Raw genomic sequence first — 114,417 nt, 5'->3', positions numbered from 1 at the left:
GTAGGTGAGAATAGTAATCATTTATGTTCGTAAAGTGGAGTCTTAATCGTTGATTACGGCAAATTTCCTGCCGCCATATAGACTCATTCTTAACCTAACGTGCGTTCAACATTTTCAAATAATTTACATATCCATTAACATGTTGCCGCATTTTTCTTTTTTTGCTCCTCTTTCAACTCGGTTCCGTCATGAAAATCATTTCAGTTACAAAGGTCACGCTGCCCGTTTTGCTGCTGCCTGTTGCGCTCTCTACCTCCGCCTGGGCGGCCTCTGGTGAACAAACCATGATCGTCAGCGCTGCGCCGCAGGCGGTCTCGGAGCTTGATAGCCCCGCGGCAGTCAGCGTGGTTCAGGGCGATGATATTCGCCAGGCCGCGCCGCGCGTGAATCTCTCTGAATCAATGGGCAGCGTGCCGGGGTTGCAGGTGCAGAACCGACAGAACTACGCCCAGGATCTGCAACTCTCCATTCGCGGGTTTGGCTCGCGTTCCACCTATGGCGTGCGCGGCATTCGCCTCTATGTCGATGGTATTCCCGCCACCATGCCGGATGGCCAGGGGCAGACCTCGAATATCGATCTCAACAGCGTCGAGCATATTGATGTGCTGCGCGGCCCCTTCTCTGCCCTCTACGGTAATGCCTCCGGCGGCGTGATGAACGTGACGACGCAGACCGGGCGCGAACCGGCCACCGTGGAAGCGAGCAGCTATTACGGCAGCTTTGGCAGCTGGCGCTATGGTATGAAAGCCACCGGCGCAATGGGCGATGGCACCCACGCGGGAGATGTGGATTACACCGCCTCGACCACCCGTTTTGTTACCCACGGCTATCGCGACCGCAGCGGTGCGCGTAAAAATCTGGCTAACGCCAAGCTGGGCGTACGCATCGATGACGCCAGCAAGCTGAACCTCATCTTTAACAGTGTTGATATTAAAGCGGACGATGCGGGCGGGCTGAGCCGAGAAGAGTGGCGGGCCAATCCGCGCCAGTCGCCGCGCGCCGATGCGTTTCACACGCGCAAAACCATCAAGCAGACCCAGGCGGGCCTGCGCTATGAGCGTCAACTGACCGAGCGTGACGATCTGAGCGTGATGATGTATGCCGGTGAGCGTGAAACCACGCAGTATCAGTCGATTCCCCGCGCGCCGCAGCTCAAACCGACCCATGCTGGCGGGGTGATCAACCTGAGCCGCCACTACCAGGGCATTGATACGCGCTGGACGCACAAAGGCGAACTGGGTGTGCCGATGACCTTCACCGCCGGGCTGAACTACGAAAACATGAGTGAAGAGCGTAAAGGCTATGAAAACTTCATCATGAATGGCACCACGCCGGAGTATGGGCAGAAAGGCAACCTGCGCCGTAACGAGCGCAACCTGATGTGGAACGTCGATCCCTATCTGCAAACCGCCTGGCAGCTTACCGAGAAACTGTCGCTGGATGCGGGCGTGCGCTATAGCTCGGTCTGGTTTGACTCCAACGACCACTATGTGACCGCGCAGAATGGCGATGACAGCGGTGATGCGAGTTACCACAAGTGGCTTCCGGCCGCCTCGCTGAAATATGCTGTCACCCCGGCGTGGAATATCTACACCGCCGCCGGACGCGGTTTCGAAACGCCGACCATCAACGAACTCTCTTACCGCTCCGGCGATCAGAGCGGGCTGAACTTCGCGCTGAAACCAGCCACCAACGACACGCTGGAGATCGGCAGCAAAACCCGCATCGGTAACGGTCTGCTGACCGCGGCGCTGTTCCGCACCGATACGGATAATGAAATTGTTGCCGACAGCAGCAGCGGCGGACGCACCAGCTATAAAAACGCCGGGAAAACGCGTCGCCAGGGTGTCGAACTCTCTGTCGATCAGCAGTTCGCCGGCAACTGGCGCGCAAAAGCGGCATGGACCTGGCTGGACGCAACCTACCGCAGCGAAGTGTGTGGTGACGCCACCTGCGAAGGCAACCGCATTCCGGGCATCGCGCGCAATATGGGCTTTGCTTCACTCGGCTGGATGCCGGAGGAAGGCTGGTATGCCGGCGCGGACGTGCGTTATATGAGCAATATCATGGCCAATGATGAGAACAGCGCCAAAGCGCCCTCTTACACCGTCGCCGGGCTGAATACCGGGTATAAGTTCAACTACGGCAACTGGATGATGGATCTCTTTGGCCGCGTCGATAACCTCTTCGACCGTAACTATGTCGGGTCGGTGATCGTCAACGAATCCAATAACCGATACTACGAACCGGCTCCGGGCCGTAACTACGGCGTTGGCTTATCGGTGGCTTACCAGTTTAATTAAGCCACACCGCAGGCAACAAAAAGCCCGGCCATCATGCGCCGGGCTTTTTTATCTCTTCAGGCCATTAAAAGGTGGTCCAGCCCTCTTCGGCGAGCGCCGCTTCACGCGGTTTCGGCGGCACCAGCGTGCTTTTACCGCCCTGAACCTTCGCCGGTTTTACCTCATCACTGGCGAGACGGAAGGCGGCAACCAGCGCTTCCAGCAGGCGCGCCTGCTCCTCCAGCGAACCCGCGGCGGAGGAGGATTCGCTTACCAGCGAGGCGTTCTGCTGGGTGGTGCTGTCAAGCTCGCCGACCGCGCGGGCAATCTGCTCAATGCCGCGGCTCTGCTCTTCGGAAGCGGAGGAGATCTCGCCCATAATATCGTTGACGCGCGTGACGGACTGCACCACCTGATCCATCGTCTCGCCCGCTTTAACCACCAGTTTGCTGCCGATATTAATGCGCGAAACCGATTCGTTGATCAGTTGTTCAATATCTTTTGCCGCCTGCGAACTGCGCTGCGACAGGCTGCGGACTTCACCGGCAACCACCGCAAAGCCGCGCCCCTGCTCTCCCGCCCTTGCCGCTTCCACCGCCGCGTTCAGCGCCAGAATATTGGTCTGAAAGGCAATGCTATTAATCACCGCGGTAATGTCAGCAATTTTGTTAGAACTGGTATTGATATCGCCCATGGTATCCACCACCTGGCGCATCACCGTGCCGCCTTCGCTGGCGGTCTTCGACGCCTGCGCAGCCAGGCTGCTGGCGTTGCGCGCGTTATCGGCGTTGTTTTTCACCGTCGCGGTTAACTGCTCCATGCTGGCGGCGGTTTGCACTACCGCGGCGGCCTGCTGTTCGGTGCGGGAGGAGAGATCTGTGTTGCCATCGGCAATCTCGGTTGCCGCGCGGGAAAGCTGCGTAACGCTGTTGCGTACTTCATGGATCATATCGCGCAGCCGGTCATTCATCCGCCCCATCGCGCCGGTTAACTGCCCCAGTTCGTCGCGGCTTTGCGCGCGGATGCGCGCGCTCAGATCGCCGCTGGCAATGCGTTCCGCCAGCGCCAGGTTGCGGTGCACTGGCCGGGTGATCTGACGAATCACCCACCAGGAGACCAGCATGCCGAGCAGAATGGCAATCGCGCCGGTAATGGCGGCAATTGTACTGGAGGTGTAGGCCAGCTCTTCGTTATGCGCTTTCACCAGCGCGATAATGTCGCGCAGTGAGGCGCTGCTGGCGTCGCCGCCCACTTTGACTTTATCTTCCGCCACTTTCAGCGCCTGCCAGGCGGTAAAGTAGTTCAGCGCCTGGGTGCGATAGCTAACGGTGTTCTCCCAGATGGCCTGTAACGGGGCTTGAAGTTCGCCCGGCAACTGGCTGTTCAGCGCCTGCACGTGGCTTGCGGTAGCGGCGAACTGCTGCTCAAGGCGATCGCGCGTGGCTGCATCAGGGCTATAACGTACGACCAGCGCTGCATCGCGCACGCCGCTGATGGCAAAGAGCTGCTCATAGATTTGTGCCATCACCGCCGGGTCGGCCACCGGGGTACGTACCAGCGTGGTATAGCGAGCGGAAAGATCTTCCGTGCTCAGTTTATCGAGGCTTTCACGCAGGGCGCGCAGATCGCCGGTCGCTTTTTGCATCTCGCCAATGCTGGCCTGAAAGGTCGCTAAATTGCGGGCGACATCATCAATGATTTTACGTTCGTTGCTTGACCAGCTGAGCGCGTCGGCGCTGGCGGTCAGTTCGGAGGCGTGACGAACATAGTTCGCCATCACCTGGCCTGATTTATCATCGCCATAAAAATATTTAAGGCGGTTAATTTTTGCCTGGAATACTTCAATATTGATGTTGTACATCAAATTTGTTTTTACATAGACGTCGCGAATTTCTTTAAAACGCAGCACGCTGAGAATGGTGGCAAAAGCGACCAGAAAAAGAACCACACCAAATCCGACCGACAGCTTTCGACTAATTTTTATATTGCTTACCCGTTGGCTAATTGACATTTTTTCCCCTTGTCTAACGTCCATAGTGAGTGCCCGACTGCGCACGCGACAAGTTATCGGCAGGAAAATAAGCAGATTCAGGTTGCGGGGAGGTTATAGATTAAAAGTGTGATATTGATGCGCCCCATTCGCAAATTATTACCGGGGTGCATCAATATTTTTCATGAATTATCGAGTCAGTGAATTATCACTTAGCGTTCAAACTGTCTGTGCACGATAGTTGAGCCTTCGTCAATTGCTCGCCAGACGGCGCGCTCACTGGCAAAAGCATCACCCTCTTCTAATGCACAGAGCAGGTCATGATAATGCTGCACGCGCATCAGATGTTCAGATGATGGATATAAGTAGTTATAGCAAGGGCCAATTCGCACCCATAGCTGCTCAATTAAAGCGGTGAGCGTCGGCATGCCGGCGTGGGCATAGACGCTAAAACGAAACGCGCGATTGGCCTGTAACGCCTGCTCGGTGTTGCCGCTTTTCATCGCTTCATCAACATTAATCGCCAGCGTGCGCAGCTCACGCAGCTTATCGCTGGTCATGTTCTGGCTGGCGGCTCGCGCGGCCATGCCTTCGAGGTTTTTACGAATCTGATTGATTTCGTTATAGCGTTCCGCACTGACCTCCGGCACGAGAAAAGCCTGCGCCGGTGTGGCGTGCAGCGCGCCTGCGGAAACCAATCGCAGTAACGCTTCACGAACCGGTGTAATGCTCGTACCCAGCTGATCGGCGATTTCCTTCGTGATAAGCCGGGCGCCGGGTCTCAGGGCTCCGACAATAAGCGCACTCTTTAAACTTGCCTCGACCTGCATGGTGAGACTCGTTCGCTGCGCTTTCTCCAAATCAAGCATGTTTGCATCCTGTATAAATTCTTTATTTTCTCAGCCTGGTAGCGTGTCCATATGGTTATGCCTAAAGATATATTTTATAAGTGCATGCCTGGTATTGGATGATTGCGTAAAGTTAGAACAAAAAGTTATTTATTATGCACGACCACCAGGAACTGCCTCCACAAGGTCAACAATTCCTTATGCATGTATAATTAAAGCTGTTTTTCACAGAAATGCCCAATTTAAAATGGCGGTTTTTACCGCCATTTTTTTATTTAGTTTTCTGAGGCTACTTTTACTACAACTTTGCCGAAGTTTTTCCCTTCCAGTAAGCCGATAAACGCCTCTGGCGCCTGCTCAAGACCCTCCGTTACCTGCTCGCGGTAATGAATGCGATCCTGTTTCAGCCAGCTTGCCATCTCCTGCTGGAATTCATGCAGCCGGTGACCATAATCCTGCATGATAATAAACCCCTGCAATCGAATACGCTTCTTCAGAATCGTCGCCATTAATAATGGAACGCGATCCGGGCCTTCCGGAAGGTCGGTGGCGTTATAACCGCTCACCAGACCACAGAGCGGAATGCGCGCTGAGGTATTTAATAACGGCAGGACGGCATCGAATACTTTGCCGCCGACGTTCTCATAGTAAATATCGATGCCCTGCGGGCAGGCCTTCGCCAGACGCTCGCTAAAATCGTCGGCATGGTGATCGATACACTCATCAAAACCGAGCACCTCCACGGCATGACGACACTTCTCGCTGCCGCCCGCAACACCTACCACGTGACAGCCTTTGATTTTGCCAATCTGACCAACCGTTGCGCCAACCGGCCCGGTTGCTGCGGCGACGACCAGTGTTTCGCCCTCTTTCGGCTGGCCGATATCCAGCAAGCCCATATAGGCGGTAAAGCCCGGCATGCCAAGAATCCCCAACGCCCAGGAGGGGTGCGGAATGTTGCTATCGAGTTTCACCAGATCATCGCCGCTGGCGATGTCGTAATCCTGCCAGCCGCTGCCGGCGAGAACCCAGTCGCCCTCGGCGAAGTCAGGGTGCTGCGATTTAACGACGCGGCTGACGGTACCGCCGCACATCACTTCACCGATTTTTACCGGCGGCGAGTAGGATGGCGCGTCGCTCATGCGTCCGCGCATATAGGGGTCGAGGGAGAGATAGATCGTGCGCAACAGCACCTGGCCTTCGCCCGGTGAGGCGACCTCATCCTCCTCCAGCCGGAAATTCTCTGTGGTTGGCGCGCCATGCGGACGCGAAGCCAGTACCCAGCGGCGGTTGCGGTGTGAATGTTGGTTCATTTTGCTCTCCTGTGCAGTGTGGACTGACTAATGATAGTAGACGGTTAACGCCGCCCGCGCGTTGGCATTACGTGGCGGCATGATTGAGGCGCACCACCAGATAGCGGCACGGCGCAAGGGTTTCGTTGATAAAACGGCAGTCGTTCGGCGGGCCCAATTCCAGACAATCCCCAGGCTGCATCTCATGCCGCGTTTCGCCTTCGAGAAACACCAGGCTGCCTTCCTGTAACCAGATAAGCTGGCGCGCCAGCGCATAAGAGGAGGCAGGCATCGGGATATCGCTGCCGGGCGGCAACTCAATCTGCACCAGATCGATTGGCAGGTCGCTGCGCGGCGAAACATGGCGGCGCAGATAGTGGGTTTGCGGATCGCGCCACACCGGCTGGCTGGCGAAGCGCAGCAGTTTGCCCTCTTGCATCTCGGCGCGGGCAATCAACGTCGACATGCTGATGGCAAAGGCGCCGCAGATGCGCGCCAGCAGCGTTGCCGTTGGGCTGCTCTCTGCCCGCTCGATTTTGTGGATCATCGCCCGCGACACGCCCGCGCGTTCGGCGAGTTCCGTCAGCGACCAGCCGCGCGACTCGCGCTCAAGGCGAATTCGCGCACTGATCCGTTGATTTATATTGTCTGAGATAGTATTCATAACGTCATACTATAGTGTACAGATCAGGGGTTCAACCATGTCGATTCGTTATGCCGTGAAAGAGGATTGCGCGGCGATTGCCGCTATTTATAACCACGCCGTGATTAACACGGCGGCGATCTGGAATGATCAAACGGTGGATGCCGAAAACCGCATTGCGTGGTTTGAGGCGCGCGCCCTGCTCGGCTATCCGGTGATTGTGAGCGAAGAGAATGGCGTTGTCACGGGCTACGCCTCTTTCGGCGACTGGCGCGCGTTCGACGGCTTTCGCCACACGGTTGAACACTCGGTCTATGTCCATCCGGAACAGCAGGGCAAAGGCCTTGGCCTGGCGCTGATGGTGCGGCTGATTGAGGAAGCGAAGCGCATCGGCAAACATGTGATGGTCGCCGGTATCGAAGCGCAAAATCAGGGGTCGATTCATCTGCACCAGAAGCTCGGCTTTACCATTACCGGGCAGATGCCACAGGTCGGCACCAAGTTTGGCCGCTGGCTGGATCTCACCTTTATGCAGCTTCAGCTCGATAACCGTACCGATCCGGACGCGCCGGCATGAACCAGTCCCTGACCCTCGCTTTTCTGGTTGCCGCCGGTATCGGGCTGGTTATCCAGAATACGCTGATGGTGCGCATTACCCAGGCCTCCTCTACCATTCTGATCGCCATGCTGCTCAACTCGCTGGTCGGCATTGTGCTGTTTGTCTCTATTCTTTTGATCAAACAGGGCGTCGGCGGCTTTCAGGAGCTGGTTGGCAGCGTCAAATGGTGGACGCTGATCCCCGGCCTGCTCGGCTCCTTTTTTGTTTTCGCCAGCATCAGCGGCTATCAAAATGTCGGTGCGGCAACCACTATCGCCGTGCTGATCGCCAGCCAGCTTATTGGCGGACTGGTGATGGATGTGGTGAAGAGCGAAGGCGTGGCGCTGCGGGCGCTGATTGGCCCGGTATGCGGCGCGGTGTTACTGGTGATCGGGGCCTGGCTGGTCGCCCGGCGACAGTTTTGAGGAATAAAAAAAACGGGCCATTTGGCCCGTTTTGTCAGTGCACTATCAGAGAATCTCGCCACCTTTGGTGAGCTGCTCGCGTCGCGCTTCCGCATCCTCTTTATGCTGGCGTCCATGATGGGCGATGGCGTTACGCAGGCGCTGCTGCTGCTCGTAACGCGCTTCGCGGCTCAGTTCGCCATCATCGCTCAGGATAACCAGCAGTTCGTTCATGCCGATAATTGCCCCGTCGGCAATGGCGGCGTCGACGCGGGCGGTAACCTCATCAAGATGTGACATACCCTCTCCTTAATTCAGCTTCGCTTTGGAAAAATCACTGCCCATCAGGCTGACGCTGTAGCCGGTGACGTTGCTGCGCGTCGCGTAGAAGGTTTTGCCGTTTGCCAGCGGGATCCACGGTGCCTGCTTATAGAAAATATCCTGCGCCTGGCCGTAGAGTTTCGCACGCTCGGCCGGATCGCTCACCAGCTTCGCTTTTTTCACCAGCTCGTCGTAAGGCTTCTCACACCAGCGCGCGGCGTTGGCGCCGGTCTTCACGCTGTCGCAGCCGAGCAGCGTATCGGCGAAGTTATCCGGATCGCCGTTATCGGACATCCAGCCAAACAGCGCGGTGTCGTGCTCGCCTTTGCGCATGCCGGAAAGGTACTCGCCCCACTCGTAGGAGACAATCTTCGCTTTCACGCCCACTTTCGCCCAGTCGCTCTGGATCATCTCGGCGATACGGCGCGAGTTCGGGTTATAGGGGCGCTGCACCGGCATTGACCAGAGCGTCGCTTCAAAGCCTTTCTCCAGCCCCGCCTGTTTCAGCAGCGCTTTCGCTTTCTCCGGATCGTAGCTGTACTCCGGCAGATCTTTGTTGTAGCCGAGCATATTTGGCGGCAGCGGCGATTTCGCCACGCTGGCGGAGCCCAGGAACACCGCATTCACAATCGCTTTTTTATCGGTGGCGTAGTTCAGAGCCTGGCGCACCAGCACGTTATCAAACGGTTTTTTCTCGGTGTTAAACGCCAGATAGCCGACGTTCAGCGCTTCAACCGTATGCAGAGTTAACTCTTTATTCTTTTTGATCTGCTCAAACTGCACCGGTGCCGGGGCGGGAATAATCTGGCACTCATTGGTTTGCAGTTTCGCCAGACGCGTCTGCACATCCGGGGTGATGGAGAAGATCAGGTGCTTAGTCGGCACCGGGCCATCCCAGTAGTTCGGGTTAGCGATATAGCGGATCAGCGCATCGGTTTTGTACTGCTGCAACGCGTAGGGGCCGGTTCCGATTGGCCAGTTATCAACATTCTCCGGCGTGCCTTTTTTCAGCATCGCGTCGGCATACTCGGCCGAAAGAATCGAGGCAAAATCCATGCCCCAGTCGGCAAGGAAGGCGGCGTTCGGTTCATTGAGCACAAACTGAACGTGGTAATCATCGACCTTCTTCACCTCTTTAATCAGCTTATCCAGCCCGACATCGGTGAAGTATTCGTAGTTGCCTTTTGAGACGTTGTGGTACGGATGTTTGGCATCCATCTGCCGCATGACGGAGAAGATCACGTCATCGGCATTAAAGTCGCGCGTCGGTTTGAAATATTTGTTGCTGTTGAATTTAACGCCCTGGCGCAGCGTAAAGGTCCAGGTTTTGCCATCGTCGGAGACTTTCCACTCCGTCGCCAGCGACGGCACCGGGGTATTTTTCACCGGATCGAAGGTGACAAGGCGGTTATAGAGCACCTGCGAGCTGGCGACAAACGACGGGCCGGAGCTGGCAATCTGCGGGTTGAAAGACTCCGGGGAGGCTTCGGAGCAGTAGATCAGTGTGTCGTTGGAAGCCGCAAATGCGGCGCTTGCCGGTAAGAGTGTGCTCAACGCCAGCGCGAGCAGTGTTTTCCCTGTGGTCATGTGCAGGAGCCTTCTTTTTTTATATGGAGTTCTAATCTCAGCACAGGCCGGGCGAACTGGCAAATAACCAATCTCTATCAAGTTATGCTAAAGCGGTTGTTTTTGCTGAAATATCCACCATGCTTAATAAGAAAATTTACTGTAGGGCGTATTTTGACCGTCATAAGGTCTCGATGCGCTCAATGCGTCGAGAATTCAATGGTTTTGCGCTTTCCTCTGCCTTTTACTGGCGGCGGGAACGCGTATAGTAGACGCGTGAAGAAGTCTATGGGATGAAAACGTGGCAAAAACACTCTTGCGCAGCGGCGATCTGGATGATTTCCAGGCCGTTGGCGGCGGCGGTCAGGCCGTATTCGATTCGGCACTACAAATTCGGGAAGCGCTGCGTCTGCGTAAACAGCAGGCGTTAGTGGATTGCCTGGCAATACCGCAGGTTAATGATGAAGGCGATCGTGTCGACTGGTACTCGCCCATCGACGGTCAATCCCGCTCGTGGAAAGCGGCTGAGCCGGAGGCCCGCGCCCGCGCATTGCGCTTCCTCGAAAGCACGCTTGATAGCGCGGCCGCCCTGAGCCGTAAATGTATGCAGTCGCCAAAAACCGCACAGCAACTCTTCGGTTCGCTGCTGGAAAAAGCGCTGCAATTCCCCGGCGAAAATCATGTTTTCCTCGTTGATGGCAAACCGGTCATCACCTTCTGGGGCTTCGTTAACCTTAATGAAAGCGCGCGCGAAAATGTGCTTGAGTGTCTCTACGAGCCTGAGCCGGAAGTGCCGGAGATTGTGATCGAGCCGGAACCGGAGCCCGAGCCGCAACCTGAGCCAGAGCCGGAAAAAGAGGCGCAGAGTGAACCTGCAGCGGAAGCGAGCTTCAGCCAGGCCGATGCCCCGCTCTTAACTACCCCGCCGCCGGTTAAACCGCAGCCGATGAATGTCGCGCCGATCTATCAGGCGGTGCAGGATGCCGATCAGGAGCCTGCTCCGGCGAAAGAGCCCGTCGCCGCCGCGCCCGCACCGAAAACGAAAAAACGTCGCCGCACCGCGCTGTGGCTGCTGCCGTTAGCCGCCGCTGTTGCCGCCGCCGTTGCCGTGCCGGTTGTGCTCAAACAACAGCAGCAGAAAGTAGAAACCGCTTCCGCGCCGGTTGCTGAGCTGGCAAAACCGGTCGCCATTGCACCGAAGCCGATTGAGGCGGAACCGATCCCGGCCCTGTCAGCCAATCTGCCGCTGCACCAGGCCGCGGTATTACCGGCTGAAGAGAAAGCCCCGGCAGAGAAACCGGCGGAAAACGAGCCGGTGGTGATTATGCCAATCCCGAAAGGGGCAATGGTGATGGATGCCCAGCAGGTCAAAATGGGCTCGACTAAATTCCTCAACGGCACCTGGCGACTGGCGATGGATATTAAAGATCCGGTCACCGGCAAAGCGCCGAACGTGCGTTATCAGATTCAGAATAATAAAGGCAGCGCGCGCATTGTGATGGGCAAGAACGTCACCTGTCGCGCCGATCTCTTCTCCGGCCTGCATCAAACGGGCGAGTTATTGATCAAGAGCCGCGGTAATGCGCGTTGCAGCGACGGGACGCGCTACCCAATGCCGGATATTTCCTGTAAAGCAGGCACCAACGACGTGGCAGAGTGCGGCGCGCGTTTTGACGCAAAAACCACCGTTCCGGTGACGTTCAGAAACACAGGTGATTGATTTATGTTGGTTAATCTTTGCGACTACAAACAGAGCGTCACGCTGATCGCCAATAGCGGCGTGCAGTTTCTCGATTTCGGTCTGACGCCGCAGGACTCGGCGAACAGCGGCCGTTTTGTGCGTAAAACCGCGAACGGGCCGCTGCTGCGCCTCGATTTCGACGTGGTGAATGAGCGTTATACTCTGCCCAACCGCGACGGCGGTCAACCGGAAGTGGTCAAACCCGAGAGCACTCACCCGCTGCAATACTCCCTGTCGATCCTCGATGGCGTCTGGTTGCCGATCCCGTTTCTGCGCTTTAACCCGCCGCGCACCTTCGTTGAAGGCCCGGATAACTGGGCGCGCGTGCAGATCCGCAAACTTCCCGAGCCGGACAGCGCCGGAAACACGCACCGCGTAGCGCTGGCCCTCGACAGCCAGATCAACGGCAACTCGCCTGCCGCCCTTGCGCCGCAGGAGAATGACATTCTCAACGGCACCCGCTTTTCGCTCGCCTGGCGCGATGATGAAGTGGCCGATTTTCTCGACCAGACGTGGGTTGATGGCTGGCTGCGCGAAGCGTTTTTGCACTTTATTACCCAGCATGAAAGCCGCAGCGAGCGCGAAATTCACCAAGCCCTGCGCGGTTTTGAGTACCAGGCGCACTGGCTGAACGTGATGTCGCTGCTCGGCATGCAGATTCAGGTGCCGGAAGTGAAAATCGTCACCCATACGCTCAGCACCCCGGCTATTCCGGTCGATCTGATCCTTGATGTCGGCAATACGCACACCTGCGGCGTGATTATTGAAGATCATGGCGACGCCAACGATGGCCTGCGCCAGACCGCTGAGTTGCAGGTGCGCTCGCTCAGCGAGCCACAATTTCTTAACGAGCCGCTGTTTACCAGCCGGCTTGAGTTTTCTGAAGCGCGCTTCGGCAAGCAGCACTTTTCTGTCGAGAGCGGGCGTGAAGATGCCTTTATCTGGCCGTCGATCGTCCGCGTCGGCGATGAAGCACGCAAGCTGGCGATGCAGCGTATCGGTACCGAAGGCAACAGCGGTATCTCCAGCCCACGTCGCTATCTGTGGGATGAAACCCCGGTGTTGCAGGACTGGCGTTTCAGCCAGATGAACAGCAAAACCCAGCGTGAACCGCTGGCGACCGCCTTCCCGCTGATGAACCTGATGAATGACGAAGGCCAGCCGCTCTACAGCCTGCCGCTGGATGAGCGACTGCCAGTCTTCTCGCCGCAGTATAGCCGCAGCACGCTGATGACCCATATGCTGTGTGAACTGCTTTCGCAGGCGCTTGGGCAGATCAACAGCGTCGCGACCCGCCTGCGCCTTGGCTTCCCGGCCTCGCCGCGCCAGCTGCGCACCATTATTCTCACCCTGCCGTCGGCGATGCCGAAGCAGGAGCGCGAGATCTTCCGCCGCCGCATGTTTGAAGCAATTGCCCTGGTGTGGAAAGCGATGGGCTGGCATCCGCAGGATGAGGATTTTGCCCAGCGTAAGCAGCAGGAAAAGAGCGTGGTGCCGGTGCCCTATATCCAGATGGAGTGGGACGAAGCAAGCTGCGGCCAGCTGGTATGGCTCTATAACGAAGCGATCTCCCGCTTTGCCGGGCAGACCGAAACCTTTTTTGCCTCCCTCGCCCGCCCGGATCGCACCGAAGCGCCGGGCGCGGTGCCGGGGCGCTCGCTGCGCGTGGCCTCCGTCGATATCGGCGGCGGCACCACCGATATGGCGATCACCCATTATCAGCTGGATGATGGCACCGGCAGTAATGTCAAAATCACCCCACAACTGCTCTTCCGTGAAGGGTTTAAAGTGGCGGGCGATGACATTCTGTTAGATGTGATCCAGCGCTGCGTGCTGCCTGCGCTGCAAACACATATGCAGAAAGCGGGCATTACCGACGCGGCGGCGATCATGGCGACGCTATTTGGCGACTCCGGGCGTATCGACACCCAGGCTGTGCTGCGCCAGCAAACCACCCTGCAACTCTTTATGCCGGTTGGCCATGCAATTCTGGCGGCCTGGGAAGAGAGCGACATTAACGATCCGTTGGCTGGCCTTTATGCGACCTTTGGCGAACTGCTGAAGCAGACGCCGACGCGCAACGTGATGAACTACCTGAAGCAGGCGATCGATCACGCCCTGCCTGCCGGTTCGGCGGAGTTTGATGTGCTGTCGGTACCGCTGCAAATTACCTTCCGCGATTTGCAGGAGGCGATGCTTGCCGGGCAGTTTACCCTCACCGCCCCGCTGCACGCGGTGTGTGAAGCGATCAGCCACTACAGCTGCGACGTACTGCTGATTACCGGTCGTCCGGGCTGTCTGCCGGGCGTGCAGGCGCTGATTCGCCACCTGCAACCGGTGCCGGTCAACCGCATGGTGTGGCTGGATAAGTACCGCGTACATGAGTGGTACCCCTTCAGCCAGCAGGGCAAAATCGGTAACCCGAAATCGACCGCCGCCGTTGGCGCGATGCTGTGCAGCCTGGCGCTCGATCTGCGCCTGCCGCGCTTTAACTTTAAAGCAGCGGATATTGGCGCCTACTCGACGGTGCGCTACCTCGGCGTATTGGATAACGTGGTTAATACCCTGCGCGATGAGAACATCTGGTATCACGATATCGATCTGGATAAACCCGGTGCCAAGCTGGATGCGCGGCTGCACTTCCCGCTGCGCGGCAATGTGACGCTCGGTTTCCGTCAGCTGGCAAATGCCCGCTGGCCAGCCACGCCGCTCTACACGCTGAGTATTAACTCGCAGGAGCTGGCGAAAACCATCGCCGGTGACGGGGTGTTGAATGTGCGGCTACAGTTTAGTGGCGGCAATAAACACCACGGCCCGGAGGCGTTTACCCTGAGTGAAGCCTGGTTGCAGGATGGCACCCCGGTTCCTGCCGATGCGTTAACGTTTAAATTGAATACGCTGGCCGACCGCCGACACAGCGGAAGCCATTACTGGATCGACAGCGGGAGTGTGTACCTGAAATGAGTGCGAGCGTAAAAACCACCCAAGCCTTAACTGCATGGATCACTAACAACCGTCAGCACTCACCGCTGCTCGATGATGACGCCGATGCCCTGCTGGCGCGCGTTACCGCTGCCGCGGCTGATGAACAGGCGCTGGCGGAGGTGGCTGACGCTCCCTGCACCGTCGGGCTGTATGGTCGCTCGCAGGCGGCAAAAGCGCATCTGCTCGCCGCCCTGTGCGGCAGCGGCAATGGCCGCATGCATGTGCGCCCCGGCGAAAAGACGCTGGATTACTTCAGCCACATTAACCCCGGTCACGCCCTCACCAGCATGGCGCTGCGTTTTAGCCAGCGTCTACCGTTTATGGATGAGGGTTTCCCGCTCTGCCTGCGCATTCTTAGCGAAGCGGAGCTGGTCCAGCTGTTTATCGCCCATGCGCATCAGCAGCCGGACCTGCGCGCGGTTGATAAAGCGGTAATTGAAGATCGGGTCGCGAAATGGCGCGCGCTGCGCCAGCCTAACGCTGTGCCGGGGATCACTGCCGAAGAGATTGGTGCTATTGCCCGCTTCTGGCGCTCGGTGGTACCCGCCGCGCAGCAGCAGATGGATGATGCGCTCTGGTATCAGTTCGCCGCCCTGCTGCCCTCCCTTGATCTGAGCGCACGCGCCAGCGCCTGGTCGCTACTGTGGGGCGAACAGCAAGAGTTAACCCAGCAGTGGTTTGCCCTTGCGCACACCCTGCACCAGACCGGCAATGCCACCGAGATCGCAGCACCGCTGAGCATCTTGGTGGATACCTTCGCGCTGCCGACCGACGGTTTTTTAACCCCGGCGGTTGAGCAGGAGGAGGCGATCCAGGATGAAGTAGTGGTGCACCCGTGGGCCAATGAGCAGTTACAAAATGCGGTCAGCATTCCGCTGGCAACGCTGGCGCTGATCACCCGCGAGCTGGTGCTGCCGGTAGAAAACAGCCTGTTACCGGGCGTCGATATTCTGGATATTCCCGCCCCCGGCCCGCGTGAAGGCCAGCCGCTGTGGCGCAGTAAATGCCGCTGGCTGCTGGAGAACTACCGCCAGCGCCTGCAACCGGATGTGTTGATGATCTGCAACGCCACGCTCGATCGCGCGGAAACCGCCACCACCGCACGCGCGCTGCTGAACTGGGTGAAAGAGACGCAGTCGGGCCAGGAGTCGGCGCTACCGGGGCTGGTCTGGGCGATCACGCCGCAGGATGCGCGTTTTACGCTGGCGCAAAATCTGGATGAAACCGTCCAGCAGCTGATTGGCAAACCGGGCCAGCACTGGGGTACATTGCAGGCGCTGGATGCCAGTAGTTTGCAGCGTCTGCTTGAGTGGCTGGCGCAAGCCACCGCGCCCGCCCTGCGCCAGCAGCGGCTGAAAGCGCTGAGCGACCGCCAGCAGCGCGCCCTGCGCGATCTGTTGCAGGCATGGGTCGTCAGCCCGGAACAGGATGCGGATGAGCAGCGTAAACGGGCGGAGTCCGTGGTGCGCGAACTGCAGGTTCAGGCTTCACGCCACGGTGAACTGCTGGAAGGATTGATGCCGGATATGCAGCAGTTCGATACGCTCTGGAAGGTACAGCAGCCGCGTGAAGAGAAAGTGAGCGGCCTGTTTAACGAGTCGATCGATCTGTTTGCTGAATCGGCTGAGAGCGCCGAGCCGCAGGCAATGGCGAAAGATGTCGGTCAGCAGGCGCATGCGTTGTGGGTCAACCACGTGCGCCAGTGGAGCCGCAATGATGACAATGCTGTGCGCCTCGGCGTCAGCCCGGCGACGCTGCGCCAGATGGCCGAGATTGTGATTATCAGCAGCTACCGCCTGCGTCTGCCGGAAACTCTGCAGAAGATTATGCAGCGCGATACCGCCTGCGCAGCGCAGCTTCATGCCGCCATCGGCAACTTTGTCGCCTGGCTCGGCTATGCCGATCTCCCGCCGGAGAGCCGCCCGGCCAGCCGCGTGCAGAAAGGCAGCACCATTTTTGCTACCGCGGTGATTGACGTGGGCGGCGAGCGGTTAACGCGTCTCGGCGATCAGCCGGTACACGCCGCAACCCGCTACGTCTACGACTGGCTGGTCGCGCTCTACAACCGGGCGATTGAGAATATCGGCTACCGCCACCCGCTCGATGTCAGCCCTGAGGCGCGCGCGGCGCTAAAAGCGCTGCTGCCTTAACCCACAACCCGGCACTCTCGCCGGGTTTTTTATTCGTGCTGCGCGATAAACGACCCGATCGCCTGCGCCAGTGCCGATGGCTGCTCCCATGACATGGAGTGACCGGCGTCGGCGATAATCCGCAGATCGATCCCCTGCTGGCGAACTTCATCGGCGTCACTGTCGGGCAGCGAGTGCGTGCCGAAAATCAGCGTCTTCGGGCGCGGCAGGTCGACAAACAGGCTCATCCAGCCGGGCGTGATGCCCTCAACCAGGCTTTTCGCTTCCCGCCACATCGCCCAGGGCGCCGTGCTCTGCAAACTGCCCGCCCACGGCGAGGTCTCCCGCGCCAGCATCGCCGCATAGCCGCATGTGACAAAATCCCCTTCGTCCATGCTCGCCACCTCGCGGCTGAACTGCCCACCGCCGGGGTAAAAATTAGGCTCGGAAACGGCAAGACCATTAAGACGTGAATTAACTTGCGAGGCGACCTCAATGGCAATGCTGCCGCCCATGCTGTGACCGTAGAGCCAGAAGGCATCCAGGCCAAGATGATCGAGCACTTCCACTACGACGTTTGCCTGATCGGTGGTGCGATAGGCGTAGCTGGCGGGTCGTTCACTGTAGCCACTGCCGGGCAGATCGATAAGTATGGCGCGTCGTCCGGCGAGTGCCGGGTCGGTAATAATGCGCGGATATTCAAAGGATGATGCGCAGCCCAGGCCGTGAATAAAGACCACCGGGTCGCCTTCGCCCGGTAAGGCGTGCCAGCGAACGCGGCACTGCGCGTGGTGTGAATTGAGTTCGTCCATTTGCTCTCCCTCTTGCGTGATACTGGTATTTTATACAGCATTTCAGCGCAAGATTGCGAGCGATTTCAAAAGAGTGAAATAAGGAGCGCCACCGGGAAGCTGATCGGCCATGTTGCACCGACTAATAGTGCACTCAATAAGCGCATGGTGCGCCTCTCTTTGGTGAGAAACCAGGTGACAAGCGCGCAAATCGTCGCCATTACCCCGTAAAAAATCAGCAGTTTTGTGTAGAGATCCATCCGCTTTCTCCTGTCCATAGGCCAACGTGCAGTGCCTATGCTGCTCTCTTTCTTGCCCGCATGCTGTCGGGGCGGTCACGCTTTGCTTAGCAGCCAGGCAGAGATCAGAAAATGGAGAACAGCAGCGCGACCGGAAAGCTCATCGGCCAGGTGGAACCGACCAGAAAAGCACTCAGCAGGCGGATGCGTTTACGATCGTGTGACAGAAACCAGGTGATAAAGGCGCAGATCAACGCCATGACACAATAGAACACCAACATTTTTTGGTATAACGACATAACAAGCATTAACCCAGAAGTAACAAAACGTGCGCAATATGCTCTTTTAATTGACCTTTATCAAGTTTAAATAGTTTCTCAAAACAGCCCGTCTGCCGCAATTTTGATCTAACGGGCTGAATCTATTCATAAACGTCCGCCGGGAGTAATCCTTGATGGGGAGGATAAACGCAGCATCAGCGGACGTCTCTTTTCTGGTTATTGTTGGCGCTCGCGCCACGCGTTAATCATCTCCTTTGTCACTTCATTGGCGTAACAGATGGGCGCATAACCCCCTGCTTTGCTCCAGGCGCTACGGCGCCCGCACGAACTGCCGTTCCGCGCGCGATTAAACGGGCAAGCACAGGTGCCCGGATACCCGGCGATTGACTCTTCAATAATTGCCTGTTTGACCTGCGCATCACTCAGCGCCTGCCCTTTTGCCACCCCTTGCGGTGCCACCATCGCACTGGCAGCCACAATAACGCCTGCTAACCATGTCGCTATTTTCATTTTTTTATCCCGTGAAGGTATGAATCATAAAACTATTCTTATTATTCCTGCTCAATATTGATTAAAAACAACTCAGCTTATTCAGATGCATTTCTGCATGAGATTTAGCTTAAGTGTGATTATTAATAGCGAAAGCCAGTAATTTATTGCTGCTATATTTGGCGAGCCAGAATCTTCTCTGTTATTGTTTTTAACAGGCAAAGAAAAGGTGAAACAAGGTAAGGTTATGCAGAAATATGACGATCTGTGGCAAGCCATTGAAGTTCGGGTGCGTGAAAATAATGACATCACGCTTAACGATTGGACCACGGATAGCGTGCGGGGCCATGCTGCGAGGCAGCGCATAGCGCAAATATTTATCCTCGAAGTCCTGCTGGCGCGCCATCGTGAAAAGTATGCCAGTAACTTTGTTCCCCTCGCCGGTGAAGAGGCGCTCTACCATCTCATCTTCAAACGTACCGGCTGGAAGCCGTTTGAAGTGAAACAGCTCTCTTTTATCGACACGCTGTTTGTGCTGGCCGAGCTGTTCCGCGACGAAAACTTACCGACAGAAGTCCGCGCCGTACTGCGCTCGCAGGGCATTAAAGATGAGGCGCTGCCCACCTACGATTTCTCAGAGAAAGATTGGGCACCGCGCGAAAACGAGGTGTTTCTGCGCCGTTAAGCAGTGCGATAAAAAAAGGGGCTCAACTGAGCCCCTTTTTTTATTACTGTGCCGCTACGCTACACTCCATTGTTAGCGCGAGCGGCGCACGGGCAAAATAAAACTCCTCTCCTTCACACCAGTAACTTTCAATCGGCATTGCGCCATATGAGAGTGTTGAAGAGATAGTTGTGTCGCCGTCATCCACTGTCAAAAACTCGGCAGCACGCCCGGGAATCAGTACGACTACGATTTTACTCATTATGATTTAATTCCCCTGCCTGATTATTCAAAAAGCTAGCTATTATTACCGCTTTTTGTGACGGGGTAATGACATTATTTGTAAGTAATTTCCTGCTGTCCCTGCTTTTGTTTTTGTTTCACATAGGCGCAGATGAGGGAGTATGCCTGCTTCACGCTTCATCCTCTGAGAGATAAGTGGTTAATGCAGAAAAGCGCAGGTGCATTTCTGCATCTGTAAAAAAGTACTTTGCTCGTTGTATGTGCATAAACGTTTCCGTTTAGTGCGAAGATTGTCATAAAGCCAGGAATCTCAAAAACCTAACACAAGCTAACCGTATGCAAGCCGGATACAATGCGTAGGCAATACAAAAAACGTTAGATGTATACCAGAAGTATGTCATGGAAAAGGAGATTTCAATGAGCCAAATTCAACAGACTCCGCCACGGGTATTCAGGCTGATTTCATCAGTTGGTGATTGCGGTGCAAACGATCCTAAGGAAGTGCAAAAAATACAGCAGAAGCTAATTGACGCCGGATATGTTGTAGCTACCGGCAGAAGTATCAACCCTAATGGGCGCTGTGATGTTGATACCCTGGAGGCAATACGCTGGTCTCAGCGGCTGTTACATTTAACTCCAACGGGTCTTATTAATCCCACAGATATCTGGTTTATGCAGGCGCTGGAAGAAGTTACAACACCTAACTGGCGCCCCAAAAATGTCAGTGGATCACTTCATGTAAGTATCGGTCAGATAACTTTTGACGCTGAAGGCACCGATTACATTACTGCCGTTGCACCCTTCCGGCAGCAAAAGTACCCCTTTTTTTCCAGAATCCTTCATTGGCCACCTGTTGGCGGCTCAGGTGTTACTCTGGGTAGAGGCTACGATATGGGCAATCGCAGCGCTGGCGAAATCCTGTCAACACTTATGCTGGCAGGAATTGAAGAATATAAAGCTCAGATATGCGCAAAAGCGGCGGGGCTCAAAAATCGGGAGGCAGATCAGTTCGTAAAAGTGTATGGCCCGTTCGTAGGTGAAATTACACACCAGCAGCAAATACGGCTCTTCGAGATCGCATACCGTGAAAAAATTGAGTATGGTAAAGGGGTTTACAGTCGGCATGTTGAGAAATTAAAAATAGCCAAGGCTGTGCAGTGGAATAGCTTAGATAAAGTGATTAGAGATGCATTTATTGACACGCTATATCAAGGCAATATTACGGCAAAACAGATGGTTAAAATAATGGCCCAAGGCGGAAGCAGGCAACAAATCATCGATTATCTGCGAAACGACAGCAATCTTGGTAATGACAAGAGAAGAACAATCATAAGAGTGAGGAATCTGCAGCAATGAATAAGTTCTTGATTTTAGTCTCTCTCCTGCTGGCATTTGATGCCTCACTGGCTGCGGCTGCTACAGATATTACGTCGAATAAAGATGTTGATGCCTGCATTCAGAAAAATGGTGAGAACAACAGCGAGTGTCTGGAAGACATCAACGACAAATCGAACAAGGCTCTTATCACCGCTTATACTGAAAAACTTAAACAAATTGAAAACTTCGATTATACCCAGTGGTGGATGGGTGATGAGAATCGAAGGAAAGGCATGATCGAAGCTTTCAGTAAAAGCCAGAGTGAATGGTTAACATACCGTAATAATTACTGTAATGCCGCTGCGACTGGTTCTCAAGGCACCCATCTGCTGGGGGCTGCCACAACTGGATGTAATATAAATATGAACAATCGACGCATTACTGAAATACTGATGATTCGAATACAAAATCAAGATTAAGCATCTTAATTGCTAATGTATACTGAGCAAAACGGCGATCGTTTTGCCATCCTTAACAATAATTTTGACTCACTGCCCCACCTGTACCCGTAAGAAAGCGGCTACACCACAATAACTCTGTATTGCGGCCGCTTACCTCTCTGTCAGTATTTGATCATCATGTATGGGACATTTTTTAGGATGTGAGATGAAGCAAGCTAAAAGCAGGTTGAAAGCAATGCATTAGCGCAAGACTAATCGACACCTTCAGAGGTTTTGAGTTGTTTTGCGCTAATTTTTTGCACCATCCATGCCCCATTCTTCACATTACCGGAATAGTGTGGATGACATATCCAGCATCAACATGTGGACACTGGCTTAACTATTGGATCTTGCATACGTTCAGAGGGTAAGCCATTCCTGATAAAACCCCACCTATCGCAATTCAATACTCTCTAGGGAGTCTGAAAGAATGCATGTCTTATTTCAGATACGCTGAAACCAGATGGCGCGACGGTAGCTGAATACAAGGATGCCAGCTTGTCCGAACCGGGCGCTTTTAGCTTCAAGCAACAATACTGTGCTGGCCGTGCCCGAACCGTTGTGAAAACTTACTTCGCTTTATGCGCCATCGCATAGGCTTCTGGCAGGTTCAGACGTTGCCAGAAGTTCTGATCGGCGGTTTCGCCAGACAGCGGATAACCACCCGGCAGTGCCGTTTTCACCATCAAATCACGACGTGCGGACGCCGACAGATTCGGTAACGCCGCCTCCAGCAGCACTTCCGCCCCTTCCGGTACTTTCACCAGCTGCACGTTGCCTTTTTGCTGCGGAAGGTCGTAGGTCATGGTGAAGCGGTAAAACTCTTTCATCGCCGGGTTACGATATGGATCGTCTTTGCCAGCCGTTCTCGCGCACTCTGCAAGGGAGGTGCCGCACTCTTTTTCCAGTGCCGTACGCAGTTGATCGCGCGCTTCGTTAAACAGCTTACGATAAGCCGGATCATTGAGGTAATGCGCCACGTTACGCTGGGCCACCATTCTTGAACCCATCACATCCAGCGGATAGTGCACGCCCAGTACGATGCGTGAATAGCCATAGCGCGCACCGCGCTCCACTAGTGAGTCAAAGCGTTCCGGGATCATCTCCGCCATCAGCAGAGAATCAGTGTAACCGGTATTGGTATGGCCGCTCGGGAAGGAGCCGCCGTCGGCCGAGTATGGTTTGTTATCTTTCACTACCACATCATCCGGGACCTGGTGAATGGTATTGCCCTGAATCAGAAACGGACGTTTGTAGTCAAAGTGCTTCTTCGCCGCGCCGGTGCTGACTTCGCTGGTTTTGATCAGCGCGGCGGCTTTGCTTAATTCGCCTTTATCATAGGCTGCGATAAACGCTTTACCCAGACGAGGACCGAGCGCGTCAGAGAGAAAATAGAGGTAGCTGATACCTTCTGCATCCGCCAGCGCCTGATGGCGCAGCCCTTGGGTGGCATCGAGGTTAATCGTCTCAACGGTTTTCAGGTTCTGATCCAGCACCGGTGCAGGAAGCTTGCTGAACGCGGAGAGCAGCTCAATGCCCGCTTTTTGATTGTCTTTCACTTTGAAGTCATAGCCGCTGGTTTTCAGCCAGGCGGTATCGGCCTGTTTTGCGCTTTGCGCCGCTTTCTCCAGTTGTCCGCGCTCCACTTTTGCACTGTCGCCTTTCAGCGCGTCACGCAGCGCGGACAGAGACTGGCTTTCCAGGCCATCAAATGCCTGGCTTACCGAAGCCGGGGTAGTGGTATTTGCGATGTCGCGTGCAGCAGTCAAAGGGAGATCTTTCGCCATCGCCTGATGAGCAAGCAGCAGGGAAGCGGTTAACAGCGTCATACGGGCTTTCATTTTTTATCCTTTTATTCAAACAATAACCTTGCCTGCGCATGACGCTAGTCCTGTAAATTGACGCTTTTGTGACACGGAGACACTTTGAAACGTTTTATGGCAGCCTGAAACAAGCGCATCGGCTACGGCATTTTCATGCCCGATTTTTTGTCTAACCCGGCCGCTGCCACCTTTCCCTATCCCAACAGTGATTTTGACTTCACTGCCCACCCGTGCCCCAGAAGATAGTGGCTGCAACACAATAATCTTGTATTACAGCCACTTAAACCTTTCTCAGTGTTTTATCATCACATGCCGAACTACCGTGTAATCCTCCAGCCCGTAAACCGACATATCTTTGCCGTAGCCGGAGTGTTTTTGTCCGCCGTGCGGCATTTCGCTGACCAGCATAAAGTGGGTGTTGACCCAGGTGCAGCCATATTGCAACCGTGCGCTGATGCGGTGCGCGCGTCCGACATCTTTGGTCCATACCGATGAGGCGAGGCCATAGTTCGAATCGTTGGCCCAGCCGAGCACCTGCGCTTCGTCATCAAACTCTGTAACGCTGACCACCGGGCCAAACACTTCGCGCTGCACGATCGCGTCTTCCTGCTTTGCGCCTGCCAGCAAGGTTGGCTGGTAGTAATAACCTGCGCCCGGCTGTTTATTGCCGCCGGTCACCACCCTGATATGCCCGAGCGCCTTCGCCTCGTCGACGGCGCGCGCTACGCGATCAAGGTGCGCTTGGGAGCTGAGCGGCCCAAGCTCGGTGGACTCATCGTTTGGCTCGCCCATCTTCAGGCTGGCGACGGCGGCGCCGAGCTTCTCAACCAGCGCATCATAGATGCCCTTTTGCGCATAGATGCGGCAAGCAGCGGTGCAATCCTGCCCGGCATTGTAGAAACCAAAGGTGCGCACCCCTTCGACCACCGCATCGAGATCGGCATCATCAAACACAATCACCGGCGCTTTGCCGCCGAGTTCCATATGGGTGCGCTTAATAGAGGAAGCGGTATGGGAAATGATGTGCTCACCGGTGGCAATCGATCCGGTCAGCGAAACCATACGCACCTTGTGATGGCCGGTTAAACGATCGCCGACGCTCTGCCCGCGGCCAAACAGCACATTCAGCACGCCCGGCGGGAAGATGCCTTGCGCTAACTCCGCCAGCTTCAGCAGGGTGAGCGGTGTAATTTCGGAGGGTTTGATCACCACGCAGTTTCCCGCCGCCAGCGCCGGGGCGAGTTTCCATGCCGCCATCATCAGCGGGTAGTTCCACGGAGCAATAGAGGCCACTACGCCTAATGGATCGCGGCGAATCATTGAGGTGTGGCCCTCCAGATATTCGCCCGCCGCCAGCCCGTTCAGGCAGCGCGCGGCACCGGCGAAGAAGCGGAAAACATCCACCACCGCCGGAAGTTCATCATTTAATACGCAGTGCAGCGGCTTGCCGCAGTTGAGCGACTCGAGGCGCGCAAACATCTCCGCATTATCCTCAATCACCTGCGCCAGTTGCAGCAGCGCCTCGGCGCGCGCTTTTGGCGTAGTCTGCCCCCACTCGACAAAGGCCCGGTCTGCTGCCTCGACGGCCGCGTCGACCTGCGCATGTGACGCTTCGGCGATCGACAGCAGCACCTCGCCGGTGGCGGGATTATAGACCGCCTGCTCTTCACCTTCGCCGTTAACCAGTTCGCCATTAATAAACAGTTGATGTTGCATCGCGCTCCCTCTGCCCGGTCAATAAGTCTGTTTACGGATTAGCCGCAAGGCCCCCACTCTATTAAAAATAGACGGCGCGCAGAGAGAACGGGTGGGCAGCCAGTGCTGAACTGTGTTGCTATTCACATTTCCTATGAATAGCGGTCAGCGCAGCGGTAAAAGGCTATTGCATCATCTGGCGGATCAGCTCGCCGAGGCGCATCGCCGCCCGCTCCTCTTTCTCGCCCCACGCCCAGGCGCAGTTAAAGCGAAAGAAGGAGATCCAGTTATCGGAGGTGGAAAACATCTTCCCCGGCGCGATGCTGATGTGGTGCGCCAGCGCCTGTTGGCTGAGCACGCCCGCATCCAGGCCGTTCGGCAACTCGAGCCATAAAAAATAGCCGCTCTCGTTGCGGTAGATTTTCACCTCCGGCGGCAGATGGCGCAGCAGCGCCTGCCAGGCGAGATGCTTGCGCTCCGCCAGTTGGCGGCGCAAGCGGCGCAGGTGCGCGTCGTAGTGATGGGTAGAGAGATAATCAACCAGCGCCAGCTGTAGCGGCGAACTGGTGGATAAGGTGCTCATTAATTGCAGCTGCTGAATGCGCCGCGCGTGACGCCCGGCCGCTACCCAGCCGACGCGAAAGCCGGCGACAAGGCATTTTGAAAAGGAGGAACAGTGCAGAGTCATATCCTGCTTGTCCCAGGCTTTGGCGGGCAGCGGCTGTTCGCGGCCATAATAGAGCTCGCTGTAGACATCATCTTCAATCAGCGTGACATTGTGCGCGGTCAGCAACTCGACCAGCCGCGCCTTTTTCTCCGGGCTGAGGGTAAAGCCGAGCGGGTTCTGGCTGTTGGTCATCAGCCAGCAGGCTTTCACCGGGTATTCGGTCAGCGCCTGCTCAAGCGCGTCGAGATCGATGCCGGCTTTCACATCCGTCGGTACCGAGAGCGCTTTCAGTTTCAGCCGCTCCAGCGCCTGTAGCGCACCATAAAAACAGGGGCTTTCGATGATCACCCAGTCGCCCGGCTCGGTGACGGCCTGCAGGCTGAGGTTTAACGCCTCGAGGGCACCGGCGGTGATCACAATCTCGTCCGGCGAGATATTCATTCCCTGGCGGGCGTAACGCCGGGCGATAGCATGGCGTAACTGGCTGTTGCCCGGCGGCAGGTTCTCAATCACGCTCATCGCCCCTGCACTCTTGCTTACCTTTGCCAGCGAGCGGTTAAGCTGCGGCATCGGAAAGAGTTTCGGATCGGGAAACGCGGAGCCAAACGGCAGCACCGAGGCATCACAGCTCGCCTGCAATACATCAAATATATAGGTGTTGATATCAACCGCTTCGTCGCGCATCACCTGCGGCGCAGGCGCGCGTGTCATGCCTGGCGTCGGCGCGACAAAATAGCCCGACTGCGGGCGCGCAATCACCCGCCCTTGGCTCTCGAGCAACTGATACGCATGCCCGACGGTCATAAAACTCAGCCCGCTGCTCGCCACCTGTTCGCGCAGCGACGGCAGCTTTTCACCCGGTCGCCAGACGCCAAGTTCAATTTGTTCAACGATTTGCTGCGCCAGGCGCTGATATTTTTTCATGGTTGTTCACGTGACCGAAGAGTACGTCATGATGGCACGCTAATGGCGATCTCGCTATATCAGTTTAGAAAAAGTGCGCAATGCGCCGAACTGTTATAGACAGTTACAACCATGACTTTCTGGTGAATATTTCCCGTTTCGCCTGGACTATCCTGCAACCTGCCGTACCCTTGTAAAGGACTGTTATATGTAAATTGCTGTCAACTGTCTCTGCAAGTCGGCGGGCGTAGTCATTAACATTGACGCCACACCATTGATTCTGAGGATGTGCATGTTTGGTTTAGATGCGTTTTACCTGGCGAGGATACAGTTCGCCTTCACCGTTTCGTTCCACATCATCTTTCCGGCGATAACCATTGGCCTTGCCAGTTATCTCGCGGTGCTGGAAGGTCTGTGGCTGAAAACCCGGAACCCGGACTGGAAAACCCTTTACCACTTCTGGTCAAAGATCTTTGCCGTTAACTTCGGCATGGGGGTAGTTTCTGGTCTGGTGATGGCCTATCAGTTCGGCACCAACTGGAGCGGATTTTCGCAATTTGCGGGCAGCATTACCGGCCCGCTGCTCACCTATGAGGTGTTAACCGCCTTCTTTCTTGAAGCAGGCTTCCTTGGCGTGATGCTGTTTGGCTGGAATAAAGTCGGCCCCGGGCTGCACTTTTTCTCCACCTGTATGGTGGCGCTCGGCACGCTGATGTCGACCTTCTGGATCCTCGCGTCCAACAGCTGGATGCATACCCCGCAGGGCTTTGCCATTGAAAATGGCCAGGTGATCCCGGTGGACTGGTTTAAGGTAGTCTTTAACCCCTCCTTCCCGTATCGCCTGTTCCATATGTCGATTGCCGCCTTCCTGAGTAGCGCACTGTTTGTCGGCGCTTCTGCGGCCTGGCACCTGCTGCGCGGCAATAATACGCCGGCGATCCGCAAAATGTTCTCCATGGCAATGTGGATGGCGCTGGTTGTGGCACCCATTCAGGCGATGGTCGGTGATATGCACGGCCTCAATACGCTGGAGCATCAGCCAGCGAAGATTGCCGCCATTGAAGGCCACTGGGAGAACCCGCCGGGTGAAGCAACGCCGCTGCTGCTGTTTGGCCTGCCGGATATGGAGCAGGAGCGCACCCGCTACGCGGTGGAGATCCCGGCGCTCGGCAGCCTGATTCTCACCCACAGCCTCGATAAGCAGGTCCCGGCGCTGAAAGAGTTCCCCAAAGATGAGCGCCCCTACTCGCCGATCGTCTTCTGGTCATTCCGCATTATGGTGGCGCTGGGCATGCTGATGATTGGTCTTGGCGTGATGGCGCTGTGGCTGCGTTATCGCAAGCGGCTGTATGAGTCGCGGCCGTTCCTGCACTTTGCCCTCTGGATGGGGCCTGCGGGGCTGATCGCTATTCTCGCCGGGTGGGTGACCACCGAAGTGGGCCGCCAGCCGTGGGTGGTTTATGGCCTGCTGCGCACCGCCGATGCGGTTTCCGGTCACGGCGATTTGCAGATGAGCCTCAGCCTGCTGGCCTTCTTTATCGTCTACTGCTCGGTGTTTGGCGTCGGCTATCTCTATATGGTGCGTTTGATCACCAAAGGGCCGCAGCCGCACGATGAAAACACCACGCAGGGCACTCCGGCACGTCCGCTTTCAGCGGCAGGTGAACATCTTCCGGCTGATGAGGATAAATAATGGGTATCGATCTTCCGTTAATTTGGTTTGTCATTATCGTCTTTGCGACCCTGATGTATATCGTGATGGATGGTTTTGACCTGGGCATCGGCATCCTTTTCCCGGTGACGCGCGACGGCCACGATCGCGATGTGATGGTCAACAGCGTCGCGCCGGTGTGGGATGGGAACGAAACTTGGTTAGTGCTGGGCGGTGCGGGGCTGTTTGGCGCCTTTCCGCTGGCCTATGCGGTAATTACCGACGCGCTGACCATTCCGCTGACGCTGATGCTGATTGGCCTGATCTTCCGCGGCGTGGCCTTTGAGTTTCGCTTTAAAGCGACTGAAGCGCACCGTCCCTTCTGGGATAAAGCCTTCTTATCTGGCTCGCTGCTGGCGACCTTCTCGCAGGGCGTGGTGGTTGGCGCGTTTATCAATGGCTTTAAAGTGACTGGACGCACTTTCAGCGGCGGCGCGCTCGACTGGCTGACGCCGTTTAACCTCTTCTGCGGTCTTGGCCTGGTGATCGCTTATGCGTTGCTGGGGGCAAGCTGGCTGGTGATGAAGAGCGGCGAACCGTTGCAGGGCAAAATGCGTGCGGCGGCGAAAAAACTGCTGCTGGCGTTACTGGTGGTGATGGGCGTTATTAGCCTGTGGACGCCGCTCTCCCACGGTGCGATTGCCGATCGCTGGTTCAGCATGCCGAACCTGCTCTTCTTCTCGCCGGTGCCGCTGCTGGTGATTGCGCTCAGCATCTGGCTGTGGCGCTGCCTCGGCAATGAAGAGGTACACAGACGCCCCTTCCTGCTGACGCTGGGGTTAATTTTCCTCGGCTTTAGCGGCCTTGGGATCAGTATCTGGCCCAACATTATCCCGCCGGATATCAGCTTCTGGCAGGCGGCTGCACCGCCGCAAAGCCAGGGCTTTATGCTGGTTGGCGCGCTGTTGATCATCCCTATCATTCTGGTTTACACCTTCTGGAGCTACTACGTGTTCCGCGGCAAAATCCAGCATGGCGAGGGGTATCATTGATGAAACAACCGCTATGGAAACGGCTGATGTGGCTGGTCGTCATCTGGGGCGGAAGCGTACTGGCGCTGGCTGCCGTCAGCATGGTGTTCCGGCTGTTGATGTCAGCCGCCGGGTTTAAATCCCATTAAGATCAAAGGCCGGAAACACGTTAATGTTTCCGGCCTTTTTTATGGTTTTTTTGCCGGATGGCGGCTCCGCCTTATCCGGCCTACGCAGATCGGGCGGTGTTGTAGGCCAGATAAGCGTAAGCGCCATCCGGCAAATTGTTTCCGGCCTTTTTTATGTTTTTGCCGGATGGCGGCTCTGCCTTTTCCGGCCTACGCGTACCGAGCGGTGTTGTAGGCCGGATAAGCGCAAGCGCCATCCGGCAGATTGTTTCCGGCCTTTTTTATGTTTTTGCCGGATGGCGGCTCTGCCTTATCCGGCCTACGCGTACCGAGCGGTGTTGTAGGCCGGATAAGCGTAAGCGCCATCCGGCAGATTGTTTCCGGCCTTTTTTATGTTTTTTGCCGGATGGCGGCTCTGCCTTTTCCGGCCTACGCGTACCGAGCGGTGTTGTAGGCCGGATAAGCGCAAGCGCCATCCGGCAAATAACCGCTATTTGTGCATCACCACGCTGCTTTCCACCGGAATGCGCGGCATACGCAGCGTCGCGGCGATATTGCTGGTGTCGGCGTAACCAAACGAGATACCAAACAACAGGCGGTACTCATCTGATACCCCCAACGCTTCACGCACCAGATCGGCATGAAAACCGAGCAGCGTCTGCGGAATACCGGCAAAGCCGCGGGCGGCTAAGGAGAGCAAAAAGGTCTGCCCGTACATGCCCATATCCGACGCCACGCGAACGTTATCGCCAAAGCTCGGCATAAACAGAAACGCCGCGTGCGGCGCATCAAAAAAGTGATAGTTGCGCAGGTAGTATTCACGGCGCTTCTCTTTATCATCCCGCGCAATGCCCAGCGCTTCGTAATAGAGCTTCGCCTGCTGCTGGCTGCGGTCAAAATAGTCGCCGTGGAAATCCTCATAGGCGAAGGTGAAGTCCGGCGTCTGTTTGCCGGCAATATCATTCTCGATCATCAGCTGCGCAAGGCGATCCTTGGTTTCGCCGGAAACCACGTGCACATGCCAGGGCTGGGTGTTGCAGTTGGAGGGCGCGTATTGCGCATCCTGCAGAACGGCGTGGATCTGCTCATCCGTCAACGGCGTGGGCAAAAAGGCGCGTACCGAGGTGCGCTGGCGGACGGTTTCATCGAAAGCTAAAACAGGCGTACTCATAAATAGTCTCCGTGCTGAGTGTCGGCGTATCTTAACGATGAACTTCGTGCGTAAAAACACTACAATGCGCCATGGACCTTTGCGGATTACGCACAGATGAAAAATCTCAGCCAGATTAGCGCCCGATCGATGCACCTCTTTCTTGCCATCGTACGCGAAGGCAATCTCTCGGAAGTCGCCCGCAACGAGGGGCTTGCCGCCTCGTCCTTATCGCGCGTGGTGCAGCAACTTGAGCAGGCGCTGGAAACCCAGTTGCTCTATCGCAACACTCGCGCGGTGATTGCTACCGATGCCGGGCATATTTATGCTCAGACCTTCCGCGCGATGTTACAGCAACTGAGCGATGCGCAGACGCAGGTCGGCGAGCGGCGCGGCGAACCGGGCGGGCGTATCCGCATCAATGCCCCCATCTCCTTTGGTCTGAACCATATCGGGCCACGCATCAGCGAACTGAGCGAGCGCTACGCCGCCCTGCAAATTGAACTCAACCTTAACGATGACTATATCGACCCCTTTGCCGACGGCACCGATCTGCTGGTGCGTATCGCCTCGCTGAAAAACTCGGAGCTGCACGGGCGGCTGATTGCAAAGCAGACTTGCCACCTGGTGGCAACGCCCAACTATCTCCGCCGCTACGGTGCGCCCGCCTCGCCCGAAGATCTGCTGACCCACCGCCTGCTGGCCTATCGCGGGAAAACCGGGTTGCAGCGCTGGCGCTTTCAGCGCGGCGAGCATGATTACGCCTTCTCGCCACAGGCGAAAATTCTCTCAGATAATGCGGAGCTGCTGTTGCAGGCAGCGCGCAACGACGCGGGGATGCTGCTCTTTCCGGACTGGCAGGTGGGCGAGTTGCTTAATCGCGGCGAGCTGGTTGCCCTGCTGCCGGAGTACACCGCCTCCTACTCGCCGGGCGAGCAGTCGCTGTGGATGCTCTATCCGGGCGGGAAATACCCGTCGCTGAATACACGCACGGTGATCGACTTTCTGCTGGCGAGTTTTGGCTCGCCGCCCTACTGGCGCCACACCGCAACGCCATAAACAAAACAGGGTGGCATTGCGCCACCCTGCGGGCTATCTATTTTTCGGTAAGGTTTTCAGCAAATCATCAGGGCTGATTGAGGCCACCACGCTGCCCGGCAGCGGCATCTTGAGGATGTGATTTTTCATTTTGCCGATCACGTGCATTTCACACGGGCGGCAATCGAAGCGCAGGGTTAACACCTCATCGCCGTGTACCAGTTGCATCGGCGTCGCGCGCCAGCTCTTGATATTCCCCTTCGCCTGTTTTGGACAGAGGTTAAAGGCAAAGCGCAGGCAGTGTTTGGTGATCATCACCGGTACTTCGCCCTTCTCTTCGTGGGCTTCATACGCTGCGTCAATCAGCTGCACGCCGTAGCGGTGATAGAATTCACGCGCTTTATGGTTGTAGACGTTGGCGAGGAACGAAAGATGGGTTTCCGGGTAGACCGGCGCAGGCGTCGCCACCGCTTTACGGCTGCCGCGCTGATAGCTCGCCAGACGCGCCTCTTCCAGTATCTCCACCGTTTCGCGTCGCAGCTGGTTTAGCAGGCTGTTCGGCACAAACAGCGCCCCCGGCAGGTTGATGTCGATCTTCTGCGCGTAGTAACGGGTTTGCCCCAGCTTCGCCAGGCCATCTTTCAGGTTATCGAGCGCTTTTTCCGCGTTATTGGCTTCATCAAACTGGCCATCCAGCGTATGAGTCACGCTGACGCCATCTTCGCTGGTCAGCGTCAGCACCAGCTGCTCCTGCCAGCCGCCCAGCTCAATATCAACGCCGATGCGCCGCTCGCTGGAGGTCTTCAGCAGCGCCTGCTGCCAGTTGTGATCGAGGTTACGGTTGAGTGCATGGTGCGGACGCAGGGTTTTCAGCGCATCCGGCATCTCGTTCGGGAAGACGCGGTAACGGTTTTCGGCGGTTTTTTCTGCCACGTTAACGCGAAAACCAACCACTTCGCGCTTCACCAGCACGTTTAGCCCGTCGCCATTGGCCAGCGGTTCGGTCACTTCCACGTCGAGATGATCCTTGCCCACTTTCAGCACTTCACCCACCGGCAGGCCGACGAATTTCGGTGAGTCAAACGCGCCGATATCGATTTTGCGCGCGTTAACAAAGTAGTCGGTGCTGCCGCGATGGAAGGTTTTATCCGTTGAGGGAATAAAGAAGTGCTCGGTGCGTCCGGCGGAGGCGCGCGCCAGCTCCGGGCGATCGTCGATAATCGCATCGAGCATCTGGCGATAGTGAGCGGTGATGTTTTTCACGTAGCTCATATCTTTGTAACGCCCCTCAATTTTGAAGGAGCGCACGCCCGCATCGATCAGCGCTGCCAGGTTAGCGGTCTGATCGTTATCTTTCATCGACAGCAGGTGCTTTTCATAGGCCACCACACGGCCCTGATCGTCTTTCAGAGTGTAAGGCAGACGGCAGGCCTGCGAGCAGTCGCCACGGTTGGCGCTGCGCCCGGTTTGTGCATGGGAGATGTTGCACTGCCCGGAGTAGGCCACGCACAGCGCGCCGTGAATAAAGAACTCAATGGTCGCGTCCGTCGCCTGGTGAATGGCGCGGATCTGCTCCAGATTCAGCTCGCGGGCCAGCACAATCTGGCTGAAGCCGACGTCGGAGAGGAATTTGGCTTTTTCAACGCTGCGGATATCGCACTGGGTACTGGCATGCAGCTCAATCGGTGGGATATCCATCTCCAGCACGCCCATATCCTGCACAATCAGTGCATCAACACCGGCCTGGTAGAGATCGCCGATCAGTTTCTGCGCCGGTTCAAGTTCATCATCATGAAGAATGGTATTGAGGGTGATAAACACCTTCGCGCCATAGCGATGGGCGAACGGCACCAGTTCGGCAATATCACGCAGGCTGTTGCCGGCGTTATGGCGGGCGCCGAAGCCGGGGCCGCCAATATAGACCGCGTCCGCGCCGTGAAGGATCGCTTCACGGGCGATGGCGGTGTCACGTGCCGGGCTGAGCAGTTCAAGATGATGAGGGTGCAGGCGCATACAATCGTCGTTATCCATTATGTGCAAAATGGCGGCTATTGTAGTCAGAACCGGGGCGTTACACCACCTGTCGTACCGGGAATTTGCGCCAGGCGACAATGCTATGCCGAAATCGCTATTTCCCCCGGCGGCGCTGGCGCGATAGTGTGGTGACAGGAACAGAAATCGTCACGTTGTGGATGTTATGGGGTATTAATCGTCGTCGTTTTTTGCCGCGGGTTCGCTCGCGGCTTTTTCTTTTGGATAGTGGATTAACGAGTGGAAATGTACGGTCTGCGCGGTGCTGTTGCGATAGGCATGCGCCCGGTCGGCCGCGAAACGCACCCCACTCCCCGCCTCCAGCGTCTGCCACTCACCGTTAAGCTGCATATCCAGCACCCCATTGATGACCACCACATGTTCAACCACCCCTTTTTCGTGAGGTGTTGATTCACTCAGCGCGCCCGGCGCGAGGGTGATGGAGAAGAGATCAAAATGGAGCTGTTCATCCCACGGGAAAAGCGGTGTGATCACCATCGCCTGCCGATCGGGATCGTAAGCGTGCGGCGTGTCGCTCTGCGGCGGCGCAATAAAGGTTGAGAACGGGACATTCAAGCCGGTGGCGATTTTCCACAGCGTCGCCACCGTCGGGCTCGACTCGTTGCGTTCGATCTGCCCGAGCATCGCTTTTGATACGCCGGTCTCTTCTGCGAGTTTTGAAAGGCTCCAGCCCCGCGCCTGACGCAGCATTTTCAGGGTTTTTGCCAGATAATCCGCGATATTCATACCGTCTCCGGGAAATTAAAACGCAGCGAGTATAGCGCAGCGTTTCTATTTTAGAGAGCGAAACTAAAGTGAATGTAACTGCTCATACCGTTTGCGGTATTCCCGCGGCCCGACATGGTATTGCTGATGAAAGAGACGCGAAAAATAGAGCGCGTCGTCATAGCCCACGACCTGGGCGATTTGCGAAATAGTCAGCTGCGTATGCTGTAATAACATCGCTGCCCGGCTCATGCGCTGCTTTTCTCGCCAGCCCCAAATCGTCATGCCAATTTCCTGACGAAAAAGATGCGCCAGCCGCGAGGATGAAAGATAGGCTTTCGCCGCAAGCTCGCTAATCGTCAGTTTAGCCGCCAGATTCTCATCAAGATATTGGCAAATAGCGTTGATGCGCGGGTCGACCGAGGCGCGATTACTCGCCGGTTGCTGTTTGAAACAGTAAAGCAGCGCTTTCTCCAGGCTATTCATGGCGAGGATCTTATCCACGCGGTCTGGCGAGGAATTAAGCCGAATCACCTCTTTCACCGCTGTTTTTAGCTGCTCGACGAAAACCGAATCGGCGCTTTGCGTCAGGCCAATCTGATGCCAGTTACGATCCCATTTCAGCCAGTCAATCCAGTAAGGTCGTGGAATAAAATAGATCCACAAATGATCCCAGTAAGTACTTTGCGCTTCACGGCCATAGTGATGCGGGCAACCGGGAGGGAAAAGCAAAATATCGTTCTCCCGGCAGATAAACGTCTCGTTATTACGGTGAATTACCCCTGCGCCACGCAGGGTAATATTTAAAATATAGCCTTTCATCCCCTGCTGGCGGTTAATAAAAAAGTCCAGCTTATTGCCTTTGACGATAGGCGTATAACCCGCCACCAGATAGGCGTTAAAGGTAAAGCTACGCATTAAAGGCGAGTAGATCAGCAATTCATCATCGACGTCATTCATGGGAAGTGTTTGCGGCCACATTATTGAGCGTCCTTACGCTAGCACAGGCAAAGAGGAAAAGCCGCAGCCGCCTGCGGCGAGTCATTTATTTGGCGAATACACCACGCGAGAGATCGGCCGCCACGCGGTCATAAAAACCATCCAGTTTATAAAACCAGATCAGCACCATATTCAGCATGGCGAGGATAAACGGGAAGAAAATAAACAAGAACTCAATCATATCAAGCACATGCTTTGACTGCTGGGCGTTGCCACCGCTGACAAAACCGGCCGCGCCAAGGATCCAGCCCACGCTCGCGCTGCCCAGCCCCATGCCGAGCGTCTGGCCTAACGTTCCGGCGCTGAATAAGATCCCCTCGATGCGCAGCCCGGTTTTCCACTCGCCGTAATCAATGGTGTCAGCAAGAAAGGCGAACATCGTGGCACCGATGCCGCAAAAACCGATACTGCGCACCACGGTGGCAAGAATGACAAACAGCGAGCTGGTTTTATCAATTAACGGCAGTAAATAGGCAATGCTGCAAATGGTCAGCCCGAGCAGCGCTAAATTGCGTTTACCCAGCCGCTTGATGAGATAAGGAATAACTAATAGCGTGATCAACCCCGGCAGATATTGCGCCACGCTAATCCACGACATCATTGAGACATCCTGCAAAATATAGCGCGAGTAGTAGACGCTGGTGGTCGAGAGCGCCGTTAAGCTGGTAAAGGTGATCAGCAGATAAAAGAAGATCATCAGCCAGTAGCGGTTTTTCAGCATCGAGGCGGCGACGACCCCCGCACGGATATTGTTGCGATTCTCCTTATTGACCGGTTTGATGCGCTCCCGCGTCCAGGCGGCGGTTAATAACAGGCACAACGCAGTAAAGAAACCAAAAATAGCGAACACAATTACCCATGAGGTGTGGCTATTTCCGAAGGCGGCGACCAGCGGCAGCGTAAATGCGCCTACCGTCAGCGAACCGCAGGTTGATAAGCCTTTACGGAAGACGCTCAAAATACCGCGCTGATAGGTATCGCGCGTTATCAGCGCCAGCAGTGAGCCATAGGCAATATTGTTGGCGGTGAAAAAGATGTTTGCCAGTAAATAGGTGACGCAAACATAGATAATCTTGCCGCTATCGCTGATGCCGGGCACCGTCGCCATTAAAAATGCTGACAACCCAAATGGTACGGCGGTCCATAACACCCACGGGCGCGCTTTACCCAGCCGGGTATCGGTTTTATCGATGCGGATCCCGACAAAGACACAAATAACGCCATCGATAACGCGGGCGAAAAACATCAGCGACCCGACCAGCACCGCTGAAATACCGACAACGTCGGTATAAAAATAGGCCAGAAACGTCACCATCAGCGTATAGGTTAAATTCGTACCATAATCACCCAGGCCAAAGGCGAAACGTTCGCGAAAACCCGGCGTACTGGTCTCGCTTTGCTGCTCTTCAATCGTTAATGCACTCATTTTGTACTCTCCACGAGAATAATTTGCACATCCCAATCCTTGAGCGTTATTACCTCACTCTGCCTGAGGGTTTTACCGCTAAACAGCAGTCGCCCGCCGGGCTCAGTAAACGTGACGGTTTGCGGCTCACTACTGTAGTTGAAGTAGTAGAGGAGGATATTTTCATCTTTATCAACGCCGCGCTTAATAATCACCGGGAAGGTTTCTGTCGGCATCGTGTCGTGTTGATAGAGGGTATTGCGCAGGAGATGGCGATACACTTTTTCCAGTGCTGCGGGGGTGATATGGCAGCCAATATAGCTGGCGGTTCCCTGCGCGTAGCGGTTGTGCGTGATTGCCGCATACTGTTGCCAGTAAGGATGGTCGTAACGCGCCAGCACCTCGGTGTTTTCATCAGGGATGATTAATTCCATCCAGTCGCTGATTTGCACCTCGTCGGCAGAAAGGTCGAGGCATTCTGAATGCAATAAGGTGCGGTCCGGATCAACAAAGAGTTGATAGTGGGCGCCGATCGCTTCGCTGATAATTCCCGGCTGTGCGCAGGTGCGCACTTTCATATGCTCGTCGGCAAAGGCAGATTTAAAGGAGAAAATGGCATGGCCGCCCTGCGCAATATAACGATTAATCTCCTGTAAGCGCTCGTCGCTGACGCTGTAGAGCAGCGGGAAGATCAGCATTTCATAACGGAACAGGCGCGGATCGTCGACGGCGATAATATCCACTTCGATATTCATCTTATAGAGCGTGTCGTAATAGTCGCGGAACAGGTCATTATATTGGTGCAGCGCATCGCGACTAAACTGATGGCCGTGGTATGGGTGCCAGTCGATAGCGGTTAAACAGTCGTTACTGATCACCAGCGCCACCCGGCTGCGGCGTGAGAAACGCGTTACGGTTGCCGCGTGCTGGTTGAACTCGGAGCCAATCGTGCAGGCCTCATGGTAGACCGGATTGGGTTGCAGATCGTGGCTGAGCAACCCTTTCCAATACGTTTCGTACGAGTTGTGAATGGAGTGCCAGTGCCAGTAACCCAGCAGCCTTGCACCGCTGGCGACATGGCTCCAGGCCTGCTGGCGCAGCTGCCCCGGGAAAGGCGTCCACTCTTTAAAGGCCTGCGCCTGGGTTTCCAGCACAAAATAGGGCTGATCTTTTGTCACCCTCGCAAGATCGCCGGTAAAAGAAATTTCCGCGCCGGTGAGCTGAAACTGGCTCGGGTGGTAGATATCGACGCCGGTAATATCCAGCACGCTGGCGGTTTTAAAATGGTCGACCTCGGCGCGAATACCATACGACCAGTTGCGCCAGTCAAAATCAAAGTTATGAGTAATAAACTGCGTATCGTTTTTATAGCCTTTCACAATCTCTGCCTGCCAGCCGAGAAAACGCGTCACTAGCGAACGCTGAAATTGCTTAAAGGCGCAGCCGAGGCTGGCATTAATTGTCCCTTCAATCGGCGGAAAATCTTCCCAGGCATCAATGCGGTTACTCCAGTAATCCAGCCCAAAAGCGTGATTCATCTCCTGCGTACTGTTGTTGAACTCTTTTTTGAGGTATTTCACAAACTCGATTTGCGCCCCGGCTGAGCAGGTGTCGTAATATTTCGTTTCGTTGTCGATTTGAAAACCAATGACTGCCGGATGGTTCGCCGTTGCCGCCAATAAGGCGCGAATAATGCGCTCGGCGTACCATAAAAAAGCGGGATGGGTAATATCCATCTTTTGCCGGTGACCGTAGACATTTTTCCCGCTACTGGTGGTGGCCATCACATCCGGATATTTTTTTGCCAGCCACGCCGGTAAGGCATAGGTTGGCGTGCCGATAATCACGGCAATACCGTTTTTATGCATTTCATCCAGTACCGTAAGTACCGAACTGAAATCAAATTCCCCTTCCTGCGGCTCAAACGTGCTCCAGGTGCTCTCGGCGATGCGCACATAATTAATACCCGCCTCTTTCATCAATTTAATATCTTCGTGCAGGCGTTCCATCGGCAAATATTCGCGGTAATAGGCGGCACCAAACAGTAATTTATCCATCAGCTTCTCCTCATTTTACCGGAAACATAACGCAGAAAATTCCGGGCCGGATGAAATTAGCTGCTAGCAACATTGAGAAATCTGCTATCGCCATCAGGAGCGGAGATGGCTCACATTTTTACCTCTGGCGCATAGACAAAATCCTGTTCGCCATCTTGTGCGCTATAGCGCACGGTGCTACCTTGTGCGGATGTTATAACGCACAAGGCACCCACATGCGCCCGACCACACTCTCACTCTCCTCCTCTCTTCCCTTTAACACGGTACTGGCGGGATTTGTCGCCGTGCTGGTCGGTTATGCCAGCTCGGCAGCGATCATCTGGCAGGCGGCCTCCGCTGCCGGGGCAACGCCTGAGCAGATCGCTGGCTGGATGACCGCACTCGGTGTGGCAATGGGCGTCAGCACGCTGACGCTGAGCGTCTGGTATCGCATGCCGGTATTAACCGCATGGTCGACGCCGGGCGCAGCGCTGCTGGCAACCAGTTTGCAGGGCGTTTCACTTAATGAGGCAGTTGGCATCTTTATTTTCGCCAATGGGCTGATTGTGCTGTGTGGCGTGACTGGCCTGTTCGCCCGCCTGATGAAAATCATTCCGCCGACGCTTGCCGCCGCCATGCTGGCGGGCATCCTGCTACGTTTTGGTTTGCAGGCATTTTCCCACCTTCAGGGAGATATTGTGCTTGGCGGATCGATGCTGCTGGCGTGGCTTATCGCCAAAGCCATTGCGCCGCGCTACGCGATTGTCGCCACGCTGCTGATTGGCGCACTGGTTGCCTGGCTAAGCGGGGACGTGATGCCGCAGGCCATCAGCCTTGCTCCCGTTGCGCCACAGTTTACCGCGCCGGTGTTTCACTGGGCGTCGCTGGTCAGTATTGGCCTACCCCTCTTTCTGGTCACCATGGCCTCGCAAAATGCACCCGGTTTCGCCACGATGCAGGCCGCAGGCTTCAGGCCCTCGGTGTCGCCGTTGATGATCTTTATCGGCGTGCTGGCTCTGCTGCTCTCGCCGTTTGGCGTCTTTTCGGTGTCGATTGCCGCCATTACCGCGGCGATCTGCCAAAGCCCGGATGCGCATCCCGATGCCAGCAAGCGCTGGTTAGCCGCCGCGGCTGCCGGGGTGTTCTATCTGCTGGCCGGAGTATTTGGCGGCTCGATCACCGGGCTGCTGGCGGCGTTGCCCGCAAGCTGGTTGCAGATGCTGGCGGGTCTTGCGCTGCTCGGCACCATCAGCGGCAGTTTGCACCAGGCGCTGAACGCTCCGCGCGAACGCGATGCGGCAATTGTCACCTTTTTAGTCACTGCCAGCGGCGTCACGCTGCTCGGGCTGGGATCGGCTTTCTGGGGGCTGGTTATCGGCGGTTTCTGCTACTTCATCTTCAGTCATGTGCATAAAATCTGAGCAATGAAACAGGTGACTTTCCCGTCACTCCTGATCATAATTCGTACAGAGGCATTCCGTTTAGTTATGGGATGACCTCACCCTACAGCGGATCTGTAATGAATTAATGAAAGGAGTCTTCCGGTGAAAAGTGCCACCTACCTGTTTTTTATGATCGCGCTTACGGCGCCACTTCCCTCGTCGCTCGCCGACACCCTTGCTGAGTATCGTCAGTCACTTGCGTCGCACCCGGTCAATTATGTGCGGCTGGACACCCGCGAACTGCCCGGCACCAGGGTGCAGCGTTATGTGCTCCATTCGCAAAACTGGTCACCGCGAGATGCGGTGCGCCCGATACGCTGGGAGCACCAGGTGGATATCTATCTTCCTGATGCCGCCAAACCGACCGTTGCGCTGATGGTGGTGAATAACGATGCTGGCAGAGCGACCAGTTTCAATGAAGCATCGCTGGCGCGCATTGCGCTGGCGACCCACACCGTAGTGGTCTCGATCAGCAATGTGCCGAACCAGCCGCTGCACTATCAGGGCAACTCAACGCCGCTGACGGAAGATGACAGCGTTGCCTACAGCTGGAAACGGTTTCTGGAGAGTGGCGATGCGCCATTGCAGCTCCCGATGGCTGCGTCGGTATCGCAGGCGTTCCGGCTGGTGAAACGGGAGCTTTCGCAACAGAAAATCGCAAAGTTTATCGTCACCGGCGCGTCAAAGCGCGGCTGGGCTGCGTGGCTGGCGGCGATAGCCGACCCGGACGTCGTCGCCGTGGTGCCGTTTGCGGTGGATCTGCTCAACACCCGCGCCGCGCTGGATCATATGTATCGCTCTTATGGCAACAACTGGCCTGTCGCCTTTTACCCCTACTATCGCCAGCAGATCGACCAGCAGATCGCCACCGATAATTTTGCCCGGCTGATGCGCGTGCTGGATCCGATGGCCTATTTGCGCAGCAAAGCGGGCGAGCGGCTGAAAATAAAGAAGTATGTGATTAATGCCAGCGGAGATGATTTTTACACGCCGGACAACAGCCGCTTCTACTACCCGCGCTTACCCGGCGAGAAGTCGCTTAGAGTGGTGGCGAACGCATCCCATGAGGCGGTTCTTTCGGTCGCCGAGCCATCGCTGATTGCCTTCGTTAACCGTTTCCAGGCGCGTAAAGCCCTGCCCGCCATCGCCGAGCGCCGTCAGGGTGCAAATAACCTGGTGCTCCATTTCTCCGGGCAGCCGGAAAAAGTGGTGGTCTGGCGCGCGAGTAACCCGCTGGCACGGGATTTCCGTTATGCCTGCGGCGTGAGATATGAAGCCTCGCCGCCGCCCGCGATGTCAGGCAATACCCTCAGCGTGGCGCTGACGCCACCGGAAAATGGCTGGCAGGCGACATTTGTGGAGGCGACCTTCAGCGATGGATTTGTGGCGACAAGCCAGGTCTATATCACGCCGGATGAGATCTACCCGGATGCGGCACCCTCGGCGCAAGGTGGGGCCTGCCGCACGCTGCCGGGGCGCGGGTTAACGCCTGCGGCGCAGGCGGCGAATTAAGGTTTTTGCGTCGCGCGAAGCTGCGAGGGGGTAATGCCCTTCGCCGCTTTAAAGCGGTTGCTGAAGTGGCTGGCGGAGTTGAAACCGCAGGCAAGCGCGATATCGGTAAGCGACCGGTTGCTGCTCAGCAGCAGCGCTTTCGCGCGGGCCATGCGGCGCTGCATCACAAACTGGTGCGGTGCCACGCCCATTGACTGGCGAAACATCCGCGCGAAGTGGTACTCGCTGAGCGAAACCTGCGCGGCGAGATCGCAGAGCAGCAGCGGCTCGCCAAGATGCGCCTCGATATACTCCAGCACATTGCGCAGCGCGACGGGTGCCAGCCCGCCGGTAATCGTTGGCAGTTGCCACTGCACATTGCTGTAGTGCTGAACGAGGTGCGTCAGCAACAGCGTCGAGGCGGTGCTGAGCGTCAGCTGGTTGGCGTTTTGCTGCCAGTCGCAGCCGAGCAGAAACTGGCGGTAGAGCGCGGTGATGCTCGCATCTTGGGAGAAGGTCTTTTCATCGAGGGTGAAGTTTGCCGGGCTGCGATCCCACACTTTCTCCCCCACCTCACGCAGATGCTCATCGGTGCAGTAGAGGTGCACAAAGGCGAGATTGTCGCGAATATCCCACACCGATTCGCTCTCTTTTGGCATCAAACAGAAGCGATCCGGCCCGCCGCCGTTTTTCCAGCCGGAGGCGGTTTTGTGGTAGCTCTCATAACCGTCGGCAATGTAAAGACTGAGGGTATGGTGGTTGCAATACTGGGTGATGGTATCGCGTTTGTTGGACCACGCCGCCAGCTGAATCCCGTCGTGCAGCGCCACCGAGTTATGCAACACGGCGTTGTGTTTGCGCAGGTTTTCAAAGGCGTCATAGCTATCAGACATTCGCGGTACTTATCCTTTCTCAATCAGATCCCCAGTCTATGAAGAGCGAATCGCAGAAGCCAGCGTTGTGTAAAGAAAAGCGCAAGAATATGCAAGTTGTCCGCAAGCAGGTGCAAGCCAGCCTTGCCGCGCCAGATGACAATGGGCGTTCATGAAAGGGAACGGGAAGCGATATGAACGCATTACTTTATAGTCTGGTGGTGGTGATTTGGGGCACAACGTGGATTGCCATTTTTCTGCAGCAGGGGCCGGTGGCGGCGCCGGTGTCGATCTTCTGGCGCTTCGCGCTGGCGACCACGGTGATGATGCTGGTGCTGCTGGCACGGCGCAAACTGCGCGCGCTGTCGCGGCGCGACCACCTCTTCTGCCTGTTACAGGGCGCGTGCGTCTTTGGCTTCAACTTCTGGTGCTTTTATACCGCTGCGGCGTGGATTAACACCGGGCTGGAGTCGGTGATCTTTTCGATGGCGGTGCTGTTTAACGCCGTTAACAGCTTCCTCTTCTTCGGGCAGAAACCGCCCGCGCGCTTTTTTGCCGCCGCGCTAATGGGGCTGGCCGGGATCGTCACCCTCTTCTGGCAGGATCTGGTGGCCAGCGGCTGGAGCAGCAGTGTATTACTGGGCATTGCGCTGTCGGCGCTCGGCACGCTCGGCTTCTCGTTTGGCAATATGATCAGCCTGCGCCATCAGCGTAACGGGCTTGAGATCGCCACCACCAATAGCTGGGCGATGCTCTACGGCACGCTGATTATGGGGGCGGTTGCGCTGCTGCGCGGAGAGGATTTCACGCCGCTGTGGAGCGTCAGCTATCTTGGCGCGCTGGTCTATCTTGCCCTGTTTGGCTCGGTGATTGGCTTCGGTGCCTACTTTACGCTGGTTGGCCGCATCGGCCCCGGCAAAGCGGCATACAGCACCCTGCTCTTTCCCCTGGTGGCGCTGACCGTTTCAACCTTTTATGAAGGCTACCAGTGGCATGCGCAGGGCGTGCTGGGGCTGGGGTTGATCCTGACGGGCAACCTGGTGATGTTTACCCGCCCGGAGACGTGGTTCGTGCGGCGCAAACCGTCACTCTGTTAAGCGAATGCCGCCTGCGGAACAGGCGGCAAAACGTTTACTTTTTCAGATCCACCTGCCAGAAGAGGTGTTTACCAAACGGGTCGACCTCATAGCCCTGCACCTCTTTGCGCACCGGCTCGAAAATCGTCGAGTGAGCAATCATCACCGCCGGCATCTGGTCGTGCATCATCTGCTGCGCCTGTTTGTAGAGCGCGACGCGTTTGTCGTGATCGGTGGTCGCCTTCGCCTCGGCAATCAGCTGATCGAACGGTTTGTAGCACCACTTCGCCGAGTTAGAGCCACCGTTAGCCGCGGTACAGGTGAAGAGCGGGCCGAAGAAATTATCCGGGTCGCCGGTGGCAGTGGTCCAGCCCATTAATGCCGCCTGGTGTTCGCCGCTCTTCACCCGTTTCAGGTATTCGCCCCACTCATAGGTCACCACTTTCGCCTGCACGCCCACTTTTGCCCAGTCCGCCTGGATCATCTCTGCCATGCGCTTGGCGTTCGGGTTGTAGGGGCGCTGAACCGGCATCGCCCAGAGATCGATGGTGGTGCCCGGCGGCAGATCGGCCTCTTTCAGCAGTGCCTTCGCTTTTTCCGGATCGTAGTCGTAATCTTTCAGCTCGCTGTCCGCGCTCCAGACACCCGGCGGCAGCAGGTTTTTCGCCGCCGTGCCGGTGCCCTGAAAGACCGCTTTGATGATCGCCGGTTTGTTAATCGCCATCGCCAGCGCCTGGCGCACTTTTACATTATCCAGCGGTGCTTTCTGCGTGTTGAAGGCGAGGAAGCCGGTGTTTAGCCCCGCTTTGCTCATCAACGTAATTTCTTTGTTCTCTTTCAGGCGCGGCAGATCGGCCGGGTTCGGGAACGGCATCACCTGGCACTCATTTTTCTCCAGCTTCGCTACGCGCACCGAGGCATCCGGTGTGATGCTGAACACCAGGCGGTCGATTTTCGAACGCCCCTGCCAGTAATCATCGAAGGCGGTGAAGAGAATGCGGGAGTCTTTCTGGTACTGCGCCAGGCGGAACGGCCCGGTGCCGACCGGATCGCTGTCGACGCGCTGCGGCGTTCCGGCTTTTAACATCGCATCGGCATACTCGGCGGAGAGAATCGAGGCGAAATACCACGCCAGATCGGCGACAAATGGCGCTTCAGGGTGCGCCAGCGTAAAGCGCACTGTGTGCTCGTCCACTTTATCGATGGCAGTAATCAGTGAGCCAAATTCGAGGCTTTCAAAGTTAGAGTAGGTGCCATTAGAGACGTTGTGGTAGGGGTTTTTCGGATCTTTTTGCCGCATAAACGAGAAAATCACATCATCAGCATTAAAGTTCCGCGTCGGCTTGAAGTATTTATTGCTCTGAAACTTCACATCTTTTCGCAGATGAAAGGTGTAGACCTTGCCATCTTCGCTAACGTCCCAGCGCTCGGCGAGGCTCGGCTGTAACTCGGTAGTGCCGGCTTTGAAATCGACCAGCCGGTTATAGACCGGAACCGCGCTGGCATCCACGCTGGTGCCAGAGGTGTAAAGCTGCGGGTTAAAGTTTTCTGGTGAGCCTTCAGAGCAATAAACCAGTGTTTTCGCCGCCACAGAAGAAGTGACTATCAACGTGGTCAACGCCAGAGCAAGTGTTGTCGGTTTGCTAATCATAGTGTTTCCTGTTGTTTTATTTTTAATGCTTGTTGTTTGCCTGCTCATAAATAACATTAAAGTGAAATTGCAAACACCTGATAATACGAATAAAGAAGGAATCACTATGCCCTCGCCGCTAGCCAGTCAATTAACGCAGCGCTTCTTTCGCTACCTGAGTATCACCAGTCAAAGCGACGCAAATGCCACCACCCTTCCCACCACGCCCGGCCAGTTTGATATGGCCCGCGAGCTGGCCAACGAGTTGAAATCCCTCGGTCTTGAGGAGATTGTTATCGACGATCGCGCCACCGTTACGGCGGTGAAAAAAGGCAACGTTGACGGCGCGCCGCGCATCGGTTTTATCACCCATATCGATACCGTTGATGTTGGTTTGTCGCCGCATATTCATCCGCAAATCCTGCGTTTCGAGGGAGAAGATCTCTGCCTGAATGCCAAAGAAGATATCTGGCTGCGCGTGCAGGAGCACCCGGAGATCCTCGCCTATCCCGGCGAAGAGATTATTTTTAGTGACGGCACCAGCGTGCTCGGCGCGGATAACAAAGCCGCAGTAACGGTGGTGATGACGCTGCTGGAGAACCTGACGACCGAACAGCGCCACGGCGATATTGTGGTGGCCTTTGTTCCCGATGAAGAGGTTGGATTGCGCGGCGCGAAAGCGCTGGATCTGGCGCGTTTTGACGTCGATTTCGCGTGGACTATCGACTGCTGCGAGCTGGGTGAGATTGTTTACGAGAACTTCAATGGCGCCAGCGCGCAGATCGACTTTACCGGTGTCACCGCGCACCCAATGTCGGCCAAAGGCGTGCTGGTTAACCCACTGCTGATGGCGATGGATTACATCAGCCATTTTGACCGCCAGCAGACACCGGAAAATACAGAGGGCCGTGAAGGCTATATCTGGTTTAACGGCATGGAAGCGGTTCAGGGACATGCCAGCCTGAGCGCCAGCATTCGTGATTTCGATAAAGAGAGTTTCGCCCGCCGCAAAGCGCAGATTGGCGATGTCGCTGAGATGATTGCCGCGCAATACCCGACGGCAAAAGTGGAGTACAGCGTTAGCGATATCTACAGCAATATCAGTAATGCGATTGGTGAAGACCGCCGCGCCATCGATCTGATGTTCGAGGCGATGGAGACGCTCGGCATTACGCCGAAACCGACGCCGATGCGCGGCGGTACGGACGGTGCGGCACTCTCGGCTAAGGGTTTGTTAACGCCAAACTTCTTTACCGGCGCGCACAACTTCCACTCGCGCTTTGAGTTTTTACCCCTGCGCGCGTTTGAAGCCTCCTACAACGTGGCGTTGCAGCTCTGCCTGCTGGCGGCCCGTTAAGATAATGCAGCCCGGCAACGGGCTGCTTTTTTTATCACGCCGGTTTATGCGCCAGCAGCGTGGCGAAGCGCAGTTTGATGCGGTTGCCCTGCTCATCGGTGCGGTGCAGTTCCCCCACCTCTTCGTTATATTTCAGCAACTCCCAGCCCGCGTAGTAGTTACGCAGCTCACCCTCTTTGAAGGCAAACGGAAAGCCGACGTTGCACGGGTAATCGGCGGTATCCATTGCCGCGACAATCAGATTGTGGCCGCCCGGTTTGGTGCAGCGCTGCATATTGGCTATCAGCCCCGGAATGGTTTTCGCCTCGAGGAACATCATCACCACGGTGGAGAGAATAAAATCATATTCGCACTCAAAGCTCAGGCTGTTTAAATCAACGCTGTCGATATGCAGGTTATTCAGCCCTTCCGCGTCACGAATGCGCTGCAGATTGCTCAGGCTGTTGGGGTTTTTATCCCAGGCCGTGACATCAAAGCCTTTATTCGCCAGGTAGAGGCTGTTGCGTCCGTTACCACAGCCGAGATCGAGCACCTTGCCAGGCGTGATGTAGTTCATCGCGTTCAGCACTTCCGAGTGTGTCGGGGTCATCCCATATTTTTCAGTAAAGTAGTTCTCATCACGCATAGTCATTATTCACAGCCTTTAATGGGTATTTTGCATGCATTTTATGAATTTCACCCGTTGATAGCCAGCGCGCAAATATTTGCTACGGTTAAGTAAGAACATCCGGAGAAGATAAGCATGAGCAAATACCGCCTCAGTGATGAGACGCGCCTCTTCAGTTACCCGCTCGGCGGCGAGAAAAAGAGCGTCGCGCTGCGCCAGATAATCGCCCTGCGCGATTTTAATGATGTCACCGCCGGCAGCGCGGGCGGCTGGGTTGATGATGAACAGGTGCTCGATCAGGCAGGGAATTGCTGGATATACGACGAAAACAGCATGGTGTTCGATGGTTGCCGCATCCGCGGTAACGCGCGTATTACGGGATCGTGCGTCATCTGCCTGAATGTAGAAATCAGTGATAACGCCTGGGTAGATGGCTGCGAGCTAAGCCATGGCGCGATTTTACGTGACAACGTCACGGTGAAATCCTCCACCGTGCGCGGCGTCTGCCAGCTACGCGGTGAGGCGCGCATTCTTAGCGGTTGCGATATCATCGCCGCGCGCGGATTAACCCAGGAGCGCGAACAGGTGCTGCAGATTTACGATCGCGCGACGGTCAGCCACTCGCGGGTGGTTCACCAGGCACAAATCTATGGTGATGCGACCGTCAGTTACGCCTTTATTGAGCACCGCGCCGAGGTGTTCGATTTTGCCCTACTCGACGGGAATGAAATTAACGATGTCTGGGTGTGCGACTGCGCGAAAGTCTATGGGCACGCCCGGGTGATTGCCGGACGCCAGGAGGATGAGATCCCGACCCTTCGCTACAGTGCGCAGGTGGCGGAAAATGCCCGCGTCGAAGGCAATTGTGTGCTGAAACATCACGTATTAGTTGGCGGCAATGCGCAACTGCGCGGCGGGCCACTACAGCTCGATGAAAAGGTGGTGATTCAGGGCAATGCGCGTATTGAAGGGAATGTGCTTATCGCCCATGAGGTGGAGATTGCCGACAATGCTGTGATCATCGCCGCTGAGAGTGACAGCCTGCTGCTGCGCGGCCCGAAAGTGGTCAACGGCGATCAACACATCACCCGCACGCCGCTGGTCGGTTCGCTCTGACAGCCACCCATAAATTTATTTTCATCCGCCGGGAATAAAGCGCCGCGCCCTTCGTCTTATCTGCTCACTATCAGCAGGATGAGCGAATGATGAACAACACTCCTTTAACCTCCACGCAGCTAACGGTGCGCCTCGCGCTGGTTGGCCTGCTGCCGCTTCTGGTTATGCTGCTGTTTCTTTGGGGCGGCGGCTGGCTGACGCCCGAGCGGCTCACCTCAGACAAACTCGTTAACGCGTTACAGCAGTCCGGCGGTGAGCATCCCGGTTTTCGCCGCAACCACGCCAAAGGGATTTGTGTCAGCGGCGAGTTTATCTCCAGCGGCAAGGCCAGCACGCTTTCGCGCGCCGCGCTGTTTGCGCCGGGAAGCACGCCGGTGATTGGTCGTTTTGCCATTGCGGGCGGCAACCCCGCCGCGCCAGATTACGCCGTGCCGGTGCGTAGCCTGGCGCTGGCATTTGAACTCCCGGACGGCGAGCAGTGGCGCACCGGCATGAACGCGATGCCCTTTTTCCCGGTGCGCGGCGTCGACGGTTTTTATGATATGCAGCTGGCAACGCGCGCCGATCCCGCCACCGGCAAACCTGACCCGGCAAAGGTAAAAGCGTTTCTTGAGAAGCACCCGGAAGCCGCGCCTTTTCTCGCATGGGCAAAAGCGAACGTGCCCTCCAGCAGCTGGGCCAGTGACCGCTTTAACAGCCTAAATGCCTTTCGCATGATCGACAAAACTGGCAACGAGCAGCTGGTTCGCTGGAGCATGGTGCCGCAGACGCCTTATCAACCCATCAGCGCAGAGCAGAAGCAGGATAAAAACTTTTTACAGCGCGATCTGCGCCAGCGCCTCGATCAGGCCCCGCTGAAGTGGGATTTGGTCATTACCGTCGCCAACGCGCAGGATGACGGCAGCGATGCCTCGCGGGCCTGGCCTGCCGGGCGGCAAACGATCAATGCCGGTACGCTGGTGCTGAACCGCGCCGTTGAGCAGGCGCAGGGTGACTGCAATGACATCAATTACGATCCGCTGATCCTGCCGGACGGTATCGCCGCCTCGAACGACCCGCTGCTGAATGCCCGTTCATCCGCGTATGCCAAATCCTACAACCTTCGCACCCGCGAACAAGCCGGAGCCCACTGATGAAACAGGTCGCTTATTTCCACCCGCTGCTGCGCGCGGTTCACTGGCTGATGGCCGCCGCCATTATTGCAATGCTGTTTATCGGCGTCGTGATGGTCTCTACGGTCTCCTCCCTGCACAGCCTGCTGGTGACGATCCATAAACCGCTGGGTTTGATGATCCTTCTGCTGGCGCTGGTGCGTTTGTGGTTACGCTTCTATACCGCCACACCACCGTTGCCTGCCTCGCTGCCGGTCTGGCAACGCGCGATGGCGCATCTTTCGCACTGGGCGCTCTATGCGATGATGCTGGCACAACCGTTAATTGGCTGGGCGATGCTCTCGGCGGCCGGTTATCCGGTGACGCTCGGCGGTGGATTCGTGCTGCCACCGATAGCCCCGGTGAATAATGACTGGTATGCGCTGCTGCGTCCGTTGCATTCTGTGGTGGCGCTGGCGCTGTTTGTCACCGTAATGGTGCACCTCGCCGCCGCACTGCTGCATGCACTGGTGCTGCGCGATGGGGTGTTTGAGAGCATGTCGGGAAGCCGCAGACGATGAACGATGATGAAATCCGCGAGGTGATGCCGCATCTCTACCGCTTTGCCCTGTGGCTGGCGCGTAACCCGCACACCGCGGAGGATCTGGTGCAAAGCTGCCTGGCGAAAGCCCTGACGCGGCAGCGTGATAGCGAGCAGAGCCTGCGCGCCTGGCTCTTCACCATTCTCTATCGTCAGTTTGTCGATGGTGAGCGGCGGCGCAAACGCTACCTGAAAGTGCTCGCCTTTTTCATCGGCGAAGAGCCTGGCGGTTTTACCGCCGAGTCGCTGGCTATCGCCGATGATACGCTTGCCCTCTTTGCCACGCTGCCGACGGAGTATCGCGCCGTGCTGCTGCTGGTGAGCGTTGAAGGGCTGAGTTATAAAGAGGTGGCGCAAACCCTCGACATTCCGCCCGGCACGGTGATGTCACGCCTGTCACGGGCGCGCAAAATGCTGCATGAAAAACTGGAAGGCCAGCCAACGCCGTTAGCGTTAAGGAGATTGAAATGACGTTGCCACCGGATGAACACGATCTGCACGCCTGGCTTGATGGCGAGACCGATGAGGCGACCTCAGCGCGCATTGAACACTTTCTGGCGCAAAACCCGCAGGCCGCCCGCGAGGTTGCAGGCTGGCGGCAGGATGCGCAGCGCCTGCGCCAGGCAATGGATCGCCATACCGCTACGCTTGAGATGCCGGAACCCCGTGTGCTGCGCCGCCAGCAGCGCCAGCTACGGCAGTGGAAACTGGCAACGGCCTTCGCGCTGGTAATGGCGCTCGGTGTTGGCGGTTTTACCGGCTGGCAGCTGAAAGAGTCTCAGATGGTGCTGGCTCACGCGCCGATGGAGGACGCAGTGCAGGCCTACAAACTGTTTGATAACACCGCTATCACCCCGATGGATGTGGCGACGACGCAGCAAACGGAGCTGACTCACTGGGTCGGGCGCTACTTTATCAACGGCAACCAGCCGCCAAATCTGGAGCAGTATGGCTTTACGCTGGTCGGCGCAAGGCTTGTTGCCACGGCGCAGGGCCCGGCGGCGCTGATTATGTATCAGGATCCGCGCGGCACGCGGGTTGGCTGGTATATCCGCCCCTTAAGCCCGGGGAAATTACCCCACGGCGAGCGTAAGGCCGAGGATGTGATGACGCAGTACTGGAGCGACGACCACTATAACTATGCGCTGGTTACGCCGCTGAACTCCCCGGCGGTCAACGGGCTTAGAAAAGCGGTTTCGCAGGCGAACAGCTAAGGCTTATTCATCATTGAGCGTGACGATTTTGCCCCAGATATTCTGATCGTCGAAGCGGCCATTGAGGAACTCCGCCTCTCTCTGGCAGCCTTCGAGGGTGAAGCCGTTACGCTCCGCGACGCGGTTACTGGCCTCGTTGTCGACCCGGCATTTGATAACAAAGCGACGGATATCGCCGCGTTCGGCATAAAAGCGCATCATCGCCTGCATCGCGCGGGACAATATACCCTGCCCCTGCGCCGCTTCATCCAGCCAGTAGCCGATGTAGGCCGCTTTGTTGGTCGGCTCGATAGCGTTGAGAGAGAGCACGCCGACCAGCACGTGATCGCGCAGGATCAGGAACATCTTCGCGTAACCGCGTTGGTGTAACAGCCGGTTGCTCTGGGCGGTTTTACGGGTGGTCTCAATAGACGTGACATACTGCGGCCAGTCGAGATAGCGCTGTAAGCTGTCGCGGTTTTTGACAATCAACTGGTGAAGATCGTGAACAAAGCACTCATCAATCATTTCGAGCGTGAGTTGCTCGTCAACCTTAATCACCGCATCCGGGCAAGTCGGTTCCTGTAACATCGTTCCTCCTGAAAAACATCGCCCCCATTCGGGGGCGATTAAAAAGCTTAGCGCATGATGCGGTCGTCTACGTAGTTCCGCTTCTCCGGCGCGGGTGGGAAGTATTGATAGAGCCAGGTTTCGCTGATCGCCTCGCCCTGGCAGCGCAGGAACATGCGCATCTCTACTGGGTCGGTCGACGCATTGGTCGGATACCAGTCGAACTGAATGCGATAACCGTCAAACGGCTCGACGTAGAGGATCTCTACCTGTTTCGCTTCCCCGTTTGAGAGCGTAATCACCGGCTCAATCCCTTTCGGCGCGGCGGCTTTCAGATCGCCGCCGACAAAATCGATGGCGAAACGACGCGCCCACTTCTCCGGATAGTGCTCGCCCGGTGCCCAGCCTTCCGGGAAACCGCCCATGCCGGTCCGCGTCGCATAGACGTTTGCCAGCGGTGAGCGCACCGGCGGCTGCGCGCTCCAGTAGAGGCGATACTCAAAGGCAAGCTCGTCTCCGGCTTTAATCGGTTTTTCCGGCTGCCAGAAGCAGACTACGTTATCCAGCGTTTCGCCAGTGGTCGGGATCTCCATCAGGCTCACCGCGCCTTTGCCCCACTTATTGCGCGGCTCCACCCACAGGCTCGGGCGTTTGTTGTACCAGCCCATCACATCCTGATAGTGGCTGAAATCCCGGTCGAGCTGCAGCAGGCCGAAGCCTTTCGGATTCTCATCCTGGAAAGCATTGAATTGCAGCTTCTGCGGGTTATTCAGCGGGCGACAGATCCACTCGCCGTTGCCGCGCCACATCGCCAGGCGGTCGGAGTCGTGGATCTGCGGATGGATGGTGTCGCAGACGCGGCGCTCGTTATTGCCGCAGCTGAACATGCTGGTCATCGGCGCGATGCCCAGCTGCTTGATCGCCTTACGGGCATAGAGGCGGTTGTCCACCTCCATAATCACCTGACTCTTCTCGCAGTGGATGACGAACTTATACGCGCCGGTCAGGCTGGCGCTGTCGAGCAGCGCATAGACGGTAAAGGTGGTGTCGCCCGGCTTTGCCGTTTCGAACCAGAAGGAGGTGAAGTCCGGGAACTCTTCCGGCGTATCGGTAAAGGTATCAATCGCCACGCCGCGCGCGGAGAGGCCGTACTGGAAGGTGTCATCTACCGCGCGGAAATAGCTCGCGCCAAGGAAAGAGACAACGTCGCGGCGTGCCAGTTCCGGGGCTTTAAAGGCACGGAAACCGGCAAAGCCGAGATCGCTCTGCCCTTCAAGCTGTTTGGTGTCAACACCCGCGTCGTGGTAGTTGAACAACTCCGGGCGGAAGTGAATTTCACGCGCCTGATGAGTCCCCTGATCCAGCGAGAACATGCGTACGCGGCGGCGAAAACCCATGCCGACATGGAAGAACTGCACATCCAGCTGGCGGCCTTCAACGTTATTCCATAACGAGTGCTGCGCATCATACTGAATGCTGTTATAGGCTTGCGGCGTCAGGTTAGCCAGCGTCGGCGGCAGCGCTTTCGGCGCGCCTCCCCATGGCTGTTCGGCCAGATCGTGCGCCATGGATTGCAGCACGGAGAAGTCGAAACGGCGGCTTTGACCATCGGCAATATCGGTCTGCGCTGCAGATGCCGCTCGCGAAAAGAGCGAGGCAACGCCAGTGGTGCCGTAAGTTGCCGCGAGGGCCATGGATGCTTGAATAAATCGTCTGCGGTTCATGCCTGGTAACACGTCCTTCTGGTCGTAAAATGGCATTTCGCGATATCGCGAAACAGCGGCAAAAGCGTATGACTGATGAAGGCACCACTCTAGACAAAATTCATTGAGAATCCAATTGTTGGCCGTTGATTATCTGAGCAAATCGCGAAATTTTCCTAGGCTTTAGGAGCAGCCTGAAAAATGCGTAAAGTTGTGTATGAACATGTTGCACTGCGCTCAATCGAGATTGACATGATGGCGCATCACGCGGCGAAAGAAGCTTAACCGCGCGCGCATAAAGCGCTTCTCCAGCCGAAAACCAGCTTGCTTATTGATGCCGATGCGCAGCAGGCGATCGCGCCCGCCGGTGCAGGCTTCCCACAATACCGGGCCGGGCAAGTACGTGGTTTCGCGTCCGGCATGGGTGGCAAAATGGACCCAGTAATCGGCGACCTGGGCGGCGAAGGCGAGATCGCGCTCATTGACATAATCACATGACGGCTCCGACAGGCGCAGGTTGTCGAACACATAGGGCACGTCATTCCCGTGCCAGGCGCCGTTGATATAGGTGTCGTGCATCGCTTCGGCGACGTAATCGAACCAGTAACGCCAGCAGGGCTGGTTCACCTGCTGCTGCGCCTGCATCACCACCAGACCAAGGGTAGTAAACGCCATATCGCGGCACACCTGGCGGCCCAATTCTGTGTCGCCGCGCACGCCCGGATAGAGCAGCCGGATAATCCCCAGCCCGAAACGCTGCTTGCGGCGCAACTCGCCGATTTTCCCTGCCAGATCGACGCCAAACTCCGCCATCACACTCGCTTCATCGCTGTTCGAACCAACGATCACCGGCATCGGGTGCTGACGACCGGCAAAGAAGGTATCAAGCGCCGGTTCCGGCAGCACGAAATCGCCCGCGATAGGAACAGGATCGATTTTAAACGGGGTATCGAGCGGCCAGAACGCCTCCGCCGGGATCGCTCGCAGCTGTTCCGTGCTGGCATTTTCCAGGCCAAAGTGCGCCGCAATCGCTTCGCCTTTTGCCAGCGCAGCCTTACGCGGCGTATCCGGTAAGGTGTAGTTGCTCTGTATGATCGCTTTATGGAATAGCCCTTTTGCCAGCGGCGAAGCCATGAGTGACATCACGCTGCGCGCCCCGGCCGATTCGCCAAACAGCGTCACATTGTCGGCATCCCCGCCGAACGCGGCGATATTTTCCTGAACCCACTGCAAGGCGGCGATTTGGTCAAGCAAAGCAAAGTTGTAGATGCGCTCTCGTGCCTCTGCCTCCAGCGCCGGATGGGCAAAGAAGCCAAGATGACCGAGACGATAATTGACGGTAACCAGCACAACGCCGCGCGCTGCCAGCGCTTTGCCATCATAAGGCGGTAATCCGCCTGCGCCGATGGCAAAGCCGCCGCCGTGCAGCCAGACCATCACCGGTTTTTTTTGTGGCGCAGAAACAGGCGACCAGACGTTGAGATAGAGACAATCTTCCGAAAAGGTGCCGGGATCGCCACCGCCGAGCAGGCGGCAGAACTCTTTATTTTGCCAGCTTGAGGCGGAAAAACGCGTCGCGTCGCGCACGCCCTGCCAGGACTCAACCGGCTGCGGCGCACGCCAGCGCAGATCGCCCGTGGGCGGCGCGGCAAAGGGAATGCCGCGCCAGACGTCAATTCCCTCTTCGCGACACCCCATGACGCTGCCCTGTCGGGTATTCACAATTGGGGTTGATGCATTTTCCATAATCATATCCAGAACATATTGAATTCTGGCAGATTACCGTTTTTACAGCAGACCGCAACGGCGTTTGCTGCGCTCTTCAGCCTGTTGATAGAGGGCAAACTCATCGAGCACCGGGCAGCCGAGTGCGGCTTCAAACTGCTGCTGGCTGGCGTTGCCGTGGCTGCGCGCCTGGGTGGCATTGCCGAGATTGGACTGAAAAATCCCGGCGGCGCTGACGGGAAGGAAATCTTCATAGATGATGGGCTGCGCGACGACCCAACCGCGCTCAATCAGCGGCTGCGGATCGTCACCGGGGCGAATCGCCTGGCGGTGCGCCTCCCCGGTCGGCGTCAGGCGGTAGCGGAACCACGCCAGCCCCTGCTTGCGCAGCAGCATCTCGCTGTCAGGAAACGCTTTAAACACCTCCTGCAAATGGAGCTGATGCGTGAGGTTATCTTTGCCTGTCCCTGCACTGTTCAGCAGCCGGTCGTACAGTTCACGCCCTTTCGGTGTCAGCGCGACGCCGCGCTGTTCAATCTCGCCAAAGCGCGCCGTGTGGGTGCCGTGATGCTCGCCGCTGAACAGCACCGGCTCATCAAGGGCTTTGAAACTGGTCTGGCGCAGCAGAATCGGCACTTCGCGGCGCGGCGGCCCTTCAATCAGGATTTTTGGCTCAATGCCATACTCCGGCATCAGCGCCTGCACCCGGTCGATATCAAGCGTGCGCGGGGTTAAGTGGTTGATATGGCAGCCAGGGAAACAGACCACATCGGCAATTAAGCGATGTTCGTCATGCAGCGCCTGATAGGTTTTTTCATCGACGGTGGCATGGCGATGCCAGCGAAACGTCTCCAGCGCCTCTTTGACAAACAGCTCAGCCTGCTGGGCGGTAAAGCCACCGTTCAGCTCATGCACTTCAATAAGTTGCCGACAGGCTGGCGTGAAGATGTCGCGCTTCGCCAGGATCGCGGCCGCACGATCGCGCAGCGTCTCGTTTTCAATCAACTCCAGGCGTAACAGCGAGGTGAAGATACGAAACGGATTGCGTGAGAGAGCCTCATCATCAATTGGGCGAAATGCGGTGGAGTGAACCGGCACGCCGGCCTGGGAGAGGTCATAATAGCTGACCGGGAACATCCCCATAATGGCAAACATGCGCCGCAGGGTTGAGAGCTCCTCCGCGCTACCGACGCGGATCGCGCCGTGGCGTTCAACGTTCAGCCTGGCAAGCTCATCGGCGTTCACCAGCTGTTCGTGAAGACGTGGATTGTGTTCCAGTACAGCCAGGTTCACATCAGCCACAAGCTCCAGCAAGGTGCCATACTGCGGGACTTCCTGCTGGTACATGGCCGACATCGCCTGCGAAAATTGTTCCCTGATCTCATCTGCCGTGATGCTGTACGTCATAGTCTTCTCTCTCCACGCTGTTATCTCTGGAGTGTAGAGAAGGCTGCCCGCGCCCGTGCGGGGAAATTTACAAAGTGTGATCGTGGCAAAAAACGCGCCTGTTCCGCTCGTAATCGAACATAACGAAAGATTATGGAACGCAGCGCCGACTAAACCCTGGAAACATGCTGGTTTCGTCACATTGCGGGCAGAATGTGTTTGTAACTCAAAAGGATTGGATGTTAATAATATTTTGCAAACTAGTTATCAAAATTAAACAAACCTGCGAGCCACCATCGCCACTCGGTTTTAACATTATCTTATGGAAAAAAACGCTCTCTTTTCACAGCGCATCCGACTGCGCCACCTGCATACTTTCGTCGCGGTCGCGCAACAAGGAACATTGGGTCGCGCTGCCGAAACCCTTAACCTGAGCCAGCCTGCTCTCTCAAAGACCTTAAATGAGCTTGAACAGCTTACCGGCAAACGGCTGTTTGAGCGTGGACGCATGGGCGCGCAGCTTACCCACGTTGGTGAGCAGTTTTTAAGCCATGCGGTGCGGGTGCTGGACGCGGTCAATATTGCCGGACAGTCGTTAAGCGATCAGGAAGAGAAAAATTGTGAGTTGATTCGCGTCGGCGCGCTGCCGACAGCGGCGCTGGGTATTTTACCGGCGGTAATTGGCCAGCTGCACAAGCAGCAACCGGACATCACCATTCAGGTGGCGACGGCCAATAACCCGATGCTGCTGGCCGGGCTGAAGACCGGCGAGCTGGATGTCGGTATCGGGCGCATGTCCGATCCAGACCTGATGTGCGGTTTACACTATGAGCTACTTTTCCTGGAGTCGCTTAAACTGGTGGTACGCCCGCGTCACCCGCTGTTGCAGAGCACCGTCACCCTGAGCCGGGTGCTGGAGTGGCCGGTAGTCGTACTGCCGCAAGGCACGGTGCCGCGACAGAACGCCGAAGAACTGCTCGCCAGCCAGAACTGCACGTTGCCGACCGGCTGTATTGAAACCCTTTCAGCCTCTCTTTCGCGACAGCTGACCGTCGAGTATGACTATGTCTGGTTTGTTCCATCCGGGGCGGTGAAAGACGATCTGCGCCTCGGCTCCCTCGTTGCGCTGCCTATTCCGCCGCTGGGCATCGGCGATCCGATTGGTATTATCACCCGCGTCGACGCCCCGCTCTCTCCGGCGGTGCTCACCTTAATCAGCTATATCCGTAAAACGCTGCCCGATTGATGCTTCACTGTTTCGAATCTGCTGTGTGACAGCCTTGTTTACCTTTACCTGAAACCAATCTTAAACAAACATTTCAGCACGAGGACGCCAGCGAAAGGCGCTGATAGACTCAAAGGTACTCACGACAGCAAGAGGAAGATCATTGTTATGCAATATGATGAACAGCAGCTTATCAATGGGCTTTTTCAGCGCCTGAAACAGGCTGAGCAACAAAACGGCCAGCGCGATGCGCAAGCCGAGCGCCAGATCGCCGAACTGGTCAAACAGCAGCCGGCTGCGCCCTACTATATGGCGCAATCGATGCTGATCCAGGAAGCGGCATTAAAACGCATGCAGGCGCGCGTGCAGGAGCTGGAAAGCCAGCTGGCACAGCAACAGAGCCAGCAGCCATCTGGCGGCGGGAGCTTCCTCAGCGGTCTGTTTGGCGGCAATAAAAACCAGCCTGTTCAGCCCGCGCAAAACTGGGGCGCCCCCCCGGTCCAGCAGCAACCGCAGCAGTATGCCTCACCGGCACCCACCGCGTCGCGCGGCAGCGGGTTTATGGCGGGTGCACTGCAAACCGCCGCGGGCGTGGCGGGCGGTGTGGTGATCGCCGATATGCTGACCAGTATGTTTCACCACTCCCAGCCGCAAGAGATCGTGAATATCATCGAGGAGCCCGCGGCTGCCGCAGGCGACGCCACGCAAAACGATGCCTTTAATTCCGATGCATTTAATAACGCTTCCGACACGCACTTTCTCGACAATAGCGATCCTTACCAGGCAGACAGCCCTGGCGATTATCAAAATGATGATTTCGGCAGTGACGATTTCAGTAACGATGACGATAGCTTTATTTAACCCTTAAATCACCTCCTGCGCCGGATAACACTGTGTTATCCGGCTCTTCGCTGCATCATGCATTGTCGTAAACGCAGGGCAGACAAGACACTTGCCTCGTTTTGCACCTCTTACCCCTCTCCCTACCAGATCCGGTAGTCTGCGCAAATTGCATCATATATTGATGCTACGCTACGCAGCACTCGCACCATGTGGGTTCAAAAAAACACCATCATATGCTGAATATGGAGAAGGGAATGTTCGCAAAAACAATTGCTCGATCGCTGGCGGTTGCCGCCTGCTTGTTTGCGCTGTCGGCGTGTGACGATAAAAAAGCAGATGAGCCTCAACAAGCCTCGCAAAGCTCGGCAGAACAAGCTGAGATCACAAAATATAACTCTTATATTGAGGCGGCTAATATGTCCTCCTCCTCATTTGGTGAGCAGCTGGAGCAGTATAAAAAATATATTGCTCCTGCCTTCTCCGGTGAAAAGTCGCGGAGCGATCTCTTCTTCCCCGGTTCTGACACCACCATCCCTCGCGTCAAGGATCTGTTAGATAAAGCCCACGCGATGGAGCCAGCGATGAAAGATCTTGATGACTCGGCCACTCGCTACAGCGAAGCGCTGGGGCAGGCTGAACCGGTTAACCGCGAACTCTATAACTACATCAACTCCAAAACCTATAAAAGCGACAACGGTGACAAAGGCCGCGAGCTGCAGCCGAAGTTTATTAGCGCAATGGAGAAACTGGTTGTTGCGCAGGCAGATTTCCTAAATGCCATTGATAAAAAAGACCGCGAGCGTATTAAAGCCGAATACGAGAAAACGCCGAAAGATACCGCTGCTTACTACCGCATCGGCTCTATCTACTACCTGAAAGAGAGCATGGATGCCGCCAGTGGCTTTATTAATGGCGAAGGTTTAGGCGATAAGAAAGACGCCTTTAAGAAATCCCTCGATCAGTTCAACGACGCGCTGACTGCGTATGATGCCAAAATGCGTGAGAGCAATAAAAAAGGGTGTTCAAGCCTGATCTTCACCGCTAACTCCTATCTCTCTACTGGTCGTGATGTCATTAGTCATACCGAAGATGGCACCTACGAAAAAGAGGCGAATGAGCCGAAGCAGTTCCACATGATGCAATCTACACAGGGAAATGATGTTCGCGATCTGATGCAGCATTACAACAACGTCATCAACGCGATCAATATTGGCACCTGCTAAGTTACTGCGTGCCTTAACGACAAAATAAAAGAGGCCGGATTATCCGGCCTCTTTTTTTATCTCAACGTCTATCCCAACGTCAGAAAGTTTCCCAGTTATCGCCGCTCGCCAGTGCCGGGCGCTGCGGGGTAAAAGGTTTTGCCGTCGGCGTGGCGCTGCTCTGGCGCTGCGCCTCGACGCCGTTCAGCCGGAATGCCCCGACCGCCTGGGTCAGACGTGCCGCCTGCTCTTCCAGCGAGGTGGCTGCGGCGGTAGCTTCTTCAACCAGCGAGGCGTTCTGTTGCGTCACATTGTCCATTTCGGTGATCGCCTGGCTTACCTGCGTGATGCCTTTGCTCTGCTCATCCGATGCGGCGGCAATCTCCAGCATGATGTCGGTAACGCGTTTAACGGCAGTCACGATCTCATCCATCGTTTCCCCGGCGGAAACCACTTCGCCGGAGCCCTGCTCAATCAGGCTGACGGACTCGCTGATCAACGCTTCGATCTCTTTCGCCGCCTGAGCACTGCGGCTTGCCAAAGTACGCACTTCGCTGGCAACGACGGCAAAGCCGCGCCCCTGCTCACCGGCACGCGCAGCTTCCACTGCGGCGTTGAGCGCCAGAATATTGGTCTGGAAGGCAATGCTGTTAATCACGGCGGTAATTTCAGAGATTTTGCGCGAACTGGTGGTGATATTACCCATGGTCTGCACGACCCCGGAGACAATCTGGCCACCTTTCGTCGCTTTACCCGACGCGTCGCGCGCCAGTCCACTGGCGTGATGCGCGTTATCCGCGTTCTGCTTCACGGTCGCGGTAAGCTGCTCCATGCTGGCGGCGGTCTCTTCAATCGCTGCCGCTTGCTGCTCGGTACGCGAAGAGAGATCGGTGTTACCTGCGGAGATTTCGCTGGTCCCGCGGTAGATCTCTTCAGCACCCTGGCGCACGGTTGCGACGGTAGTAACCAGAGAGTGCTGCATCGCCTGCAGATCGTGGCTCAGACGCCCAATTTCGCTGCGGCCTGTCAGTTCGTCCGGCAGCGTCAGATCGCCGGAGGCGATACGTGAAATACGCTGGGCGGCGCGCTGCAACGGATTAATGACCACACGACGCAGTACGGTAAAGGTGATGATGGTCAGCACCAGCGCAAAAGCAAACGCGGCGGCCATAAAGATCAGGCCAAGCTGCGTGCGGCTGTGGGCTTCCTCTTTCAGGTGCTGCGCGCGTTCGGTGCGGATCTCAATCGCTTTCAACAATACGGCGTTGTAGGCATCATCCAGCTGGCGCGCCTGCTCGCTTTCATGGTTGATAATCGCTTCAAACATGCCGTTTTTGGCATATTTCAGCATCGGCTGCAGCCCGGCAGTGTAGGCGTCAAAACGGGCAGTGAGATCGTTATCCAGCGTCAGGTCGGCCTCGGTTTTCACCGGGCGATCCATATATTGTTTAAAGTTTTCCTGCGACTGTTTAATGCGTTTTTCCGCTTCGGCGATGTTGGTTTTCACATCCTCCATTTCGGCGATACGGCTTGCAGCACCTGCGTGAATCAATTTAATTCGGGCGACGCGAAGGTTGTTGGAGCTGTTAGATAATCCCATGCGCACCTGGATCTCCTGCGTCACATCCTGCTGGTCGCGGTCGGCTTGCATCAGGAAGTAACCCGCTAATCCGGAACTTAAGGCAAATAGCACCAAAATGCCGGAGAGGATAAAGGAAAATAGGGGAACCAGGCGAATATTGTGCATAAAACCAATGCCTTGTGTTTGTTGCATTGCTGCTTTGTTATCCATGGCGTCGACTCTCGTATTAGTCTGCTAAGTACAAAGGAATGATATATAGGCATCGGCAATAATTGGATTTTTCTTATGGTGAAAAGCGCAACGGCGGTCACAGATTTGGAGTTTGGTTGCGCCAGCGGAGAGCCCGCTGGCGCGAAGGGAGATTACTTTTCGCCGAAATGGATCACGGTGCGGATCGATTTGCCTTCATGCATCAGATCGAAGGCTTCGTTAATTTTGTCCAGCGGCAGACGATGAGTAATGAATGGGTCGAGACGGATTTTGCCCGCCATTGCATCTTCCACCATACCCGGCAACTGGCTGCGTCCTTTAACGCCGCCAAATGCAGAACCGCGCCATACGCGACCGGTGACTAGCTGGAACGGACGGGTGCTGATCTCCTGACCTGCGCCCGCCACACCGATAATGACACTTTCGCCCCAGCCTTTATGGCAGCACTCAAGCGCTGCGCGCATAACGTTGACGTTGCCGATACATTCAAAGCTGTAGTCAACGCCACCATCGGTCATTTCCACAATCACTTCCTGAATCGGGCGATCGTGATCTTTCGGGTTGATAAAGTCGGTCGCGCCCATCTCTTTCGCCAGCGCGAATTTATCCGGGTTGGTATCAATTGCCAGGATGCGGCCCGCTTTTGCCTGTACCGCGCCCTGAATGGCCGCAAGCCCGATACCGCCGAGACCAAAGATGGCAACCGTATCGCCCTCTTTCACTTTCGCCGTATTGTGCACCGCGCCAATACCGGTGGTAACGCCGCAACCCAGCAGGCAGACCTTATCCAATGGCGCTTCTTCATTGACCTTCGCCAGAGAGATCTCTGCACAGACGGTATATTCGCTGAAGGTGCTGGTACCCATGTAGTGATAAATCGGCTCACCGTTATAGGAGAAACGGGTGGTGCCGTCCGGCATCAGACCTTTACCCTGCGTGGCGCGCACGGCCTGGCAAAGGTTGGTTTTGCCCGATTTACAGAATTTGCACTCGCCGCACTCGGCGGTGTACAGCGGAATAACATGGTCGCCCGGTTTCAGGCTGGTGACGCCCTCGCCCACTTCCACAACGATACCGCCGCCTTCATGGCCGAGCACCGCCGGGAAAACGCCTTCCGGATCGTCACCAGAGAGGGTAAAGGCATCGGTATGGCAAACACCGGTGTGCGTAATGCGTACCAGCACTTCCCCTTTTTTGGGTGGCGCAACGTCGATTTCGACAATCTTGAGGGGTTGGCCTGGCCCGAAGGCTACAGCTGCACGTGATTTCATCTCGCTTTCCTTTTTATATATACGGTGTTGCTTATTTTAGATAAGAGCGCAGAAGATGGCCGACTTCTGCCATCCGCACTGCACGTTGATCGGCGGTAGTCTCGCCGGCGACCAGCTCATCTTTCAGGTGAATTTCAACCATTTCGCCCATCAGGCCATTGGCTGCGCCGCGCACGGCGGCGATTTGTTGCAAAATTGCGATGCAGGGTTCGCCGTTTTCCAGCGCCCGCTCCAGCGCGTCAACCTGGCCGCGAATACGCCGCACCCGCGTCAGCACGCGTTTTTTATCTTCAGGTGAATGGGGCATAGAACCTCCTGGATACTATAGGGGGGTATGGTAACGCAGTGGCGATGGTCATGCAAACGAACGTTTAAGGCGAGAAAACGAGTATGGCTGTAAAAGCGCCAGAGCGGTAAATTGTGTTAATTATCCTGCTCGTCGGTGGATGCACTGAGGGATTAATTATGAATTGATACCTCGCTAGCATCACAAAAGATAATAGTTAAAAGTGACTTTTCGCCTGCCAGTAAAAATAACCATATATTAACTCAGGTTATTAATTTCACAGAACACTGTTCCCGTTAGCATGTTTCAGCGCACAACTTAGCGTAAAAATTTTTAAATATTATTCTCGTTTAGCATATTGAACTTAAATTAACGTTTCGCTTAGGTTCTTTCTATATTGTTTGCTAAGATTCTTCCTGGCGAATGAGTAGATATTATGTAAGGAAGATGTATGCGCTGGAATATTACGGATATGTTAGTTTCCCCTGCCACAGGTACGGCATTTGCTTTAGCCAGGACACAGCAGGACAAAGCGGTGATCGTCTGGTACCGGGGCCACTATTTCCTGCGCCCGGGAAATATATTAGTTACTGATTCAAAAGGGATTATCATAGACGGCAGAATGCATGAATTCAGAGTTATCCATACCATGCCCTATTTCCCAACCATCTGGAAAACTTTAAAATATAGTTGCTCATGTCCAGGGAATGATAATATTTCTTTACGCGAATGTGATAAACAAAACGAATGCTTATTTCCGCTGTGCCCCTATGGGATAAAACTTTCCACCTAGGCGCTTTCGCAGCGGATATATTATATTTCACAGCGAGAATATATCGATCATTTTATAACCCGGCGAGATAATCCCCACCGGGCATTATTTTAACGTTTTAAAGGTTGTCCGGCCGTTTCACGGGCGCGCATCACTGTGATGAAGGTGATTAACGCAGCCCCCATGACGTAGAAGGCAGGCGAAAACTTATCGCCTGTCGACGTGATAAGCCACGCGGAGAACCACGGCGTGATGCCGCCAAAGAAAGCGACGGCAAAGTTATAGGCAATCGACAGGCCGCCGTAGCGCACGTTGGTTGGAAAAAGCTCCGCCATCGCCGCAGTGCATGCGCCGTCAAAGGCCGCGATAAACGCGCCGAGCATCACCATCGCCAGCACCGCTGAGAGGACATCGCCATTGGCCATGATCATCATCGCCGGGTAGCTCAGCAGAATAAACCCCGCACAACCCGCCAGCATCAACGGCTTACGGCCGTACTTGTCAGAGAGATAACCCATAAACGGCACCAGCACCGCAACGGAGAAGAGGCCAATAGTGGTGATGGCGTAAGCGTTTAATTTACTGAAATGAAGCTCCGTGGCGAGATAGCTCGGCATAAACGTTTGTAGCGTCCAGTGCCCCACCGCTTTGATCACCACAAACCCGACACAGAAGAGCAGCGCGCGCCAGGCGGTGGTTACCGCTTTGCGCAGCGGCGCGGTTTCAATCTGCCCGCTTTTCATCGCCTCAAGAAATTCCGGCGAATCTTCCAGATGCCTGCGCAGATAGAGCCCCACCCAGCCGAGCGGCCCGGCGATCAGGAAAGGGATGCGCCAGCCCCAGTCGTTCATGGTGCTCTCGCCGAGCGCCGCAGTGAGCAGAAACACCAGCCCGGAGCCGACGACGAATGCCATAAAACCAAAGTTGTCGATCCAGCAGGTGAAATAGCCGCGTCTGGCGGTCGGGGCGTACTCTGCCAGATACGTTGTGGCGCCCGAGCTTTCGCCGCCTGCGGCAAAGCCCTGCACCAGGCGGGTAATGACCAGCAGTACCGTGGCGGTGATCCCAATCTGGTGATAGGTCGGCAGCAATCCCATCACAAAAGTTGCCCCCGAGGTGAGCAAAATCACCGTCGCCAGCACCTTCTGCCGCCCTTTGCGATCGCCCAGCGAGCCGAAGAATAGCCCACCGAGCGGGCGCATGATAAACCCGGCGCCAAACACCGCGAAAGATGAGAGCAGCGCAACGCTGGGACTGGAGGATTGAAAAAATTGCAGACCGATAATTGCCGCCAGCGTGCCGTAGAGACCGAAATCGAACCACTCCACAAAATGCCCGATGCCGGTGGCAAGCAGAACTTTACGTAATTTGCGCGATCCGCCGGCCTGCGCATCGGCAGCCACCCGGTCGAGTGATTCCTGTACTGGCTGTGTCATTTGCCTCTCCCGCTCTCGATAGTGTTTCTATAATAGATATACTATCTACACTGCTTGTTCGAATTTCGCCCACAGGCGATGATAGAAAATGTGATTTCTCCCCAGCTTTTTCTTACAAAAATCAGGCGGGATCACAGCATTCTGGGGCAAGTTACGCAAAAACGGGTAAGAAATTTCGCAGGATGTGCAGCCCGGTCACGGATGTCACCGGGCAGAAGGCGTTATCGTTCGCGCTTTTTCGGCATCATACGCAGCAGCGTATTGTCCTTGAAGAAGTAATGGTGCAGCAGTGCGGCAGCGGCATGCAGACCAACAATAAAGTAACCGAGCGTGGCGAGAAGCTCATGGTACTCCTTGAGCGTGTCGACCAGATCGAAATTAGCCTCGGCGGCGTGGGGCATCGGCAGGCCGAATGCGATCCACGGGCCGCCGCGGTTGTACATCATCAGCAGGCCCAGCAGCGGCAAGGCGATAAACAGCAGATAAATCGCCAGATGCCCGAGGTGCGCCAGCCCGGTCATCATTGCGGAGGGTTTGGGCGCAATAGGCGGTGCCGGATGTTTTAGCCTTACCAGCAGCCGCGCAACCATCAGTACGAGAACAGAGATACCGCATGAGACATGGACGATATTGAAATATGGCCGGTAACTGCGCGGCGCAAACCCGCGAAACTCCATGGCGCAGTATGCGCCGACGACCAGCAGCACCACCAACCAGTGGATGGCGATCTGCGGGCCGGAATAGTTGCTACGCATAAGAAACCCCTGAAAGAACGAGCCGGCCTTCAACATAACGGGGTTTCCTTAAAAATTCATTAACTTTTCTGTATCACTTTTCAGCCACTTAGCGCTTACGCAGCGCGTGTGGTTTGCGTAGTAAAACCCGACAACGAATAGTGAATAAGTACAAAACATAAGGAGCCTGTGTGGATAATCTGACGCCGCAAACACTACTGAGTTTGATGGAGGACGCCGTCGCGCGCGCCATCACGTTTCCCGTCTGGCCGCAGGGCGAAGCGCCCGGTGCGAAGGTCAGCCCGGTCCAATTTCAGCTGGAAACAGAGCATACCGGCCCCTCGCCGTTCGATCGCTCGGTGACGGGCGTGCGGGCACCGGAAATCACCGTTTATGCGCCACAGCACCCTAACGGCATTGGCATTCTGGTTACGCCCGGCGGCTCTTATCGCCGCGTGGTGCTGGATAAAGAGGGCAGCGCCCTCGCCCCTTTCTTTAATGCACGCGGTTATACCCTGTTTGTGATGACCTACCGCTTCCCCGGCGATGACCATGCCGAGGGAGCAGACGCGCCCCTGGCAGATGTGCAGCGGGCAATGCGCCTTATCCGCGCGCAGGCGGATCGCTGGCAGCTTGACGGCGACAAACTTGGCGTGATGGGCTTTTCCGCTGGCGGCCATGCGGCAGCGAGTCTCGGCACACGTTACAACGATTCGGTCTATACGCCGCTGGATGCTATTGATGAGCAGAGCGCCCGCCCGGCGTTTATGGCGCTGATCTACCCGGTGATCACCATGCATGCCGATATTGATCATCCGATGTCGCGCCAGCAGCTGATTGGCGATACGCCCGATGAGGCCCAGATCCGCCGCTACTCCGCCGAGGAGCAGGTCAACAGCCAGACGCCGCCGACCTTTTTGCTGCATGCGGTCGACGACCCGGCGGTAAAAGTGGAAAACAGCGTGGTGATGTTCTCCGCACTGCGCCGCCTCGGCGTGCCGGTGGAGATGCATCTGTTTGAGCAGGGAAAACACGGGTTTGGTATTCGCGATGCGCTGGGCTTGCCGGTTGCCGTCTGGCCGGAGTTGATGATGGCGTGGATCGAAACCAAGGTGTGAAAACGCCCCCGCGACTGCGGGGGCAGGCTTGTCAGGATTGCAGGTAAACCACCTGGGTTTGCAGATATTCATTCAGGCCGTGGCGGCCATCCGCGCCGCCAATGCCGGATTTGCGCCAGCCGGCGTGGAAACCCTGCATCGCTTCAAAGTTCTCGCGGTTGATGTAGGTTTCGCCAAACTTCAGCCCGCGCACCGCTTTCATCGCCTGGTTGAGATCGCGGGTGTAGATCGAAGAAGTGAGGCCATAGTCGCTGTCATTGGCCATCGCCAGCGCTTCATCAAGCGTGTCGAACGCGACTACCGGTAGTACCGGGCCAAAGGTCTCCTCGTGCATAATCGCCATCTCTTGCTGCACATCCAGCAGCAGCGTCGGCGGATAGAAGTACCCTTTTCCTTCAACTTTTTCACCGCCAAGGGCAACCCGCGCCCCTTCCGCGACGGCGCGCGCCACCTTCTCCTCCACCCGCTGCAAAGCCGCAGCATTGATAAGCGGCCCCATCGCGATATCGCTGCGTTGCGCCGGATCGCCAAACTGCACCGCTTTCATCGCTTCGCCGAGGCGGTTGACGAAACGGTCGTAAATCCCCTTCTGCACATAGACACGCTCGGCACAGTTACACACCTGCCCGGTATTGATCACTCTTGAATCAACAATTGCTTTCACCGCCAGCTCAAGGTCGGCATCGTCGAGCACAATCGCTGGCGCTTTACCGCCCAGCTCCAGGCACACTTTGGTGATATTTTTCGCCGCCGCCGCCATGATCTTCTCCCCCGCGCCGACGCTGCCGGTCATGCTGACCATCGCCACCTTCGGGTTACCCGCAAGCTCCTGTCCGACGGTTTCGCCGCGCCCGAGCACCAGGTTGAAGACCCCTTTCGGTAAGCCAACCTGCTCAACGATGTTGGCAAAGGCGATAGCGTTACTCGGGGTAAATTCGCTGGGTTTGATCACAATGGTGTTGCCGGTGATAAGCGCGGGGGCCATTTTGCGGGCGATAAGGAAGAACGGGAAGTTCCACGGCAGAATGCCGGTGGTCACGCCCAGCGCGCGCTTGAAGACGAAGATATTCTCATTCGGGCGATCGCTCTGCAGGATTTCGCCTTCGTAACGGCGCGCCCACTCGGCCATATAGTCGATGTAATCGGCGGTGAAAGAGACTTCGACATCGGCGAGCTGCTGGATTTTGCCCCCTTCGGCGACAATCAGTGCGCTGATCTCGCTGGCTTTATCACGAATGCCGGCGGCGATTTTACGCAGCCAGCCGGCACGCTCAATGGCGGGCAGCGCTTCCCAGCCGGGCTGTGCCCGCTCGGCGGCCTCGATTGCTTTACGTGCATCTTCGGCGCGTCCGTCGGGAATACGCGCGAGAACCTCTTCCGTTGCCGGATTGATCACATCAAGCCAGCCTTCGCCCTGCCAGCTGACAAATTGCCCATCAATAAACATCGGGTGTTGTACGGGTGCTGTCATGATCTGCTCCTGTAATGGCATTGTTTTTAAAAAGCTAACGTGCTGTTAAAAATCTATCGCCGCAGCGGGCGATGCCGAGGCTCAGGAGCAACTTTTGTGAGGGAACGCAAAAAAGCGGCGGGAAAAGCGAATAAAAAATTATGCGTTTAGAGGATGGCGCTGCCCGTTTGCGCCACAGCTGACGCAAACGGGCATTGGCCTACAGCGCGCGCTGGGATAAGGCGTGGGTGAGCTGAGAATCAGCCTGTAGGGTTTGCCAGGCCTGCTCAATCTCCGGCGGGAACTCGATATGCGCCAGGTAATCGCGCCCGTTAGGGCCATAACCGTTCGCGTCATCCCGCAGGCGCGGCACTTCTCCCATCACTAGCGAAAGGTAACGCTCAACGGGCCATAACCCGCGTACGCGAGGCTGGAAAGCCAGCCCATCCGGCGTATTGATCAACCGTGGCGTAAAGCCCGGCCAGCTGAACCAGTGGGGGGCATTGGTACACTGCTGGCTGGCGCGGGCAAAGGTCGCCATCGTGCGCCGCTGCATGGTGGGGTCCTGAACGATCACCGCCGTTTTCGGCGCGATGTGCTGGCTTATCAACATATCGAGGCTGAAACGGGCATTCTCGCCGCTGTTGGTTGAGCGGTCTTCAATCAGTAGCTGGCTCTCATTAATTTTCCAGAACTGTCGGGCGATGTCGGCGAGAATAGCCGCTTCGCCGCGCCCGGTAGTACGAATCACGTTATAGCGCGGATGGCGGGCAATGGCTGAATAGAGGAATGTCGTTGAATGGCCCAAACCGCCGCTAATCAGCAGCGGTGTTTTTTGCGCCGCCGCCAGCCCGCAGGCCGCTTCAATGGTCGGAATAACGGCATTACCCGCCAGGATCACCACATCTGCCCGCACCGGGGACGGTTTGCCGGTGAAGTCATTTTGCGCTAGCCATTCACCGAGCCTATTAACGGCGGCAAGCGTCGGCTCAGGCAGAGCGGGAAATGTTGTTTTAAGCATGGAAACCTCCTTCACATTGCTGTCTCAAGCCTAACCGCACGCCGGCAGCTGAACAGAGGATCTCTCCTAATCGCGTTTTCACCGCCTCTGCACCGCACAAAAAGAACACTTTTCGTGACAACGTCACACATTAAATGACTATTTTTACTCGCTTCCCCTGCTGCGATGCAGCGCGTAATCTATATTTTTCTTATGCACTTGCATTGCATTTATGGGCGCACGTAGAATCGTTAGCCCCCTAACTATTCAGTAAGATTATCTTTAGGTCTTCATGCATAACCACACTCGCTCTTTTTCTGTGCCGTCTATCGTTACCCATGAGGTCAAAAAGTAATGTCTGAACCCAAACGCGACCCCTACGCGCCGCGTGAATGGGCCGCTCATGAAAAGCCGATGCTGCTCGGCTCACCCTCAACGCCCTGGCACAGCACGCCGCGGCGCATCGCCTATGGCATCGTCGGTTTGCTGGTCTCCATGACCGGCGCACTGGGTAATGCGATGGTGACGGCGAACCTGCAAAATTTGCAGGGCACTTTTGCCGCCTGGTCAACGGAGATCGCCTGGCTACCGGCGGTGTACGTGATGACCAACGTCTCCATCAACCTGCTGCTGGTAAAGTTTCGCCAGCAGTATGGCCTGCGGGCATTTACCGAAGGGTTTCTGGTGCTCTATGTGCTGGTCACCTTTTTCCACCTCTTTATTAATGACCTCAGCTCCGCGCTGTTTGTGCGCGGTGCTCATGGCATGGTGGCCGCCGCGCTCAGCTCGCTTGGGATCTACTACCAAATTCAGGCCTGGCCGGCGAAGCACCGGCTGAAAGCGCTGACCATCGGCATTACCGGTTCGACGCTGGCGATCCCGATTGCCCGCCTCTTCTCTACCGAACTGCTGCAACTCGACGAGTGGCGCGGGCTCTATCTCTTCGAGCTTGGGCTGGCGCTTATCTCGCTCGGCTGCGTGATAGCACTGAAGCTGCCGCCGGGCGACCGTAAAAAGGTGTTTGAGAAGAAGGATTTCATCACCTTCTTTCTGCTGGCACCCGGCATGGCGCTGCTCTGCGCGGTGCTCTCCCTCGGGCGTCTCGACTGGTGGTTTGAAACCCCATGGCTCGGCTGGGCGCTGGCCGGTGCGCTGGTGTTAATCGTCTCGGCGATTGTGTTTGAGCACAACCGAAAGAACCCGCTGCTCAACACCCGCTGGCTCTCCAGCGGCAGTATTGTGCGCCTCGGCCTGATTATGCTGCTGATCCGCATTGTGCTTGCCGAGCAGAACACCGGTGTTTTTGGCTGGTTGCAGTATGTTGGCCTGCAAAACGAACAGATGACCCGGCTGGCGTGGTCGATTCTGGCCGGGATTATCTGCGGGATTGTCGCCAGCTGCCTGACCATCAAACCGCAGCGCCTCGGCTGGCCTATTCTCACTGCGCTGGCGCTGATGATTATCGCCTCGCTGATGGATAGCCAGTCAACCAGCCTGACGCGCCCGGATCAGCTGATGATTAGCCAGTTCCTCTTCGGCTTTGCCAGCGCCTTTTTTATCGCGCCTGCGATGCTGGCCGGAATTGGCGGCGTCATTGCCGAACCGCGCAACCTGGTCAGCTTCTCGGTGCTGTTTGGCATGAGTCAGAATATCGGCGGGCTAATGGGCTCGGCGATCCTCGGCACCTTTCAGACGTGGCGCGAAAAGTACCACTCGAGCATGCTGGCGGATCAGCTCACCACCCTTAACCCGCTGGTCAATGAGCGCCTGCAACTCTATAGCCAGATGTACCAGAGCATGATCGGCGACAGCAGCCTGCTCAGCGTGCAGGCAGTCACACAGTTGCAGACCGCCTCGACGCTGCAGGCGACGATACTGGCTTATAACGACACTTATATGCTGACGGCGAGCGTCGCTGCCGCCACGCTATTATGGATTGTATGGCGCTTACTGCGCCTGCGTATTACCGCTCGTCTGGCCCTGAAACGGGCAACGGGTAACAAATAATAATGATGACATTACTGGAGTTCTTACTATGAGCCAGCAGGACGCCGCTAAAGAGCAGGCAAGTACCCGCAGCAATGTGCGCGTGGTGTCCCTTTTTACCGCCGCGGCGATCGTGATCGTCGGCGTGCTGGTGATCCTTTACGCCTGGCAGCTACCGCCGTTTACGCGCCATACGCAGTCGACGGATAACGCCTATGTGCGCGGGCAGACGACCTTTATCAGCCCGCAGGTGAATGGTTACATCACCGAGGTGCCGGTGCAGGATTTCGTCAATGTGAAAAAGGGCGACCTGATTATGCAGATTGACGACCGCATCTATCGTCAGCGCGTCGATCAGGCGAAGGCGACGCTGGCGATGAAGCGTGCCGCGCTGGAAAACAACCTGCAACAGCGCAAAAGCGCGCAGGCGGTAATCGCCCGAAATGAAGCGGCACTTGCCAGCGCCAAAGCGCAGAACTTGCAGGCGCAGGCGGATTTAAAACGCGTCAAAGCGCTGACGGCGGATGGTTCCCTCTCTGTTCGCGAGCGCGATGCCGCGCTGGCAACCGCCGCGCAAAACAGCGCCAATATCGCCCAGGCGCAGGCGACGCTTGAGATGTCGCGCCAGGATCTGCAAACCACCATCGTCAATCGCGCTTCGCTGCAGGCGGATGTGGAAAATGCCCAGGCAGCGCTGGAGCTGGTGCAGATCGATCTGCAAAATACGCGCATCGTCGCCCCGCGCGACGGGCAGCTTGGGCAGATCAGCGTGCGGCTCGGCGCGTATGTCACTGCCGGGACGCATCTCACCTCGCTGGTGCCTGCCCAGCGCTGGGTGATTGCCAACCTCAAAGAGACGCAACTTGCTGATGTGGTTGTCGGCCAGCCGGTCACTTTTAGTGTCGATGCCCTTGATGGCCGCAGCTTTAACGGCCGGGTTGAGAGCATTTCCCCGGCAACGGGCGTGGAGTTCAGCGCCATCAGCCCGGACAACGCCACCGGCAACTTTGTCAAAATCGCCCAGCGTATTCCGGTGCGCATTCAGGTGGAGGGCAAAGCCGATGAGATCGCCCGTCTGCGCCCCGGCATGTCCGTGCAGGTGCATATTGATACGCGGGAGGCGCAGCAATGAGGCGCTATCCGACACTTATCGCGTTCAGCCTGCTGCTGGCGGGCTGCCAGTCGGTGGATGTGGAACGCGCGCAGCCCTCGTTACAAATCCCGGCGGCGTGGCGCAGCGAAAGCGGGCCGTTGGGCAAAGTCGACAGCGTCTGGTGGCGCAACTTTCACGACAGCCAGCTCAACCGCTATGTCGATCAGGCCCTGCGTTATAACAGCGATGTGCTGGTCGCTCGCGAGCGGGTTAACGAGTACCAGGCGCGCGTTTATGCCGCCAACGGCGCGCTATTTCCTGAAGTGGATATCGGTTTATCCGGCACCCGCGCCCGTTCGCAATCTGCCGCCACCGGTCAACCGGTGCACAGCACGCTCTATAAGGGCAATTTAACCGCCAGTTACGACGTCGATATCTGGGGGGCGAGCCGCAGCGCATCGCGGGCGGCAGAAGCCTCGCTGGAGGCGCAAAAAGCGGCGGCTGCGGCGGCCGATTTAACCGTTGCCACCAATGTCGCCTCCGGTTATCTCACCCTGTTATCACTCGACGAGCAGTTGCGCGTCACGCGCTCCACGTTAAAAGCGCGGGAAGATGCCTGGCGGCTCGCCCAGCGTCAGTATGAGGCCGGCTATACCTCTCGGCTGGAGCTGATGCAGTCGGATTCGGAACTACGCGCAACGCGGGCGCAAATTCCGCAGCTGGAGCACCAGATTAGCCAGCAGGAGAATGCGCTCAGCGTGCTGCTTGGCAGCAACCCGGGCGCAATCCAGCGCGGCGATTTTTCGGCGCTTACGCCCCTGTCGCTGCCTGCGCAGTTACCGTCAACGCTGCTTAACCGGCGGCCGGATATCGTGCAGGCCCAGCGCCAGCTGGTTGCCGCCGACGCGGGTCTTGCGGTATCGCAGGCGAAACTGCTGCCGTCGCTCAATCTGACCGCCAGCGGCAGTATGCAGGACGACACCCTGCCCGGCCTACTCGATAACCCGCTGCGGCTGTGGAACATTGGCGGCAGCATTCTGGCGCCGCTGCTGAACCGCCAGGCGCTGAATGCGCAGGTGGATGTCTCAATGTCGCAGCGCAACCAGGCGCTCTATGGCTATGAAAGTACCGTGCGCAACGCGTTCAGAGAGGTAAATGACAGTCTCGATGCTATCACTCGCCTCGGCGAGCAGCTGAGCGAGCTGGAAGGCCAGCAGCAGGTGGCGGAAGAGACGTTACGCATCGCACAAAATCGTTACCAGAACGGCTACTCCTCCTACCTGACGGTGCTTGATGCGCAGCGCACGCTCTTTAGCGCACAGCTCAATGCCGTGCAGGTGAAAAATAATCTGTTACTGGCGCAGGTGGATCTGTATCGCGCGCTGGGTGGAGGCTGGTCCGGTATGCAGTAATTCTCAACGAAACCAGGAGTTATGCTATGCAGCAGAAATGGTCCGCGGTAGATGAGTACTTAGCACAACAGCTTCTCCCTGATGATGAGGTTCTGACGCAGATCCTCGCCAATAACCGGCGCGCCGGGTTACCTGAAATTGATGTCTCGCCGATGCAGGGGCAACTGCTGGCGCTGCTGGTGCGGATGACGCACGCTAAACGCATTCTTGAGATCGGCACGCTGGGCGCGTACAGCACGGTGTGGATGGCGCGAGAGTTGCCCTCCGATGGCGAATTATTGACGCTGGAGTTCGATGCGTTACATGCCGCGATTGCCAGGGAGAACGTCGAATTTGCCGGTTTAACCCGCCAGGTGAAGGTCAAAGAAGGCCCGGCGCTGGAAACACTGGAATCCCTCGGCGAGCGCCCGCCGTTCGATCTGATCTTTATTGATGCCGATAAACCCAATAACCCGAACTACCTGAAGTGGGCGCTGCACTATTCGCGTCCCGGCACGCTGATTATTGGCGATAACGTGGTGCGCGACGGCGAAGTCACTAATCCATCCTCCACCGATGACCGGGTACAGGGGGTGCGTAAATTTATTAAGATGATTGGCGACAACCCTCGCCTGACGGCGACGGCAATGCAGACCGTCGGCACCAAAGGATGGGATGGCTTTACACTGGCATGGGTGAATTCGTAAAAATCGTAGACCGGATAAGCGTAGCGCCATCCGGCAATCCTGCGCGGATGGCGAACTGTTCCGTTTGCTAAGCCGTGGTTAACTGCCGGATGGCGGCTGGCGCCTTATCCGGCCTACAAAACCATCGCGTGCGGGTAAATTCAATACCGTAGGCCGGATAAGCGTAGCGCCATCCGGCAATCCTGCGCGGATGGCGAACTGTTCCGTTTGATAAGCCGTAGTTAACTGCCGGATGGCGGCTGGCGCCTTATCCGGCCTACAACCCCATCTCGTGCGGGTAAATTCAATACCGTAGGCCGGATAAGCGTAGCGCCATCCGGCAATCCTGCGCGAATGGCGAACTGTTCCGTTTGCTAAGCCGTGGTTAACTGCCGGATGGCGGCTGGTGCCTTATCCGGCCTACAAACCCATCGCGTGTCCGGCCTACAAAGGCATTAGGCGCTAATCTGCTCCATCGCCTGCAGGATGCGTTTGTCGGAGATGGGGTACGGCGTGCCGAGCTGTTGGGCGAAGAAGCTGACGCGCAGCTCCTCGATCATCCAGCGAACCGCCTTCACCTCTTCATCGTCACGACGCGCAGGCGGCAGCTTGTTAAGCCACTGCTGCCACGCCTGCTGCACCTGCTCCACTTTCAGCATTTGCGCGCGATCGCGGTGCGGATCGACCGCCAGCTTCTCCAGCCGCTTTTCAATCGCCTGCAGATAACGCAGCGTATCGCCCAGGCGGCGGAAGCCGTTGCCGGTGACGAAACCGCGATACACCAGCCCGTTCATCTGCGCTTTGATATCCGATAACCCCAGCGCCATGGTCATATCAACCCGCCCTTTCAGACGCTTGTTGATATTGAACACCGCCGTCAGGATCTGCTCGACCTGTTTGGCGATCTCCACCACCGTGTCGTTAAGTTCAGCACGCACTTTCTCATGCAGCGCGGCAAAACCCTCCTCCGTCCACACCAGGCCACCCGCTTCATCGATCAATTTATCGATACCGCAGGCGATGCAGTCGTCAATCAGCTCCAGCACTTTTCCGTACGGGTTGAAGTAGAGCCCCAGCTTGGCTTTGTTCGGCAGCTTCTCGTGCAGATACTTAATCGGCGACGGAATGTTGAGCAGCAGCAGGCGGCGAATACCCGCCCACATTGCATTCTGCTGCTCCTGCGGGTTATCGAACAGCTTAATTGCCACGCTGTCGCGCTCATCAACCAGCGCTGGCCAGGCCTTCACTTTGTAGCTGCCGCGCTTCTGCTCGTAGCTTTCCGGCAGCTGACCAAAACTCCAGATATGCAGCCCGCTCTGCTCGATGCCGTCATCGGCCACCGCTGAGAGCGTCTCCTGCACTTTGCCCTTCAGCTGCTCTTTCAGCTCGCTCAGGGAGCGGCCTTCGAGCAGCTTCTTATTCTTGTCATCCACCACGCGGAAGGTGATTTTCAGGTGATCGGGCACCTGATCCCAGTGCCAGTCGTCGCGGTCAACGGTTACGCCGGTCATGCGGCGCAGCTCGCGCTCCAGCGCGTCGAGCAGCGGCATCTCCAGCGGTGTTACGCGGCCTAAAAACGCTTCGGCATAGTTCGGCGCGGGGACGAAGTTGCGGCGCGTCGGTTTCGGCAACGATTTGATCAGCGCAATCACCAGCTCGCGGCGCAGGCCGGGGATCTGCCACTCGAAACCGCTCTCCTCCACCTGGTTGAGCAGCGGCAGCGGAATGTGTACCGTCACGCCGTCGGCATCCGCGCCCGGCTCAAACTGATAGCTCAGGCGCAGCTTGAGGTTGCCCTGATGCCAGAAGTTCGGGTAATCAAGCTTGCTGACATTGTCCGCGCCCTCTTTAATCAGCATGCTCTTTTCGAAGTTGAGCAGATCCGGCGTTTCACGGCTCGCCTTCTTCCACCAGCTGTCGAAGTGGCGGGCGGAGATCACCTCATGGCTGATGCGCTGATCGTAAAACTCAAACAGCGTCTCATCATCCACCAGAATGTCGCGGCGGCGGGATTTATGCTCCAGCTCTTCCACTTCGGCGCGCAGCTTCAGGTTGTCGCGGAAGAAGGCGTGGCGGGTTTGCCAGTCCCCTTCCACCAGTGCGTGGCGAATAAAGAGCTCGCGGCACAGCGCCGGATCGATCTGGCTGTAGTTGACCTTACGCGCGGCAACAATCGGCAGACCGTAAAGCGTCACCTTCTCCATTGCCATTACCGCGCCCTGCGAGCGTTCCCAGTGCGGTTCGCTCCAGGAGCGTTTAATCAGATGCTGCGCAACCGGTTCGACCCACTCGGGATCGATGCGCGCGGCAATACGCCCCCACAGGCGGCTGGTTTCTACCAGTTCAGCCACCATCGTCCACTTCGGCGGCTTCTTGAACAAACCGGAGCCAGGGAAGATGGAGAAACGGGCGTTGCGCGCGCCGGTAAACTCCTGCTTATCGGCATCTTTCATGCCGATATGCGACAGCAGCCCGGTAAGCAGCGCAATATGAATTTCGCGGTACTCTGCCGGTTCGCTGTTCACCGGGATCCCCAGCTCTTTCACCACCTGGCGCAGTTGGGTGTAGATATCCTGCCATTCGCGCACGCGCAGATAGTTGAGGTAATCAACGCGGCATTGGCGGCGAAACTGGTTCGAGGAGAGCGCTTTCTGCTGCTCGCCGAGGTAGTTCCACAGGTTCACAAAGGCGAGGAAATCGGACTCTTTGTCGTGGAAGCGCTGATGCTTTTCATCCGAGGCCTGTTTCTTATCCATTGGCCGCTCGCGCGGATCCTGAATCGACAGCGCCGAGGTGATGATCATCGCTTCGCGCACGCAGCCATGTTTCTGCGCTTCCAGCACCATGCGCGCCAGACGCGGGTCGACCGGCAGTTGCGAAAGCTGGCGACCAAGCGGCGTCAGTTTATAGGCGGTCTGCTGCTCGTCGGTGGCGATTGCGCCAAGCTCTTCCAGCAGGCGCACACCATCCTGAATATTGCGTTTATCCGGCGCTTCAACAAACGGGAAGGCGGCGATATCGCCCAGCCCCAGCGCGGTCATCTGCAAAATGACCGACGCAAGGTTGGTACGCAGGATCTCCGGGTCGGTAAACTCCGGGCGCGAGAGGAAATCATCTTCCGAATAGAGACGAATACAGATCCCTTCCGACACACGGCCACAGCGCCCTTTACGCTGGTTGGCAGAGGCCTGCGACACCGGCTCAATCGGCAGACGCTGCACTTTGGTGCGGTAGCTGTAGCGGCTGATGCGCGCGGTACCCGGATCAATCACATACTTAATGCCGGGCACGGTGAGCGAGGTTTCCGCCACGTTGGTTGCCAGCACAATGCGCCGCCCGCTGTGCGGCTGGAAGACGCGGTTCTGCTCGCTGTTAGAGAGCCGCGCATAGAGCGGCAAAACTTCTGTATGGCGCAGATCGCGTTTATTTAACGCATCTGCCGTATCACGGATTTCGCGCTCGCCACTCATAAAGATCAGAATGTCGCCGGCGCTTTCACGGCCCAGCTCATCTACGGCATCGAAAATCGCCTGGAGCTGGTCGCGCTCGGTATCATCGGCTTCTTCAACAATCGGGCGATAGCGCACTTCCACCGGATAGGTGCGCCCGGAGACTTCAATAATCGGCGCATTGTTGAAATGGCGCGAGAAGCGCTCAGGATCGATGGTCGCCGAGGTGATGATGATTTTCAGATCCGGGCGGCGCGGCAGCAGCTCGCGCAGGTAGCCGAGCAGAAAATCGATGTTGAGGCTGCGTTCGTGCGCCTCATCGATAATGATGGTGTCGTACTGCATCAGCAGCCGATCCTGCTGAATCTCTGCCAGCAGGATGCCGTCCGTCATTAGCTTAACGAGGGTGTTGTCGCTAACGTGATCGTTAAAGCGGACTTTATAACCAACGCAGCCGCCCGGCTCGGTCTTCAGCTCTTCAGCAATACGGTTCGCCACGGTACGTGCAGCAAGACGGCGCGGCTGGGTATGACCAATCAGCCCTTTGATTCCGCGCCCCAGCTCCATACAGATTTTCGGCAGCTGTGTGGTTTTACCGGAGCCGGTTTCACCGGCGACAATCACCACCTGGTTATCGCGTACCGCTTCGAGGATCGCCTGTTTCTTCTGGCTGACCGGCAGATTTTCCGGGTAGTCGATAACCGGGCGAGACGCTTCGCGCTGCGCCACTTTCGCTGCCGCCTGTGCTGCTTCTTCGGCGATCTGTTGTAACAAGGCCTGGTGAGATTCAGGATTTTTAACTTTCTTGCTGCCCTGCAGACGGCGGGCGAAGCGCTGTTTATCGCGCAGCATCAGCGTGTCGAGCTGCGCGTAGAGATCGTTAATAGTCAATTTTTGTTGTTCAGTCATAGATTTATCGGGCAGAGCACTGCCGGGAAACTGGATCAGTTTGCAATGTGCGTAGAATAGCACATCGCAACATCCCTTTTCTTGTTCAAGAAATTCGAACATGGGCTTCGATATATTGCGCTATTCATGATTGCGGATTGTGAATAGAGTGTGACGAATTCACGGGGGCAACCCAGCGTAAATACAACAAAGGAAACAACCCAATGGGTAAAGTATTAGTTCTTAAATCCAGCATTCTGGCAGGGTATTCTCAATCTTCGCAGCTCTCTGACTACTTCGTTGAACAGTGGCGCGCAAAGCACGCTGATGACGAGATCACCGTGCGCGATCTGGCTGCAAACCCGATTCCGGTGCTGGACGGTGAATTAGTTGGCGCGCTGCGCCCGAGCGATGCGCCGCTGACACCGCGTCAGCAGGAAGCGCTGTCGCTCTCTGACGAGCTGATTGCTGAACTGCAGGCACATGATGTGATTGTGATCAACGCCCCGATGTACAACTTCAACATCCCGACGCAGCTGAAAAACTACTTTGACCTGGTGGCGCGTGCAGGCGTGACGTTCCGTTACACCGAAAACGGTCCGGAAGGTCTGGTTACTGGCAAACGTGCGGTGATCGTCTCCAGCCGTGGCGGTATTCATAAAGATACCCCGTCTGACCTGGTTGCTCCCTACCTGACGCTGTTCCTCGGCTTTATCGGCATCACCGACGTTAACTTCGTGTTTGCTGAAGGCATCGCCTACGGTCCGGAAGTGGCGGCAAAAGCGCAGGAAGACGCGAAAGCGGCGATCGACAGCATCGTCGTCGCGTAAGCCTTATACCTCTCTTCCCCCAGTGGAAGAGAGGTATTAAGCCTGTTTTAGCGCATTCACTTCGCGCGTAAAGGTTCTGAAGTAGTAGTTAATCTTGCGTACCAACTCCTCCACCATAAACTCATTGAGCGGCACGCCAGGCGGGTTGAGATGTGAGTCGTCAAAATCGATCAGGCTAAAGCTGTCTGTTTGCGGATCGTAGAGAATATTGCCGAGATTAATGTCATTGTGATCGACCCCGGCGAGTTCAAGTTTTTTCGCTAACTGCGTGGCAACATCCCCTTTTGCATATCTGGCGACAGCTTTTTCTGCAAGCCCGATATTCCCCTGCGCCAGAATGTCCGCCAGCGACGCTCCGCTGATTCTCCTGAGTTTTACCGAGACCGCTTTCTGCAAAGGATTGGCCGTCTTTCTCATCATTACGTTTGCACTGCCTGCGCCGTAAAGACGATTAAACGCCGCCGCATTGTTCATTGCGCTACGCAACCGCCCTTTACGATGGGGATCGACGATGCCGCTGTAATCCTTCATCACGTACTCATCGTCATAGTGATAAACGCTGCCAATGGAGCCCGTGGCGATCAGGTTTTCCGTTTTACGATAGCGTTCATGTGCGTCAGATCCTGCTCCGCTCTTTGCCTGAGATGAACGACGTCTAAAGGGAGAGATAATTCTTTCAAATGCCCGGCGTAGCGCAGAGTGTTTTCTGGCGGGCACCTCCTCTTCCGGCTCTTGCCGAGTGGAAGGCGTCGGCTGTGCCGGTTTTTTATAAGCGTACATGGGCATCATCTCCGGGTAAGAGCACCCTTTGATGGTAGTGAAAAGCGCTATTCATCTGCGCGCTTTTCAGAGGTTTCACTGGCCCTGTTCGCCCGGTTTACGTAGCCACTTACCGTTAATGCCGCGCACATACTCACCCGGCTTCGCCCGCGCGACCAGTTTCTGCCCCGCCATATTGGCGACATCATCCACCGGAATATTGTTGCTATCCGCCAGCTGCTGATAGCTCTCGGTACGCGCTTTATTGATGCGTTCAACCAGCGCCAGCGTCTCGCGATCCTGACGCAGCGGTGCGAGATAGCCGTTCAGCGTTTCGCCGACGCGGCCCTGGCTGCGCGCCTCATCCAGCGTGAGCGCCTGAGCGATGCCGCTGACCAGGCTTAGCGCGAGCAGTGCTCCTATGACTCGTTTTTTCATCATCGCCTCAGAAGAGATCGCTTCGGGATTTCAGCAGGCTCTCCACATCTTTATCGACCTTGATATGGATCTCATGCTCAATTTTGACGTTCATGTTGATGGTGATCGGCTCTTTTGGCGCCGCCACTTCAATTCGCGGCGTACAGCCAGCCAGCAGCGTTACCGCCAGCAGGCCTGGCACGATTTTCAGGGTTCTCATCTCTTTTCCTCGCACGACGTGCCCTTTTTGCAGCGCGTATCGGGCAGCGCCGCATGTTGCTCAAGCCATGACTGTAAGTTGTCAGCAAAACGCAGACTGCGCCATAGCGTGAACAGATTTTCCTGATGGGTGTAGTTGAGATTAACACGCCCGCTTTTCCCTTCGGCATAACTGGTGCCGGAGAGTTTCGCGCGCAGGGTTAACTGCCCCAGATTATCGACATCGATCTTCGTCCACGAGCGCGAAATTTCCATATAGCGCAGCCAGTTAATCGCCGCGCCCGCCGCCATATGATCGTTGACGATAGCGTCCGCGGTGTTTTTATCGAGCCGCAGCGTCATCGGCCCCGGGTTATGCAGCCAGCCATCTTTGATGATCCAGCGTGGGTTATCGAGCCACAGCGGCAGCGCGCCGTCAACGGGGCCGGAGAGCGCAAACTGCTTCGGATTCACCGCGCTTATCACTTCACTCGCTTCAATATGCTTCAGGCGCAGCAGCGCCGCGTCGTGCTGCGGCAGGCGGAGCTGTTGCAGCGTCACTTTGCCACCCAGCACATCGACGCTGACATCGCTGAGGGTCAGCGGATCTTGCTCACTATAGGGCCACGTCCCCTGTAAATCGGCGGTGATATTTTTTGCCGTCACCTGATTGACCACTTCACCGATGCGCAGCGACACCGGGTGGCGCGTGCCCAGTTGCCAGCTGGCGTCGCGGTAGCGGAACGGCAGCACAAAGTCGACGCCGTGGATCTCGTTATCCGGCGTCCAGACACTGCCATTTTTCAGCACGCCGTGGCCGCCCGCTTCAAACCCCTGATCGGCTGCGGCGGAAAAGGCGACCTGCGCGTAGAGCGAGCCGTCGAGCAGATTCATTTTCCACTCCGGCGGCACAAGCGGCTGGAACACGGTCAGGGATTGCTGTGGCCACCACGCCTGGCCGCGCAGGCGCTCGCCGTCCCAGCGACCATTCACCTGCACCGGGCCAATCGCTTCGGCGTTAAGCGCGCCTTTGAACTGGAAGCGTGTCGGCTCCGGGCCGTCAACGCTGAAATGCAGGGTTGAGGGCGGTAAAACGCTGCCGCTGCTGAAGGTGGTTTTGCCCGCATCCAACGTCAGAGCGCCGGTAAAGCGCGGTTTAGCCGCATTACGCAGCCAGCGCACCGGTTTATCCAGTACCAGCCTCGGCTTACTCATCTGCATGGCACCATACTGCAGCTGATCAAAACCGGTAGAGAGTTCCGTTAAGGTGATCGCCTCGTCGCGCCACTCGCCCCGCCCGGCAACATCCCAGCGGGCGTGCATCGGCGTGAAATGGCCATCGCCCCAGTAACGCCAGCGCCACAATCCATTATCCGGCAGGAAATCCTCCGCCCGGCCGTCAAGATGGAGGGTGAAGTCGCCGAGCGCATTCTCATGGGCGCGCAGAATGGCCTGCAACCGCCCATCGATGCCGCGCTGCGTCAGCTTAACGCCCGCCAGCGGCCAGCGCACCTCATCAATATTTAGCGAATCAATAATGCGCCCTCGTGAGCGCAGCAGCGCGCCGGGGCTGAAGGCCAGGAGCGGATCCTCAAGGCTACCGCTGAGGCGGCCGGGGAGCACGGCGTAGAAGATCAAATCGCCCTGCTTCGCCTCACCGGTCAGCTGCAACGGCATATCGCTGTTGCCAGGGCTGAGGCGTCCCGGCCCGAAGTTGAGCACGGCGTTACCTTTGCCAGCATCGCCCTGAGTTAAGACATTTAACCGGCCGCTGATACGTGCATTTTCAAGACCATCCTGCCAGTTGTCGATGTTCACGCCGACGCGGCCGCTTAACGGAAAGCCCTGATAGGGCCAGTTCCAGCGCCCGTCGCTGATGGTGAAGCGCTCTTCGCTCATCTGCCAGGGGAGATCCAGCAGCGGCTCCCCTTCGCCACGCGCCATTACAATCAGTTGCCCCTGGTTATCGCGCCAGTCGAGATCGACATCGAGAGTGTGCGGCTGCTGCGGCAGCGTTAAGGTGCTCTCCATATGGCCGTTCACCGGGATGCCCGCCGGATCGTTAGGCAGCGTAAAGTCGCCGCCAAGGGTAAATGGCGGCTGATCGTTAAACAGCTTTAGCGCCATGCGATTGACGTTCAGCTTCTGGCCTTGCAGGCGCGCATTGAGTTCGACGCGCTCACCCTGATAAGTGAGCGCCTGAACCTGCGGCGTCAGTGCCAGCGAAAGTTTGCCCTGCCACGTTTTCCACGGCGACACCGTCAGGCGATCGACGGTTACCCAGCTGTAAGGCAGCAGCGACTGCCACTGCGCCAGCGAACGCGGCGCGCTACTCTCTTCCTCATTTTTGGTGAGTTTATTCAGGCAGGCGGTGTTAATCACCAGCGTATCGATATGCAGCTGCCAGCGGCTGGGATGGGTCAGCCGGGCATTGCTGAGCTCAGCGAGGGTACAGTCACCGGCGATGTAGCGTAAATCGGGGATATGCAGGGAGCGGAAGGTGAGGCGCGGGCTGTCGCTCATGGCGATGCGTGTGCCGGCGGGCAACCAGATGCCGACCAGCGTTGGCACCCACTGCGCCAGCGTCAGCAGCAGCGTGAGCGGCAGCAGTATAAACAGTAGTACCAGTGCGATGGCGGCCTTGTATTTACCCTTCATGGGCGGCTAATATCCTGATTTTGCATCTAATTGAGGCGAAACTGGCGTCTATTGTGCCACGTCGCGGCGCGATAATGAACGCACACGCCTCGTTAATCATAGACTGGCCGCTGCGTTTACCCCTAATGGGCGTTCAAGCGATGAGCCGCCGATCTCTGTTCGCGGGATAGACATATACTCAATCTGGAAGCATTCACCTCGCCTCTGTCTCTAAACAATATTTGAGCATTTACTTAATAATTTTAAAACGTGATAATAGAGGCAGAAAATCATTGGAGAAAAGTCTTATGAAACTCGCGATATACAGCACAAAACAATACGATAAAAAGTATTTGCAGCAGGTAAACGAGCGCTATGGCTACGATCTTGAATTTTTCGACTTTCTCCTGACGGAAAAGACCGCCAAAACTGCCAATGGCTGCGAAGGTGTCTGTATTTTCGTCAATGACGACGGCAGCCGCCCGGTGCTGGAAGAGCTGAAGAAGCTCGGCGTGAAGTTTATCGCCCTGCGCTGCGCTGGCTTTAACAACGTCGATCTGGACGCGGCAAAAGAGCTGGGGCTGAGCGTCGTGCGCGTCCCGGCCTACTCGCCGGAAGCGGTGGCCGAGCATGCTATCGGCATGATGATGACCCTTAACCGTCGCATTCACCGCGCGTATCAACGCACCCGCGATGCCAACTTCTCCCTTGAGGGACTGACCGGTTTCACTATGTACGGAAAAACCGCGGGCGTGATCGGCACCGGGAAAATCGGCGTTGCCGCCCTGCGAATTCTGAAAGGATTCGGTATGCGTCTGCTGGCGTTTGATCCCTACCCGAGCGCAGCGGCGCTGGATATGGGCGTCGAGTATGTTGACCTGCAAACGCTCTTTTCGCAGTCGGACGTCATCTCTCTGCACTGCCCGCTGACGCCGGAGAACTTCCACTTGCTCAACCAGACCGCGTTTGAGCAGATGAAAAACGGCGTGATGATCATTAACACCAGCCGCGGCGGGCTGGTGGATTCCCAGGCCGCGATCGAAGCATTAAAGACGCAGAAGATTGGCGCGCTGGGAATGGACGTGTATGAGAACGAGCGCGATCTCTTCTTTGAAGATAAATCCAATGATGTGATTCAGGATGATGTGTTCCGCCGCTTGTCCGCCTGCCACAACGTGCTGTTTACCGGTCATCAGGCCTTTTTGACCGCCGAAGCGTTGACCAGTATTTCGGAAACGACGCTGGAAAACTTGCGTCAGTTGCATGAGGGCGAAAGCTGCCCGAACGCGCTGACCTGAGACCCGCTCCCCATCGCCGGGGAGCGTTTTAAGAGTAACCCCGGTGACACGGCTGTTCGACCGGGTACAATTCCCACCGTTTTGATGGAACGAACCCAGAGGAAAAGATGAAAAAATTGATCGCTTTGGTCGCGTTGAGCGCAGTGCTTGCTGGCTGCGTCAGTTCCCGCGCCGTACAGCTGAAACCAGAACAACTGGAAAATCAGCGCTTTGTATTGACTACATTTAATGGCAAAGGCATTGCGCCAGACGAGCCGAAACCCGAGATCCGCTTTGATAAAGATCTGCGCGTATCCGGCAAAATGTGTAACGGTTTTACCGGTCAGGGCAAACTCTCTGAAGGTGCCTTAACCGTGAAGCATCTGGCGATGACGATGATGATGTGCCCGGACGCGCAGCGTAACGAACTGGATCACACCATTAATGCGATGCTCGCCGAGGGCGCGCAGGTTGATCTGACGGGAAATCAGCTGACGCTGACCACCGCCACGCAGACCCTGATTTACACCCGCGCCGCGAACGCTCAGTAAGTTCCACAACTGCCGGTGGCAAGCGACTGCTCGCTGCAGCGTTTGCCATTTGGCAGTGCACACATCCCTGTCATTGACCCATCAAGCTGGCGTGCGACGGACATAGAGCCGCCGATCATCGCACAGTTGGCCTGCCCACTATTAGACATCGCCGCTTTTAACCCTGGCGCAACGTGCGCGGCGGTTGCCTGCTGTACAGGTTCACTGCTGCAGGCTGACAATAACAGTGCGGCACACCCTATCCATAATGCTGAACGCATCTCTTCCTCTCCCCCATCAAAAAAGCGAAACCCAAGCATCATAGGCAGCCTGCCGCAATACGTCGAGGGCTGAAACTCATCTTTGTGGCGCGGTGAAACACTTTTTTGCGATTTTTCCTGCTTCATGCGCAACGCAACCGCTCAATTCATTGATTCACGTTATGAGTCAGGACACAAAAGCGAAAATTGTTCAGCGGGGCGTTTGCTAAGATCAAAGCACAACTACAGGACTCGTCGCCGTAAAACGCGTCCCTTCTTTTGAGCAATGTAAGGGTGCCTTATGATCACAATTGACGGTAATGGCGCAGTCGCATCCGTTGCGTACCGCACCAGTGAAGTTATCGCCATCTACCCGATTACCCCCAGTTCAACGATGGCTGAACAGGCAGATGCCTGGGCAGGCAACGGCCTGAAAAATATCTGGGGCGACACGCCGCGCGTGGTAGAGATGCAGTCAGAAGCGGGGGCGATTGCCGCCGTGCACGGGGCATTGCAGACCGGGGCGCTCTCAACGTCGTTTACCTCATCGCAGGGTTTACTGCTGATGATCCCGACCCTCTATAAGCTGGGCGGGCAGTTAACTCCCTTTGTGCTGCACGTTGCCGCGCGAACCGTCGCGACCCATGCGCTGTCGATTTTTGGCGACCACTCCGATGTGATGGCGGTGCGCCAGACCGGCTGCGCCCTGCTCTGCGCCAGCAGCGTGCAGGAAGCGCAGGATTTTGCCCTTATCTCCCATATCGCGACGCTGAAAAGCCGCGTGCCATTTATTCACTTCTTTGATGGTTTTCGCACCTCGCACGAGATTAACAAAATCGTGCCGCTCCCGGACGACACCCTGCGCGCGCTGATGCCTGAGCAGGAGATTGACCAGCATCGTGCGCGTGCCCTCAACCCGGAACACCCGGTGATCCGCGGCACCTCGGCGAACCCGGACACCTATTTCCAGTCCCGCGAAGCGACAAACCCGTGGTACAACGCCGTTTACGACCACGTTGAGCAGGCGATGGATGATTTTGCCGCCGCCACCGGTCGACACTACAAACCCTTTGAGTACTATGGCCACCCGCAGGCGGAGCGGGTGATCGTGCTGATGGGCTCGGCGATTGGCACCTGCGAAGAGGTGATTGATGAGTTGCTGACACGCGGCGAGAGAGTCGGCGTGCTAAAAGTGCGGCTCTATCGCCCCTTCAGCGCCGCGCATCTGCTGGCGGTACTGCCGCAGAGCGTGCGCAGCGTGGCGGTACTGGATCGCACCAAAGAGCCGGGCGCGCAGGCGGAGCCGCTCTATCTTGATGTGATGACCGCGCTGGCGGAAGCCTTTAATCGCGGTGAGCGCGAAACGTTGCCGCGCGTGATTGGCGGCCGCTATGGGTTGTCGTCGAAAGAGTTTGGGCCGGAGTGTGTCCTGGCCGTCTTTAATGAGCTGCGTGCCGATAAACCGAAGCCGCGCTTCACCGTCGGCATTTATGATGATGTTACTCACCTCTCCCTGCCGCTGCCGGAAAACACCCTGCCGACGCACGCCAAACTGGAAGCGCTCTTTTATGGGCTCGGCAGCGATGGCAGCGTCTCGGCGACCAAGAACAATATCAAGATCATTGGCAACGCGACGCCATGGTACGCGCAGGGCTACTTTGTCTATGACTCCAAAAAAGCGGGCGGGCTGACGGTTTCTCATCTCCGCGTCAGCGAAAGGCCGATCAACTCGGCCTATCTGGTGTCACAGGCCGATTTTGTCGGCTGTCACCAGTTGCAGTTTATCGACAAATACCAGATGGCAGAGCGCCTGAAACCGGGCGGTATTTTCCTGCTTAACACGCCTTACAGCGCGAATGAGGTGTGGTCGCGTCTGCCGCAGGAAGTGCAGGCGGTGCTCAGGCAGAAAAACGCCCGTTTTTATGTCGTCAACGCGGCGAAAATTGCCCGCGAATGCGGGCTGGGCGCGCGCATCAACACCGTGATGCAGATGGCCTTTTTCCATCTCACCGCCATTCTGCCAGGCGACAGTGCGTTAACGGCGTTGCAGGGCGCGATTGCGAAAAGCTACAGCAGCAAAGGCCAGGAGTTGGTTGAGCGCAACTGGCAGGCACTGGCGCTGGCGCGCGAATCGCTGGCTGAAGTGCCGCTGCAGGAAGTGGACAGCCAAAGCGCACACCGTCCGCCGGTGGTCTCAGACAGCGCGCCGGACTTTGTTAAAACCGTGACGGCAGCGATGCTGGCCGGGCTTGGCGACGCCCTGCCCGTCTCTGCGCTGCCACCGGATGGCACCTGGCCGGTGGGCACCACGCGCTGGGAGAAGCGCAATATTGCCGAAGCGATCCCGATCTGGAAAGAGGAACTGTGCACCCAGTGTAACCACTGCGTTGCCGCCTGCCCGCACTCGGCGATCCGCGCCAAAGTCGTGCCGCCGCAGGCGATGGAGGATGCGCCCGCAAGCCTGCATTCGCTGGATGTGAAAGCGCGCGATATGCGCGGCCAGAAATATGTTCTGCAGGTGGCGCCGGAAGATTGCACCGGCTGTAACCTCTGCGTTGAGGTCTGCCCGGCGAAAGATCGCCAGAACCCGGAGATCAAGGCGATCAATATGATGTCGCGCCTTGAGCATGTCGAAGAGGAGAAAGCGAATTATGACTTCTTCCTCGACCTGCCGGAGATTGACCGCAGCCAGCTGGAGCGCATCGATATTCGTACCTCGCAGCTTATTTCGCCGTTGTTTGAGTACTCGGGTGCCTGCTCCGGCTGCGGCGAAACGCCCTATATCAAGCTGCTGACCCAGCTCTATGGCGACCGCATGATGATTGCTAACGCCACCGGCTGCTCCTCGATTTATGGCGGCAACCTGCCCTCAACGCCCTACACCACCGATGCCAACGGGCGCGGGCCGGCGTGGGCCAACTCGCTGTTTGAAGATAACGCCGAATTCGGGCTTGGCTTCCGTCTGAGCGTCGACCAGCACCGCCAGCGGGTTATGCGCCTGGTAGAGCAGTTTGCTGACGCGCTGCCCGCCGATCTGCTCGCCGCCCTGCGGGCCGATGCCACGCCGGAGGTGCGCCGCGATCAGGTGGCGGTCCTGCGTAGCGCCCTTGCCAATGTGGAAGGCGCGCAGCAACTGCTGACCGATGCCGATGCGCTGGTGGAGAAGTCGATCTGGCTGATTGGCGGCGATGGCTGGGCCTACGATATCGGCTTTGGCGGCCTGGATCATGTGATGAGCCTGACCGAGAACGTTAATATTTTGGTGCTCGATACCCAGTGTTACTCCAACACCGGCGGGCAGGCCTCGAAGGCGACGCCGCTCGGTGCGGTCACCAAGTTTGGCGAGCACGGTAAGCGCAAAGCGCGCAAAGATCTCGGCGTCAGTATGATGATGTATGGTCATGTTTACGTTGCGCAGATCTCCCTCGGTGCGCAGCTTAACCAGACGGTGAAAGCGATTCAGGAAGCGGAGGCTTACCCCGGCCCGTCGCTGATTATCGCCTACAGCCCCTGCGAAGAGCATGGCTACGATCTGGCGCTGAGCCACGATCAGATGCGCCAGCTGACCGCCACCGGCTTCTGGCCGCTCTATCGCTACGATCCGCGTCGCGAAGCGGAAGGCAAAATCCCGCTGGCGCTCGACTCCCGCCCACCGTCGGATGCGCTGGCAGAGACGTTGCTTAATGAGCAGCGCTTTAAACGCCTGAATGCGCAGCAGCCGGAAGTGGCTGAGCAGTTGTGGAAAGATGCAGCGGCAGATCTGCAAAAACGCTACGACTTCCTCGCGCAACTGGCCGGTAAAGCGGAAAAAAGCGCGGCTGAATAACGCTCAAAGCAAATAAAAGCCGCCGGTTGACGCCCGGCGGCTTTTTTATGTCACTGTTTTGCATGACAACGGGCGGCAAGCTGGCTAATAATCACCACTCAACCCGGCGTCAAGGACATCTTCATGCGTCATCACCCTGTTACATCATCTCGAATTGCCTCTGTGGGGTATGATCCGCAAAGCCGCACGCTGGAGATCCGCTTTCACGACAAGCGCACCTTTCAATATCACGAGGTGCCTGAGCGCATTTTTACCCTTTTTCTTACCGTCGTGTCGAAAGGCCGCTTTTATGATGGCGTGGTGAAAGGCAAATATAGGGAAAAGCGCATCGCCTGAGCCGCTCTTGCCAGGTGATAAATACCTGCCTTAGGCGTAAATCATTGGTACAATCCCGCCCTAATCGCGTATCTCTGCCTGTGGTTTATGGACCGCTGGCGCAAAAAAACCGAATTGAGCCTTTTTCATGTCGCAAAATCAAGAAATTAGCAAAAAAGAACAGTACAACCTCAACAAGTTGCAGAAGCGTCTGCGCCGCAACGTCGGCGAGGCGATTGCCGACTTCAATATGATTGAAGAAGGCGACCGGATTATGGTTTGCCTCTCCGGCGGCAAAGATAGCTACACCATGCTGGAGATCTTGCGCAACCTGCAGCAGAGCGCGCCGGTCAACTTCTCGCTGATTGCGGTCAACCTCGATCAGAAACAGCCCGGTTTTCCGGAGCATATTCTGCCTGAGTACCTTGAAGCGCAGGGCGTGGAGTACAAAATCGTTGAAGAGAACACCTACGGCATCGTGAAAGAGAAGATCCCGGAAGGTAAAACCACCTGCTCGCTCTGTTCACGCCTGCGCCGCGGCATTCTCTACCGCACCGCCACCGAACTGGGCGCGACGAAAATTGCCCTCGGCCACCACCGCGACGATATTCTGCAAACGCTGTTCCTCAATATGTTCTACGGCGGCAAGATGAAAGGCATGCCGCCGAAGCTGATGAGCGATGATGGCAAGCACATTGTTATCCGCCCGCTGGCCTACTGCCGCGAGAAAGATATCGAGCGCTTCTCCGAAGCCAAAGGCTTCCCGATTATTCCGTGCAACCTCTGCGGTTCGCAGCCTAACCTGCAGCGCCAGGTGATTGCCGATATGCTCCGCGACTGGGATAAACGCTATCCGGGCCGTATCGAAACCATGTTCAGCGCCATGCAGAATGTGGTGCCGTCGCACCTGAGCGATATCAACCTGTTCGATTTCAAAGGGATCAAACACGGTTCAGAAGTGATCAACGGCGGCGACCTGGCATTCGATCGCGAAGAGATCCCGACGCAGCCAGTTGGCTGGCAGCCGGAAGAGGATGATGCCCAGCTCGATGCGCTACGGCTGAATGTGATTGAAGTGAAGTAAAAAAAAGCCTCTCAGGTCACTCACTGAGAGGCTTTTTTAATGGCGCTGGCGTTATTTCAGCAAGCGCACGCGGCAGGCTTTGCCTTTGATTTTGCCGTTTTGCAGCTGCTTCCACGCCTGGCGCGCCACGCTCTGTCGCACTGCGACATAGACATGCGCCGGATGGACGGTGATCTTGCCGATATCGGCCCCGTCCAGCCCCATCTCACCTGTTAACGCCCCCAGCACATCGCCCGGACGCATTTTGGCTTTCTTGCCGCCATCAATGCAGAGCGTCGTCATCTCTGCCGCCAGCGGCGCAATGGCAACATTGGCTGGCGCAGAAAGCCAGTTCAGCTTCAGGTGCAGCATCTCCGAGAGAATATTCGCCCGCTGCGCCTCTTCCGGTGCGCAGAGGCTAATCGCCAGCCCCTGATTCCCGGCGCGCGCGGTGCGCCCGATACGGTGAACGTGCACTTCCGGATCCCATGCCAGTTCATAGTTGACGACCAGCTCGAGGGATTTGATATCCAGACCGCGTGCGGCGACATCGGTCGCCACCAGTACACGGGCGCTGCCGTTAGCAAAACGCACCAGCGTCTGGTCGCGGTCACGCTGCTCCAGATCGCCATGCAGCGCCAGCGCGTCCTGGCCTGCGGCGTTCAGCGCATCGCACACTTCCTGGCAATCTTTTTTGGTATTACAGAAGACCACACAGGAGGCCGGGCGGTGGACGCTCAATAGTTTTTGCAACAGCGGGATTTTGCCGTGGCGGGAGACTTCAAAAAATTGCTGCTCGATAGCGGGCAGATCGTCAACGGTGTCGATCTCCACCGTTTCCGGATTGCGCTGTACGCGCCCGCTGATAGCAGCAATGGCCTCCGGCCAGGTGGCGGAAAAGAGTAAGGTCTGGCGCTGTGCCGGGGCGAAGCGGATCACCTCATCAATGGCGTCACTAAAGCCCATATCAAGCATGCGATCGGCTTCATCCATCACCAGCGTTTGCAGGTTCTCCAGCGAAACCGTGCTTTTTTGCAGATGATCCAGCAGGCGGCCCGGCGTGGCGACGATGATGTGCGGCGCATGCTGCAACGAATCGCGCTGTGCGCCAAACGGCTGGCCGCCGCAGATCGTCAAAATTTTGGTATTCGGCATTGAGCGCGCCAGACGGCGCAGTTCGCTGGCAACCTGATCCGCCAGCTCGCGCGTCGGGCATAAAATCAGCGACTGGGTCTGAAAACGGCTGCTATCAATATGCTGCAATACGCCAAGACCAAACGCCGCTGTTTTACCGCTGCCGGTTTTTGCCTGCACGCGGACATCTTTTCCGGCCAGAATCAGGGGGAGCGCAGCAGCCTGCACGGGGGTCATGGTGAGGTAGCCCAGTTCGTTAAGGTTATCGATCTGGGCGGCGGGCAGCATATTCAGTGTTGAAAAAGCGGTCAAAATAGAGTCTCGCGATAAAAGGCTTCGGTTCAGCAGGCGCGTATCCTCTCAGATCTGCCCCCTTAACGCGACAACTTAATCGGCTCTTCATCCGGCGGCGGATCCGGCAACGGCTGCGGTTTTGGGATCGGGTCCGGGATTGGCACCGGGTCATTCGGCACGGGGTCAGGCGGCAGTGAATAGAGCGCGTTGCGTAACGTCAGAGTAGCCATGGTGATCTCCACTTCAGCATTGTCGTTACTTTAAAGGTAGAAGCTCATGGCGCAGAGGCAAAAAAAAAGCCGACTGATTAAGTCGGCATCGTACGAATCAATTGTGCTATGCAGTAATTCAAAAAAAGGAAGTAAGACAATATGGAGCGCAACGCCCATCGCTTGACGTTGCATTCACCTGCGACGTGAATATTGCCCTGAATAGCCGCGGCGTTTATTGACCTCGCTCAACTTAAGTGGCGTTTTAATGTTCAATTAATGTTAAAAAAGTTAAATTTTACAGCCATTTACTGCGATGCAGCCACCAGGTGACACCACCGATCAGCAGCGCTAACGCGGCGCAGAAGATGGCGAAACCTAAGTGCCAGCCGCCGCCGGGAATGCCGCCAAGGTTGACGCCAAACAGCCCGGTTAAAAAGGTGCTGGGGAGAAAAACCATCGCCATCAGCGACATGGTATAGGAGCGCCGCGCAAGTGACTCCTGCATCACCTGGGTGATCTCGTCGGTCATCACGGCGGTACGCGCAATGCAGGCATCAATCTCATCCAGCCCGCGTCCGAGGCGATCGGCGATATCCTGCATGCGGCGGCGCTGATCGTCGCTCATCCACGGCAAACGTTCGCTGGCCAGCCGCGCAAAGACATCGCGCTGCGGTGCCATATAGCGACGCATCACAATTAACTGCTTACGTAGCAGCGCCAGAATGCCGCGCGGTGGAACCTGCTGGTCGAGCAGGTCATCCTCGAGATCGATAATCCGGTCGTGAAGTGATTCGATAAACTCGCTGGCGTGGTCGGTGAGCGAATCGCAGACATCCACCAGCCAGCCGCCGCAATCCGTTGGCCCGCTGCCCTCTTCCAGTTCGCTGACGACATCATCCAGCGCCAGCACTTTTCGCTGGCGCGTCGAAACGATCATCCGCTCGTCCATATAAACGCGTACGGCAACCAGCTGATCGGGGCGTTCGTCGGTGCTGCCATTAATGCAGCGCAGCGTAATCAGTGTCCCCTCGCCCATGCGGCTTACTCTGGGCCGCAAACTCTCGCCCGCCAGTGCGTTACGCACGCTGTTCGGTAAGACGGGTGTCGTTTCAAGCCACTGTGCGCTCTCCTGGTTGGTGTAATTCAGGTGCACCCAGCAGGGTGTCTGGGCGGTGATCTCATCATCCGCTGCCAGCGATTTGACGCCGCCTTTGCCGTCCAGTTGCCATGCGTAAACCGCGTCCGGCACCTGCAGGTCGGCTCCTTTAATGGCTTCCACTGCGCCTCCACATTCAGTCTTTGTTGATGACAGTCTAGCCATGCGCCAACGTTAAGCAATCATGGCGCTGAATTTGCTAACAAATTACGACGGATTGCCATAAAAAAAGCCCGCAGTGCGGGCATTTTATCCACCAGAGCGCTATCAAAACGAGTGCCAGTAGTTCTCCTGGCCGCCACCGACCGCCGCCGTAAGCGGCGCCCGCGGCTTCTCTGGCTGCGCATCGCGTTGACGCGCAGGCGCAGGCTTTTCATCAGCCAGGCTAAATTTACTGGTGCGCTGCTGTAACTCTTCAACGCGATGTTTCAGTAGATCCGACGAACCGGCAAGTTCATCAACCACCGATACGTTGCTTTGCGTAACCTGCTCCAGCTCCGCCAGCGCAAGGGTGATTTGCGCAATACCCTTCTCCTGCTGCAGCGTGGAGACGGCAATCTCATCCATCAGCTTACTGACAATGCTGGCACCGGAGACAATCTCCTGCATGTTCTGCCCGGCTTCGCTCACCACTGTCGCGCCCTGAGTGACGTTATCGGTCGTGACGGCAATCAGCGATTTAATGTTCTTCGCCGCCTCGGCGCTACGGTGCGCAAGGCTGCGCACTTCGCCCGCCACCACCGAGAAACCTTTGCCGTGATCGCCGGCGCGCGCCGCTTCCACCGCGGCATTCAGCGCCAGAATATTAGTCTGAAAAGCGATGCCATCAATAATGGAGATAATTTCGCGCATCTGCTCCGCGCAATCGGTAATGGATTGCATATTCTTCGCCACCTGCCCCATCAACTGGCCGCCGCGTTCAGCGCAGGAAGAGGCATCATTAGCGCGGGTGCTGGCAAGCCGCGTATTATCAGCGTTGTTTTTGGTGCTGGAAGCCATCTCTTCCATGCTGGAGGCGGTCTGCACCAGTGCTGCGGATTGCTCTTCCGTTTTCACCGACAGATCGGCACTGCGTGAAGCGAGCTGGGCGGAAAGCCCGAGCGCATTATCAGAGGAGAGGCGTATCTCTTTGACCAGCACGGCAATACTGGCGGATAAGCTATTGATACCGGGAATTAAACGGCCAGCACAGTTATTACCAAACTCCGGAATAACAATCGACAGATTACCTGCCGTCACCGCCTCAATACTTCTCTTCACCGTATTAATTGGCGTCACCAGATACTGCGTTAAATATATCCATATTAATGCCAGCGAAATAATCGATACGATACTTACCGCAGCAATTAATGGGATATTTTTTGAGAGCACGATCACTATCGCATCAACGATAACAAAAGAGACCAGAAGGTAAAAAAATATAAAGGTACGAACACTGAGATTTCTTAACATAATGAGACTCGCCAGAACACCGGAGAACGGTAGCCTCGTTATAACACTCGCAATCCGCTTTGACACGGCTAATTTAGCGCAATGCCAGGTTTGCCTTAAAGTGCCTTAGATTTTACTTAAGTAATGTGAATTAACCTTTTTACAGTAATACATCCAGTATAAACACCCATAAAACGCACTAAAACAGGTTGTGGGCAAAACAATATATCATATAAAAAGGGTTTAATTAGCGAGATAATTTTGACGCACTACATATTTAATTTAGCCAGAATAAAGCTTATCTAAATAATTAAAGATTTAGTTTTTTATGCCGATATTAATATGTTCAATTCAGACGCTGATCTATTTAATAGCAAAATTAAACAGGCGCTGCTGCTTGTAAACAAGCCAGCATAACGCCTCTTTCGTTTTAAACGTGGTGCGACGATCAGTGGATGCCAAGCCGCCAGGCAAAGTCAATCTCCTCTTTCAGTTCACTATGGGAGAGCGTAAGCAGATCTTCAAACTCAAGTTTCAGCAGGTTCAGTCTCTTCAGGTATTCAGCCGGGGTGAGCGCGCTTTTGTCGCGACGCAGGTATTCGATGGCCAGTTCGGTAGGGTTGAGTGGGTTCGACATAACATCCTCTTGGTTGGTTAAAACATCAGCACTATAGCACAATTGGCTGCCTGTTTTTTGACCAGGGTCGGAAAAATCTGCCGTAAACGCCCGCTATACGCGGCCTGCGGGAAAAATGTAAAAAGGAGTTGCATGTTCAAATGATAAAGATTATCTTTCTCATTACTGAATAGTTGAGTAACCCACTCAACTATTCAGTACGACATTGCTCACATTGCTTCCAGTATTTTTTGCCCGCTCTCTGTAGCGGGCTTTTTTTTGCCCTTTGCTCATCTGCGGCTGCGTCTCCTTTTTTCCTCCATTGTGCCTCCACAATACTTAACTAAAATTTTCGGCATACCTGCCCAGACAGGAAACTTTCAGCAATCAACGACTTTCCCCCTTACTCCCGTGATGTAAGGGGGATTTTTTTATCAGTGCTTGATGATGTATAGCGTACGGCTGTAGGCCACATCTTCCGGGTTGGTGATCGGGTAGCCCTTCAGCCACGGCTTGATCAACCGCGCGTTGGTGTACTGGTAAATAGGTGCAATCGGCGCTTTGCTGGCGATAATCTGCTCCGCTTCGTTGTAATCCGCATTACGGGCTTCTGGCGTATTTTCCTGTGTCGCCTGGTTAAACGCTTTGTCATAGGCCGCGTCGCTAAAGCGCGGAATATTGCTGCTGCTGTTGGAGGTCAACACGGAGAGAAAGGTCGATGGCTCGTTGTAATCCCCTACCCACGAGGCGCGAATGACATCGAAATTGCCGCTGTTACGGCTGTCGATATAGGTTTTCCACTCCTGATTTTGCAGCTTCACCTCCGCACCGAGATTTTTCTTCCACATCGACGCCACCGCAATGGCAATCTTTTGATGGTTCTCAGAGGAGTTATAAAGCAGCGTTAGCTTCAGTGGCCGCTGCGGGCCGTAACCCGCCGCCTGCAGCAGGGTTTTCGCCTGTGCGTTCAACTCCGGCTGGCTCATCTGTTCAAATGGCGACGGCTTCGGCGTAAACCCGGCCGTGACATCCGGGGTAAAGCGCCACGCCGGTTTCTCGCCGCTGCCCAACACTTTCTCGGCAATCACCCGGCGATCGATGGTTAAGCTCAACGCCAGGCGCACGCGCGCATCTGCCGTCGGCCCCTTCTGAGTATTGAACGCGTAGTAATAGGTGCCCAGTTGCGGCGGCGTATAGACCTGGCCCGGGATCTCTTTTTGCAGCTTCTGGTAGAGGTTTTTCGGGAAAGATTCGGTGATATCAACGCCATTCGCCAGGTAGCGTTTGGTGGCGGCAGACTCCTGATTGATCGGCACAAAGGTCACCTTATTGATCACCGTTTTGCCATCGTCCCAGTACTGTTTATTGCGCGCCAGCTCCAGCTTTTCATTCACCACGCGGTTAGTCAGCACAAAAGCGCCATTACCGACCAGATTGCCGGGACGCGTCCACTCTGCGCCGCTCTCGACGTTCTTTTGCTGCACCGGATAGAGCGCGAAACTGGCCGCAAGGTTCGGGAACCACGGCAGCGGTTTATCAAGCTGCACGCGCAGCGTTTTCGCATCCACCGCGCTGACACCCAGTTTATCAACCGCCATTTTGCCATCGGTGATCGCTTTCGCATTGCTGATGCCCGCTAAGGCAGCGAAGCCAGCAAACGGGGACGTGGTTTGCGGATTAACCAGCCGCTGCCAGCTGTAGACAAAATCCTGCGCCGTGACCGGCGTGCCGTCCGACCAGCGGGCATCATCACGCAGCGTAAAGGTCCAGATGCGGTTATCGCTGCTCTGCCAGCTTTTCGCCACGCCGGGAATGACTTCACCCTTCTCATTCTGATTGACCAGGCCTTCAAAAAGATCGCGGATCACCTGAATTTCCGGCAAGCCAACCGCTTTTGCCGGATCGAGCGTTGCCGGCTCATCTTTGAGGTGGCGCACCACTTCTTGTTTTTCCGCAAGCGGGGTTCCCGGCGGCACATCCGCTGCAAACACGCTGACAGATAAGCCGCACAGCGCCAGCGCGCAGCAAAGTTTTGAAAATCGGTATGTCATGAAATCCCCTTGTGATGTGCCACATCCCGCAAAAAAGATGCGGTAATTATTTGTTTTAGCTCTAAGGAATGCAAACTCATACATCAGGAAAATGATTTGCGTCGCACCGCTTTATATCCAACACTTGGTTTATTCAACGAAGAAACAGGTAAACCTATGCCAGCGACACGTCCGCGCTCTTTACGGGGAAACTTTGCCGACAGCCGTCAGCAGTATGGTGAGTCCCTGCTCGGTGCCCCGCTTTTCTGGTTTCCGGCACCGCTGGCAACGGCGAAAAGCGGGCTGATTATTGCCGGCACGCACGGGGATGAGAATGCCGCGATGGTCGCCCTCTCCTGCGCCATGCGTGCGCTCAAGAGCGATCTGCGCCATCATCACGTGGTGCTGGCGGTGAACCCGGATGGTTGCCAACTCGGTTTACGCGCCAACGCCAACGGCGTCGATCTCAACCGTAACTTTCCGGCGGCAAACTGGAAGGCGGGCGATACCGTTTATCGCTGGAACAGCGCAGCGCCAGAGCGTGATGTGGTGTTGCACACGGGTGCTGCTCCGGGTTCCGAGCCGGAAACCCGCGCGCTCTGCCAGTTAATTCATCGCCTGCATCCGGCGTGGGTGGTTAGCTTTCACGATCCGCTGGCCTGCGTCGAAGATCCGCGCGAAAGCCCGCTTGGCGAGTGGCTGGCGCAGGCCTTTTCGCTGCCGTTAGTCAAAAGCGTCGGGTATGAGACGCCCGGCTCCTTCGGCAGCTGGTGTGCGGAGATCAATCTGCCCTGCATTACCATGGAGCTGCCGCCGGTCTCTGCCGATGCCGCCAGCGAAGATTATCTCGCGGCAATGACCTCACTGCTTTGCTGGGATGCCGAAAGGTGAAGCTCACCGGTGGAGAAGCGCAGCGACGGCTCGACATCCACCGCCAGCCAGGTGGGGCCATCAAGATCGGCGAAGCGCACACCACTGACCAGCGGTAGCGCCGCTGCAATGGCGCGTGAAGTGCAGATCATGCAGCCGAGCATCAATCCGAAGCCGCGCTCGGCGGCTTCATGGGCCAGCGCCAGCGCTTCGGTCAGCCCGCCGGTTTTATCCAGCTTAATGTTGACCATCTCATAGCGCCCCTGCAGCGCATCAAGGCTTTCACGCGTGTGGCAGCTCTCATCTGCGCAAATCGGTAACGGGTGGATAAAGTTAATCAGCGCCGCGTCTTCGCCAGCGGGCAGTGGCTGCTCAAGCATCGCCACGCCTAAATCAGCCAGCAGCTGGCAGCGTGCTGCAAGCCCTTCGCTGTGCCACGACTCGTTAGCATCGACAATCAGCGTTGCCTCTGGCGCGGCGGCGCGGATCGCCACAAGCCGCTCGCTAATAAGATGATCATCAAGCTTAATCTTCAGCAGCCGGGCGCCGGTCTCGCTCAGCGCCGCCGCGCTGGCAGCCATCTGTTCTGGTGTGCCAATCACCACCGTTTGCGCGGTGATAACGGTTTCCGGCAGGGTTACGCCAGTGTAGTGCGCCAGCGAACGCCCCGCTTTGCGCGCAGCCAGATCCCACAGCGCGCAATCGACCGCATTGCGCGCTGCACCAGGCGGCAACAGGGTTTGCAGCGCTTCACGGCTGAGGCGGTTTTGCAGCTGCGGCACAATGGTCATGATTTGTGCCATCACCGACGCCTCGCTCTCGCCATAGCGTGCGTAAGGGGTACATTCGCCAACCGCTTTGATCCCGTCCTCTTCCAGTTCGACCACCACCACTTTCGCTTCACTGCGCGCGCCGCGCGAAATCACAAACGGCGAATGCAGCGGCCAGGTTTCCTCATAAACGTTCACATTTCTCATACATGCTCCTTTGACGGAATGTAAACCAGTATAGATACGAAAATTGGTTTGCCGTGGTCTCGGACGATGGCATAAACTAGCGCCGACGTTAACTATATGTAAACAGGAAGCTATTATGTCGCAACTCGTTCATTTTCAGGGCAACCCGGTTCCCGTTGCTGGCGCTATTCCGCAGGTTGGCGCAAAAGCGCAGCCGTTCACGCTTGTCGCTAAAGATCTTACCGATGTTGCGCTGAGCCAGTTCGCCGGTAAGCGCAAAGTGCTGAACATTTTCCCGAGCATCGATACCGGTGTTTGCGCCGCTTCCGTGCGCAAATTCAATCAGCTGGCGACAGAGGTGAACAACACCGTTGTACTGTGCATCTCTGCTGACCTGCCGTTTGCCCAGTCCCGCTTCTGCGGCGCAGAAGGCCTGAGCAACGTTATCACTCTCTCCACCCTGCGCGGTGCAGATTTCCTCGACAACTATGGCGTCGGTATCTCCGACGGCGCGCTGAAAGGCCTGGCTGCACGTGCGGTCGTGGTGCTTGATGAGAACGATACGGTCATCTTCAGCGAGCTGGTGAATGAGATCACCAACGAGCCGGATTACACCGCTGCACTGGACGTGCTGAAAGGCTAATCGCGTCTGGAATGAAACAGGCCGGATAAGCGCTTACCGCTATCCGGCCTTTTTTATCACTACAACGTTACTCGTCGCTCTTCTTCTGGCTCAAGCCATATTCCCGCAGCTTGTTAGCAATCGCCGTATGCGAGACGCCTAAGCGCTTCGCCAGCTTGCGCGTGCTGGGGTAATTTCGATAGAGCTGGGTTAACACCGAACGCTCGAAGCGGCTGGTGATATCATCCAGCGATCCCTCCATCGCATCATCCCCGACCGGCACGGTGGCCGCATCGTAATCCGGCAGCTGGATATCCTGCGCGCGCAGTTCATACCCCTCCAGCTGGGTTAAGGCGCGATAGATGGCGTTTTTCAGCTGGCGCACGTTGCCCGGCCAGTTATAGCGGCTAAGCAACTGCGTCAAATCGTGGGCGAGTTTCGGCCGGGGCAGACCCTGTTCATCGGCAAAGCGCGCAACAAACAGTTCGGTCAGCGGCACGATATCCTGCGGGCGATCGCGCAGCGGCGGCAGATTGAGGGTCAGGACGTTCAGGCGGTAGTAGAGATCTTCGCGGAACAACCCCTTCTGCACCAGCTCCACGAGGTTACGCTGCGTGGCGCAGATCACCCGCACATCAACGTGCACTTCGTGATCTTCGCCAACGCGGCGGAAAGTACCATCATTGAGGAAACGCAGCAGTTTCACCTGCATACGCGGCGACATTTCGCCAATCTCATCCAGCAGCACCGAACCGCCGTTCGCCTGCTCGAAAAAGCCCTTTTTGCCTTCCGGCGCATGGCCAAACAGTTCGCTTTCGACAGACTCTTCAGGAATCGAGGCGCAGTTCAGCGCCAGATAGGGTTTTGCCGCGCGCGGGCTGGAAAGATGACAGGCGTGCGCCAGCAGATCCTTCCCGGTGCCGGTGTCGCCGGTAATCAGCAGCGGTGCGGTGAGGGTTGCCAGCTTGCGCGCCTGCTCAACCACATGGCGCATTTTCGGGCTGACGGCGACAATCTGGCTGAACGCGCTGACATCCTGCTGGGTGATATTTTGCAGCTGGCGGCCCATCCGCGCCGTCGAGCGCAGCATCACCACCGCGCCGGTCAGCACCGCCTCGCCGGTTTCCCCCTCCAAGTGCACCGGTGTGATCTCCATCAGGAAGTTTTGCCCGCCGATCACCACATGTTCGTTATGCGAATGCTGCGGATTGCCCTCCAGCCAGCGCTGGAAGTTGAAACCGGTGATTAATTGAGCCGCATTATGGTTGAGCAGCTTATCCGGCTGTTGGCCAAAGAGCTGCGCGCTGGCGGCGTTTGCCAGTTCGATTTTGCACTTCATATCGAGCGACAACACCGGTTCCGGCAACGCTTCAAGCAGCGCGCTCATCGCGCGGTGTTCGCGCTCGGAGGGCATCCACAGCACGGTGCGGACGTCGGTGACGCCCTGAATACGGCGGATCTCCGCCATCAGGCTGCTGAAGCTGTTAAAGTCGAGCGCGGCGAAATTGAGGTAGATACGCCCGATGGGATCGATCTCAATGCCGCGCAGATCGATGCCGCGCAGCACCAGCAGATCAAGTAATTCGCGTGTCAGACCAAGCCGGTCCTCACAAAAAACTTCAAGACGCATGGGAACCTTCACCCTTATTCATTCACGTAATGAAAGGATGATAAGCCACTTAACGGTCGGCAGGAAGATGTCTGTCAACAAATATTGACAGCCTGCGGAAAAAAGCGGCGCGGCGGCGTAAAGATAAGCGCGCAGCGCCTGCTTTCTAACCGGCTGTGCCGGAGGATTTGCCTTTCTGTAGCGTCTCTTTGACCTGAGCGATCAGCTGACGGCGGAAATCGCCCAGCCGGGGTTTGTCACCATCGATCCACGGCAGCGGACGGCAAAGCTCCATCGCTTTGATACCGAGGCGTGCGGTAAGCAGCCCGGCGCCGATCCCCTGCGCTGCGCGGGCTGAGAGCCTTGCTGCCAGATCCTGCGACATCCAGTCCATCCCCACTTCGCGTACCAGTTCGCTGGCGCCGGCAAAAGCCATATTCAGCAGCACGAGGCGAAAAAGACGCAGGCGACTGTAATAACCCAGCTCAATACCATTGAGGGCAGCAATGCGGTTAATTAAGCGCAGATTGCGCCAGGCGATAAACGCCATATCGACCATCGCCAGCGGGCTGACGGCAATCATCAGCGTCGATTCCGCCGCCGAGCGGCTGATTTCACGCCGTGCCTGCGCATCCAGCACCGGCTGCACCAGGTGAGCATAGAGCGTGACGATTTCGCGGTCGCTCTGGGTTTCATGGATCGCCGCGTACCAGCGCTGTAAAGCGGGATGAGACTTATCCAGCCCCGCCTGCTGCGCCAGTTTTTCGCAGAAGGCGCGCCCTTTGCCTGTGCCGTGGCTCTGCAACAGTTCGCGCGCTTCATCGCGCTCGTGCGCCCGCTGACGTAAACGCCACAGCCGCCGCCACTCGCTGGCAATGGATCCGACGCCTGCGCCGACGATCAGCGTCCCCGCTGCGCAGCCGCCAAGGGCTACCCAGTCATGGGTCTGCCAGGCATTGATCGCCCACTGCACGCCCTGACCAATCACGGTAATGCCTGCCAGCGCCAGCCCGGCGGTGACCATTTTGCGCCACAATGTGCGCTTCGGGCGCAGGGCGGCTTCAACCACCGCTTCCGCCTGCCCCTCTTCGGGCAGTTCATCTACGGCAACCGGGGCAAACTTCTCGGCGGCGAGCGCGTCAAAGCGCTGCGCCTGTTTGAACTGCTCCTGCGCTGGCGTCTCCAGCGGCCCGGTGAAATCAATACGCGGTTTTAGCGGCTCGGTCATCGCAATTTATCTCCCAGTAAAAATTCCAGCGCGGCATCCAGCCGGATGTGCGGCAGCGGCGAATCGACATCCATCACCTGCGGGCGAAACGCCTCGAAATTAAAGCCCTGCTTCTCCCAGAATGCCTGCCCCGGCAAGCGCGCCGGCACTTCGCCTGGATAGAAGGTGAGCGGCGAACCGTCGCTTAATCGGTGACCGCGTAACGCCGGAATCGTCTCGCCGTTAACCTCAATAAGCCCGCTCTGCGTCGCCTGAATGGAAGCCAGCCCCATGCAATCCATGCTGATGCCTTCAAAGGCGGCGTTTTGCCACGCGTCCTGAATCAGCTGTTGCAGGAGCGACACCATATTGGCGTGCTGATCGACGGTAATGTGGTCCGCCTTGGTGGCGGCAAAGAGCAGCTTATCGATCACCGGGGAAAAGAGACGGCGAAACAGCGTACGCTGGCCGTAGTGGAAACTCTGCATCAGCTGTGTAAGCGCGAGGCGCATATCGTTAAAGGCCTGCGGGCCATTGTTGAGCGGTTGCAGGCAATCAACCAGCACGATCTGGCGGTCAAATTTCAGGAAATGGTTTTTATAAAAGCCTTTTACTACGTGGTCGCAGTAGTATTGATAGCGTTCGCGCAGCATCCCTGCGTTGGTGTGCCTGCCGGCCTGCGCTAGCTTCGCCTCGCCGGTGCCATCAACGTCTGGCCACGGGAAGAACTGTAATGCCGGTGCGCCTGCCATATCGCCCGGCAGCACAAATCGCCCCGGCTGGATAAAGTGCAGCCCTTCACGCTTGCACTGATGAAGGTACTCAGTCCAGGCGGCGGCGATCTCCGCCAGCCGGTTCTCATCGGCAGGCGCGAGCGGATCGAGCCCGGCGCAGAGCGCGCGCCACTTCTCAGACCACGCCTGGCGCTGCCCGGTAAGCAGGCCGGTCATCTGCCGCGACCAGCTCAGGTAATCCTGCGCCAGCATCGGCAGATCGAGCAGCCATTCGCCGGGGTAGTCGACAATTTCCAGATAGAGAGTGGAAGTCTCTTTAAAGTGGCGTAACAGCGAATCGCGGGAGCGAAAGCGCAGCGCGAGGCGGATTTCACTCACGCCGCGCGTCGGGGTTGGCCATACCGGCGGCGAGCCGTAAAGCTGGGCCAGCCCTTCATCATAGGTAAAACGGGGTATGCCGAAATCACGCTGGGGAACGCGTTTAACGCCGAGCAAACGCTCTTCGCGCACCGCGCTGAACAGCGGCAGGCGCGCGCCCGTGTGAATTGAGAGAAGTTGATTAACCAGCGCGGTAATAAACGCGGTTTTACCGCTGCGGCTGAGGCCGGTCACCGCGAGACGGAGATGCTTGTCCATCCCGCGGTTGACCAGCGAGTTGAGTTCGTTTCGTAATCGTTCCATCGCCATGCGTATGCGCCCTTAAATCCAGAAGAGTCCTGCTCACTATGAGATATGGGCGGCGACGCAGTTGTCAACGCTTACGCGTAACAGGCTTGTTATCAAAGCGGCGGGAGAGCTTATTCGCCGCGCGCTTAAGAAGCGGCTCCAGTGCGAAGGCCAGCACCATTTTCAACGGTCGACGGGCAACGGATTTTACCGCCCAGCCCGCCACGCCCGCAGGTCCAACGCGCAGTGCGGTCAGCAACATCAGTTTGCCGACCAGCTTCAGGCCGGGTTTGACATTGCGGTTAATCTGTTGCCAGTGTCGATTCATATTCACCTCTTAAAGCTGACGAAAACGGCTACGCAGCGAGAACGTATCGGATGTGACATAACGCTCCATCTGGCGCAAACGGCTTTCACCGGCGGCCAGCTGCGCATCTACCGCATCCAGCAACTCGCTGTTGCTGGCGGGCACCTCACCTTCAGTGTAGTTATCCGGCAGCGGATCAAGCGCAAAATAGAGCGCGATATAGGCAACGACGACAAAGAAAAATAGGCCAAACAGCATCGCCAGCACGGTGATGATACGCACCAGTCTGACCTGGATATCGAGATATTCCGCGATACCGGCGCAGACGCCGCCGAGCTTACCGCGCTGCGGAATACGCCATAATTTTTTATTCAGATTGAGGGTAGCCATCAGCGATCTCTCCAGTTTGGATGTTCTGCATCCAGAATATCTTCCAGCGCCTGAATGCGTTCGCGCATGCGCGTTGCTTCATCCGTCAGTTGCAGCAAACGTTGCTGCTCGTTCTGGTTAAGTGCACCGCGTGAAGCGCGGTTGTTGTAGTGCAGCCATAACCAGACCGGTAAAACAAACAGAATGAATAATGTCAGGGGTATAGCCAGAAAAAGCGTGCTCATGTGTACTCCTTACAGGGATGCCAGCGGCATCTTCTGATGCCGCCGCTCGTTATTATTGGTTGTCCTGTTTCATTCTGGCTTTCAGTTGCGCCAGTTGCTCGCTGATTTCATCATCTGCCTGCAGATCGGCAAACTGCTGATCCAGCGGTTTTTGCTTACCAAAACCGTGGCTTTCCGCTTCGGCTTCCATCTGGTCGATACGACGCTCGAAGGACTCAAAGCGTGCCATCGCTTCATCCATTTTGCCGCTGTCGAGCTGACGGCGCACATCGCGCGAGGAGCTTGCCGCCTGGTGACGCAGCGTCAGCGCCTGCTGGCGGGCGCGGGTTTCGCTCAGTTTGTTCTCTAGCTCGCCAATCTCTTTCTTCATGCGCGCCAGGCTTTCGTCAACCAGCGTCACTTCCTGCTCCAGCGTCTCGATAAGCGTGGTCACTTTCTGTTTTTCGATCAGCGCGGCACGCGCCAGATCCTCTTTCTCTTTACGCAGCGCCAGTTCGGCTTTCTCCTGCCATTCGGCCTGCTGCGCGCTCGCCTGCTCAATACGGCGCGTTAACTGTTTCTTTTCAGCCAGCGCACGTGCAGAGGTGGAGCGCACTTCAACCAGCGTATCTTCCATCTCCTGGATCATCAGGCGGACCAGTTTTTGCGGATCTTCCGCTTTTTCCAGCAGCGAGTTGATGTTGGCGTTCACGATGTCGGCAAAACGAGAAAAAATACCCATAATCTAATCCTCTTGATTTCTGTTATCGGGCTGAGCCCTGCTGCCTGATTAATACAATCTCCGTGCCAACTTTTCATCTGCTTGATTATAAAGGGAATGAATGATTTTACCTTAACCATAACTTAGACTAGAGTGGTTAAAGAGACCAACTTGTGGCGAATTTCATCATGGCAGAACAGAAAGATAACCTTCTTGGCGAAGCCAACAGCTTTATTGAGGTACTGGAACAGGTTTCCCGCCTTGCACCGATCGATAAACCGGTGCTGATTATCGGCGAGCGCGGCACCGGTAAAGAGCTGATTGCCAACCGCCTGCACTACCTCTCCTCGCGCTGGCAGGGGCCGTTTATCTCCTTAAACTGCGCGGCGCTAAATGAAAACTTGCTCGACAGCGAACTGTTTGGTCATGAAGCGGGCGCCTTTACCGGTGCGCAGAAGCGCCACCCTGGCCGCTTTGAGCGCGCCGACGGCGGCACGCTGTTTCTGGATGAGCTGGCAACCGCGCCGATGCTGGTGCAGGAGAAATTGCTACGAGTGATTGAGTATGGCGAGCTGGAGCGCGTCGGCGGCAGCCAGCCGCTGCAGGTTAATGTGCGGCTGGTGTGCGCCACCAACGCCGATCTGCCGCAGATGGTGCAGGAAGGAACCTTTCGCGCCGACCTGCTCGACCGGCTGGCCTTTGATGTGGTGCTGTTACCGCCGCTGCGCCAGCGCCAGAGCGACATCATGCTGATGGCTGATCATTTCGCCATCCAGATGTGCCGCGAGCTGCATATGCCGCTCTTTCCCGGCTTTACGGAGCATGCCCGCGACGTGCTGATGAACTATGGGTGGCCGGGAAACATCCGCGAACTGAAAAACGTGGTGGAGCGATCCGTCTACCGTCACGGCAGCAGCGATACGCCGCTGGACACTATTATCCTCGACCCTTTCCGCCGCGATGTGAGTGAGAAAGCGCCAGCGCTGAGGCAAGAAAATAGCGCAACTTCGCTGCCAGAGCTGCCGCTGGATCTGCGACAGTTTCAGCTCGATCAGGAGAAAAACCTGCTCGAGCAGAGCCTGCAACAGGCCGGATTTAACCAGAAACGGGCGGCAGAGCGGCTTGGTTTAACCTATCACCAGCTGCGTGCACTGCTGAAAAAGCATCAAATACGCTGAAATCGTCGACAATAACAGCAGTTGTCCGCAGACATTTGTACGTAGCCCAGGTAAGTGCGATACACTTTGCCCATTATTTTAAAACCGTTGAAAAAATCATGCGTCTGGTTTTCTCTTCCCTGCTTTTCACCGCACTGCTGGCGACCGGTACGGTTCAGGCTGCGCCCGCGGCCACGTCAGATATCCGCGAAAGTGGCTTTGTCTATTGCGTGAATGGCCAGGTTAATACCTTTAACCCGCAAAAAGCGAGCAGCGGGCTGATTGTCGACACCCTCGCCGCGCAGCTCTACAGCCGCCTGCTGGATGTTGACCCTTATACTTATCGTCTGGTGCCGGAGCTGGCGGAGAGCTGGGAGGTGCTGGATAACGGCGCGACCTACCGGTTTCGCCTGCGCAGCGGCGTCAATTTCCAGCATACCGCGTGGTTTACCCCCACCCGGACGCTGAATGCCGACGACGTGGTCTTTACCTTCCAACGCATTTTCGATCGCCATCATCCGTGGCATAACGTCAATGGCGACAGCTTCCCCTATTTCGACAGCCTGCAATTTGCCGACTCGGTGGAGAGCGTGCGCAAGCTGGATAGCCGCACCGTCGAGTTTCGCCTGAAAAAGCCGGATGCCTCCTTCTTATGGCATCTCGCTACCCACTACGCCTCGGTGATGTCGGCAGAATATGCCGCGCAATTGCAAAAAATCGACCGCCAGGAGCTGATTGACCGCCAGCCGGTCGGCACCGGGCCGTTCCAGCTGGATGAGTATCGCGCCGGGCAGTATGTTCGGTTACAACGTCACGAAAAGTTCTGGCTCGGAAAACCGCTGATGCAACAGGTGGTGGTCGATCTCGGATCGGGCGGCACCGGTCGTTTATCAAAACTGCTCACCGGCGAGTGCGATGTGCTGGCGTGGCCTGCTGCCAGCCAGTTAACCATTTTGCGTGACGACCCGCGGCTGCGTCTAACCCTGCGTCCAGGGATGAACATCGCTTACCTGGCGTTTAACACCAACAAACCGCCGCTCAATAACCCGGCGGTGCGCCACGCGTTAGCCCTGTCGATCAATAACCAGCGTCTGATGCAGTCGATCTATTACGGCACAGCGGAAACTGCGGCGTCGATCCTGCCTCGCGCCTCCTGGGCGTACGATAACGATGCCAAAATTACCGAATATGACCCGAAACAGGCCCGCGAGCGCCTGAAAGCGCTGGGGCTGGAGAACCTCACCCTGCAACTGTGGGTGCCAACCAGCTCGCAGCCCTGGAACCCCAGCCCGCTGAAAACCGCCGAACTGATTCAGGCAGATATGGCGCAGGTCGGTGTAAAAGTGGTGATTGTGCCGGTTGAGGGGCGCTTCCAGGAGGCGCGCCTGATGGATATGAACCACGACTTGACGCTCACCGGCTGGGCGACGGACAGTAACGATCCGGACAGCTTCTTCCGCCCGCTGTTAAGCTGCGCGGCGATTGATTCGCAAACCAACTTTGCCCACTGGTGCCAGCGCGAGTTTGATGAGGTGCTGCAAAAAGCGCTCGCCTCGCAGCAGCTGGCATCGCGCATCGATGAGTATGACGAAGCCCAGCAGATCCTCGCGCGCGAACTGCCGGTGCTGCCGCTCGCCTCCTCCCTGCGCCTGCAAGCGTACCGGTACGATATTAAAGGCCTGGTGCTGAGCCCGTTCGGCAGCGCCTCTTTCGCTGGCGTGTCGCGGGATAAAAAAGAGGTGTCGCCGTGATTATTTTTACTTTGCGTCGTTTGCTGCTGCTGCTGGTCACCCTCTTTTTACTGACCTTTGTTGGCTTCAGCCTGAGCTACTTTACCCCCCATGCGCCTTTACAGGGCGCAACGCTGTGGAACGCGTGGATCTTCTGGTTTAACGGCCTGCTGCACTGGGATTTTGGTGTCTCAAGCATTAATGGGCAGCTGATTTCCGAGCAGTTGCAGGAAGTTTTCCCGGCGACCATGGAGCTCTGTATCCTCGCCTTTGGCTCGGCGTTACTGGTGGGTATTCCGGTGGGGATGCTGGCGGGCGTCATGCGTGGCCGCTGGCAGGATAAAGCCATCAGCGCCGTCGCGCTGCTCGGCTTCTCCATTCCGGTCTTCTGGCTGGCGCTGCTGCTTACCCTCTTCTTCTCTCTCAATCTCGGCTGGCTGCCGGTCTCCGGGCGTTTTGATCTGCTGTATGAAGTGAAAACTGTTACCGGTTTTTCGCTGATTGATGCCTGGATTTCTGACTCGCCGTGGCGCGATGAGATGCTGATGAGCGCCCTGCGCCACGTCATCCTGCCAGTGGTGACGCTGGCGGTGGCGCCGACCACCGAAGTGATCCGCCTGATGCGTATCAGCACCATTGAGGTCTTTGAGAAAAACTACATTAAAGCAGCGGCGACGCGCGGCTTGTCCCGCTTTACCATTCTGCGCCGCCATGTGCTGCACAATGCCCTGCCGCCAGTGATCCCGCGTCTGGGTCTGCAATTCTCCACCATGCTGACGCTGGCGATGATCACTGAAGTGGTCTTTAGCTGGCCGGGGCTGGGCCGCTGGCTGATTAACGCTATCCGCCAGCAGGATTATGCCGCGATCTCCGCTGGCGTGATGGTTATCGGTTCATTAGTGATTATCGTCAACGTGCTCTCCGATATTCTTGGCGCGCTGGCGAACCCGTTAAAACATAAGGACTGGTATGCCTTACGATAGCGTCTACAGCGAAAAACGTGCGCCCGGCGCGCTGCGTACCGCGTGGCGCCACTTTTATGGCGATCCCACGGCGATGATCGGCCTCTATGGCTGCGGCGCGCTGGCGCTGCTCTGCCTGTTCGGTCACTGGTTCGCCCCTTACGGCATCGACCAGCAGTTTCTCGGCTATCAACTGCTGCCGCCGTCGTGGTCGCGCTACGGCGATGTGTCGTTTTTCCTCGGCACCGACGATCTCGGCCGCGATGTGTTAAGCCGCCTGCTGAGCGGCGCGGCGCCTACCGTTGGCGGCGCATTTCTGGTTACGCTCGCCGCCACGGTGTGCGGGCTGCTGCTCGGCGTCTTCGCCGGGGCAACGCACGGCCTGCGTTCGGCGGTGCTGAACCATATTCTCGATACCCTGCTTTCGCTGCCAACTCTGCTGCTGGCGATTATTGTGGTGGCCTTTGTTGGTCCGCATCTCTCCCATGCGATGTTTGCCGTCTGGCTGGCGCTGCTGCCGCGCATGGTGCGCTCGGTCTACAGCCTGGTGCATGACGAGCTGGAAAAAGAGTATGTCGTTGCCGCCCGTCTCGATGGCGCGTCAACGATGAATATTTTGTGGTACGCCATTCTGCCGAATATCACTGCCGGTATGGTGACGGAGATTACCCGCGCGCTGTCGATGGCGATCCTTGATATTGCCGCGCTGGGCTTTCTCGATCTCGGCGCGCAGCTCCCCTCGCCGGAGTGGGGCGCGATGCTGGGCGATGCGCTGGAGCTGATTTATGTTGCACCGTGGACGGTAATGCTGCCGGGCGCGGCGATTATGGTGAGCGTGCTGCTGGTTAACGTGCTGGGCGATGGCATCCGTCGCGCCATCACTGCGGGGGTGGAGTAATGCCGCTTCTTGATATCCGTAACCTGACTATTGAAGTCAAAACCGGTTCTGAATGGGTGAAAGCAGTCGACCGCGTCAGCCTGACCCTTGCCGAGGGTGAGATTCGCGGGCTGGTGGGTGAATCAGGCTCCGGTAAGAGCCTGATTGCGAAAGCGATCTGTGGCGTTACCAAGGATAACTGGCGCGTCACGGCGGACCGTATGCGCTTCGATGATATCGACCTGATGCGCCTCTCGGCGCGCGAGCGGCGCAAATTGCTGGGCCACAACGTGTCGATGATTTTCCAGGAGCCGCAATCCTGTCTTGATCCCTCCGAGCGTGTCGGCAAGCAGCTGATGCAAAACATCCCGCGCTGGACCTTTAAAGGTAAGTGGTGGCAGCGCATGGGCTGGCGCAAACGCCGGGCGATTGAGCTGCTGCACCGCGTTGGCATTAAAGATCATAAAGATGCGATGCGCAGTTTCCCTTATGAGCTGACTGAGGGCGAGTGTCAGAAAGTGATGATCGCTATTGCGCTGGCCAACCAGCCGCGCCTGCTGATTGCCGATGAGCCGACCAACGCCATGGAGCCGACCACCCAGGCGCAGATTTTCCGCCTGCTCGACCGGCTGAACCAGAACAACAATACGACCATCATTTTGATCAGCCATGATTTGCAGATGCTGAGCAAGTGGGCCGATCGTATCAATGTGATGTACTGCGGGCAGACGGTTGAGACCGCGCCGAGCGAAGATTTGATCGCCACGCCGCATCACCCCTATACCCAGGCACTGATCCGCGCTATTCCCGATTTTGGCAGCGCGATGCCGCACAAAAGCCGCCTGAATACGTTGCCAGGCGCGATCCCGCTGCTTGAGCACCTGCCAATTGGCTGCCGACTGGGGCCGCGCTGCCCTTATGCCCAGCGCAAATGTATTGAAACGCCGCGGCTTGCAGGACCGCGTAATCACCTGTTTGCCTGCCATTTCCCGCTGAATATGGAGAGTGAGTGAGATGGTTGAAACCTTGCTTGAAGTGCGCAATCTGAGCAAAACCTTTCGCTACCGTACCGGCTGGTTCCGCCGCCAGACCGTGGAAGCGGTCAAGCCGCTCAGCTTTACCCTGCGTGAACGGCAGACGCTGGCGATTATTGGCGAGAACGGCTCAGGAAAATCGACGCTGGCGAAAATGCTGGCGGGAATGATTGCCCCTACCGCCGGTGAACTGGTGATCGACGATAAGCCGCTGCATTACGGCGATTACACCTTTCGCAGCCAGCATATCCGCATGATTTTTCAGGATCCGACCACCTCGCTTAACCCGCGCCAGCGCTTGTCGCAGATCCTCGATTTCCCTCTGCGTCTCAACACTGACCTGGAGCCGGAAGCGCGGCGTAAGCGCATCCTGGAAACCCTGCGCATGGTCGGCCTGCTGCCGGATCATGTCAGCTATTACCCGCACATGCTGGCACCGGGGCAGAAACAGCGCCTTGGGCTGGCGCGTGCGCTGATCCTGCGCCCGAAAGTGATTATTGCTGACGAAGCGCTGGCCTCGCTCGATATGTCGATGCGTTCGCAGTTAATCAACCTGATGCTGGAATTACAGGAGAAACAGGGTATCTCTTATATTTATGTCACCCAGCATATCGGCATGATGAAACATATCAGCGATCAGGTGCTGGTGATGCATCAGGGGGAAGTGGTTGAGCGCGGCAGCACTGCCGATGTGCTCGCCTCGCCGCTGCACGATCTCACTAAACGCTTAATTGCCGGCCACTTTGGCGAAGCATTAACCGCCGACGCCTGGCGAAAAGACCGCTGAGACCAAACCTTTCAGTGGTCGGATTAACGGAGACGGCGACTCATGATAGAATCGCCGCGTTTTAACGACGCTCGCCCCAACAGAGCCGCGAGCGCCACAACAATGAATATAAGGATTAAAGCTATGGGTTTTCTTTCCGGTAAGCGCATTCTGGTGACTGGCGTAGCCAGCAAACTCTCCATCGCATACGGCATCGCACAGGCTATGCATCGCGAAGGCGCGGAGCTGGCGTTCACCTACCAGAACGACAAGCTGAAAGGCCGTGTTGAAGAGTTTGCCGCCCAGCTGGGTTCCAGCATCGTGCTGGAGTGTGATGTGGCGCAAGATGAGAGCATCGACGCCCTGTTTACTGACCTGGCGAAAGTCTGGCCAAAATTTGACGGCTTCGTGCACTCCATCGGTTTCGCACCGGGCGATCAGCTGGACGGCGACTATGTTAACGCCGTAACCCGTGAAGGCTTCAAAATCGCTCACGACATCAGCTCCTACAGCTTTGTAGCGATGGCAAAAGCCTGCCGCGAAATGCTGAACCCGGGCTCCGCGCTGCTGACCCTCTCCTACCTGGGCGCAGAGCGCGCTATCCCGAACTACAACGTGATGGGTCTGGCGAAAGCCTCTCTGGAAGCGAACGTGCGCTATATGGCGAACGCGATGGGTCCGGAAGGCGTGCGCGTCAACGGCATCTCCGCCGGTCCGATCCGCACCCTGGCGGCTTCCGGTATCAAAGACTTCCGTAAAATGCTGGCACATTGCGAAGCGGTTACCCCGATCCGTCGCACCGTGACCATCGAAGACGTCGGCAACTCTGCGGCGTTCCTCTGCTCTGACCTCTCTGCCGGTATCTCAGGTGAAGTGGTTCACGTCGACGGCGGTTTCAACATCGCTGCGATGAACGAGCTGGAAATCAAATAATTCCCCAATGCCCCTTCTGCCGAAGGGGCGTTTTTTATGCCTTTCTGATATTTGTTATCACCTAACAATCTTTTATCCCGCCTCCCCCTTACGCCAGGATTAAGCAGCACCACCGATCCGGCAAGCCAAGACCTGACGTCGTCCCCGGATCGCCACTTTGAGACCAAGGAACGACCATGGAACAACGCCGGATTGCAGGCAAAAGCCACTGGTATCATGAAACCCAGTCAAGCGCCAGCCGGGTACACGCGCTACCGTTGGTTCCCGAAGCCGCTACCGTTAATGACCCCTTTCTGCTCGACCTGACTGTGCCGAATGATCTGCATGGCGATGTCGAGGCCATTGCCACGCCCGCACGCAAACTCTACGCCCTGCTCTTTCCGCAGCGGGTACAGACGACGCGGCTGCGTACCTTCAGCGCCTACGATCGGCTCAGCACCGCGCTCACCGTGGCGCAGGTGTTTGGCGTCCAGCGTTTATGCAACCACTACGCGGCACGGCTCGCTCCCCTCGCAGCACCCGACTCATCGCGCGAGAGCAACTGCCGGCTGGCGCAAATTACGCAATATGCGCGTCAGCTTGCCGCTTCGCCGTCGGTGA

Annotated in this window: 101 protein-coding genes (1 of these 101 cut by a window edge); 47 read left to right on the top strand and 54 right to left on the bottom strand. The window is 56.8% G+C overall.

What is annotated here, in order from left to right:
• The first annotated feature begins 188 nt into the window (after positions 1-188).
• Positions 189-2,303, top strand: a complete 2,115-nt coding sequence (gene pqqU, locus SOM48_RS13080; protein ID WP_312198946.1) for a TonB-dependent receptor PqqU — start codon at positions 189-191, stop codon at positions 2,301-2,303.
• A 64-nt stretch (positions 2,304-2,367) separates the two neighbouring features.
• On the opposite strand, the gene SOM48_RS13075 is transcribed toward pqqU, so the two are convergent.
• The 4 genes from SOM48_RS13075 to SOM48_RS13060 all read right to left on the bottom strand — a co-directional run bounded on the left by SOM48_RS13075 (position 2,368) and on the right by SOM48_RS13060 (position 7,076).
• A complete protein-coding gene (locus SOM48_RS13075) occupies positions 2,368-4,293 on the bottom strand; it encodes a methyl-accepting chemotaxis protein (RefSeq protein ID WP_320512087.1) in 1,926 nt (641 codons plus the stop codon).
• Positions 4,294-4,484: 191 nt separating this feature from the next.
• Entirely contained in the window at positions 4,485-5,141 is a 657-nt protein-coding gene (locus tag SOM48_RS13070) for a GntR family transcriptional regulator (protein ID WP_054803605.1), read from the bottom strand.
• Between the two features lie 254 nt (positions 5,142-5,395).
• Positions 5,396-6,433 (bottom strand): NADP-dependent oxidoreductase, encoded by a 1,038-nt coding sequence (locus tag SOM48_RS13065; protein ID WP_320512086.1) that lies wholly within the window; start codon positions 6,431-6,433, stop codon positions 5,396-5,398.
• A 67-nt stretch (positions 6,434-6,500) separates the two neighbouring features.
• The gene (locus SOM48_RS13060; protein ID WP_023478637.1) at positions 6,501-7,076 is read right to left on the bottom strand and encodes a helix-turn-helix domain-containing protein; all 576 of its coding nucleotides are present in this window, start codon (positions 7,074-7,076) and stop codon (positions 6,501-6,503) included.
• Positions 7,077-7,113: 37 nt separating this feature from the next.
• Here SOM48_RS13060 and SOM48_RS13055 point away from each other — a divergent pair, with 37 nt between their 5' ends.
• On the top strand, positions 7,114-7,632 hold the full coding sequence (locus SOM48_RS13055; protein ID WP_320512085.1) for a GNAT family N-acetyltransferase: 519 nt from the start codon (positions 7,114-7,116) through the stop codon (positions 7,630-7,632).
• Entirely contained in the window at positions 7,629-8,078 is a 450-nt protein-coding gene (locus tag SOM48_RS13050; protein WP_139964739.1) for a DMT family transporter, read from the top strand. Before SOM48_RS13055 ends, SOM48_RS13050 begins: the two co-directional genes overlap by 4 nt.
• Before the next feature lie 45 nt (positions 8,079-8,123).
• Here the strand turns inward: SOM48_RS13050 and SOM48_RS13045 are convergent, their stop codons facing one another.
• Together SOM48_RS13045 and SOM48_RS13040 are read right to left on the bottom strand one after the other, a co-directional pair.
• On the bottom strand, positions 8,124-8,357 hold the full coding sequence (locus SOM48_RS13045) for a YdcY family protein (protein WP_023478778.1): 234 nt from the start codon (positions 8,355-8,357) through the stop codon (positions 8,124-8,126).
• Positions 8,358-8,366: 9 nt separating this feature from the next.
• The gene (locus tag SOM48_RS13040) at positions 8,367-9,965 is read right to left on the bottom strand and encodes an ABC transporter substrate-binding protein (protein ID WP_320512084.1); all 1,599 of its coding nucleotides are present in this window, start codon (positions 9,963-9,965) and stop codon (positions 8,367-8,369) included.
• A 280-nt stretch (positions 9,966-10,245) separates the two neighbouring features.
• On the opposite strand from SOM48_RS13040, the gene SOM48_RS13035 reads away from it, so the two are divergent.
• From SOM48_RS13035 to SOM48_RS13025, 3 genes are read left to right on the top strand one after another with little or no spacing between them, the layout of a single operon-like run.
• Positions 10,246-11,664, top strand: a complete 1,419-nt coding sequence (locus SOM48_RS13035; protein ID WP_320512082.1) for an SrfA family protein — start codon at positions 10,246-10,248, stop codon at positions 11,662-11,664.
• 3 nt (positions 11,665-11,667) lie between these two features.
• Positions 11,668-14,649 carry a virulence factor SrfB gene (locus SOM48_RS13030; RefSeq protein ID WP_076769863.1) on the top strand — a complete coding sequence of 994 codons (2,982 nt, stop codon included), beginning with the start codon at positions 11,668-11,670 and terminating at the stop codon, positions 14,647-14,649.
• On the top strand, positions 14,646-16,820 hold the full coding sequence (locus SOM48_RS13025) for a virulence factor SrfC family protein (RefSeq protein WP_320512081.1): 2,175 nt from the start codon (positions 14,646-14,648) through the stop codon (positions 16,818-16,820). Before SOM48_RS13030 ends, SOM48_RS13025 begins: the two co-directional genes overlap by 4 nt.
• A gap of 29 nt (positions 16,821-16,849) precedes the next feature.
• On the opposite strand, the gene SOM48_RS13020 is transcribed toward SOM48_RS13025, so the two are convergent.
• The 4 genes from SOM48_RS13020 to SOM48_RS13005 all read right to left on the bottom strand — a co-directional run bounded on the left by SOM48_RS13020 (position 16,850) and on the right by SOM48_RS13005 (position 18,572).
• A complete protein-coding gene (locus tag SOM48_RS13020) occupies positions 16,850-17,611 on the bottom strand; it encodes an alpha/beta fold hydrolase (RefSeq protein WP_315080546.1) in 762 nt (253 codons plus the stop codon).
• Between the two features lie 65 nt (positions 17,612-17,676).
• Complete coding sequence (locus tag SOM48_RS13015; protein WP_076769866.1) at positions 17,677-17,850, bottom strand: GhoT/OrtT family toxin; 174 nt, start codon at positions 17,848-17,850, stop codon at positions 17,677-17,679.
• A gap of 104 nt (positions 17,851-17,954) precedes the next feature.
• Positions 17,955-18,128, bottom strand: coding sequence for a GhoT/OrtT family toxin (locus SOM48_RS13010; protein WP_071789450.1), 174 nt, complete (start codon positions 18,126-18,128; stop codon positions 17,955-17,957).
• Positions 18,129-18,326: 198 nt separating this feature from the next.
• Positions 18,327-18,572 (bottom strand): hypothetical protein, encoded by a 246-nt coding sequence (locus SOM48_RS13005; protein ID WP_289744175.1) that lies wholly within the window; start codon positions 18,570-18,572, stop codon positions 18,327-18,329.
• A gap of 274 nt (positions 18,573-18,846) precedes the next feature.
• Here SOM48_RS13005 and SOM48_RS13000 point away from each other — a divergent pair, with 274 nt between their 5' ends.
• The gene (locus SOM48_RS13000; RefSeq protein ID WP_023478732.1) at positions 18,847-19,284 is read left to right on the top strand and encodes an ECs1072 family phage-associated protein; all 438 of its coding nucleotides are present in this window, start codon (positions 18,847-18,849) and stop codon (positions 19,282-19,284) included.
• A gap of 43 nt (positions 19,285-19,327) precedes the next feature.
• On the opposite strand, the gene SOM48_RS12995 is transcribed toward SOM48_RS13000, so the two are convergent.
• The gene (locus SOM48_RS12995) at positions 19,328-19,525 is read right to left on the bottom strand and encodes a hypothetical protein (RefSeq protein WP_054803609.1); all 198 of its coding nucleotides are present in this window, start codon (positions 19,523-19,525) and stop codon (positions 19,328-19,330) included.
• A 380-nt stretch (positions 19,526-19,905) separates the two neighbouring features.
• Here SOM48_RS12995 and SOM48_RS12990 point away from each other — a divergent pair, with 380 nt between their 5' ends.
• Entirely contained in the window at positions 19,906-20,862 is a 957-nt protein-coding gene (locus tag SOM48_RS12990; RefSeq protein ID WP_320512080.1) for a peptidoglycan-binding protein, read from the top strand.
• Positions 20,859-21,302, top strand: a complete 444-nt coding sequence (locus SOM48_RS12985; RefSeq protein ID WP_320512079.1) for a lysozyme inhibitor LprI family protein — start codon at positions 20,859-20,861, stop codon at positions 21,300-21,302. The genes SOM48_RS12990 and SOM48_RS12985 overlap by 4 nt, the downstream gene beginning before the upstream one ends.
• A 590-nt stretch (positions 21,303-21,892) precedes the next feature.
• Here SOM48_RS12985 and SOM48_RS12980 read toward each other — a convergent pair.
• The 3 genes from SOM48_RS12980 to SOM48_RS12970 all read right to left on the bottom strand — a co-directional run bounded on the left by SOM48_RS12980 (position 21,893) and on the right by SOM48_RS12970 (position 26,432).
• A complete protein-coding gene (locus SOM48_RS12980; protein WP_320512078.1) occupies positions 21,893-23,164 on the bottom strand; it encodes an acid phosphatase in 1,272 nt (423 codons plus the stop codon).
• Between the two features lie 273 nt (positions 23,165-23,437).
• On the bottom strand, positions 23,438-24,862 hold the full coding sequence (gene patD / locus SOM48_RS12975; RefSeq protein WP_320512077.1) for an aminobutyraldehyde dehydrogenase: 1,425 nt from the start codon (positions 24,860-24,862) through the stop codon (positions 23,438-23,440).
• Positions 24,863-25,025: 163 nt separating this feature from the next.
• A complete protein-coding gene (locus tag SOM48_RS12970; RefSeq protein ID WP_042718131.1) occupies positions 25,026-26,432 on the bottom strand; it encodes an aminotransferase-like domain-containing protein in 1,407 nt (468 codons plus the stop codon).
• A 271-nt stretch (positions 26,433-26,703) separates the two neighbouring features.
• Here SOM48_RS12970 and SOM48_RS12965 point away from each other — a divergent pair, with 271 nt between their 5' ends.
• Genes SOM48_RS12965 through SOM48_RS12955 form a run of 3 tightly spaced genes read left to right on the top strand, consistent with a single transcriptional unit; the run spans position 26,704 to position 29,242 of the window.
• Positions 26,704-28,104 (top strand): cytochrome ubiquinol oxidase subunit I, encoded by a 1,401-nt coding sequence (locus SOM48_RS12965; RefSeq protein ID WP_023478676.1) that lies wholly within the window; start codon positions 26,704-26,706, stop codon positions 28,102-28,104.
• Positions 28,104-29,114, top strand: coding sequence for a cytochrome d ubiquinol oxidase subunit II (gene cydB, locus SOM48_RS12960; RefSeq protein WP_042718231.1), 1,011 nt, complete (start codon positions 28,104-28,106; stop codon positions 29,112-29,114). The genes SOM48_RS12965 and cydB overlap by 1 nt, the downstream gene beginning before the upstream one ends.
• The gene (locus SOM48_RS12955; protein ID WP_023478887.1) at positions 29,114-29,242 is read left to right on the top strand and encodes a DUF2474 domain-containing protein; all 129 of its coding nucleotides are present in this window, start codon (positions 29,114-29,116) and stop codon (positions 29,240-29,242) included. The genes cydB and SOM48_RS12955 overlap by 1 nt, the downstream gene beginning before the upstream one ends.
• Positions 29,243-29,711: 469 nt before the next feature.
• Here SOM48_RS12955 and SOM48_RS12950 read toward each other — a convergent pair whose 3' ends face one another.
• Positions 29,712-30,392 (bottom strand): nitroreductase, encoded by a 681-nt coding sequence (locus SOM48_RS12950; RefSeq protein ID WP_288881228.1) that lies wholly within the window; start codon positions 30,390-30,392, stop codon positions 29,712-29,714.
• Positions 30,393-30,488: 96 nt separating this feature from the next.
• Here SOM48_RS12950 and SOM48_RS12945 point away from each other — a divergent pair, with 96 nt between their 5' ends.
• Positions 30,489-31,430, top strand: a complete 942-nt coding sequence (locus tag SOM48_RS12945; RefSeq protein WP_320512076.1) for a LysR family transcriptional regulator — start codon at positions 30,489-30,491, stop codon at positions 31,428-31,430.
• Positions 31,431-31,463: 33 nt separating this feature from the next.
• Here the strand turns inward: SOM48_RS12945 and SOM48_RS12940 are convergent, their stop codons facing one another.
• From SOM48_RS12940 to SOM48_RS12920, 5 genes are all read right to left on the bottom strand, one after another.
• Positions 31,464-33,422, bottom strand: a complete 1,959-nt coding sequence (locus tag SOM48_RS12940) for a peptidase U32 family protein (protein WP_320512075.1) — start codon at positions 33,420-33,422, stop codon at positions 31,464-31,466.
• A 192-nt stretch (positions 33,423-33,614) separates the two neighbouring features.
• Positions 33,615-34,187 (bottom strand): helix-turn-helix domain-containing protein, encoded by a 573-nt coding sequence (locus SOM48_RS12935; protein WP_139964725.1) that lies wholly within the window; start codon positions 34,185-34,187, stop codon positions 33,615-33,617.
• Positions 34,188-34,250: 63 nt separating this feature from the next.
• Complete coding sequence (araC, locus tag SOM48_RS12930; RefSeq protein WP_315080563.1) at positions 34,251-35,147, bottom strand: arabinose operon transcriptional regulator AraC; 897 nt, start codon at positions 35,145-35,147, stop codon at positions 34,251-34,253.
• Between the two features lie 64 nt (positions 35,148-35,211).
• Positions 35,212-36,591 carry an MFS transporter gene (locus SOM48_RS12925; RefSeq protein WP_023478881.1) on the bottom strand — a complete coding sequence of 460 codons (1,380 nt, stop codon included), beginning with the start codon at positions 36,589-36,591 and terminating at the stop codon, positions 35,212-35,214.
• Complete coding sequence (locus SOM48_RS12920; protein WP_320512074.1) at positions 36,588-38,627, bottom strand: beta-galactosidase; 2,040 nt, start codon at positions 38,625-38,627, stop codon at positions 36,588-36,590. Before SOM48_RS12920 ends, SOM48_RS12925 begins: the two co-directional genes overlap by 4 nt.
• A gap of 215 nt (positions 38,628-38,842) precedes the next feature.
• Between SOM48_RS12920 and SOM48_RS12915 the strand changes: the two genes are divergently transcribed.
• Both SOM48_RS12915 and SOM48_RS12910 read left to right on the top strand, forming a co-directional pair.
• On the top strand, positions 38,843-40,027 hold the full coding sequence (locus SOM48_RS12915; RefSeq protein WP_320512073.1) for a benzoate/H(+) symporter BenE family transporter: 1,185 nt from the start codon (positions 38,843-38,845) through the stop codon (positions 40,025-40,027).
• Positions 40,028-40,150: 123 nt separating this feature from the next.
• Positions 40,151-41,560, top strand: coding sequence for a PhoPQ-activated pathogenicity-related family protein (locus SOM48_RS12910; protein ID WP_320512072.1), 1,410 nt, complete (start codon positions 40,151-40,153; stop codon positions 41,558-41,560).
• Here the strand turns inward: SOM48_RS12910 and SOM48_RS12905 are convergent.
• Positions 41,557-42,432, bottom strand: a complete 876-nt coding sequence (locus SOM48_RS12905; protein WP_139964722.1) for a helix-turn-helix domain-containing protein — start codon at positions 42,430-42,432, stop codon at positions 41,557-41,559. The genes SOM48_RS12910 and SOM48_RS12905 overlap by 4 nt on opposite strands.
• Before the next feature lie 173 nt (positions 42,433-42,605).
• Here SOM48_RS12905 and SOM48_RS12900 point away from each other — a divergent pair, with 173 nt between their 5' ends.
• A complete protein-coding gene (locus SOM48_RS12900; protein ID WP_076769873.1) occupies positions 42,606-43,508 on the top strand; it encodes a DMT family transporter in 903 nt (300 codons plus the stop codon).
• Positions 43,509-43,542: 34 nt separating this feature from the next.
• Here the strand turns inward: SOM48_RS12900 and SOM48_RS12895 are convergent, their stop codons facing one another.
• Entirely contained in the window at positions 43,543-45,138 is a 1,596-nt protein-coding gene (locus tag SOM48_RS12895; RefSeq protein WP_320512071.1) for an ABC transporter substrate-binding protein, read from the bottom strand.
• A 106-nt stretch (positions 45,139-45,244) separates the two neighbouring features.
• On the opposite strand from SOM48_RS12895, the gene pepT reads away from it, so the two are divergent.
• Positions 45,245-46,474, top strand: coding sequence for a peptidase T (gene pepT, locus SOM48_RS12890; protein ID WP_320512070.1), 1,230 nt, complete (start codon positions 45,245-45,247; stop codon positions 46,472-46,474).
• Positions 46,475-46,508: 34 nt separating this feature from the next.
• Here pepT and tehB read toward each other — a convergent pair whose 3' ends face one another.
• Entirely contained in the window at positions 46,509-47,105 is a 597-nt protein-coding gene (tehB, locus tag SOM48_RS12885) for a tellurite resistance methyltransferase TehB (protein WP_320512069.1), read from the bottom strand.
• A 111-nt stretch (positions 47,106-47,216) separates the two neighbouring features.
• Here tehB and ydcK point away from each other — a divergent pair, with 111 nt between their 5' ends.
• From ydcK to SOM48_RS12860, 5 genes are all read left to right on the top strand, one after another.
• On the top strand, positions 47,217-48,197 hold the full coding sequence (gene ydcK / locus SOM48_RS12880) for a YdcK family protein (protein WP_139964719.1): 981 nt from the start codon (positions 47,217-47,219) through the stop codon (positions 48,195-48,197).
• Between the two features lie 89 nt (positions 48,198-48,286).
• A complete protein-coding gene (locus SOM48_RS12875; protein ID WP_320512231.1) occupies positions 48,287-49,330 on the top strand; it encodes a catalase family peroxidase in 1,044 nt (347 codons plus the stop codon).
• Complete coding sequence (locus SOM48_RS12870; protein WP_312478537.1) at positions 49,330-49,869, top strand: cytochrome b; 540 nt, start codon at positions 49,330-49,332, stop codon at positions 49,867-49,869. Before SOM48_RS12875 ends, SOM48_RS12870 begins: the two co-directional genes overlap by 1 nt.
• Positions 49,866-50,360: an RNA polymerase sigma factor gene (locus SOM48_RS12865; RefSeq protein WP_320512067.1), complete on the top strand. Its 495-nt coding sequence runs from the start codon at positions 49,866-49,868 to the stop codon at positions 50,358-50,360. The genes SOM48_RS12870 and SOM48_RS12865 overlap by 4 nt, the downstream gene beginning before the upstream one ends.
• On the top strand, positions 50,357-51,103 hold the full coding sequence (locus tag SOM48_RS12860) for an anti-sigma factor family protein (RefSeq protein ID WP_320512066.1): 747 nt from the start codon (positions 50,357-50,359) through the stop codon (positions 51,101-51,103). The genes SOM48_RS12865 and SOM48_RS12860 overlap by 4 nt, the downstream gene beginning before the upstream one ends.
• Positions 51,104-51,106: 3 nt before the next feature.
• Here SOM48_RS12860 and rimL read toward each other — a convergent pair whose 3' ends face one another.
• The 4 genes from rimL to hglS form a co-directional block, all read right to left on the bottom strand.
• Positions 51,107-51,673, bottom strand: a complete 567-nt coding sequence (gene rimL, locus SOM48_RS12855) for a 50S ribosomal protein L7/L12-serine acetyltransferase (protein ID WP_128482902.1) — start codon at positions 51,671-51,673, stop codon at positions 51,107-51,109.
• 47 nt (positions 51,674-51,720) lie between these two features.
• Positions 51,721-53,376 (bottom strand): glucan biosynthesis protein D, encoded by a 1,656-nt coding sequence (locus SOM48_RS12850; RefSeq protein WP_054803623.1) that lies wholly within the window; start codon positions 53,374-53,376, stop codon positions 51,721-51,723.
• A 216-nt stretch (positions 53,377-53,592) separates the two neighbouring features.
• A complete protein-coding gene (locus tag SOM48_RS12845) occupies positions 53,593-55,101 on the bottom strand; it encodes a carboxylesterase/lipase family protein (RefSeq protein WP_320512064.1) in 1,509 nt (502 codons plus the stop codon).
• Between the two features lie 42 nt (positions 55,102-55,143).
• Positions 55,144-56,487, bottom strand: a complete 1,344-nt coding sequence (hglS, locus tag SOM48_RS12840; RefSeq protein WP_139568177.1) for a 2-oxoadipate dioxygenase/decarboxylase HglS — start codon at positions 56,485-56,487, stop codon at positions 55,144-55,146.
• Between the two features lie 301 nt (positions 56,488-56,788).
• Here hglS and SOM48_RS12835 point away from each other — a divergent pair, with 301 nt between their 5' ends.
• The 3 genes from SOM48_RS12835 (at position 56,789) to SOM48_RS12825 (ending at position 59,757) form a co-directional block, all read left to right on the top strand.
• Positions 56,789-57,712: a LysR substrate-binding domain-containing protein gene (locus tag SOM48_RS12835; RefSeq protein ID WP_042713059.1), complete on the top strand. Its 924-nt coding sequence runs from the start codon at positions 56,789-56,791 to the stop codon at positions 57,710-57,712.
• Between the two features lie 147 nt (positions 57,713-57,859).
• The gene (locus tag SOM48_RS12830) at positions 57,860-58,552 is read left to right on the top strand and encodes a DUF2076 domain-containing protein (protein WP_320512063.1); all 693 of its coding nucleotides are present in this window, start codon (positions 57,860-57,862) and stop codon (positions 58,550-58,552) included.
• A gap of 236 nt (positions 58,553-58,788) precedes the next feature.
• Complete coding sequence (locus tag SOM48_RS12825) at positions 58,789-59,757, top strand: YiiG family protein (RefSeq protein WP_270220954.1); 969 nt, start codon at positions 58,789-58,791, stop codon at positions 59,755-59,757.
• 79 nt (positions 59,758-59,836) lie between these two features.
• On the opposite strand, the gene SOM48_RS12820 is transcribed toward SOM48_RS12825, so the two are convergent.
• The 3 genes from SOM48_RS12820 to SOM48_RS12810 form a co-directional block, all read right to left on the bottom strand.
• Positions 59,837-61,528 carry a methyl-accepting chemotaxis protein gene (locus tag SOM48_RS12820; RefSeq protein ID WP_320512062.1) on the bottom strand — a complete coding sequence of 564 codons (1,692 nt, stop codon included), beginning with the start codon at positions 61,526-61,528 and terminating at the stop codon, positions 59,837-59,839.
• A 152-nt stretch (positions 61,529-61,680) separates the two neighbouring features.
• Entirely contained in the window at positions 61,681-62,799 is a 1,119-nt protein-coding gene (locus tag SOM48_RS12815; RefSeq protein WP_023478640.1) for an S-(hydroxymethyl)glutathione dehydrogenase/class III alcohol dehydrogenase, read from the bottom strand.
• A gap of 31 nt (positions 62,800-62,830) precedes the next feature.
• Complete coding sequence (locus tag SOM48_RS12810) at positions 62,831-63,106, bottom strand: metal/formaldehyde-sensitive transcriptional repressor (RefSeq protein ID WP_023478742.1); 276 nt, start codon at positions 63,104-63,106, stop codon at positions 62,831-62,833.
• A 430-nt stretch (positions 63,107-63,536) separates the two neighbouring features.
• Here SOM48_RS12810 and SOM48_RS12805 point away from each other — a divergent pair, with 430 nt between their 5' ends.
• On the top strand, positions 63,537-63,878 hold the full coding sequence (locus SOM48_RS12805; RefSeq protein WP_320512061.1) for an anti-adapter protein iraM: 342 nt from the start codon (positions 63,537-63,539) through the stop codon (positions 63,876-63,878).
• 89 nt (positions 63,879-63,967) lie between these two features.
• On the opposite strand, the gene SOM48_RS12800 is transcribed toward SOM48_RS12805, so the two are convergent.
• Together SOM48_RS12800 and cybB are read right to left on the bottom strand one after the other, a co-directional pair.
• Positions 63,968-65,293, bottom strand: a complete 1,326-nt coding sequence (locus tag SOM48_RS12800) for an MFS transporter (RefSeq protein ID WP_076769880.1) — start codon at positions 65,291-65,293, stop codon at positions 63,968-63,970.
• Positions 65,294-65,514: 221 nt separating this feature from the next.
• On the bottom strand, positions 65,515-66,048 hold the full coding sequence (cybB, locus tag SOM48_RS12795) for a cytochrome b561 (protein WP_139568180.1): 534 nt from the start codon (positions 66,046-66,048) through the stop codon (positions 65,515-65,517).
• A gap of 170 nt (positions 66,049-66,218) precedes the next feature.
• Between cybB and SOM48_RS12790 the strand changes: the two genes are divergently transcribed.
• On the top strand, positions 66,219-67,145 hold the full coding sequence (locus SOM48_RS12790) for an alpha/beta hydrolase (protein ID WP_320512060.1): 927 nt from the start codon (positions 66,219-66,221) through the stop codon (positions 67,143-67,145).
• A gap of 31 nt (positions 67,146-67,176) precedes the next feature.
• Here the strand turns inward: SOM48_RS12790 and aldA are convergent, their stop codons facing one another.
• On the bottom strand, positions 67,177-68,616 hold the full coding sequence (gene aldA, locus SOM48_RS12785; protein ID WP_312478564.1) for an aldehyde dehydrogenase: 1,440 nt from the start codon (positions 68,614-68,616) through the stop codon (positions 67,177-67,179).
• A gap of 199 nt (positions 68,617-68,815) precedes the next feature.
• Positions 68,816-69,616 carry a YdcF family protein gene (locus tag SOM48_RS12780; RefSeq protein WP_320512059.1) on the bottom strand — a complete coding sequence of 267 codons (801 nt, stop codon included), beginning with the start codon at positions 69,614-69,616 and terminating at the stop codon, positions 68,816-68,818.
• Between the two features lie 333 nt (positions 69,617-69,949).
• Between SOM48_RS12780 and SOM48_RS12775 the strand changes: the two genes are divergently transcribed.
• Genes SOM48_RS12775 through SOM48_RS12760 form a run of 4 tightly spaced genes read left to right on the top strand, consistent with a single transcriptional unit; the run spans position 69,950 to position 74,772 of the window.
• Positions 69,950-71,602 carry an MFS transporter gene (locus SOM48_RS12775; RefSeq protein ID WP_076769882.1) on the top strand — a complete coding sequence of 551 codons (1,653 nt, stop codon included), beginning with the start codon at positions 69,950-69,952 and terminating at the stop codon, positions 71,600-71,602.
• Between the two features lie 28 nt (positions 71,603-71,630).
• Positions 71,631-72,713, top strand: a complete 1,083-nt coding sequence (locus tag SOM48_RS12770) for an HlyD family secretion protein (protein WP_320512058.1) — start codon at positions 71,631-71,633, stop codon at positions 72,711-72,713.
• On the top strand, positions 72,710-74,086 hold the full coding sequence (locus SOM48_RS12765) for an efflux transporter outer membrane subunit (protein WP_320512057.1): 1,377 nt from the start codon (positions 72,710-72,712) through the stop codon (positions 74,084-74,086). Before SOM48_RS12770 ends, SOM48_RS12765 begins: the two co-directional genes overlap by 4 nt.
• Positions 74,087-74,112: 26 nt before the next feature.
• Positions 74,113-74,772, top strand: a complete 660-nt coding sequence (locus SOM48_RS12760; protein ID WP_320512056.1) for an O-methyltransferase — start codon at positions 74,113-74,115, stop codon at positions 74,770-74,772.
• 434 nt (positions 74,773-75,206) lie between these two features.
• Here the strand turns inward: SOM48_RS12760 and hrpA are convergent, their stop codons facing one another.
• Positions 75,207-79,109 carry an ATP-dependent RNA helicase HrpA gene (hrpA, locus tag SOM48_RS12755; RefSeq protein ID WP_320512055.1) on the bottom strand — a complete coding sequence of 1,301 codons (3,903 nt, stop codon included), beginning with the start codon at positions 79,107-79,109 and terminating at the stop codon, positions 75,207-75,209.
• Between the two features lie 203 nt (positions 79,110-79,312).
• Between hrpA and azoR the strand changes: the two genes are divergently transcribed.
• Positions 79,313-79,918: an FMN-dependent NADH-azoreductase gene (gene azoR / locus SOM48_RS12750; protein ID WP_042711570.1), complete on the top strand. Its 606-nt coding sequence runs from the start codon at positions 79,313-79,315 to the stop codon at positions 79,916-79,918.
• A gap of 36 nt (positions 79,919-79,954) precedes the next feature.
• Here azoR and SOM48_RS12745 read toward each other — a convergent pair whose 3' ends face one another.
• From SOM48_RS12745 to SOM48_RS12730, 4 genes are all read right to left on the bottom strand, one after another.
• Positions 79,955-80,698 carry an OspG family effector kinase gene (locus SOM48_RS12745; protein ID WP_320512054.1) on the bottom strand — a complete coding sequence of 248 codons (744 nt, stop codon included), beginning with the start codon at positions 80,696-80,698 and terminating at the stop codon, positions 79,955-79,957.
• 75 nt (positions 80,699-80,773) lie between these two features.
• Positions 80,774-81,115, bottom strand: a complete 342-nt coding sequence (locus SOM48_RS12740) for a YdbL family probable chaperone protein (protein WP_312199166.1) — start codon at positions 81,113-81,115, stop codon at positions 80,774-80,776.
• A gap of 7 nt (positions 81,116-81,122) precedes the next feature.
• A complete protein-coding gene (locus tag SOM48_RS12735) occupies positions 81,123-81,314 on the bottom strand; it encodes a YnbE family lipoprotein (protein WP_054803764.1) in 192 nt (63 codons plus the stop codon).
• Entirely contained in the window at positions 81,311-83,950 is a 2,640-nt protein-coding gene (locus SOM48_RS12730) for a YdbH family protein (protein ID WP_320512053.1), read from the bottom strand. Before SOM48_RS12730 ends, SOM48_RS12735 begins: the two co-directional genes overlap by 4 nt.
• 287 nt (positions 83,951-84,237) lie before the next feature.
• On the opposite strand from SOM48_RS12730, the gene SOM48_RS12725 reads away from it, so the two are divergent.
• Positions 84,238-85,227: a 2-hydroxyacid dehydrogenase gene (locus tag SOM48_RS12725; RefSeq protein ID WP_023478880.1), complete on the top strand. Its 990-nt coding sequence runs from the start codon at positions 84,238-84,240 to the stop codon at positions 85,225-85,227.
• A gap of 107 nt (positions 85,228-85,334) precedes the next feature.
• Complete coding sequence (gene hslJ / locus SOM48_RS12720) at positions 85,335-85,757, top strand: heat shock protein HslJ (protein WP_054803765.1); 423 nt, start codon at positions 85,335-85,337, stop codon at positions 85,755-85,757.
• Here the strand turns inward: hslJ and SOM48_RS12715 are convergent.
• Positions 85,751-86,017, bottom strand: coding sequence for a putative hemolysin (locus SOM48_RS12715; RefSeq protein ID WP_076770329.1), 267 nt, complete (start codon positions 86,015-86,017; stop codon positions 85,751-85,753). The two genes, hslJ and SOM48_RS12715, sit on opposite strands and share 7 nt — an antisense overlap.
• 280 nt (positions 86,018-86,297) lie before the next feature.
• On the opposite strand from SOM48_RS12715, the gene nifJ reads away from it, so the two are divergent.
• The 3 genes from nifJ (at position 86,298) to ttcA (ending at position 91,221) form a co-directional block, all read left to right on the top strand.
• Entirely contained in the window at positions 86,298-89,822 is a 3,525-nt protein-coding gene (nifJ, locus tag SOM48_RS12710) for a pyruvate:ferredoxin (flavodoxin) oxidoreductase (protein WP_320512052.1), read from the top strand.
• Between the two features lie 123 nt (positions 89,823-89,945).
• Complete coding sequence (locus SOM48_RS12705; RefSeq protein WP_054803766.1) at positions 89,946-90,158, top strand: KTSC domain-containing protein; 213 nt, start codon at positions 89,946-89,948, stop codon at positions 90,156-90,158.
• Between the two features lie 127 nt (positions 90,159-90,285).
• A complete protein-coding gene (ttcA, locus tag SOM48_RS12700; protein ID WP_128482885.1) occupies positions 90,286-91,221 on the top strand; it encodes a tRNA 2-thiocytidine(32) synthetase TtcA in 936 nt (311 codons plus the stop codon).
• 51 nt (positions 91,222-91,272) lie between these two features.
• Here the strand turns inward: ttcA and dbpA are convergent, their stop codons facing one another.
• The 6 genes from dbpA to SOM48_RS12670 form a co-directional block, all read right to left on the bottom strand.
• Positions 91,273-92,646, bottom strand: a complete 1,374-nt coding sequence (dbpA, locus tag SOM48_RS12695; protein WP_128482884.1) for an ATP-dependent RNA helicase DbpA — start codon at positions 92,644-92,646, stop codon at positions 91,273-91,275.
• Between the two features lie 62 nt (positions 92,647-92,708).
• Positions 92,709-92,858 carry a proline-rich small protein YnaL gene (ynaL, locus tag SOM48_RS12690; protein WP_164896942.1) on the bottom strand — a complete coding sequence of 50 codons (150 nt, stop codon included), beginning with the start codon at positions 92,856-92,858 and terminating at the stop codon, positions 92,709-92,711.
• Between the two features lie 277 nt (positions 92,859-93,135).
• Positions 93,136-94,119: a zinc transporter ZntB gene (gene zntB / locus SOM48_RS12685; RefSeq protein WP_023478760.1), complete on the bottom strand. Its 984-nt coding sequence runs from the start codon at positions 94,117-94,119 to the stop codon at positions 93,136-93,138.
• A 144-nt stretch (positions 94,120-94,263) separates the two neighbouring features.
• Complete coding sequence (locus tag SOM48_RS12680) at positions 94,264-95,448, bottom strand: methyl-accepting chemotaxis protein (RefSeq protein ID WP_076769890.1); 1,185 nt, start codon at positions 95,446-95,448, stop codon at positions 94,264-94,266.
• Positions 95,449-95,875: 427 nt separating this feature from the next.
• The gene (locus SOM48_RS12675; RefSeq protein WP_023478583.1) at positions 95,876-96,064 is read right to left on the bottom strand and encodes a YdiH family protein; all 189 of its coding nucleotides are present in this window, start codon (positions 96,062-96,064) and stop codon (positions 95,876-95,878) included.
• Between the two features lie 413 nt (positions 96,065-96,477).
• Positions 96,478-98,094 (bottom strand): peptide ABC transporter substrate-binding protein, encoded by a 1,617-nt coding sequence (locus tag SOM48_RS12670; protein ID WP_076769918.1) that lies wholly within the window; start codon positions 98,092-98,094, stop codon positions 96,478-96,480.
• Between the two features lie 156 nt (positions 98,095-98,250).
• Here SOM48_RS12670 and mpaA point away from each other — a divergent pair, with 156 nt between their 5' ends.
• Positions 98,251-98,964 (top strand): murein tripeptide amidase MpaA, encoded by a 714-nt coding sequence (mpaA, locus tag SOM48_RS12665; RefSeq protein WP_054803810.1) that lies wholly within the window; start codon positions 98,251-98,253, stop codon positions 98,962-98,964.
• Here the strand turns inward: mpaA and ycjG are convergent.
• Entirely contained in the window at positions 98,916-99,920 is a 1,005-nt protein-coding gene (gene ycjG / locus SOM48_RS12660; protein ID WP_076769919.1) for an L-Ala-D/L-Glu epimerase, read from the bottom strand. The genes mpaA and ycjG overlap by 49 nt on opposite strands.
• Before the next feature lie 115 nt (positions 99,921-100,035).
• On the opposite strand from ycjG, the gene tpx reads away from it, so the two are divergent.
• Positions 100,036-100,542 (top strand): thiol peroxidase, encoded by a 507-nt coding sequence (gene tpx, locus SOM48_RS12655; protein WP_139569207.1) that lies wholly within the window; start codon positions 100,036-100,038, stop codon positions 100,540-100,542.
• Positions 100,543-100,609: 67 nt separating this feature from the next.
• Here tpx and tyrR read toward each other — a convergent pair whose 3' ends face one another.
• From tyrR to pspA, 7 genes are all read right to left on the bottom strand, one after another.
• The gene (tyrR, locus tag SOM48_RS12650) at positions 100,610-102,151 is read right to left on the bottom strand and encodes a transcriptional regulator TyrR (RefSeq protein ID WP_076769920.1); all 1,542 of its coding nucleotides are present in this window, start codon (positions 102,149-102,151) and stop codon (positions 100,610-100,612) included.
• Positions 102,152-102,296: 145 nt separating this feature from the next.
• Positions 102,297-103,358, bottom strand: coding sequence for a TIGR01620 family protein (locus SOM48_RS12645; RefSeq protein ID WP_288882615.1), 1,062 nt, complete (start codon positions 103,356-103,358; stop codon positions 102,297-102,299).
• Positions 103,355-104,752: a YcjX family GTP-binding protein gene (locus SOM48_RS12640; RefSeq protein ID WP_076770331.1), complete on the bottom strand. Its 1,398-nt coding sequence runs from the start codon at positions 104,750-104,752 to the stop codon at positions 103,355-103,357. The genes SOM48_RS12645 and SOM48_RS12640 overlap by 4 nt, the downstream gene beginning before the upstream one ends.
• A 70-nt stretch (positions 104,753-104,822) precedes the next feature.
• On the bottom strand, positions 104,823-105,065 hold the full coding sequence (gene pspD / locus SOM48_RS12635) for a phage shock protein PspD (protein ID WP_094419805.1): 243 nt from the start codon (positions 105,063-105,065) through the stop codon (positions 104,823-104,825).
• A gap of 9 nt (positions 105,066-105,074) precedes the next feature.
• Complete coding sequence (pspC, locus tag SOM48_RS12630) at positions 105,075-105,434, bottom strand: envelope stress response membrane protein PspC (RefSeq protein WP_023478705.1); 360 nt, start codon at positions 105,432-105,434, stop codon at positions 105,075-105,077.
• A complete protein-coding gene (gene pspB / locus SOM48_RS12625; RefSeq protein ID WP_023478697.1) occupies positions 105,434-105,658 on the bottom strand; it encodes an envelope stress response membrane protein PspB in 225 nt (74 codons plus the stop codon). The genes pspC and pspB overlap by 1 nt, the downstream gene beginning before the upstream one ends.
• A gap of 52 nt (positions 105,659-105,710) precedes the next feature.
• Positions 105,711-106,379, bottom strand: coding sequence for a phage shock protein PspA (gene pspA / locus SOM48_RS12620; RefSeq protein ID WP_023478673.1), 669 nt, complete (start codon positions 106,377-106,379; stop codon positions 105,711-105,713).
• A 152-nt stretch (positions 106,380-106,531) separates the two neighbouring features.
• On the opposite strand from pspA, the gene pspF reads away from it, so the two are divergent.
• From pspF to SOM48_RS12580, 8 genes are all read left to right on the top strand, one after another.
• The gene (gene pspF / locus SOM48_RS12615; RefSeq protein WP_320512051.1) at positions 106,532-107,536 is read left to right on the top strand and encodes a phage shock protein operon transcriptional activator; all 1,005 of its coding nucleotides are present in this window, start codon (positions 106,532-106,534) and stop codon (positions 107,534-107,536) included.
• 98 nt (positions 107,537-107,634) lie between these two features.
• Entirely contained in the window at positions 107,635-109,266 is a 1,632-nt protein-coding gene (sapA, locus tag SOM48_RS12610) for an ABC transporter substrate-binding protein SapA (RefSeq protein WP_320512050.1), read from the top strand.
• Positions 109,263-110,228, top strand: a complete 966-nt coding sequence (sapB, locus tag SOM48_RS12605) for a putrescine export ABC transporter permease SapB (RefSeq protein ID WP_320512049.1) — start codon at positions 109,263-109,265, stop codon at positions 110,226-110,228. The genes sapA and sapB overlap by 4 nt, the downstream gene beginning before the upstream one ends.
• A complete protein-coding gene (sapC, locus tag SOM48_RS12600) occupies positions 110,215-111,105 on the top strand; it encodes a putrescine export ABC transporter permease SapC (protein ID WP_023478710.1) in 891 nt (296 codons plus the stop codon). Before sapB ends, sapC begins: the two co-directional genes overlap by 14 nt.
• Entirely contained in the window at positions 111,105-112,097 is a 993-nt protein-coding gene (sapD, locus tag SOM48_RS12595; RefSeq protein ID WP_023478893.1) for a putrescine export ABC transporter ATP-binding protein SapD, read from the top strand. Before sapC ends, sapD begins: the two co-directional genes overlap by 1 nt.
• Position 112,098: 1 nt before the next feature.
• Entirely contained in the window at positions 112,099-112,905 is an 807-nt protein-coding gene (gene sapF, locus SOM48_RS12590; RefSeq protein WP_023478701.1) for a peptide ABC transporter ATP-binding protein SapF, read from the top strand.
• A 123-nt stretch (positions 112,906-113,028) separates the two neighbouring features.
• Positions 113,029-113,817 carry an enoyl-ACP reductase FabI gene (gene fabI, locus SOM48_RS12585; protein ID WP_023478625.1) on the top strand — a complete coding sequence of 263 codons (789 nt, stop codon included), beginning with the start codon at positions 113,029-113,031 and terminating at the stop codon, positions 113,815-113,817.
• Between the two features lie 176 nt (positions 113,818-113,993).
• Positions 113,994-114,417 carry the beginning of a CMD domain-containing protein gene (locus SOM48_RS12580; protein ID WP_320512048.1) on the top strand. It continues 737 nt past the right edge of the window, so only the first 424 of its 1,161 coding nucleotides appear in the window; it begins with the start codon at positions 113,994-113,996; the stop codon falls past the right edge of the window.

The organism is Kosakonia sp. CFBP8986 (assembly GCF_034044935.1).
Lineage (GTDB): Bacteria > Pseudomonadota > Gammaproteobacteria > Enterobacterales > Enterobacteriaceae > Kosakonia > Kosakonia cowanii.
The sequence above is the reverse complement of the archived record's forward strand: the minus strand, read 5'-3'. Positions and strand labels throughout refer to the sequence as shown.

What these genes read in the sequence shown, in the direction of transcription:
- pqqU (WP_312198946.1), top strand. Translation starts at nt 189, where the DNA reads ATGAAAATCATTTCAGTTACAAAGGTCACGCTGCCCGTTTTGCTGCTG.
- SOM48_RS13075 (WP_320512087.1), bottom strand. Translation starts at nt 4,293, where the DNA reads ATGTCAATTAGCCAACGGGTAAGCAATATAAAAATTAGTCGAAAGCTG.
- SOM48_RS13070 (WP_054803605.1), bottom strand. Translation starts at nt 5,141, where the DNA reads ATGCTTGATTTGGAGAAAGCGCAGCGAACGAGTCTCACCATGCAGGTC.
- SOM48_RS13065 (WP_320512086.1), bottom strand. Translation starts at nt 6,433, where the DNA reads ATGAACCAACATTCACACCGCAACCGCCGCTGGGTACTGGCTTCGCGT.
- SOM48_RS13060 (WP_023478637.1), bottom strand. Translation starts at nt 7,076, where the DNA reads ATGAATACTATCTCAGACAATATAAATCAACGGATCAGTGCGCGAATT.
- SOM48_RS13055 (WP_320512085.1), top strand. Translation starts at nt 7,114, where the DNA reads ATGTCGATTCGTTATGCCGTGAAAGAGGATTGCGCGGCGATTGCCGCT.
- SOM48_RS13050 (WP_139964739.1), top strand. Translation starts at nt 7,629, where the DNA reads ATGAACCAGTCCCTGACCCTCGCTTTTCTGGTTGCCGCCGGTATCGGG.
- SOM48_RS13045 (WP_023478778.1), bottom strand. Translation starts at nt 8,357, where the DNA reads ATGTCACATCTTGATGAGGTTACCGCCCGCGTCGACGCCGCCATTGCC.
- SOM48_RS13040 (WP_320512084.1), bottom strand. Translation starts at nt 9,965, where the DNA reads ATGACCACAGGGAAAACACTGCTCGCGCTGGCGTTGAGCACACTCTTA.
- SOM48_RS13030 (WP_076769863.1), top strand. Translation starts at nt 11,668, where the DNA reads ATGTTGGTTAATCTTTGCGACTACAAACAGAGCGTCACGCTGATCGCC.
- SOM48_RS13025 (WP_320512081.1), top strand. Translation starts at nt 14,646, where the DNA reads ATGAGTGCGAGCGTAAAAACCACCCAAGCCTTAACTGCATGGATCACT.
- SOM48_RS13020 (WP_315080546.1), bottom strand. Translation starts at nt 17,611, where the DNA reads ATGGACGAACTCAATTCACACCACGCGCAGTGCCGCGTTCGCTGGCAC.
- SOM48_RS13015 (WP_076769866.1), bottom strand. Translation starts at nt 17,850, where the DNA reads ATGGATCTCTACACAAAACTGCTGATTTTTTACGGGGTAATGGCGACG.
- SOM48_RS13010 (WP_071789450.1), bottom strand. Translation starts at nt 18,128, where the DNA reads ATGTCGTTATACCAAAAAATGTTGGTGTTCTATTGTGTCATGGCGTTG.
- SOM48_RS13005 (WP_289744175.1), bottom strand. Translation starts at nt 18,572, where the DNA reads ATGGTGGCACCGCAAGGGGTGGCAAAAGGGCAGGCGCTGAGTGATGCG.
- SOM48_RS13000 (WP_023478732.1), top strand. Translation starts at nt 18,847, where the DNA reads ATGCAGAAATATGACGATCTGTGGCAAGCCATTGAAGTTCGGGTGCGT.
- SOM48_RS12995 (WP_054803609.1), bottom strand. Translation starts at nt 19,525, where the DNA reads ATGAGTAAAATCGTAGTCGTACTGATTCCCGGGCGTGCTGCCGAGTTT.
- SOM48_RS12990 (WP_320512080.1), top strand. Translation starts at nt 19,906, where the DNA reads ATGGAAAAGGAGATTTCAATGAGCCAAATTCAACAGACTCCGCCACGG.
- SOM48_RS12985 (WP_320512079.1), top strand. Translation starts at nt 20,859, where the DNA reads ATGAATAAGTTCTTGATTTTAGTCTCTCTCCTGCTGGCATTTGATGCC.
- SOM48_RS12980 (WP_320512078.1), bottom strand. Translation starts at nt 23,164, where the DNA reads ATGAAAGCCCGTATGACGCTGTTAACCGCTTCCCTGCTGCTTGCTCAT.
- patD (WP_320512077.1), bottom strand. Translation starts at nt 24,862, where the DNA reads ATGCAACATCAACTGTTTATTAATGGCGAACTGGTTAACGGCGAAGGT.
- SOM48_RS12970 (WP_042718131.1), bottom strand. Translation starts at nt 26,432, where the DNA reads ATGAAAAAATATCAGCGCCTGGCGCAGCAAATCGTTGAACAAATTGAA.
- SOM48_RS12965 (WP_023478676.1), top strand. Translation starts at nt 26,704, where the DNA reads ATGTTTGGTTTAGATGCGTTTTACCTGGCGAGGATACAGTTCGCCTTC.
- cydB (WP_042718231.1), top strand. Translation starts at nt 28,104, where the DNA reads ATGGGTATCGATCTTCCGTTAATTTGGTTTGTCATTATCGTCTTTGCG.
- SOM48_RS12955 (WP_023478887.1), top strand. Translation starts at nt 29,114, where the DNA reads ATGAAACAACCGCTATGGAAACGGCTGATGTGGCTGGTCGTCATCTGG.
- SOM48_RS12950 (WP_288881228.1), bottom strand. Translation starts at nt 30,392, where the DNA reads ATGAGTACGCCTGTTTTAGCTTTCGATGAAACCGTCCGCCAGCGCACC.
- SOM48_RS12945 (WP_320512076.1), top strand. Translation starts at nt 30,489, where the DNA reads ATGAAAAATCTCAGCCAGATTAGCGCCCGATCGATGCACCTCTTTCTT.
- SOM48_RS12940 (WP_320512075.1), bottom strand. Translation starts at nt 33,422, where the DNA reads ATGCGCCTGCACCCTCATCATCTTGAACTGCTCAGCCCGGCACGTGAC.
- SOM48_RS12935 (WP_139964725.1), bottom strand. Translation starts at nt 34,187, where the DNA reads ATGAATATCGCGGATTATCTGGCAAAAACCCTGAAAATGCTGCGTCAG.
- araC (WP_315080563.1), bottom strand. Translation starts at nt 35,147, where the DNA reads ATGTGGCCGCAAACACTTCCCATGAATGACGTCGATGATGAATTGCTG.
- SOM48_RS12925 (WP_023478881.1), bottom strand. Translation starts at nt 36,591, where the DNA reads ATGAGTGCATTAACGATTGAAGAGCAGCAAAGCGAGACCAGTACGCCG.
- SOM48_RS12920 (WP_320512074.1), bottom strand. Translation starts at nt 38,627, where the DNA reads ATGGATAAATTACTGTTTGGTGCCGCCTATTACCGCGAATATTTGCCG.
- SOM48_RS12915 (WP_320512073.1), top strand. Translation starts at nt 38,843, where the DNA reads ATGCGCCCGACCACACTCTCACTCTCCTCCTCTCTTCCCTTTAACACG.
- SOM48_RS12905 (WP_139964722.1), bottom strand. Translation starts at nt 42,432, where the DNA reads ATGTCTGATAGCTATGACGCCTTTGAAAACCTGCGCAAACACAACGCC.
- SOM48_RS12900 (WP_076769873.1), top strand. Translation starts at nt 42,606, where the DNA reads ATGAACGCATTACTTTATAGTCTGGTGGTGGTGATTTGGGGCACAACG.
- SOM48_RS12895 (WP_320512071.1), bottom strand. Translation starts at nt 45,138, where the DNA reads ATGATTAGCAAACCGACAACACTTGCTCTGGCGTTGACCACGTTGATA.
- pepT (WP_320512070.1), top strand. Translation starts at nt 45,245, where the DNA reads ATGCCCTCGCCGCTAGCCAGTCAATTAACGCAGCGCTTCTTTCGCTAC.
- tehB (WP_320512069.1), bottom strand. Translation starts at nt 47,105, where the DNA reads ATGACTATGCGTGATGAGAACTACTTTACTGAAAAATATGGGATGACC.
- ydcK (WP_139964719.1), top strand. Translation starts at nt 47,217, where the DNA reads ATGAGCAAATACCGCCTCAGTGATGAGACGCGCCTCTTCAGTTACCCG.
- SOM48_RS12875 (WP_320512231.1), top strand. Translation starts at nt 48,287, where the DNA reads ATGAACAACACTCCTTTAACCTCCACGCAGCTAACGGTGCGCCTCGCG.
- SOM48_RS12870 (WP_312478537.1), top strand. Translation starts at nt 49,330, where the DNA reads ATGAAACAGGTCGCTTATTTCCACCCGCTGCTGCGCGCGGTTCACTGG.
- SOM48_RS12865 (WP_320512067.1), top strand. Translation starts at nt 49,866, where the DNA reads ATGAACGATGATGAAATCCGCGAGGTGATGCCGCATCTCTACCGCTTT.
- SOM48_RS12860 (WP_320512066.1), top strand. Translation starts at nt 50,357, where the DNA reads ATGACGTTGCCACCGGATGAACACGATCTGCACGCCTGGCTTGATGGC.
- rimL (WP_128482902.1), bottom strand. Translation starts at nt 51,673, where the DNA reads ATGTTACAGGAACCGACTTGCCCGGATGCGGTGATTAAGGTTGACGAG.
- SOM48_RS12850 (WP_054803623.1), bottom strand. Translation starts at nt 53,376, where the DNA reads ATGAACCGCAGACGATTTATTCAAGCATCCATGGCCCTCGCGGCAACT.
- SOM48_RS12845 (WP_320512064.1), bottom strand. Translation starts at nt 55,101, where the DNA reads ATGGAAAATGCATCAACCCCAATTGTGAATACCCGACAGGGCAGCGTC.
- hglS (WP_139568177.1), bottom strand. Translation starts at nt 56,487, where the DNA reads ATGACGTACAGCATCACGGCAGATGAGATCAGGGAACAATTTTCGCAG.
- SOM48_RS12835 (WP_042713059.1), top strand. Translation starts at nt 56,789, where the DNA reads ATGGAAAAAAACGCTCTCTTTTCACAGCGCATCCGACTGCGCCACCTG.
- SOM48_RS12830 (WP_320512063.1), top strand. Translation starts at nt 57,860, where the DNA reads ATGCAATATGATGAACAGCAGCTTATCAATGGGCTTTTTCAGCGCCTG.
- SOM48_RS12825 (WP_270220954.1), top strand. Translation starts at nt 58,789, where the DNA reads ATGTTCGCAAAAACAATTGCTCGATCGCTGGCGGTTGCCGCCTGCTTG.
- SOM48_RS12820 (WP_320512062.1), bottom strand. Translation starts at nt 61,528, where the DNA reads ATGGATAACAAAGCAGCAATGCAACAAACACAAGGCATTGGTTTTATG.
- SOM48_RS12815 (WP_023478640.1), bottom strand. Translation starts at nt 62,799, where the DNA reads ATGAAATCACGTGCAGCTGTAGCCTTCGGGCCAGGCCAACCCCTCAAG.
- SOM48_RS12810 (WP_023478742.1), bottom strand. Translation starts at nt 63,106, where the DNA reads ATGCCCCATTCACCTGAAGATAAAAAACGCGTGCTGACGCGGGTGCGG.
- SOM48_RS12805 (WP_320512061.1), top strand. Translation starts at nt 63,537, where the DNA reads ATGCGCTGGAATATTACGGATATGTTAGTTTCCCCTGCCACAGGTACG.
- SOM48_RS12800 (WP_076769880.1), bottom strand. Translation starts at nt 65,293, where the DNA reads ATGACACAGCCAGTACAGGAATCACTCGACCGGGTGGCTGCCGATGCG.
- cybB (WP_139568180.1), bottom strand. Translation starts at nt 66,048, where the DNA reads ATGCGTAGCAACTATTCCGGCCCGCAGATCGCCATCCACTGGTTGGTG.
- aldA (WP_312478564.1), bottom strand. Translation starts at nt 68,616, where the DNA reads ATGACAGCACCCGTACAACACCCGATGTTTATTGATGGGCAATTTGTC.
- SOM48_RS12780 (WP_320512059.1), bottom strand. Translation starts at nt 69,616, where the DNA reads ATGCTTAAAACAACATTTCCCGCTCTGCCTGAGCCGACGCTTGCCGCC.
- SOM48_RS12775 (WP_076769882.1), top strand. Translation starts at nt 69,950, where the DNA reads ATGTCTGAACCCAAACGCGACCCCTACGCGCCGCGTGAATGGGCCGCT.
- SOM48_RS12770 (WP_320512058.1), top strand. Translation starts at nt 71,631, where the DNA reads ATGAGCCAGCAGGACGCCGCTAAAGAGCAGGCAAGTACCCGCAGCAAT.
- SOM48_RS12765 (WP_320512057.1), top strand. Translation starts at nt 72,710, where the DNA reads ATGAGGCGCTATCCGACACTTATCGCGTTCAGCCTGCTGCTGGCGGGC.
- SOM48_RS12760 (WP_320512056.1), top strand. Translation starts at nt 74,113, where the DNA reads ATGCAGCAGAAATGGTCCGCGGTAGATGAGTACTTAGCACAACAGCTT.
- hrpA (WP_320512055.1), bottom strand. Translation starts at nt 79,109, where the DNA reads ATGACTGAACAACAAAAATTGACTATTAACGATCTCTACGCGCAGCTC.
- azoR (WP_042711570.1), top strand. Translation starts at nt 79,313, where the DNA reads ATGGGTAAAGTATTAGTTCTTAAATCCAGCATTCTGGCAGGGTATTCT.
- SOM48_RS12745 (WP_320512054.1), bottom strand. Translation starts at nt 80,698, where the DNA reads ATGTACGCTTATAAAAAACCGGCACAGCCGACGCCTTCCACTCGGCAA.
- SOM48_RS12740 (WP_312199166.1), bottom strand. Translation starts at nt 81,115, where the DNA reads ATGAAAAAACGAGTCATAGGAGCACTGCTCGCGCTAAGCCTGGTCAGC.
- SOM48_RS12735 (WP_054803764.1), bottom strand. Translation starts at nt 81,314, where the DNA reads ATGAGAACCCTGAAAATCGTGCCAGGCCTGCTGGCGGTAACGCTGCTG.
- SOM48_RS12730 (WP_320512053.1), bottom strand. Translation starts at nt 83,950, where the DNA reads ATGAAGGGTAAATACAAGGCCGCCATCGCACTGGTACTACTGTTTATA.
- SOM48_RS12725 (WP_023478880.1), top strand. Translation starts at nt 84,238, where the DNA reads ATGAAACTCGCGATATACAGCACAAAACAATACGATAAAAAGTATTTG.
- hslJ (WP_054803765.1), top strand. Translation starts at nt 85,335, where the DNA reads ATGAAAAAATTGATCGCTTTGGTCGCGTTGAGCGCAGTGCTTGCTGGC.
- SOM48_RS12715 (WP_076770329.1), bottom strand. Translation starts at nt 86,017, where the DNA reads ATGCGTTCAGCATTATGGATAGGGTGTGCCGCACTGTTATTGTCAGCC.
- nifJ (WP_320512052.1), top strand. Translation starts at nt 86,298, where the DNA reads ATGATCACAATTGACGGTAATGGCGCAGTCGCATCCGTTGCGTACCGC.
- SOM48_RS12705 (WP_054803766.1), top strand. Translation starts at nt 89,946, where the DNA reads ATGCGTCATCACCCTGTTACATCATCTCGAATTGCCTCTGTGGGGTAT.
- ttcA (WP_128482885.1), top strand. Translation starts at nt 90,286, where the DNA reads ATGTCGCAAAATCAAGAAATTAGCAAAAAAGAACAGTACAACCTCAAC.
- ynaL (WP_164896942.1), bottom strand. Translation starts at nt 92,858, where the DNA reads ATGGCTACTCTGACGTTACGCAACGCGCTCTATTCACTGCCGCCTGAC.
- SOM48_RS12680 (WP_076769890.1), bottom strand. Translation starts at nt 95,448, where the DNA reads ATGTTAAGAAATCTCAGTGTTCGTACCTTTATATTTTTTTACCTTCTG.
- SOM48_RS12675 (WP_023478583.1), bottom strand. Translation starts at nt 96,064, where the DNA reads ATGTCGAACCCACTCAACCCTACCGAACTGGCCATCGAATACCTGCGT.
- SOM48_RS12670 (WP_076769918.1), bottom strand. Translation starts at nt 98,094, where the DNA reads ATGACATACCGATTTTCAAAACTTTGCTGCGCGCTGGCGCTGTGCGGC.
- mpaA (WP_054803810.1), top strand. Translation starts at nt 98,251, where the DNA reads ATGCCAGCGACACGTCCGCGCTCTTTACGGGGAAACTTTGCCGACAGC.
- ycjG (WP_076769919.1), bottom strand. Translation starts at nt 99,920, where the DNA reads ATGAGAAATGTGAACGTTTATGAGGAAACCTGGCCGCTGCATTCGCCG.
- tpx (WP_139569207.1), top strand. Translation starts at nt 100,036, where the DNA reads ATGTCGCAACTCGTTCATTTTCAGGGCAACCCGGTTCCCGTTGCTGGC.
- tyrR (WP_076769920.1), bottom strand. Translation starts at nt 102,151, where the DNA reads ATGCGTCTTGAAGTTTTTTGTGAGGACCGGCTTGGTCTGACACGCGAA.
- SOM48_RS12645 (WP_288882615.1), bottom strand. Translation starts at nt 103,358, where the DNA reads ATGACCGAGCCGCTAAAACCGCGTATTGATTTCACCGGGCCGCTGGAG.
- SOM48_RS12640 (WP_076770331.1), bottom strand. Translation starts at nt 104,752, where the DNA reads ATGGAACGATTACGAAACGAACTCAACTCGCTGGTCAACCGCGGGATG.
- pspD (WP_094419805.1), bottom strand. Translation starts at nt 105,065, where the DNA reads ATGAATCGACACTGGCAACAGATTAACCGCAATGTCAAACCCGGCCTG.
- pspC (WP_023478705.1), bottom strand. Translation starts at nt 105,434, where the DNA reads ATGGCTACCCTCAATCTGAATAAAAAATTATGGCGTATTCCGCAGCGC.
- pspB (WP_023478697.1), bottom strand. Translation starts at nt 105,658, where the DNA reads ATGAGCACGCTTTTTCTGGCTATACCCCTGACATTATTCATTCTGTTT.
- pspA (WP_023478673.1), bottom strand. Translation starts at nt 106,379, where the DNA reads ATGGGTATTTTTTCTCGTTTTGCCGACATCGTGAACGCCAACATCAAC.
- sapA (WP_320512050.1), top strand. Translation starts at nt 107,635, where the DNA reads ATGCGTCTGGTTTTCTCTTCCCTGCTTTTCACCGCACTGCTGGCGACC.
- sapC (WP_023478710.1), top strand. Translation starts at nt 110,215, where the DNA reads ATGCCTTACGATAGCGTCTACAGCGAAAAACGTGCGCCCGGCGCGCTG.
- sapD (WP_023478893.1), top strand. Translation starts at nt 111,105, where the DNA reads ATGCCGCTTCTTGATATCCGTAACCTGACTATTGAAGTCAAAACCGGT.
- sapF (WP_023478701.1), top strand. Translation starts at nt 112,099, where the DNA reads ATGGTTGAAACCTTGCTTGAAGTGCGCAATCTGAGCAAAACCTTTCGC.
- fabI (WP_023478625.1), top strand. Translation starts at nt 113,029, where the DNA reads ATGGGTTTTCTTTCCGGTAAGCGCATTCTGGTGACTGGCGTAGCCAGC.